104 protein-coding genes and 2 pseudogenes (1 of these 106 running past the window's edge) are annotated in these 114,797 nt (G+C 64.9%); 65 read left to right on the forward strand and 41 right to left on the reverse strand.

What is annotated here, in order from left to right; translation table 11 throughout:
* Positions 1-495: 495 nt before the first annotated feature.
* Positions 496-1,989, reverse strand: coding sequence for a CoA-acylating methylmalonate-semialdehyde dehydrogenase (locus K8374_RS20650; protein WP_224456995.1), 1,494 nt, complete (start codon positions 1,987-1,989; stop codon positions 496-498).
* 69 nt (positions 1,990-2,058) lie between these two features.
* Positions 2,059-3,405 carry an aspartate aminotransferase family protein gene (locus K8374_RS20655; RefSeq protein WP_224456996.1) on the reverse strand — a complete coding sequence of 449 codons (1,347 nt, stop codon included), beginning with the start codon at positions 3,403-3,405 and terminating at the stop codon, positions 2,059-2,061.
* 263 nt (positions 3,406-3,668) lie between these two features.
* Between K8374_RS20655 and K8374_RS20660 the strand changes: the two genes are divergently transcribed.
* The 6 genes from K8374_RS20660 to K8374_RS20685 all read left to right on the forward strand — a co-directional run bounded on the left by K8374_RS20660 (position 3,669) and on the right by K8374_RS20685 (position 9,530).
* Complete coding sequence (locus K8374_RS20660; protein WP_224459375.1) at positions 3,669-4,586, forward strand: LysR family transcriptional regulator; 918 nt, start codon at positions 3,669-3,671, stop codon at positions 4,584-4,586.
* A gap of 90 nt (positions 4,587-4,676) precedes the next feature.
* Entirely contained in the window at positions 4,677-5,339 is a 663-nt protein-coding gene (locus tag K8374_RS20665; protein ID WP_084858707.1) for a TetR/AcrR family transcriptional regulator, read from the forward strand.
* Between the two features lie 9 nt (positions 5,340-5,348).
* Positions 5,349-5,939, forward strand: coding sequence for an IMPACT family protein (locus K8374_RS20670; RefSeq protein WP_224456997.1), 591 nt, complete (start codon positions 5,349-5,351; stop codon positions 5,937-5,939).
* 383 nt (positions 5,940-6,322) lie between these two features.
* Positions 6,323-7,009 carry an SDR family oxidoreductase gene (locus K8374_RS20675; protein WP_224456998.1) on the forward strand — a complete coding sequence of 229 codons (687 nt, stop codon included), beginning with the start codon at positions 6,323-6,325 and terminating at the stop codon, positions 7,007-7,009.
* A gap of 119 nt (positions 7,010-7,128) precedes the next feature.
* Complete coding sequence (locus K8374_RS20680; RefSeq protein WP_224456999.1) at positions 7,129-8,484, forward strand: 8-oxoguanine deaminase; 1,356 nt, start codon at positions 7,129-7,131, stop codon at positions 8,482-8,484.
* A gap of 95 nt (positions 8,485-8,579) precedes the next feature.
* Entirely contained in the window at positions 8,580-9,530 is a 951-nt protein-coding gene (locus K8374_RS20685) for an adenosine deaminase (RefSeq protein WP_224457000.1), read from the forward strand.
* 25 nt (positions 9,531-9,555) lie between these two features.
* Here K8374_RS20685 and K8374_RS20690 read toward each other — a convergent pair whose 3' ends face one another.
* Positions 9,556-10,269: an ArsR/SmtB family transcription factor gene (locus tag K8374_RS20690; protein WP_224457001.1), complete on the reverse strand. Its 714-nt coding sequence runs from the start codon at positions 10,267-10,269 to the stop codon at positions 9,556-9,558.
* Positions 10,270-10,846: 577 nt separating this feature from the next.
* On the opposite strand from K8374_RS20690, the gene K8374_RS20695 reads away from it, so the two are divergent.
* Positions 10,847-11,044, forward strand: a complete 198-nt coding sequence (locus K8374_RS20695) for a hypothetical protein (protein WP_084858713.1) — start codon at positions 10,847-10,849, stop codon at positions 11,042-11,044.
* Here K8374_RS20695 and K8374_RS20700 read toward each other — a convergent pair.
* Both K8374_RS20700 and K8374_RS20705 read right to left on the reverse strand, forming a co-directional pair.
* Positions 10,995-12,176 carry a multidrug effflux MFS transporter gene (locus K8374_RS20700; protein WP_224457002.1) on the reverse strand — a complete coding sequence of 394 codons (1,182 nt, stop codon included), beginning with the start codon at positions 12,174-12,176 and terminating at the stop codon, positions 10,995-10,997. The genes K8374_RS20695 and K8374_RS20700 overlap by 50 nt on opposite strands.
* 129 nt (positions 12,177-12,305) lie before the next feature.
* The gene (locus tag K8374_RS20705) at positions 12,306-12,503 is read right to left on the reverse strand and encodes a heavy-metal-associated domain-containing protein (RefSeq protein ID WP_224457003.1); all 198 of its coding nucleotides are present in this window, start codon (positions 12,501-12,503) and stop codon (positions 12,306-12,308) included.
* Positions 12,504-12,653: 150 nt separating this feature from the next.
* Between K8374_RS20705 and K8374_RS20710 the strand changes: the two genes are divergently transcribed.
* The 5 genes and pseudogenes from K8374_RS20710 to K8374_RS26605 all read left to right on the forward strand — a co-directional run bounded on the left by K8374_RS20710 (position 12,654) and on the right by K8374_RS26605 (position 18,079).
* Complete coding sequence (locus K8374_RS20710; protein WP_224457004.1) at positions 12,654-13,040, forward strand: hypothetical protein; 387 nt, start codon at positions 12,654-12,656, stop codon at positions 13,038-13,040.
* 53 nt (positions 13,041-13,093) lie between these two features.
* The gene (locus tag K8374_RS20715; protein WP_224457005.1) at positions 13,094-15,493 is read left to right on the forward strand and encodes a heavy metal translocating P-type ATPase; all 2,400 of its coding nucleotides are present in this window, start codon (positions 13,094-13,096) and stop codon (positions 15,491-15,493) included.
* Positions 15,490-15,894: a Cu(I)-responsive transcriptional regulator gene (cueR, locus tag K8374_RS20720; RefSeq protein WP_084858718.1), complete on the forward strand. Its 405-nt coding sequence runs from the start codon at positions 15,490-15,492 to the stop codon at positions 15,892-15,894. The genes K8374_RS20715 and cueR overlap by 4 nt, the downstream gene beginning before the upstream one ends.
* A 397-nt stretch (positions 15,895-16,291) precedes the next feature.
* Positions 16,292-17,173 (forward strand): annotated as a pseudogene (locus K8374_RS26600) (cache domain-containing protein); the annotation flags it as partial.
* Positions 17,174-17,374: 201 nt separating this feature from the next.
* Positions 17,375-18,079 (forward strand): methyl-accepting chemotaxis protein, encoded by a 705-nt coding sequence (locus K8374_RS26605; RefSeq protein WP_411969663.1) that lies wholly within the window; start codon positions 17,375-17,377, stop codon positions 18,077-18,079.
* A 138-nt stretch (positions 18,080-18,217) separates the two neighbouring features.
* Here K8374_RS26605 and K8374_RS20730 read toward each other — a convergent pair whose 3' ends face one another.
* On the reverse strand, positions 18,218-19,495 hold the full coding sequence (locus tag K8374_RS20730) for an acetyl-CoA C-acetyltransferase (RefSeq protein ID WP_224457007.1): 1,278 nt from the start codon (positions 19,493-19,495) through the stop codon (positions 18,218-18,220).
* A 110-nt stretch (positions 19,496-19,605) separates the two neighbouring features.
* On the opposite strand from K8374_RS20730, the gene K8374_RS20735 reads away from it, so the two are divergent.
* From K8374_RS20735 to K8374_RS20765, 7 genes are all read left to right on the forward strand, one after another.
* Positions 19,606-20,958, forward strand: a complete 1,353-nt coding sequence (locus K8374_RS20735) for a 3-oxoacyl-ACP reductase (protein ID WP_224457008.1) — start codon at positions 19,606-19,608, stop codon at positions 20,956-20,958.
* Between the two features lie 2 nt (positions 20,959-20,960).
* Positions 20,961-21,821 (forward strand): MaoC family dehydratase, encoded by an 861-nt coding sequence (locus K8374_RS20740; protein ID WP_224457009.1) that lies wholly within the window; start codon positions 20,961-20,963, stop codon positions 21,819-21,821.
* A gap of 97 nt (positions 21,822-21,918) precedes the next feature.
* A complete protein-coding gene (locus K8374_RS20745) occupies positions 21,919-22,224 on the forward strand; it encodes a MazG-like family protein (protein ID WP_084858723.1) in 306 nt (101 codons plus the stop codon).
* Positions 22,221-22,970: a methyltransferase domain-containing protein gene (locus tag K8374_RS20750; RefSeq protein WP_224457010.1), complete on the forward strand. Its 750-nt coding sequence runs from the start codon at positions 22,221-22,223 to the stop codon at positions 22,968-22,970. Before K8374_RS20745 ends, K8374_RS20750 begins: the two co-directional genes overlap by 4 nt.
* A 22-nt stretch (positions 22,971-22,992) precedes the next feature.
* Positions 22,993-23,628, forward strand: coding sequence for a DUF4136 domain-containing protein (locus K8374_RS20755; protein ID WP_224457011.1), 636 nt, complete (start codon positions 22,993-22,995; stop codon positions 23,626-23,628).
* Positions 23,629-23,647: 19 nt separating this feature from the next.
* Positions 23,648-24,208, forward strand: coding sequence for a DUF4136 domain-containing protein (locus tag K8374_RS20760; protein ID WP_224457012.1), 561 nt, complete (start codon positions 23,648-23,650; stop codon positions 24,206-24,208).
* Positions 24,209-24,424: 216 nt separating this feature from the next.
* The gene (locus K8374_RS20765; protein WP_224457013.1) at positions 24,425-26,113 is read left to right on the forward strand and encodes a pilus assembly protein TadG-related protein; all 1,689 of its coding nucleotides are present in this window, start codon (positions 24,425-24,427) and stop codon (positions 26,111-26,113) included.
* Here the strand turns inward: K8374_RS20765 and K8374_RS20770 are convergent.
* Positions 26,110-28,728: a PAS domain-containing sensor histidine kinase gene (locus K8374_RS20770; protein WP_224457014.1), complete on the reverse strand. Its 2,619-nt coding sequence runs from the start codon at positions 28,726-28,728 to the stop codon at positions 26,110-26,112. The two genes, K8374_RS20765 and K8374_RS20770, sit on opposite strands and share 4 nt — an antisense overlap.
* On the reverse strand, positions 28,725-29,159 hold the full coding sequence (locus tag K8374_RS20775; protein ID WP_224457015.1) for a TadE/TadG family type IV pilus assembly protein: 435 nt from the start codon (positions 29,157-29,159) through the stop codon (positions 28,725-28,727). Before K8374_RS20775 ends, K8374_RS20770 begins: the two co-directional genes overlap by 4 nt.
* A 74-nt stretch (positions 29,160-29,233) precedes the next feature.
* Between K8374_RS20775 and K8374_RS20780 the strand changes: the two genes are divergently transcribed.
* Both K8374_RS20780 and K8374_RS20785 read left to right on the forward strand, forming a co-directional pair.
* Positions 29,234-29,704 (forward strand): prepilin peptidase, encoded by a 471-nt coding sequence (locus K8374_RS20780; RefSeq protein WP_224457016.1) that lies wholly within the window; start codon positions 29,234-29,236, stop codon positions 29,702-29,704.
* A 112-nt stretch (positions 29,705-29,816) separates the two neighbouring features.
* On the forward strand, positions 29,817-30,593 hold the full coding sequence (locus tag K8374_RS20785) for a response regulator transcription factor (protein ID WP_224457017.1): 777 nt from the start codon (positions 29,817-29,819) through the stop codon (positions 30,591-30,593).
* Between the two features lie 142 nt (positions 30,594-30,735).
* Here the strand turns inward: K8374_RS20785 and K8374_RS20790 are convergent, their stop codons facing one another.
* Genes K8374_RS20790 through cpaB form a run of 8 tightly spaced genes read right to left on the reverse strand, consistent with a single transcriptional unit; the run spans position 30,736 to position 38,109 of the window.
* On the reverse strand, positions 30,736-30,996 hold the full coding sequence (locus K8374_RS20790) for a DUF3613 domain-containing protein (RefSeq protein ID WP_224457018.1): 261 nt from the start codon (positions 30,994-30,996) through the stop codon (positions 30,736-30,738).
* A 19-nt stretch (positions 30,997-31,015) separates the two neighbouring features.
* Complete coding sequence (locus tag K8374_RS20795) at positions 31,016-31,687, reverse strand: tetratricopeptide repeat protein (protein WP_224457019.1); 672 nt, start codon at positions 31,685-31,687, stop codon at positions 31,016-31,018.
* Positions 31,688-31,702: 15 nt separating this feature from the next.
* Positions 31,703-32,590: a type II secretion system F family protein gene (locus K8374_RS20800; protein WP_224457020.1), complete on the reverse strand. Its 888-nt coding sequence runs from the start codon at positions 32,588-32,590 to the stop codon at positions 31,703-31,705.
* 2 nt (positions 32,591-32,592) lie between these two features.
* Positions 32,593-33,474, reverse strand: coding sequence for a type II secretion system F family protein (locus tag K8374_RS20805; RefSeq protein ID WP_224457021.1), 882 nt, complete (start codon positions 33,472-33,474; stop codon positions 32,593-32,595).
* Positions 33,471-34,727, reverse strand: a complete 1,257-nt coding sequence (locus K8374_RS20810; RefSeq protein WP_224457022.1) for a CpaF family protein — start codon at positions 34,725-34,727, stop codon at positions 33,471-33,473. The genes K8374_RS20805 and K8374_RS20810 overlap by 4 nt, the downstream gene beginning before the upstream one ends.
* On the reverse strand, positions 34,724-35,911 hold the full coding sequence (locus K8374_RS20815; RefSeq protein ID WP_224457023.1) for a pilus assembly protein: 1,188 nt from the start codon (positions 35,909-35,911) through the stop codon (positions 34,724-34,726). The genes K8374_RS20810 and K8374_RS20815 overlap by 4 nt, the downstream gene beginning before the upstream one ends.
* On the reverse strand, positions 35,908-37,152 hold the full coding sequence (locus tag K8374_RS20820) for a type II and III secretion system protein family protein (RefSeq protein ID WP_411969562.1): 1,245 nt from the start codon (positions 37,150-37,152) through the stop codon (positions 35,908-35,910). Before K8374_RS20820 ends, K8374_RS20815 begins: the two co-directional genes overlap by 4 nt.
* Before the next feature lie 18 nt (positions 37,153-37,170).
* Positions 37,171-38,109: a Flp pilus assembly protein CpaB gene (gene cpaB, locus K8374_RS20825; RefSeq protein WP_224457024.1), complete on the reverse strand. Its 939-nt coding sequence runs from the start codon at positions 38,107-38,109 to the stop codon at positions 37,171-37,173.
* A gap of 295 nt (positions 38,110-38,404) precedes the next feature.
* Here cpaB and K8374_RS20830 point away from each other — a divergent pair, with 295 nt between their 5' ends.
* The 3 genes from K8374_RS20830 (at position 38,405) to K8374_RS20840 (ending at position 39,565) form a co-directional block, all read left to right on the forward strand.
* Entirely contained in the window at positions 38,405-38,602 is a 198-nt protein-coding gene (locus K8374_RS20830; protein WP_224457025.1) for a Flp family type IVb pilin, read from the forward strand.
* Positions 38,603-38,645: 43 nt separating this feature from the next.
* On the forward strand, positions 38,646-39,053 hold the full coding sequence (locus K8374_RS20835) for a response regulator (protein WP_084858740.1): 408 nt from the start codon (positions 38,646-38,648) through the stop codon (positions 39,051-39,053).
* A gap of 101 nt (positions 39,054-39,154) precedes the next feature.
* Positions 39,155-39,565, forward strand: a complete 411-nt coding sequence (locus K8374_RS20840; protein ID WP_224457026.1) for a hypothetical protein — start codon at positions 39,155-39,157, stop codon at positions 39,563-39,565.
* Here the strand turns inward: K8374_RS20840 and K8374_RS20845 are convergent.
* Positions 39,553-41,205 carry a ShlB/FhaC/HecB family hemolysin secretion/activation protein gene (locus K8374_RS20845; protein WP_224457027.1) on the reverse strand — a complete coding sequence of 551 codons (1,653 nt, stop codon included), beginning with the start codon at positions 41,203-41,205 and terminating at the stop codon, positions 39,553-39,555. The two genes, K8374_RS20840 and K8374_RS20845, sit on opposite strands and share 13 nt — an antisense overlap.
* Before the next feature lie 113 nt (positions 41,206-41,318).
* Positions 41,319-43,667, reverse strand: a complete 2,349-nt coding sequence (gene pbpC / locus K8374_RS20850) for a peptidoglycan glycosyltransferase PbpC (RefSeq protein WP_224459377.1) — start codon at positions 43,665-43,667, stop codon at positions 41,319-41,321.
* 83 nt (positions 43,668-43,750) lie between these two features.
* Here pbpC and K8374_RS20855 point away from each other — a divergent pair, with 83 nt between their 5' ends.
* Entirely contained in the window at positions 43,751-44,044 is a 294-nt protein-coding gene (locus tag K8374_RS20855; protein ID WP_084858744.1) for a hypothetical protein, read from the forward strand.
* Positions 44,045-44,165: 121 nt separating this feature from the next.
* Here K8374_RS20855 and K8374_RS20860 read toward each other — a convergent pair whose 3' ends face one another.
* On the reverse strand, positions 44,166-49,067 hold the full coding sequence (locus tag K8374_RS20860) for an alpha-2-macroglobulin family protein (protein WP_224457028.1): 4,902 nt from the start codon (positions 49,065-49,067) through the stop codon (positions 44,166-44,168).
* 173 nt (positions 49,068-49,240) lie between these two features.
* Here K8374_RS20860 and K8374_RS20865 point away from each other — a divergent pair, with 173 nt between their 5' ends.
* Positions 49,241-50,578 (forward strand): MATE family efflux transporter, encoded by a 1,338-nt coding sequence (locus K8374_RS20865; protein WP_224457029.1) that lies wholly within the window; start codon positions 49,241-49,243, stop codon positions 50,576-50,578.
* 52 nt (positions 50,579-50,630) lie between these two features.
* Here K8374_RS20865 and K8374_RS20870 read toward each other — a convergent pair whose 3' ends face one another.
* The 5 genes from K8374_RS20870 to K8374_RS20890 form a co-directional block, all read right to left on the reverse strand.
* On the reverse strand, positions 50,631-51,086 hold the full coding sequence (locus K8374_RS20870) for an REP-associated tyrosine transposase (protein WP_224457030.1): 456 nt from the start codon (positions 51,084-51,086) through the stop codon (positions 50,631-50,633).
* 192 nt (positions 51,087-51,278) lie between these two features.
* Positions 51,279-53,192, reverse strand: coding sequence for an arginine decarboxylase (speA, locus tag K8374_RS20875; protein WP_224457031.1), 1,914 nt, complete (start codon positions 53,190-53,192; stop codon positions 51,279-51,281).
* Between the two features lie 152 nt (positions 53,193-53,344).
* The gene (locus tag K8374_RS20880; protein WP_084858749.1) at positions 53,345-53,716 is read right to left on the reverse strand and encodes a translation initiation factor Sui1; all 372 of its coding nucleotides are present in this window, start codon (positions 53,714-53,716) and stop codon (positions 53,345-53,347) included.
* Between the two features lie 275 nt (positions 53,717-53,991).
* A complete protein-coding gene (locus K8374_RS20885; RefSeq protein WP_224457032.1) occupies positions 53,992-54,528 on the reverse strand; it encodes an NUDIX hydrolase in 537 nt (178 codons plus the stop codon).
* A 2-nt stretch (positions 54,529-54,530) separates the two neighbouring features.
* Positions 54,531-55,598 carry a DUF2333 family protein gene (locus tag K8374_RS20890; RefSeq protein WP_224457033.1) on the reverse strand — a complete coding sequence of 356 codons (1,068 nt, stop codon included), beginning with the start codon at positions 55,596-55,598 and terminating at the stop codon, positions 54,531-54,533.
* 245 nt (positions 55,599-55,843) lie between these two features.
* Here K8374_RS20890 and K8374_RS20895 point away from each other — a divergent pair, with 245 nt between their 5' ends.
* The 16 genes from K8374_RS20895 (at position 55,844) to K8374_RS20965 (ending at position 76,029) form a co-directional block, all read left to right on the forward strand.
* The gene (locus K8374_RS20895; RefSeq protein ID WP_224457034.1) at positions 55,844-57,217 is read left to right on the forward strand and encodes a diguanylate cyclase; all 1,374 of its coding nucleotides are present in this window, start codon (positions 55,844-55,846) and stop codon (positions 57,215-57,217) included.
* 1,347 nt (positions 57,218-58,564) lie between these two features.
* The gene (locus K8374_RS26610) at positions 58,565-59,344 is read left to right on the forward strand and encodes a methyl-accepting chemotaxis protein (RefSeq protein WP_411969664.1); all 780 of its coding nucleotides are present in this window, start codon (positions 58,565-58,567) and stop codon (positions 59,342-59,344) included.
* A gap of 118 nt (positions 59,345-59,462) precedes the next feature.
* Positions 59,463-61,247, forward strand: coding sequence for a protein-disulfide reductase DsbD (locus K8374_RS20905; protein ID WP_224457036.1), 1,785 nt, complete (start codon positions 59,463-59,465; stop codon positions 61,245-61,247).
* Positions 61,248-61,426: 179 nt separating this feature from the next.
* Positions 61,427-61,879, forward strand: coding sequence for a type II 3-dehydroquinate dehydratase (gene aroQ, locus K8374_RS20910; RefSeq protein WP_070090423.1), 453 nt, complete (start codon positions 61,427-61,429; stop codon positions 61,877-61,879).
* 100 nt (positions 61,880-61,979) lie between these two features.
* Positions 61,980-62,447 (forward strand): acetyl-CoA carboxylase biotin carboxyl carrier protein, encoded by a 468-nt coding sequence (gene accB, locus K8374_RS20915; protein WP_224457037.1) that lies wholly within the window; start codon positions 61,980-61,982, stop codon positions 62,445-62,447.
* Between the two features lie 17 nt (positions 62,448-62,464).
* Complete coding sequence (accC, locus tag K8374_RS20920; protein WP_224457038.1) at positions 62,465-63,820, forward strand: acetyl-CoA carboxylase biotin carboxylase subunit; 1,356 nt, start codon at positions 62,465-62,467, stop codon at positions 63,818-63,820.
* Positions 63,821-63,999: 179 nt separating this feature from the next.
* The gene (gene prmA / locus K8374_RS20925; RefSeq protein ID WP_224457039.1) at positions 64,000-64,878 is read left to right on the forward strand and encodes a 50S ribosomal protein L11 methyltransferase; all 879 of its coding nucleotides are present in this window, start codon (positions 64,000-64,002) and stop codon (positions 64,876-64,878) included.
* 39 nt (positions 64,879-64,917) lie between these two features.
* Complete coding sequence (locus K8374_RS20930) at positions 64,918-66,237, forward strand: DUF3426 domain-containing protein (RefSeq protein WP_224457040.1); 1,320 nt, start codon at positions 64,918-64,920, stop codon at positions 66,235-66,237.
* Between the two features lie 342 nt (positions 66,238-66,579).
* Positions 66,580-67,593 (forward strand): tRNA dihydrouridine synthase DusB, encoded by a 1,014-nt coding sequence (gene dusB / locus K8374_RS20935; protein WP_084858759.1) that lies wholly within the window; start codon positions 66,580-66,582, stop codon positions 67,591-67,593.
* Complete coding sequence (gene fis / locus K8374_RS20940; RefSeq protein ID WP_008093076.1) at positions 67,590-67,910, forward strand: DNA-binding transcriptional regulator Fis; 321 nt, start codon at positions 67,590-67,592, stop codon at positions 67,908-67,910. The genes dusB and fis overlap by 4 nt, the downstream gene beginning before the upstream one ends.
* Before the next feature lie 76 nt (positions 67,911-67,986).
* Complete coding sequence (gene purH, locus K8374_RS20945) at positions 67,987-69,594, forward strand: bifunctional phosphoribosylaminoimidazolecarboxamide formyltransferase/IMP cyclohydrolase (RefSeq protein ID WP_224457041.1); 1,608 nt, start codon at positions 67,987-67,989, stop codon at positions 69,592-69,594.
* Positions 69,595-69,769: 175 nt separating this feature from the next.
* On the forward strand, positions 69,770-71,062 hold the full coding sequence (gene purD, locus K8374_RS20950) for a phosphoribosylamine--glycine ligase (protein ID WP_224457042.1): 1,293 nt from the start codon (positions 69,770-69,772) through the stop codon (positions 71,060-71,062).
* A gap of 134 nt (positions 71,063-71,196) precedes the next feature.
* Entirely contained in the window at positions 71,197-73,968 is a 2,772-nt protein-coding gene (locus tag K8374_RS20955; RefSeq protein ID WP_224457043.1) for a hybrid sensor histidine kinase/response regulator, read from the forward strand.
* Positions 73,969-74,061: 93 nt separating this feature from the next.
* On the forward strand, positions 74,062-74,421 hold the full coding sequence (locus tag K8374_RS26615) for a transposase (RefSeq protein ID WP_224456644.1): 360 nt from the start codon (positions 74,062-74,064) through the stop codon (positions 74,419-74,421).
* An 8-nt stretch (positions 74,422-74,429) separates the two neighbouring features.
* Positions 74,430-75,263, forward strand: coding sequence for an IS3 family transposase (locus tag K8374_RS20960; RefSeq protein ID WP_411969665.1), 834 nt, complete (start codon positions 74,430-74,432; stop codon positions 75,261-75,263).
* A 169-nt stretch (positions 75,264-75,432) separates the two neighbouring features.
* Entirely contained in the window at positions 75,433-76,029 is a 597-nt protein-coding gene (locus K8374_RS20965) for a MarC family protein (protein ID WP_224457044.1), read from the forward strand.
* Here the strand turns inward: K8374_RS20965 and K8374_RS20970 are convergent.
* The 7 genes from K8374_RS20970 to cobG form a co-directional block, all read right to left on the reverse strand.
* On the reverse strand, positions 76,022-76,675 hold the full coding sequence (locus K8374_RS20970; RefSeq protein WP_224457045.1) for a hypothetical protein: 654 nt from the start codon (positions 76,673-76,675) through the stop codon (positions 76,022-76,024). The genes K8374_RS20965 and K8374_RS20970 overlap by 8 nt on opposite strands.
* Positions 76,668-77,354, reverse strand: a complete 687-nt coding sequence (locus K8374_RS20975) for a hypothetical protein (protein ID WP_224457046.1) — start codon at positions 77,352-77,354, stop codon at positions 76,668-76,670. Before K8374_RS20975 ends, K8374_RS20970 begins: the two co-directional genes overlap by 8 nt.
* A gap of 50 nt (positions 77,355-77,404) precedes the next feature.
* Positions 77,405-78,094, reverse strand: a complete 690-nt coding sequence (locus K8374_RS20980; protein ID WP_224457047.1) for a hypothetical protein — start codon at positions 78,092-78,094, stop codon at positions 77,405-77,407.
* A 117-nt stretch (positions 78,095-78,211) separates the two neighbouring features.
* Positions 78,212-79,918 (reverse strand): precorrin-3B C(17)-methyltransferase, encoded by a 1,707-nt coding sequence (gene cobJ, locus K8374_RS20985; RefSeq protein WP_224457048.1) that lies wholly within the window; start codon positions 79,916-79,918, stop codon positions 78,212-78,214.
* A complete protein-coding gene (locus tag K8374_RS20990; RefSeq protein ID WP_224457049.1) occupies positions 79,906-80,640 on the reverse strand; it encodes a precorrin-2 C(20)-methyltransferase in 735 nt (244 codons plus the stop codon). Before K8374_RS20990 ends, cobJ begins: the two co-directional genes overlap by 13 nt.
* On the reverse strand, positions 80,637-81,263 hold the full coding sequence (locus tag K8374_RS20995) for a precorrin-8X methylmutase (protein WP_084858769.1): 627 nt from the start codon (positions 81,261-81,263) through the stop codon (positions 80,637-80,639). Before K8374_RS20995 ends, K8374_RS20990 begins: the two co-directional genes overlap by 4 nt.
* Entirely contained in the window at positions 81,256-82,581 is a 1,326-nt protein-coding gene (cobG, locus tag K8374_RS21000; protein ID WP_224457050.1) for a precorrin-3B synthase, read from the reverse strand. Before cobG ends, K8374_RS20995 begins: the two co-directional genes overlap by 8 nt.
* 175 nt (positions 82,582-82,756) lie before the next feature.
* Between cobG and cbiE the strand changes: the two genes are divergently transcribed.
* The 16 genes and pseudogenes from cbiE (at position 82,757) to K8374_RS21080 (ending at position 99,056) form a co-directional block, all read left to right on the forward strand.
* Positions 82,757-83,968 (forward strand): precorrin-6y C5,15-methyltransferase (decarboxylating) subunit CbiE, encoded by a 1,212-nt coding sequence (cbiE, locus tag K8374_RS21005; RefSeq protein ID WP_224459378.1) that lies wholly within the window; start codon positions 82,757-82,759, stop codon positions 83,966-83,968.
* Complete coding sequence (locus tag K8374_RS21010) at positions 83,961-85,055, forward strand: cobalt-precorrin-5B (C(1))-methyltransferase (protein ID WP_224457051.1); 1,095 nt, start codon at positions 83,961-83,963, stop codon at positions 85,053-85,055. Before cbiE ends, K8374_RS21010 begins: the two co-directional genes overlap by 8 nt.
* On the forward strand, positions 85,052-85,843 hold the full coding sequence (locus K8374_RS21015; protein ID WP_224457052.1) for a cobalt-precorrin-6A reductase: 792 nt from the start codon (positions 85,052-85,054) through the stop codon (positions 85,841-85,843). The genes K8374_RS21010 and K8374_RS21015 overlap by 4 nt, the downstream gene beginning before the upstream one ends.
* Positions 85,843-86,055, forward strand: a pseudogene (locus K8374_RS21020) (PIN domain-containing protein); the annotation flags it as partial. The gene K8374_RS21015 and the pseudogene K8374_RS21020, both read left to right, overlap by 1 nt.
* Positions 86,056-86,227: 172 nt before the next feature.
* Positions 86,228-86,617, forward strand: coding sequence for a DUF2946 domain-containing protein (locus K8374_RS21025; protein WP_224457053.1), 390 nt, complete (start codon positions 86,228-86,230; stop codon positions 86,615-86,617).
* Positions 86,618-86,663: 46 nt separating this feature from the next.
* Positions 86,664-87,146 carry a copper chaperone PCu(A)C gene (locus K8374_RS21030; RefSeq protein WP_224457054.1) on the forward strand — a complete coding sequence of 161 codons (483 nt, stop codon included), beginning with the start codon at positions 86,664-86,666 and terminating at the stop codon, positions 87,144-87,146.
* A gap of 19 nt (positions 87,147-87,165) precedes the next feature.
* Positions 87,166-87,597 (forward strand): DUF2946 domain-containing protein, encoded by a 432-nt coding sequence (locus tag K8374_RS21035; RefSeq protein ID WP_224457055.1) that lies wholly within the window; start codon positions 87,166-87,168, stop codon positions 87,595-87,597.
* A gap of 66 nt (positions 87,598-87,663) precedes the next feature.
* On the forward strand, positions 87,664-89,715 hold the full coding sequence (locus K8374_RS21040; protein WP_224457056.1) for a TonB-dependent copper receptor: 2,052 nt from the start codon (positions 87,664-87,666) through the stop codon (positions 89,713-89,715).
* Positions 89,716-89,772: 57 nt separating this feature from the next.
* Positions 89,773-91,137 carry a PepSY-associated TM helix domain-containing protein gene (locus K8374_RS21045; RefSeq protein ID WP_224457057.1) on the forward strand — a complete coding sequence of 455 codons (1,365 nt, stop codon included), beginning with the start codon at positions 89,773-89,775 and terminating at the stop codon, positions 91,135-91,137.
* 229 nt (positions 91,138-91,366) lie between these two features.
* On the forward strand, positions 91,367-92,773 hold the full coding sequence (cycA, locus tag K8374_RS21050) for a D-serine/D-alanine/glycine transporter (RefSeq protein ID WP_224457058.1): 1,407 nt from the start codon (positions 91,367-91,369) through the stop codon (positions 92,771-92,773).
* 184 nt (positions 92,774-92,957) lie between these two features.
* A complete protein-coding gene (gene urtA / locus K8374_RS21055; protein WP_224457059.1) occupies positions 92,958-94,223 on the forward strand; it encodes an urea ABC transporter substrate-binding protein in 1,266 nt (421 codons plus the stop codon).
* A gap of 97 nt (positions 94,224-94,320) precedes the next feature.
* Positions 94,321-95,808 carry an urea ABC transporter permease subunit UrtB gene (gene urtB / locus K8374_RS21060; protein WP_224457060.1) on the forward strand — a complete coding sequence of 496 codons (1,488 nt, stop codon included), beginning with the start codon at positions 94,321-94,323 and terminating at the stop codon, positions 95,806-95,808.
* Positions 95,808-96,887 carry an urea ABC transporter permease subunit UrtC gene (gene urtC, locus K8374_RS21065; RefSeq protein WP_224457061.1) on the forward strand — a complete coding sequence of 360 codons (1,080 nt, stop codon included), beginning with the start codon at positions 95,808-95,810 and terminating at the stop codon, positions 96,885-96,887. Before urtB ends, urtC begins: the two co-directional genes overlap by 1 nt.
* Complete coding sequence (urtD, locus tag K8374_RS21070) at positions 96,884-97,741, forward strand: urea ABC transporter ATP-binding protein UrtD (protein WP_224457062.1); 858 nt, start codon at positions 96,884-96,886, stop codon at positions 97,739-97,741. Before urtC ends, urtD begins: the two co-directional genes overlap by 4 nt.
* Before the next feature lie 67 nt (positions 97,742-97,808).
* Entirely contained in the window at positions 97,809-98,507 is a 699-nt protein-coding gene (urtE, locus tag K8374_RS21075) for an urea ABC transporter ATP-binding subunit UrtE (RefSeq protein WP_224457063.1), read from the forward strand.
* A 30-nt stretch (positions 98,508-98,537) separates the two neighbouring features.
* Positions 98,538-99,056, forward strand: a complete 519-nt coding sequence (locus K8374_RS21080; RefSeq protein WP_224457064.1) for a GNAT family N-acetyltransferase — start codon at positions 98,538-98,540, stop codon at positions 99,054-99,056.
* 175 nt (positions 99,057-99,231) lie between these two features.
* On the opposite strand, the gene K8374_RS21085 is transcribed toward K8374_RS21080, so the two are convergent.
* Both K8374_RS21085 and cbpA read right to left on the reverse strand, forming a co-directional pair.
* Positions 99,232-99,537, reverse strand: a complete 306-nt coding sequence (locus K8374_RS21085) for a chaperone modulator CbpM (RefSeq protein ID WP_084854275.1) — start codon at positions 99,535-99,537, stop codon at positions 99,232-99,234.
* Between the two features lie 2 nt (positions 99,538-99,539).
* Entirely contained in the window at positions 99,540-100,487 is a 948-nt protein-coding gene (gene cbpA / locus K8374_RS21090; protein ID WP_084854273.1) for a curved DNA-binding protein, read from the reverse strand.
* A gap of 164 nt (positions 100,488-100,651) precedes the next feature.
* On the opposite strand from cbpA, the gene K8374_RS21095 reads away from it, so the two are divergent.
* Positions 100,652-101,923: an Hsp70 family protein gene (locus K8374_RS21095; protein WP_084854271.1), complete on the forward strand. Its 1,272-nt coding sequence runs from the start codon at positions 100,652-100,654 to the stop codon at positions 101,921-101,923.
* A 73-nt stretch (positions 101,924-101,996) separates the two neighbouring features.
* On the opposite strand, the gene K8374_RS21100 is transcribed toward K8374_RS21095, so the two are convergent.
* The 3 genes from K8374_RS21100 to K8374_RS21110 form a co-directional block, all read right to left on the reverse strand.
* A complete protein-coding gene (locus K8374_RS21100) occupies positions 101,997-103,004 on the reverse strand; it encodes an AI-2E family transporter (protein ID WP_224457065.1) in 1,008 nt (335 codons plus the stop codon).
* A gap of 71 nt (positions 103,005-103,075) precedes the next feature.
* Complete coding sequence (locus K8374_RS21105) at positions 103,076-103,348, reverse strand: PsiF family protein (protein ID WP_196154814.1); 273 nt, start codon at positions 103,346-103,348, stop codon at positions 103,076-103,078.
* A gap of 73 nt (positions 103,349-103,421) precedes the next feature.
* Complete coding sequence (locus tag K8374_RS21110) at positions 103,422-104,207, reverse strand: AraC family transcriptional regulator (RefSeq protein WP_224457066.1); 786 nt, start codon at positions 104,205-104,207, stop codon at positions 103,422-103,424.
* A gap of 137 nt (positions 104,208-104,344) precedes the next feature.
* Here K8374_RS21110 and K8374_RS21115 point away from each other — a divergent pair, with 137 nt between their 5' ends.
* Positions 104,345-105,238 (forward strand): DMT family transporter, encoded by an 894-nt coding sequence (locus K8374_RS21115; RefSeq protein WP_224457067.1) that lies wholly within the window; start codon positions 104,345-104,347, stop codon positions 105,236-105,238.
* Here K8374_RS21115 and K8374_RS21120 read toward each other — a convergent pair.
* Positions 105,219-106,109, reverse strand: a complete 891-nt coding sequence (locus K8374_RS21120) for an esterase/lipase family protein (RefSeq protein ID WP_224457068.1) — start codon at positions 106,107-106,109, stop codon at positions 105,219-105,221. The genes K8374_RS21115 and K8374_RS21120 overlap by 20 nt on opposite strands.
* A gap of 125 nt (positions 106,110-106,234) precedes the next feature.
* Between K8374_RS21120 and osmE the strand changes: the two genes are divergently transcribed.
* The gene (osmE, locus tag K8374_RS21125) at positions 106,235-106,576 is read left to right on the forward strand and encodes an osmotically-inducible lipoprotein OsmE (RefSeq protein WP_084854257.1); all 342 of its coding nucleotides are present in this window, start codon (positions 106,235-106,237) and stop codon (positions 106,574-106,576) included.
* A 47-nt stretch (positions 106,577-106,623) separates the two neighbouring features.
* The gene (locus K8374_RS21130; protein ID WP_224457069.1) at positions 106,624-107,154 is read left to right on the forward strand and encodes a bacterioferritin; all 531 of its coding nucleotides are present in this window, start codon (positions 106,624-106,626) and stop codon (positions 107,152-107,154) included.
* 106 nt (positions 107,155-107,260) lie between these two features.
* Here the strand turns inward: K8374_RS21130 and K8374_RS21135 are convergent, their stop codons facing one another.
* Positions 107,261-109,324 carry an AsmA family protein gene (locus K8374_RS21135; RefSeq protein ID WP_224457070.1) on the reverse strand — a complete coding sequence of 688 codons (2,064 nt, stop codon included), beginning with the start codon at positions 109,322-109,324 and terminating at the stop codon, positions 107,261-107,263.
* Positions 109,325-109,652: 328 nt separating this feature from the next.
* Here K8374_RS21135 and K8374_RS21140 point away from each other — a divergent pair, with 328 nt between their 5' ends.
* From K8374_RS21140 to K8374_RS21150, 3 genes are all read left to right on the forward strand, one after another.
* On the forward strand, positions 109,653-110,108 hold the full coding sequence (locus K8374_RS21140) for a phage infection protein (protein ID WP_224457071.1): 456 nt from the start codon (positions 109,653-109,655) through the stop codon (positions 110,106-110,108).
* Between the two features lie 121 nt (positions 110,109-110,229).
* Positions 110,230-110,862 (forward strand): TetR family transcriptional regulator, encoded by a 633-nt coding sequence (locus K8374_RS21145; RefSeq protein ID WP_224457072.1) that lies wholly within the window; start codon positions 110,230-110,232, stop codon positions 110,860-110,862.
* A gap of 109 nt (positions 110,863-110,971) precedes the next feature.
* Entirely contained in the window at positions 110,972-112,069 is a 1,098-nt protein-coding gene (locus K8374_RS21150; RefSeq protein ID WP_224457073.1) for an AGE family epimerase/isomerase, read from the forward strand.
* 20 nt (positions 112,070-112,089) lie between these two features.
* On the opposite strand, the gene K8374_RS21155 is transcribed toward K8374_RS21150, so the two are convergent.
* The 3 genes from K8374_RS21155 to K8374_RS21165 all read right to left on the reverse strand — a co-directional run.
* Positions 112,090-112,857, reverse strand: a complete 768-nt coding sequence (locus K8374_RS21155; RefSeq protein WP_224457074.1) for an SDR family oxidoreductase — start codon at positions 112,855-112,857, stop codon at positions 112,090-112,092.
* A gap of 692 nt (positions 112,858-113,549) precedes the next feature.
* Positions 113,550-114,266, reverse strand: coding sequence for an ABC transporter ATP-binding protein (locus tag K8374_RS21160; protein ID WP_224457075.1), 717 nt, complete (start codon positions 114,264-114,266; stop codon positions 113,550-113,552).
* Positions 114,263-114,797, reverse strand: the 3' portion of a protein-coding gene (locus K8374_RS21165) for an ATP-binding cassette domain-containing protein (RefSeq protein WP_084854238.1). 341 nt of this gene lie beyond the right edge of the window; the window shows 535 of its 876 coding nt (coding positions 342-876); its start codon lies beyond the right edge, outside the window; the stop codon is at positions 114,263-114,265. The genes K8374_RS21160 and K8374_RS21165 overlap by 4 nt, the downstream gene beginning before the upstream one ends.

Consider the following 114,797-nt stretch of genomic DNA (forward strand, 5'->3'; position numbering starts at 1 on the left):
ACTATGTGATTTCTCGCATGGCCACTTGTGATGCTGATAATCTTGGCGACTATCAGACCGTACTCACAAGCACCCACACGAATTGCTTGATTCGATTGTTAAAGAGCGATTTGGTTAAGCGCTTTGCTCAACCGAGGCCGCGCATTCTACGCTTTCCTCAGAGTCTGTCAAGCGTTTATTTTGAAGTTTTTCGTTCAACTTCAACCGCTTAACGCGCTGCGATCTCTCGTAGCGGGAGGCGAATCATACAGCGTTAAAACCTGCTGTCAACTGCCTTTTTCACCGCTGCCGATCTGTGAGACCGAAGCCTTCCGATACTACCTGAAGCGTTCAACCCATTGAATCTCAAGGAGTTTTGCGTTTCGACTGCGTCGGAAGTGGGGCGCATTATAGGCCTCTGAAACGGCACGTCAACCGTTATTTTCAAAAAACTTTAATATCGCCGAAAAACAAAACGGGGAGGCCTCACGGCCTCCCCGTCTCAATCAGCGCTAGTTAAAGACTAGGAAATGCAAACTGCGAAGCCTCATGGCTCGCCCGCTGCGGCCAGCGCTGGGTAATGGCCTTGCGGCGGGTATAGAACCGTACCCCGTCCGGGCCATAGGCGTGCAGGTCGCCAAACAACGAACGCTTCCAGCCACCGAAGCTGTGATAGGCCACCGGCACCGGCAGCGGGACGTTGACCCCAACCATGCCCACCTCGATCTCATCGCAGAACAGGCGCGCTGCCTCACCGTCACGGGTGAAGATGCAGGTGCCGTTGCCGTACTCATGCTCGTTGATCAGGCGCATGGCATCTTCCAGGCTGTTCACACGCACCACGCACAGCACCGGGCCGAAGATCTCTTCCTTATAGATGCGCATTTCCGGCGTGACGTGGTCGAACAGGGTGCCGCCAACGAAGTAGCCATCCTCATGACCGCTCACGCGCAGGCCACGACCGTCGACTACCAACTTGGCACCGGCAGCCACACCGTCATCGATATAGCCCACCACCTTGTCACGCGCAGCCGCAGTCACCAGCGGGCCCATGTCCAGGCCGCAGGAGGTGCCAGCACCGATCTTCAGCGCCTTGATCTGCGGCTCCAGCTTGGCGATCAGTGCATCGGCCACCTGGTCGCCCACGCACACCGCGACCGAAATAGCCATGCAGCGCTCGCCGCAAGAACCGTAGGCCGCTCCCATCAGCGCGCTGACGGCATTGTCCAGGTCGGCATCGGGCATCAGCACGGCATGGTTCTTCGCGCCGCCCAGCGCCTGCACACGCTTGCCGCGCTTGGTGCCTTCGGCATAGATGTATTCGGCGATCGGGGTCGACCCCACGAAGCTCAGGGCCTTGACCTCTGGCGCCTCGATCAGCGCATCGACCGCCTCCTTGTCGCCATGCACGACATTGAGGATGCCTTTGGGCAGGCCGGCTTCATGCAGCAGCTGGGCGATGAACAGGGTCGAGCTCGGGTCACGCTCGGATGGCTTGAGGATGAAGGCGTTACCACAGGCAATGGCCAGCGGGTACATCCACAGCGGCACCATGGCCGGGAAGTTGAACGGGGTGATGCCGGCGACGATGCCCAGCGGCTGGAAATCGGACCAGGCATCGATGTTCGGGCCAACGTTGCGGCTGTACTCACCCTTGAGCAGCTCAGGGGCGGCGCAGGCGAACTCGACGTTCTCGATGCCGCGCTTGAGTTCACCGGCAGCGTCTTCCAGGGTCTTGCCGTGCTCTTCGCTGATCAGTTGCGAGATACGTGCTTCATTCTGCTCCAGCAGTTGCTTGAAGCGGAACATCACCTGGGCGCGCTTGGCCGGCGGCATGTTGCGCCAGGCCGGGAATGCAGCCTTGGCCGAATCGATAGCTTCCTGGACGGTGGCACGGCTGGCCAGTTCGACCTTGCGGGTGCTCTCGCCTGTGGAGGGGTTGAAGACATCGGCGGTGCGCTCGCCCTTGGAAACCAGCTCGCCGTTGATCAGGTGCTGAACGATGCTCATGCAATACTCCAGATAAAGAAGGTAGAGGCAGGCGCGCAGGAACGCGCCTGTCGTCAGAGTCGGAAAAGATCAGTCGATCTGGTTCAGGGCTTCACCCACTGCATCGAACAGGCGGTCCAGTTCCTGCGGCTGGGTGTTGAAGGTTGGGCCGAACTGCAAGGTGTCGCCACCGAAGCGGACATAGAAGCCTGCCTTCCACAGCTTCATCGCCGCCTCGTAGGGACGCACGATGGCATCGCCGTCACGCGCAGCGATCTGGATGGCACCGGCCAGGCCATAGTTGCGGATGTCGATGACGTTCTTGGTGCCCTTGATGCCGTGCAGCACCTGCTCGAAGTGCGGCGCCAGCTCGGCGGCCGACTGCACCAGGTTTTCTTTCTGCAGAAGGTCCAGCGCGGCGATGCCGGCTGCGCAGGCCACCGGGTGGGCCGAATAGGTATAGCCATGGGGGAATTCCACGGCGTATTCGGGCGTCGGCTGGTTCATGAAGGTCTGGTAGATCTCGCTGGTAGCGATCACCGCGCCCATGGGGATGGCGCCGTTGGTGACCTGCTTGGCGATGCACATCAGGTCCGGGGTCACGCCGAAGGCTTCGGAGCCGGTCATGGCGCCCATGCGGCCGAAACCGGTGATCACTTCGTCGAAGATCAGCAGGATGTTGTGCTGGGTGCAGATCTCGCGCAGGCGCTTGAGGTAGCCCTTGGGCGGCGGCAGCACGCCCGCGGAGCCGGCCAGTGGCTCGACGATGACGGCCGCGATGTTAGAAGCGTCATGCAGCTCGATCAACTTGAGCATCTCATCGGCCAGGGCGATACCGCCCTCTTCCGGCATCCCTTTGGTGAAAGCGTTGCCCGGCAGCAGGGTGTGAGGCAGGTGGTCGACGTCCAGCAACTGGCCGAACAGCTTGCGGTTGCCGTTGACACCGCCGAGGCTGGTGCCGGCGATGTTCACCCCGTGGTAGCCACGGGCGCGGCCGATGATCTTGGTCTTGGTCGCCTGGCCTTTCAGGCGCCAGTAGGCACGCACCATCTTCAGCGCGGTGTCGCAGCACTCGGAGCCAGAGTTGGTGAAGAACACATGGTTCAGGTCACCCGGGGTCAGCTCGGTGATCTTCTCGGCCAGTTGGAAGGCCAGCGGGTGGCCGAACTGGAACGCCGGGGAATAGTCCAGCACGCCCACCTGGCGCGCCACCGCTTCGGAAATCTCCTTGCGAGTATGCCCGGCGCCGCAGGTCCACAGGCCCGACAAGGCGTCGAACACCTTGCGGCCCTTGTCGTCGTACAGGTAGCTGCCTTCGGCCGCCACGATCAGGCGCGGGTCGCGTTGGAAATTGCGGTTGGCGGTGTAGGGCATCCAGTGGGCGTCCAGCTTGAGCTGGCTAGCGATGCCGGCGGCGGCGGTTTCGGGCATGTTCATCGGCGGTTCCTCGGAAGACGATTAGGCAACGATGGATGTTGTTGCAGCTAAGGTGGCATGGGGATAACGTAAGAAAAACTCTGCTCTTCTAATCTTTGGATATGAGCCGGCTAAACTTTAGACCACCCTGTGGGAAACACCTTGCCAATCAATGAGCTGCTCGCAGGATGCGCGCTCGCAACCCCGCTATTGCATGGGCTCGACTGTTTTATCCACAGGGTTTGGCTTTAAGGTTGCGCTCTTGTCCACTCCAACGAAGGCCCATCGTGAAACGCCCAAAGCCCCTCGCCCAGGTCAGCGACTTCGACATCCGCCTACTGAAGATCTACCGCAGCGTGGTGGAATGCGGAGGCTTCTCGGCCGCCGAAAACGTGCTCGGTATCGGCCGCTCGGCCATCAGCCAGCAGATGAACGACTTGGAACAGCGCCTGGGCCTGCGCCTGTGCCAACGTGGCCGGGCCGGTTTTTCGTTGACCGAGGAGGGGCGTGAGGTCTACCACTCGGCCCTGCAACTGCTCAGCGCCCTGGAAACCTTCCGCACCGAGGTCAACGGGCTGCACCAGCACCTGCGCGGCGAGCTGAACATCGGCCTGACCGACAACCTGGTCACCCTGCCGCACATGCGCATCACCCACGCCCTGGCCGAACTCAAGGACCGCGGCCCCGATGTGCGCATCCAGATCCGCATGATCGCCCCCAGCCAGGTCGAGCAAGGCGTGCTGGACGGCAGCCTGCACGTGGGTGTGGTCCCCCAGACGAGCCCGCTCTCTGGCCTGGAATACCAGCCGCTGTACAGCGAACGCTCGCTGCTCTATTGCGCCGTCGGCCACCCGTTGTTCTATGCCGACGACCAGCAGGTCGACGACCAGCGCCTCAACAGCCAGGACGCGATCGCCCCGACCTTCCGGCTGCCCGCCGACATCCAGGCGCACTACCAGGCCCTGCATTGCACAGCGAGCGCCTCGGACCGCGAGGGCATGGCGTTCCTCATCCTCACCGGGCGCTACATCGGCTACCTGCCCGACCACTATGCGTCCGTCTGGGTCCAACAGGGCCGCCTGCGCGCCTTGAAGCCGGCCGAGCGCTTCTACGACCTGAGCCTGAGCTGGGTGACGCGCAAGGGGCGCCGACCGAACCTGGTACTGGAAAGCTTCCTCGAAAGCCTGGCTGCGACACGCTGATGCCTATGCGTGCCGCCAATGCTTGTCACTTCGGCACAGGAAGGTAATCTTGTCCGACATCCGTTGCCACTGAACCGTACGGAACCGTCCATGACCCTCGAAGTCCCTGCGCACCTACCTTCCACCTCGGGCAAACCTGCCGGCCGTATTCGCCAGAAAAACGAGCAGGCCATCATCCAGGCCGCCGAAGACGAGTTCGCCCGCCATGGCTTCAAGGGCACCAGCATGAACACCATCGCCCTGAAGGCCGGCTTGCCCAAGGCCAACCTGCATTACTACTTCACCAACAAGCTTGGCCTGTACATCGCCGTGCTGAGCAACATCATCGAGCTGTGGGACAGTACCTTCAACGCCCTGAGCGTCGAGGACGACCCGGCCCAGGCGCTGAGCCACTACATCCGCACCAAGATGGAGTTCTCCCGGCGCAACCCACAGGCCTCGAGGATCTTCGCCATGGAGGTGATCAGCGGCGGTCAGTGCCTGAGCGAATACTTCAGTGCCGACTACCGCGACTGGTTCCGTGGCCGGGCGGCGGTATTCCAAGCCTGGATCGATGCTGGCAAGATGGACCCGGTCGACCCGGTGCACCTGATCTTCCTGCTCTGGGGCAGTACCCAGCACTACGCCGACTTCGCCACCCAGATCTGTCAGGTTACCGGCCGTAGCCGCCTGACCAAGCAAGATATGGAAGACGCCAGCAACAACCTTATCCACATCATTCTCAAAGGCTGTGGTATCACCCCGACAGCCTGACCCGGACCTATGCCTTCTACCCTGCTCGACCTCTGCGAATTCCGCGAGGAAATCCGCAAGAGCCGTTTCATCACCCTAGCCGGCCCGATCAGTAGCCCAGCCGAGGCCATGAGCTTCATCGAACGCCACAGCGACCTGGCCGCCACCCACAACTGCTGGGCCTGGAAATTGGGTGCCCAATACCGCAGCAGCGACGACGGAGAACCTGGCGGTACCGCTGGCCGGCCGATCCTGGCGGCCATCGAGGCTCAGGATTGCGACCAGGTGGTGGTCCTGGTGATCCGCTGGTATGGCGGCATCCAGCTGGGCACCGGCGGCCTGGCTCGCGCCTACGGCGGCGGTGCCAACAAGTGCCTGCAACAGGCGCCCAAACGGGTGCTGGTGCAACGCAGCGAATACCGCTGCAGTTGCAGCTTCAGCGAGCTGGCACTGCTCAAGCTGCGCTTGGCGGACGTGGACGGCCTGGTACTGGACGAACAGTTCACCGCCAATGGCGTGGATTTGCAGGTGGCCCTCGGCGACGCCCATCTCGAAGCGCTGCAGCAACAGTTGGCAGACCTCAGCCGTGGCCGGATCCGCCTGGAGCCCTGCGAAGGTTGAAGCCCCCAGATTGCTCACAACAACTGTGGGTCCACCTGTGGATAAGCTTGGGGCATTCACCTCCAGGCCTTGAGCTGCAAGGCCTGAACGACATTGATCATATTTTGATCACATTTTCATGACAACGTCGCAAGCACCTGAATAACAGTAAGTTATCCCCAACTCCTGGTGCCCTGACTCGCACTTCGGCATGGATGTCCACAATAGACGCTTGCTCACAGTTAATGTGGAGTGCGCTGTGGATAACCCGTGAACCCTTGAGCGCAACGCCCGTATTCAAAGGGCTTGGGGAATATGGTCATTTTTTGATCAGGCCTCGGCCAGGCAACCGGCCCGCTCTTGGCGTATGCTGCCCCTGATATCGGATGTCCAAGGAGCCTGTCATGCCCAACGCTAAAACCGCCCTGATCATCGGTGCCTCCCGCGGGTTGGGCCTGGGCCTCGTGCAACGCCTGCACGAAGACGGCTGGGCCATCGTCGCCACCGTGCGCGACGCCCAGAAGGCCGATGCGCTGCATGCGATCCCCGGCGTACGTGTGGAAACCCTGGAAATGAACGATGCGGGGCAGCTCGATGCCCTGCAACAGCGCCTGCAAGGCGAAGTATTCGACCTGCTGTTCCTCAACGCCGGCATCATGGGCCGCGAGCCGCACGACCCGGAGACCGCCACCGAACAGGACATCGGTGCACTGTTCATGACCAATGCGGTATCGCCGATTCGCGTGGCGCGTCGGCTGGTCGGGCAAGTACGCGAAGGTTCCGGCGTGCTGGCATTCATGAGTTCGGCGCTGGGCAGCGTCGGCAACCCTACCAGCAACCACATCTGCTTCTACAAGGCCAGCAAGGCGGCCCTGAACTCGATGATCAACAGTTTCGTGGCCGAACTGGAACACCCCGGGCTTTCGGTCATCGCCATGCACCCCGGCTGGGTGCGCACCGACATGGGCAGCGACCAAGCCGATATCGATGTCTTCACCAGCACCCAAGGCATGCTCGAGCAAGTCAAGGCGTACAGCGGCAAGCCTGGCCTGCATTTCATCAACTACCGGGGCGACCCGCTCACCTGGTGAATTGAAAGCCGCCTGGCGAGGCAGTAGACTGGACACCTCGCCCCGCGGCGGACCTGGATCAGCAGACAGGGCAACACTGAGCTGGCTAACCTGAACCCACTTTCAGAGGAGCCGGCACCATGCCTGCGACCCGCATCTGGTTGAAATCCCCCCTTGCCATCTTCACCGCCAACGGTGCCGACGCCCGTGGTGGCCTGGTCATCGAAGACGGCCGCATCACCCAACTGCTCGCCCTTGGCGAAAGCCCCAGCACACTTTGCGACCAGGTCTTCGATGCCCGCGAGCACGTGGTACTGCCCGGCCTGATCAACACCCACCACCATTTCTACCAGACCCTCACCCGCGCCTGGGCGCCGGTGGTCAACCAACCGCTGTTCCCCTGGCTCAAGACGCTCTACCCGGTCTGGGCGCGGCTCACCCCGGCCAAGCTGGAACTGGCCAGCCAAGTCGCCCTGGCGGAGCTGCTGCTGTCGGGCTGCACCACCGCAGCCGACCACCACTACCTGTTCCCGACCGGCCTGGACAACGCCATCGACGTGCAGGTCGAGGCCGTGCGCAAGCTGGGCATGCGCGCCATGCTGACCCGCGGCTCCATGAGCCTGGGCGAAGCCGATGGCGGCCTGCCGCCGCAGCAGACGGTGCAGGAGGGCGAGGTCATCCTCGCCGACAGCCAGCGACTTATCCACAGCTACCACGAACGCGGCGACGGCGCCCGCATCCAGATCGCCCTGGCGCCCTGCTCGCCCTTCTCGGTCACCCCCGAGATCATGCGCGCCAGTGCCACCCTGGCCGAGGAGTTGGACGTACGCTTGCATACCCACTTGGCTGAGACCCTCGACGAAGAGGACTTCTGCCTGCAGCGTTTCGGCCTGCGCACGGTGGACTACCTGGACAGCGTGGGTTGGCTGGGCCCACGCACCTGGCTGGCCCATGGCATTCATTTCAACCCTGAGGAAATCACCCGCCTGGGCCAGGCCGGTACCGGTATCTGCCACTGCCCGAGCTCGAACATGCGCCTGGCGTCCGGCATCTGCCCGACCGTGGAACTGGAAACGGCAGGCGCGCCCGTAGGCCTCGGTGTCGACGGCTCGGCTTCCAACGATGCGTCGAACATGATCCTCGAGGCTCGCCAGGCCCTGTATCTGCAGCGCCTGCGCTACGGTGCCGAGCAGATCACGCCTGAACGCGCCCTGGGCTGGGCCACCCGTGGTTCGGCACGCCTGCTGGGGCGCAGCGACATCGGCGAGCTGGCCGTCGGCAAGCAGGCCGACCTGGCCCTGTTCAAGCTCGACGAGCTGCGTTTCTCCGGCAGCCATGACCCACTTTCGGCCTTGCTGCTGTGCGGCGCCGACCGTGCCGACCGGGTCATGGTCGGTGGCCAGTGGCGTGTCATCGACGGGCAGATCGAAGGCCTGGACGTACAAGGCCTGATCGCCGATCACCGCCAGGCCGCAGCCCAGCTGATCGCGGGTTGACCTGAACCGGAAGGGGCTGCCCGGCAGCCCTTCTCCCCTGCATCCGACCAGCCCCTGTAGAATGACGGCAACCGTACCTGACCGAGATTGCACCTATGTATGACTGGCTCAACGCCTTGCCCAAGGCTGAACTGCACATGCACCTGGAAGGCTCCCTGGAGCCTGAGCTACTGTTCGCCCTGGCCGAGCGCAACAAGATCGCCCTGCCTTGGGCCGACGTTGAAACCCTGCGCAGTGCCTATGCCTTCAACAACCTGCAGGAATTTCTCGACCTCTACTACCAGGGCGCCGATGTCCTGCGTACCGAGCAGGACTTCTACGACCTGACCTGGGCCTACCTGCAGCGCTGCAAAGCGCAGAACGTCATCCATACCGAACCCTTCTTCGACCCACAGACCCACACCGACCGGGGCATCCCCTTCGAAGTGGTGCTCGATGGCATCCGCCAGGCCCTCAAGGATGGGCGCGAGCAACTGGGCATCAGCAGTGGGCTGATCCTGAGCTTCCTGCGCCACCTGAGCGAAGAAGAAGCGCAAAAGACCCTCGACCAGGCCCTGCCCTTCCGTGATGCCTTCATCGCCGTCGGCCTGGACAGCTCCGAAAAAGGCCACCCGCCCAGCAAATTCCAGCGTGTCTTCGACCGAGCCCGCAGCGAAGGCTTCCTGACGGTGGCCCACGCTGGCGAGGAAGGCCCGCCCGAATACATCTGGGAGGCTATCGACCTGCTGAAAATCCAGCGTATCGACCATGGTGTGCGCGCTATCGAAGACGAACGCCTGATGCAACGCATCATCGACGAGCAAATCCCGTTGACCGTCTGCCCGCTCTCGAACACCAAGCTGTGCGTATTCGAGCACATGGGCCAGCACAACATCCTCGACATGCTCGAACGTGGCGTGAAGGTCACCGTCAATTCGGACGACCCGGCCTATTTCGGCGGCTATGTCACCGAGAACTTCCATGCCCTGCACACCCACCTCGGCATGACCCAGGACCAGGCCCGGCGCCTGGCACAGAACAGCCTGGACGCCCGCCTGGTGCGCTGATCGCGCCCCGCCTTGCCAGCCCGGCCTAGCCCACCTGCAAGGCCGGCATGCGGGCGATGCGGTTGATCTGCTGAATACCCATCGAGGAAATCTGCAAGGCCCGGGACGCGTCCTGTTCACGCAACCAACCGGATTGCATGAACAGCCTGAACAGTGCATTCCCCAGTTTGCCCCCCAGGTGCGGCCCCTGGTCGCTCCACTCGCTGCAATGGCAGATCGAGCAACCGTGTCGGTCCCCAGGGGCCAGCGCCTCGATGAACACGCCGATGGCAGCCAGTTGCGAGCGCCCCTCGGCCGTGACCCGCAGTTGCGCCTGGCTACCCTCCAGCCAACCGGCCACGATCAGGCGGTGGTAAAGCTCGGCGGCCAGCTCCCCACCGAGGTGGTCGCCACACCGTCGAGCCCTGCGCATGGACAAGGGCACCTGCAGTGGGGTCGCTTGGCCGCTGCGCTGGCCTCGACGCTCGAGCCGCACACTGGCCAAGGCCTCCACCGCCGCTCCGACTTCCGGTGTAGCCAGGCGGAAGTAACGTTTTCGACCACGCGACTCCAGCCTCAGCAAGCCGGCCGAAGACAGCAATGAAAGATGGGCACAAGCCGACGACGAGGTCAGCCCGGTCATCACGGCCAGCTCATCGGCCGGGCGAGGTATGCCATCGATCAACGCCCACAACATGGCGCTGCGCTTGGGGTCGGCCATCAGGCCGGCGATCTGGGCGATACTGCTGACTGCTTTCATTTCAACTCCCTGGATGATCACGTCTGGTTCCGTGGCCAAACGGCGCAGCGGGTATCACCCTCGGGAATGGCGTAGGCGGATTTCGGGCGCTCGCGTTCGCGACAGGCGAGGCATTCCAGCCACGCTCGAAGGAGCCCTCATGTGCCATTCCCTGGCAGGGAAGTATCTCTCGCTGGCATTGGCCGCGACAGCCAGTATAAGGCGCTCCAGGCCGTGTGCCTGCGCATTGGCGCGCCTTTACAGGCCGCGACAGGCCGGGGGTGAATGACCCCTTTCCTCGGCGGTGAGCCCAGGGTTCGCCCCGCCGATATCGCCAGGGGCCACGTCGCAAGGAGGCTGCGAGGCCCCTGGACGCCCGCCGGCAAGCGAAACGTCCAAGAACAATGCCGACACCGGACTTCCTCAAATACGGCAGCCCAAAGCGAAGGTTTCGCCTTCGTGCACCATGGCTTGACCACAGGCCGACTCAGGCAGACAGAAGGTACGACCGTCAGTCCGGACAGCTGCGCCAGCACATGGCGCAGGTTGGGGGCAGCGCTAAACTTCAGCGGCTCCCACCCACCGGAGGAATGCCGCGATGAAGATTGTCGTCAGTACGTCGAACCGCAATCCCAACTGCCCCTGGCAGGTCCGGCTCGACCAGCATGTGGTGAGTTTTCGCAGCGAAGCGGAGGCACGGCTGTTCGTCGCCACGCTGGAGAGCCGCCTGCAGGCGCCCCACACCCTTACACCGGGCGCCTGGCCTGCAAACGCCGAGTCAACATTGCCACACTGACCACCAGTGCACCGCACAGGCTGATCACCAGGGCCATGGGCACTGCACTACCGTCGTGCAGCACGCCCACCAGCGCCGCTGCGCCCGCCGCGACACTGAACTGCAGGCAACCCATCAATGCCGAGGCGCTCCCGGCACGAGCGCCCTGGCCGCTCATGGCGCAAGCCGACGCGTTGGGGATGATGCAGCCCAGGCTTGCGATACACACGAACAGCGGCAGCAGCAGCGGCCACAGCTGCGCGGGGTGTAGCGCCGCCACGGCCAACATCACCAGTGCTGCCGCCAGGTACAACCACACCGCCCGTGCCAGCAGGAAGGCCGGTCCACGCTTGGCCAGCAGGCGCGCATTGACCTGGGCCATGAGAATGAAGCCGGCGGCGTTGCTACCGAACAGCCAGCCATAGTGTTCGGCCGGCACGCCATACAGCTTGATGAACACGAAGGGCGAACCGGCGATGTAGGCGAACATGCCCGCGATGGCGATGCCGCCGGTCAACGCATGGCCCAGGAAGACCCGGTCGCCCAGCAAGCGCAGGTACTGGCGCAGGGCACCGGATAACGGTTGGCGCGGCATATCTGCCGGCAGGCTCTCGGGCAACCCCAGGCTCACGGCCAGCAGGCAGGCCGCACTGAACAGGCTCAGGGCCAGGAAGATCGACTGCCAGCCCGCCACGTTGACCAACACCCCACCCAGCATCGGCGCCAGGATCGGCGCGAGCCCCATTACCAGCATCAGCTGCGAGAACACCTTGGCCGACGCCACCGCATCGCACTTGTCGCTGACGATCGCGCGCGACAGGACCATCCCGGCACAGCCGCCTAACGCCTGCACGAAGCGCGCAAGGATCAGGGTGTCGAGATTGGGGGCATAGGCGCAGGCCAGCGAGGCCAGGGTGAAAAGCGTGATGCCGAACAGCAGGGGCTTGCGCCGACCGAAACGATCGGCCACCGGGCCATAGGCCAGTTGGCCCAGGGACAGGCCGAGGAAATAGGCGGCCAGGGTGGTCTGGACGTGTTTTTCGTCCGTGGCGAAGGCGTGCGCCATGGCAGGGAAGGCAGGCAGGTAGAAGTCGATCGCCAAGGGCCCGAACGCACTGAGGGCGCCCAGGATCAACACAATTCGCAGGTTCATCGGGAATCCATAGCAGGCTAAGCAAGTAGGTAAGTCTACCTGCACCGGACCGCGTCAGGATGAAAACCTTTGTAACGATTACCCGCCCAAGCGCTGACGCTGCCCTTGGAGCAACGCCAGCCCGCCCCGTCAGGCCACCTCGGCCTGGTAGCCCTCGTCACGAATAGCAGTCAGGATCTGCTCGGCCGCCAGGCGGCTGTGCACCCTTACCTGCTTGGCGGCCAGGTCGACATCCACCTGGGCAGCGCCGTCCTGCTCCTGCACCGCGCGGGTCACTGCCTTGACGCAGTGGCCGCAGGTCATGCCTTGAACGTTGAATACATGCATCGGGTCTTTCTCCATTCAGGGGGATTGCCTGCAGTTTCAAGCTTGCCATCATGGCAAGGTCAAGTATTGGCGGAATCGGCCGGGGTGGAAATCTGTGCGCCGCTCGGCCAAGCTGCGCCTTTGACGATCTGGCAAGCAAGGAGATTCTTCATGTTCAGGGCAGCATTGGGCCTGGTTGGGCTGCTGGGCGCGCTGGCCGCGGTACCACCGGCCAACGCCGAGGGCAACTCGGACTACAGCGTGCTGATCATTTCCCGGGAACGCCTGGAAGTCGCCACCAGCTGCGAAATCGGTATCTACCTCAACGACCAGCTTTCCGGTCGCCTGTTCCAGGAGCAAACGACCTCATTCAACCTGCCACCCGGGCCGGTGGACGTACGCCTGCGCTTGCTGCCCGGCCAGATGCCCGGCTGCGCGCCGGGCATCGAGGACCAACGCAGCACCCGCCTGACCCTGCAAGCCGGGCAAATCAGCAAGTACCGCATCGCCATGGGCCCTGCTGGCCTCCAGCTCAAGCGCGCCGGCCTCGGCTATTGACCTTACCCACGTGGCAAGGTTGATGCTGAAGGCCTGTCCAAGGAGGAGAGCCCATGTCCGCACCTACCACGTTCGACCTGCCGATCTCCGGCATGACCTGCGCCAGCTGTGCTGGGCGGGTCGAGCGCGCCCTGCGCAAGGTCACCGGCGCTGAACAGGTCAGCGTCAACCTCGCCACTGAACAGGCCCGGGTCCAGGCCCCGGCCGGCAGCCTGCCCGCCCTGGTCGATGCCGTCCGCGGGGCCGGTTACGGCGTCCCCACCCGCACTGTCGAGCTGCAGATCGGCGGCATGACCTGCGCCAGCTGCGTGGGCCGCGTCGAACGCGCCCTAGGCAAGCTGCCGGGGGTCGAGCAGGTCAGCGTCAACCTGGCCAGCGAACGTGCCCACCTCGAAGTGCTGAAGGCCCTGGACGACAACCAGCTGATCGCGGCGGTGGAAAAAGCCGGCTACAGCGCCAGCCTGCCCAAGGCCGCCCGCGACGACCAGGCCGAGGCCCAGCGTCGCCTGCGCAACGAGCGCCTGGCGGTAGGCGTGGCGCTGCTGCTGGCCTTGCCGCTGGTGTTGCCGATGATTGTCCAGCCGTTCGGCTTGCACTGGATGCTGCCGGCCTGGGTGCAGTTCCTGCTGGCCACACCGGTGCAGTTCATCCTCGGTGCACGCTTCTATGTCGCCGCCTGGAAAGCCGTGCGCGCAGGCACCGGCAACATGGATCTGCTGGTCGCGTTGGGCACCAGCGCCGGCTACGGCCTGAGCCTGTATGAATGGGCCCGGGCATCGGCGGGCATGGCGCCGCACCTGTACTTCGAGGCCTCCGCCGTGGTCATCGCCCTGGTGCTGCTGGGCAAGTACCTGGAAAGCCGAGCCAAGCGCCAGACCGCCAGCGCCATCCGCGCCCTCGAGGCACTGCGCCCCGAGCGCGCCCTGCGCATGGTCGATGGCCGCGAGGAAGACGTAGCCATCAGCCAGCTGCGCCTGGGCGACCTGGTGCTGGTCAAACCCGGCGAACGCTTCCCGGTCGACGGTGAAGTGCTCGAGGGCAGCAGCCATGCCGACGAGGCACTGATCAGCGGAGAAAGCCTGCCTGTGCCCAAGCAGCCTGGCGATTCGGTCACCGGCGGCGCCATCAATGGCGAAGGTCGCCTGCTGGTGCGCACCCAGGCCCTGGGCACCGAGACCGTACTGGCCCGTATCATCCGCCTGGTCGAGGACGCCCAGGCGGCCAAGGCGCCCATCCAGAAACTGGCGGACCGGGTCAGCCAGGTGTTCGTCCCGGCGGTCTTGGTACTGGCCTTGGCCACGCTGTGCGGCTGGTGGCTGGCCGGAGCACCGCTTGAAACCGCGTTGATCAATGCCGTCGCCGTGCTGGTGATCGCCTGCCCTTGCGCACTCGGCCTGGCGACCCCGGCAGCGATCATGGCCGGTACCGGGGTCGCTGCCCGCCACGGCATCCTGATCAAGGACGCCGAAGCGCTGGAGCGTGCCCATGCCGTCAACCGGGTGGTCTTCGACAAGACCGGCACCCTCACCTCCGGCAGCCCGCGGGTCGTGCACAGCCAGGCAGTGGACGGAAACACGGGCGACCTGCATCGCCTCGCCGGAGCCTTGCAGCGCGGCAGCGAACACCCCTTGGCCAAGGCCGTGCTCGATGCTTGCGCAGAGCAAGGCCTGCTGGTGCCGCAGGTTGCCGACAGCCAGTCCCTCACCGGCCGTGGCATCGCCGGGCAGGTCGAGGGCCGCGAGCTGGCCTTGGGCAACCGTCGCCTGCTCGACGAGAGCGGCCTGCAACCGGGCGAGCTGGCCCGCTGGGCACAAACCTGGGAAGCCGAAGGCCGCACCTTGTCGTGGCTGATCGAGCGCGCACCGCAACAGCGTGTGCTGGGCCTGTTCGCGTTCGGCGACAGCCTCAAACCCGGTGCCGACCACGCCATTGCCGCGCTGCATGCACAGCACATCAGCAGCCACCTGCTGACTGGCGACAATCGCGGCAGCGCCCAGGTCGTGGCCCAGGCCCTGGGCATCGATGATGTGCATGCCGAAGTGCTCCCCGCCGACAAGGCCGCCACAGTGGCCGCGCTCAAGCGCGACGGCGTGGTGGCCATGGTCGGCGACGGTATCAACGACGCTCCGGCGCTGGCGGCCGCCGATATCGGCATCGCCATGGGCTCGGGCACCGATGTGGCCATGCAGGCCGCCGGTATCACGCTGATGCGTGGCGACCCGCGTCTGGTACCTGCGGCGCTGGAGATCAGCCGCAAGACCTACGCCAAGATCCGCCAGAACCTGTTCTGGGCCTTCATCTACAACCTGATAGGCATCCCTCTGGCCGCCTTCGGCCTGCTCAACCCCGTGCTGGCCGGCGCCGCCATGGCCCTGTCCAGTGTCAGCGTGGTGAGCAATGCCCTGTGGTTGAAAACCTGGAAACCCACCGACAACCGGCAGGAGCATCCATGAACATCGGCCAGGCCGCCCGCCGCAGCGGGCTCAGCACCAAGATGATCCGCTACTACGAGTCCATCGGCCTGCTCAAGCCGGCTCTGCGCAGCGACAGCGGCTACCGCCTGTACCAAGCGGACGACCTGCATACCCTGGCGTTCATCAAGCGCTCGCGCGACCTGGGCTTCTCCCTCGAGGAAGTGGCCCGGCTGCTGACCCTCTGGCAGGACCGCCAGCGTGCCAGCGCCGACGTGAAGGCGCTGGCCATGCAGCACATCGACGAGCTGAACCGGCGGATCGAGGAACTGGTCAGCCTGCGCGACACCCTGGGCGAACTGGTCGCCCACTGCCAAGGCGACGATCGGCCGGACTGCCCGATCCTCAAGGACCTGGCCAATGGCAAGGGGTGTTGCCATTGAGCAATTGCGAACCTGTGCCTCTGCCTTGAGTTGGCTGCACGGGCCCTATCGTCGGCTTGCCGGTGAAAGGGTCCGCACAGGCGACAGAACAGATGGCTGGCATCACCAAACACGACCAGCCCCCTCCAAACACGACTTCACGCCACAAATACGGGGGCCCCGGCCTATAAAAAAACCAACCGCTGCCGATCTACCTATCACCTGCCTCTAGCAACGAACAAGAACAAGACCGGGAGCGTGGATGAACATCAAGCAGAAACTGACCTGGGCCTTCGCCGTCATCGCCGGCCTGCCCATCGTCCTCGTGGCCACCTTGGTGGTCCTCAACTTGCGCGGCGAAGCCCGCGAAGACTTCCTCGACAACAGCAGCCGGGAAATCCGCCAGGTCGCCAACGCGATGAACATCTTCTTCCAGGGCATCGACCAGAACCTGGACTACCTGGCCGCCCAACCGCTGCTGGCCGCCGCAGGCAGCACGCTCAACAAGTACATGGACGCCACCCCGAGCAGCACCCTGGGTGAACAGGACCAACAAATCTTCGACTTCTTCGCACGGCTGGCCGAGGCACACCCCAACTATGCCTACGTCTCCTACGGCGTCAGCGACGGTGGCTATGTCGGTTGGCCCGCCGGGCAGAAGTTCGCCAACTACGACCCTCGTCAACGCCCCTGGTACCAGCTGGCCCTGGCCAACCCGGGCAAGACCGTGCGCACCAGCGCCTATTACTGGGCGGCGGACGACATGGTGTTGGTCGGCACGGTCCGCGCCATCGCCAACCAGCTCGGCAACCCCGGTGGCGTGGTCAGCATCGATGTTTCCCTCAACGGCCTCACCGAAATCGTCAAGAAGATCAAGCTTGGCGAAAGCGGCTACCTGATGCTGGTGGAAAACAACGGCAACGTGATGGTCGACCCCCGCGACGCCAGCCACAACTTCAAGCCCCTGGCCAGCTTCGGCGACGGCTATGCCACCCTGGCCAAGGCCGGCAAGGGCCTGGTGGAAGTGGAGCTGGGTGGCGAACACTACATGGCCAATATCTACCCGGACGAGCAACTGGGCTGGACCTTCATCGGCCTGATCCGCCATGACGAAGTGATGCAGACCACCACCCACCTGAGCTGGCTGATCGGCACCATCGCCCTGGTCCTGGCCGTGCTCTTCGCGGCGGTGGGCACCGCCTTCGCCAAGCTGATCGTACGCCCGATCAACAGCGTCACCAGCGGCCTGGAGGACATCGCCCAGGGCGAGGGCGACCTGACCCGCAGCCTGGAGATCCGCGGCCGTGACGAAACCGCCCAACTGGCCAGCTGGTTCAATCAGTTCCTCGGTGCCATTCGCAGCCTGATCCAGCACATCGGCACGGCCGCCGGGCAGATCCTGCATACCTCCAGCAGCTCGACCCGCGTTTCCGGCGACATGGCCGAAGCCGCCGGGCGCCAGCGCGAGGCGGTGGACATGGTTTCCACCGCCTTCCACGAAATGGTCGCCACCGCCAACGAAGTCGCCCGCTCGTGCAGCCAGGCGGCCGACTCAGCCGACAGCGGCCAGCAGCAGGCCCGCGAAGGCCAACAGCAGATCGACGCGGCGGTGCAGAGCGTCGACCGCCTGAGCCAGGAAATCGAGCAGTCGGCCCTGTCGATCCAGCAACTCGAGCGCGACAGCAACGCTATCCAATCGATCCTGGGCACCATCCGCTCGATCGCCGAGCAGACCAACCTGCTGGCCCTCAACGCCGCCATCGAGGCGGCCCGCGCCGGAGAGCAAGGCCGCGGGTTCGCGGTGGTGGCCGACGAAGTGCGTGCCCTGGCCAAGCGCACCGCCGACTCCACGGCCGAGATCGACGGCCTGCTGGGCAACCTGGCCTCACGCACTGCCCAGGTCGCCGAGCAGATGCATGCCAGCCTGGAGGTCTCGCAACAGTCGGTCAGCCGCATCGGGTTGGCCCGTGACAGCTTCGGGCAGATTCGCGAGTCGGTGGACATCATCCGCGACATGAACACCCAGATCGCCACTGCCGCCGAGCAACAGCACCAGGTGGCCGAGGACATCAACCGGCATATCAGCCAGATCCACGGCGACGCACAGCTGGTGGCCGAACTGGCCCAGGCCGCGCGCCAGGACTCCGAGAGCCTGGCGGGGCTGTCCAACGAACTCGATGCCCTGGTGCGCAGGTTCCGCACCTGATCCCATCCGATATCACCTTCCTGTAGGAGCGGGCTTGTCCCGCGATGGCACCAAACCACCATCGCGGCTACAGGCAAGGGCTACGCCCTTGATCGCGGGACAAGCCCGCTCCCACAGGCCGGCGGATAAAGCCAACCCCTAGCGCTCGACAATGACCGTAACCCCCTGCCCTCCCGCCGCGCAGATCGAGATCAGTCCCCGCCCCTTGCCCGCCGTGGCCAGCAACTTGGCCATGTTGGCCAGGATCCGCCCGCCGGTCGCCGCGAACGGATGCCCCGCGGCCAACGAGCTGCCTTTCACATTGAGCCTGCTGCGGTCGATGCTGCCCAGCGCCCCATCGAGCCCCAGGCGGTCACGGCAATAGGCCACGTCTTCCCAGGCCTTGAGCGTGCACAGCACCTGGGCGGCAAAGGCTTCGTGGATTTCGTAGTAGTCGAAGTCCTGCAGGCTCAGGCCGTTGCGTGCCAACAGGCGTGGCACGGCGTACACCGGGGCCATCAGCAACCCCTCCTGCCCGGTGACGAAATCCACCGCGGCGGTTTCGCCATCGACCAGGTAGGCCAATACAGGCAACCCATGGTCCTGGGCCCACTGCTCGCTGCCGAGCAGCACCAGCGAGGCGCCATCGGTCAGTGGCGTGGAATTGCCCGGCGTCAGGGTCCCCAGGCCGCTACGGTCGAATACCGGCTTGAGCCTGGCCAACTGCTCCAGGGTCAGGTCGGGGCGCAGGTTGTTGTCCCGGGTCAACCCCAGGTAGGGGGTGAGCAGGTCGTCATGCCAGCCTTCATTGAACGATGCCAGCAGGTGCTGGTGGCTCAGCAGGGCCAGTTCGTCCTGCTCGAGGCGCTCGATCTGCCAGGCCTGGGCCATGCGCTCGCAATGCTCGCCCATGGACAGCCCCGTGCGCGGTTCCTCGTTGCGCGGCAGCTCGGGCTTCAAGTGCTTCAGGCGTAGCTTGAGGAACGGTTGCAGCCGCTGCATCAGCTGCTTGCCACGGTTGGCCCGCAGCAGGATGCGCCGCAGCCCTTCATTGATGGCGATCGGCGCGTCGGACGTGGTGTCCACGCCCCCGGCGATGCCGGAGTCGATTTGCCCAAGGGCGATCTTGTTGGCCACCAGCAACGCCGCCTCCAGGCCCGTGCCGCAGGCCTGTTGGACGTCATAGGCCGGGGTTTGCGCCGACAGCCGCGAGCCCAGCACGCACTCGCGGGTCAGGTTCATGTCCCGGGCATGCTTGAGCACCGCGCCGGCGGCCACCTCGCCCAGGCGCAAGCCATGCAGGCGATAGCGCTCGATGAGGCCCTCGAGCGCGGCGGTGAGCATCGCCTGGTTGCTGGCGTTGGCGTAGGCGCCGTTGGAGCGTGCGAAAGGGATCCGGTTACCGCCCAGGATCGCGACCCGCCGAGGTGAAGCCATGCCCATGTTCCTCCTGAAACAATTTGATCCGTACAGCCTAGTACCGCGTTCGAACGACCCTGACATAAAGTTGGTCCACACTGCATGCTTGCCTTCAGGGAGACCCGCACATGAGCGATCGCTATCTCGGCTTTGCCAACTCCAACCTGGGCCGGCGCCTCGTCGATGCCCTGGGCCTGCCGCGCCCGGTGCCGCTGGAGCGCTGGCAGGCAGGCCGCCTGCGGCCGGTGGAGGGCGCCCTGGTGCTGGGCGGCGGGCCATTGGCGGCCAAGGTCGAGGCCATCGCCCCGTGCCTGACCGACACCCTCTACAGCTTCAATGGCGATGGCCTGCAGGCCCAACCCTGGGTCGCAGGCCTGGGCCCGAAGGTGAAAGCTGTGGTGTTCGACGCCAGTCACCTGTCCGACATCGACGCGCTGCGCCAGTTGCGTGAATTCTTCCAGCCGTTGTTGCGCAGCCTGGCGCCGTGTGCCCATGTCGTCATCCTCGGCCGTGCCCCGGCAAGCCTCGACGATCCTTTGGCCAGCGTGGCCCAGCGTGCCCTGGAGGGCTTCAGCCGCTCGCTGGGCAAGGAGCTGCGCAACGGGGCCACGGTGCAGCTGCTGTATGTCGACGAAGGTGCCGAAAACCAGCTTGAAGGCGCCTTGCGCTTCTTCCTGTCACCCCGCAGCGCATTCATTTCCGGCCAGGTGCTGCACCTGGCACCCTGCGCTGCCCAGGTGCAAGACTGGACCCGCCCGCTGGGCGGGTGCCGGGCGTTGGTCACCGGCGCTGCCCGCGGCATCGGTGCGGCCATTGCCGAAACCCTGGCCCGCGATGGTGCCGAGGTGACCCTGCTGGACGTACCGGCGGCGCAGAACGACCTCGATGCCCTCGCCGCCCGCCTCGGTGGCCGCGCCCTGGCCCTGGACATCTGCGCAGCCGACGCCCCGGCGCAGCTGCTCGAGGCCTTGCCCGACGGCATCGACATCGTGGTACACAACGCCGGCATCACCCGCGACAAGACCTTGCCCAACATGACGCCCGACTACTGGGACGCCGTCATGGCCGTCAACCTCAAGGCCCCCCAGGTCCTGACCCAGGCCCTGCTCGACGCCGGCAAGCTGCACGACGCCGCCCGCATCACCCTGCTCGCCTCGGTCAGCGGCATCGCCGGCAACCGCGGCCAGGCCAACTACGCTGCCAGCAAGGCCGGCTTGATCGGCCTGGCCCAGGCCTGGGCGCCGAAGCTGGCCGAGCACGGCGGCACCATCAACGCCGTGGCGCCTGGCTTCATCGAGACACACATGACCGCCGCCATGCCCATGGGCCTGCGCGAAGCCGGGAGGCGTCTGAGCTCCCTGGGCCAGGGCGGTATGCCGCAGGATGTCGCCGAGGCCGTGGCCTGGCTCAGCCAGCCCGGCAGCGGTGCGGTCAACGGCCAGGTCCTGCGGGTCTGTGGCCAGGCACTGATGGGAGCATGACGATGACACGGCCATGGCACGACCTGCACAGCCCCGACTCCCGCGCCAGCCTCTACCTACGGGCCCTGGCCAAGCGCAAGATCAGCGGCGAACGCCTGCCTGAAGCCGGCCTGCGCTGCTTCCTGCGGGTACAGCCCGACAACCTGTCCGCCTACCGTCGGCTGTGCCATTACCCCGACCACGGCCGCCTGCCGCCGACCTACCCCCATGTCATGGCCTTCACCCTGCAACTGCAGTTGCTCACCGCCCCGGACTTCCCCTTCCCACTCCTCGGCCTGGTGCACCTGCACAACGAAACCCAGGTCCATCGCCCGCTGGGCGGGGTCGATGGCCTGCGTTTCTCGGTCCATGCCGACAACCTGCGCCCGCACCCCAAGGGCGGCACCTTCGACCTGGTGACCGAAGCGCAGGATGTGCTCGGCCCCCTGTGGCGTGAAACCAGCCGTATGCTGGTGCGCGGCCTGCACCTTGAAGGGCAGGCCGAGGAAGAAGCGGAGCTCGAGCCCGGCAACCTGCCCGAAGTTACGCGCTGGTACGCCGATACTGACATCGGCCGGCGCTACGCCAAGGTCTGTGGCGACTACAACCCGATCCACCTCGGCGCGGCCAGCGCTCGGCTGTTCGGCTTCCCCACGGCCATCGCCCACGGCCTGTGGACCCAGGCCATGGCGATGGCCGCGCTGCAAGGCCACCTGCCCACCAGCGGCTACGTCTTCGAAGTGGATTTTCGCAAACCGGTGCGCCTGCCCTCGGAGGTGGTGCTCAGCGCCAGCGAGGCCGGCCCGGCAGGCGTGTTGCGCCTGGACAGCCATGGCGGCCTGCTGCACATGCTCGGCCAATGGCGCCCCCTCACCCCCCTTTAAGAGCAGGCCTGCTTTCGCGATCGGGCCGCGACGCGGCCCACGCCGCTTGCTTTGCCCCCACGCTCCCCCGAAGCTATACGCCATCAGGAGAGCCCCCATGAATCTGCAAGAACTGACCGACCGCCTGCATCAGATCCGCGACAACAACGACTGGCGCGGCTTTCACAGCCCGAAGAACCTGGCCATGGCCGCCAGTGTCGAGATGGCCGAACTGGTCGAGATCTTCCAATGGCTGAGCGAAGACCAGTCGCGCCAGCTTCCCCCGGAAGAACTCGCCCACGCCGGCCAGGAAATCGGCGACATCGTCCTGTACCTGTTGCTGCTGTGCAGCGAGCTGGGCCTGGACATGAACGAAGTGGTGCGTGCCAAGCTGGCCGACAGCGAGAGGCGCTTTGCCAAATGAACGACCGTCATTTCGATGAGCTGGCCACCCGCTTCGCCGAGAAGATCTACGGCGGGGCCAAGGGTGCGATCCGCCTGGCGGTGCTCCAGGCCGACCTCGCCGAAGCCCTGCCCGACCGCCCCCTGCGCGTGCTCGATATCGGCGCGGGCCTGGGTCATATGGCCCTGTGGTTGGCCGAACGAGGCCACCAGCTGACCCTGGCCGAACCGGCCGCGCCCATGCTCGAAGGCGCCCGCGCGCGCTTCGCCGAGGCCGGCCAGGCGGCCACCTTCATCCAGGCACCCTGGCAGGCGTTGCTCGGCCAGCTGACCGAGCCGTTCGACGTGGTGCTGTGCCACGCCGTACTGGAATGGCTGGCCGAACCCGAGAGCATCCTGCCGGTGCTGCACCAGCTGACGGCCCCCGGCGGCTGGTTGTCGCTGGCCTTCTACAACCGCGACGCGCTGGTCTACCGCAACCTGCTCAAGGGCCATTTCCGCAAGCTGCGCAGCAACCGCCTGGCAGGCGAGAAGCAGAGCCTGACCCCGCAAAAACCGCTTGATCCCCGGGCCCTCAAGGCGCAACTTGAACCCATGTGGCAGGTCGAAAGCGAAAGTGGCGTACGGGTGTTCCACGACTACATGCCCAAGGAATTCCAGGCCAAGGCCGAGCTGCTCGATCTGCTGGAAATGGAACTGGCGCACCGCCGCCACCCCAGCTTCGCCGGCCTGGGCCGCTACCTGCACTGGATCTGTCGCCCGCGTTGACACCGCTTGCCGGGAGGACCGCATGCCGTACCCGCAACTGTGCCTGGCACTGTTCACCCTGACCCTGGCCGCATGCCAGGGCAGCAACCCCTATGTCGCCAGCAGCCGGCCGCTGCCACCGGCGCCGCCGCAGGCAGCGACCACGTTCGATGCCAGCGCCTACCCCGCCGCACCACGCGACTATGGCCGCTATCGGAGTTGGAGCTGGCGCAACGGACAATTGCCCCGCGCCAGCGCCAGCACCGACCCGGCGCAACTGGCCGACGCCATCAGCGGCGCCCTCGATCAGCACGGCCTGCGCCCGGCCCGTGGTGCCAGCGGCGACCTGCTGGTCAGCGCCGATGTACGCCTGGAGCGACGCCTGCGTCAGGTGCGTGACTACGATTACTACGACCCCTACTACGGCCCGTACCCCTACGGTGGTGTCGGCTTTGGCGGTTACCACAATGGCTATGGTGCCTACGGCAGCGTGCCAGTGGTGCGCACCTACGAAGTGGAAGTGATGGTGGTGCGCATCGACCTGTTCGATGCCCGCAGCGGCCAGCCAGTGTGGAGCGCCAGTGCCGAAAGTGGCAGCGGCAAGGACTCGCCACGGGACCGTGAAGACGCCTTGCGCGAATCGGTGAGCAAGGCGCTCAGCGGCTATCCTCCCAGTTAGCTTTCAACGGAGAACCATCATGTTGCGCCGCCTCGCCCTGTTGTCTTTCACGTTGCTGCTCGGCGCCTGCGCCAACAACAATGCCACCCAGGACTTCGATGCCAGCCGCGATTTCGCCGCGTACCGCAGCTGGGCCTGGCAGGAGCCGGCCTTGCAGTACCGCCCGGACGACCCGCGGATCAAGAGCGACCTGACCGAGCAACGCATCCGCCAGGCCGTGGCCGGCCAGCTCGACCAGCGCGGCCTGCGCCCGGTGCAAGGCACTGCGCGACCGGATGTGCGGGTGCGCACCTACCTGATCGTCGAGGATCGCCAGCAGCAGATCACCACCAATTATGGCGGCGCCTGGGGGGGTTACTGGGGCGGCTACTGGGGCGGGCCGATGTACAACGAAACCCGCAGCGTCGACTACAAAGTAGCGACCATCCAGGTGGACCTGTTCGACGGCCGTGACGGCAAGCTGGTCTGGCGCGGCAGTGCCGAGCAGATCATGAACAATTACCCACCCAGCCCGCAGGAACGTAACACCGCGATCCAGAAGACCGTGGCGCAGGTGATGGCCAACTATCCTCCTCGTTGAGCTTAGGGCTGCCCTTTCGCGGCACAAAGCCGCCCACAGGAAACCGCACTCTCCTGTAGGAGCGGCCTTGCGCCGCGAAAGGGCCGCAAAGCGGCCCCCCAGACCACCCACCCAGAAGCCACCCTCCACCGAACCAAGGCAATTCGCCATCACCTTTACTACACTCCTTTCACCGCCGCTGCGCTGCATGGTCAAAGGCCAGCAAAGGAGTGCTCCGTGGTTCCTCATTCCGCTATCCACCAACGCGGCGCGATCGGCCTGATGGCCGCCCTCACCCTGGGCTTGGCATTGCTCTTCATGTTGTTGGTGGTCGATAGCGGCAGGCTGTATTTGGAGCAACGCAAGTTGCAGCGGATTGCCGATATGGCGGCGTTGGAGGCCGTGAGCGGAAATGGGAACTGTGTGGGCGCTAGTCCCAGTGCGATAGATCTGGCGCGAAAAGCCGCCGTTCGTAATGGTCATGCCGATTCAACAGAACACACGCTGATCATTGAGTGCGGCAACATAAAAGCTGGGGCATCTGGTCTTCGTGCATTCGTGGTAGACGCCAATCAAGACCAAGCCATCCGAGTAACCGTCAGCCATCGTGTTCCTAGCAGTATCGTCGCCGGCGCGTGGAATTTGGTTGCATCAGGAACAAGTAGCGCGCGGACACGGTTACAAGCCCAAGCGACTGCAGGACGCGTGGGCCCCGCGCTAGCCAGACTTGCTATTCGTACCAGCCTAGCGGAGGTCGATACAGCCAAAAGCGCACTTTTGAACAGTACCCTCGGCGCATTATTGAACTCACAGCTAAGCCTGAGCGCTGCTCAATGGAACGGCTTATTAAATGCGGATTTGAATTTGCTACATTTTTTAGACGCCCTCACCCTTACAGCAGGCACCTATACAGAATTACTGCAAAGCACCGTGGCACTAAGCGATGTATTCACCGCCATGGCTCAGGTCGCCGCACAGGACAACCCGCTGATTGATGTCAGCGGTCTTGTCGCAATCAGTACCGCCACAAAGGACGCCGGCGGTATAGTGCTTGGCGAACTCATTAACATTCAGAATGGGAATACAAGCTCCGGCCTGAATGCGACTCTGAAAGCTTTTGAGTTGGTGCAAGGTACTATTGAATTGGCCAACAGCAAACACGCCGTAGAGACAACGCTCCCGGTCAATGTCCTGGGCTTAGGGGGTATATCCACACGCCTAAAAATTATCGACCCCCCGCAGATTTCCGTCGTAGGTGACCCTTCATTGGCACAGACTGAGCCTTCCGCACCGGGTCAAATCTACGTGAAGACCGCACAGACACGAATTCTACTTCGGGCAGATCTTAGCACGCTGTTACTTGACCTAAATCTTTTGCCCAATCTGGTTTTAGATATCGGCTTGGAGCTTGCCTCAGCTAATAGCCATGTTCAGGAGCACGATTGCAGTTCGGCACTGACTAAAAGACTCGGAGTGAAAAACGAATCCGCCGCCGCACACATACTCGTCGGCAGAATTGATATGGCAAAATTTTTCGACAGCCATCAACCCCCAACCGTTTCGCCCTTAGTTATTCTTAAACTACCACTACTTCTTGAAGTCACGCTGAAAACAGACTCTAAAATCATTTCCAATACCGAATTTTATAATTACGCCAAGCCGCCAAATCTTGACCAACTGCCAATGACTCACGTCATGAGCACGAAAAACATCGTCACTGGTCTCGGCAACGCTTTGAGGCATGTAGAACTTACACCCAACGTGGTTGGATTGAATCTGGTCATTAGCGGAATTTCCACTCTATTAGGTGCATTATTGGACCCATTGATCAACAACCTGCTCGATTTGCTAGGCGTAGACCTCAACAGTGCAAGAATTGATGCAAACCTGAGCTGCCAAAGTGGCCGCCCGCAACTATTACTCTAAACAAGCGGCAAGCAAACCCTGAAACAAGCCCCTTCCACCCCATTCGTCACACTCAATCTCCCCCCCATCCCTTCGACGATCCCATAGCTCACCGACAACCCCAACCCGGTCCCCACGCCCGCCGGCTTGGTGGTGAAGAACGGCTCGAAGATCCGCACCATCAAGCGTGGGTCGATACCGCCGCCGTTGTCCTCCACCCACAGGGAAAGCTCACCGGGCAGCAGGGTCTGGCGGATGTTGATCCACGCCTCGCCCCGGCGCTGTTCGAGCAGGGCGTCGCGGGCGTTGATGATGAGATTGATCAGCACCTGTTCCAGCTGGTCCTGATGCCCCAGCACCTCAGGTTGCTCGTCGGGGACCTCGATGCGCAGGGCCACACCTTTGCCGCGCAGGTTGTCTTCGAGCAGCGCCACCGCCTCGGCCACTGCGCCCCAGGCGACGAAGCGCTGGCGTTCGACTTCCGAGCGGCGGCCGAACACGCGCATGTGGTCCACCAGGCGCGCAGTGCGTTCGATTTGCGCCTCGATGCGGTGCAGCTTGTCTTCCAGGTAGGCCGGCTCCGCCGTGCCGTTTTCCAGACGTTTGAGCGCATTGGCAGCGGCCATGCGCATCACATTGAGCGGTTGGTTGATCTCGTGCAGCAAGCCGGTGGTCAACTCGCCCAGGGTGGCCATCTTGGCGCCCTGGAACAATTGCCGCTGACTGCGCCGTACCTCAGTGTTGTCGCGGCCCACGGCCTGGATCTCCAACAGCTGCCCCTGTTCATCGAACAGGCCACGGTCGGCCCAGACCCACCAGGCATGCTCGCGGCCAGGCAATTGCAGGCAGATCTCCGCGCTGCTCACGGGTTGCTCTGGGGTCAGGGCCGCAAGGCGTGCCAGGAATGCCTCGCGCTGCTCGTCCGACAGCCACTGGCCCAGGTTCATCCCCACCAGGTCCGCCGGTGCGCATTGCAGGTAATCGGCCAGGGGCCGATTGCCAAACACCAGGCCAAGGTCCGGGCGGTAGCGGCAGATCATCGCCGGGGAGTCCTCCACCAGCACGCGATAGCGTTCCTCGCTCTGGCGCACCCGCTCGGCGGCCTCGGTCGCCTCGCTGACATCCAGCCACAGGCCAACCACCTCCACCGGCTGGCCCAGGTCATTGCGCAACAGGCGCGCCTCATCCAGCACCCAGTGGTACCCGCCCAGGTTATCGCGCAGGCGATAGCGGCAACGGGCCTGGCCATCGCGCAGCAAGGTGCGGGTACGCTCGAGCCACAACGGGCGATCCTCGGGGTGAACCGCCAGGCCCGGTTGGCGGGCTTGTTCGCTGTCCATGGCCCAGCCGAGCAAGGGCATCAGGCTGGCGCTGAAGAATTCACTGTGCAGCGCGCCCTCGGCATAGCGCTGGATATAGATCACCGCGGGCGAGCTGGCGATCAGGTTCTCCAGCCGTGCCCGGGCCGCGCCCGCCTGCAGCTCCTGGGCCTTGAGCGCGCTGATATCGAGCAAAAAGCCCTGCAACTGGCGGTTCTGCCAACGGCCCACCCAATGGAACCAGCTCACCGTCTGGCCGGCGCCTTCCGGCATGCGCACGCTCAGGCTCAGGTCCGCGCCGCTGCGCGCCTGCTCGAGGGCCAACTGCGCCGGCTCGCGATCGGCCGGGTGCAGGCGCGCCAGCCATTGTTCCAGGCCCGGTTCACCCGGCAGGTCGAAGCGCGCGGCCAAGGCATGATCCAGCTGCAGGCCGCGCTCAGCCGACCATGCCCACCAACCGGCGCCCAGCTGTTGCTGCAGCGCATCCAGGTAGTGGGCCTGGCGCTGCGACCGGGCATGCCGGTATCGGCCCAGCAACACCTGCGCCAAGGCATGCCATGCCTGGTCCGGGCCATCGCCCTCGGGCATGGCGCCGCCGGCGCACAGCAGCCAGGCCTGGACATCCGGGCCCTCGCGGTAAGGCAGCAGCGACAGCGAAACTCCGCCGCACAAGGCCAGCAGCTCGTCAGCCACGGCGCTGTCCAACGCCTGTGTCGACAACCAAGGTTGCAGGCGCACGTCCTCAGGCCAGGGCCAGTCGCAGCAGTTGTCGGCGAAACTGCACCACCCCTCGGCCTCGCGCAGCAGCACACGCACGGCCTGCACCTGCCAACACGCGGCCAGGCGCTGCAGCTGCTCGGTGACGCAAGCCACCAAGTGGTCTTCGCTGCATTCGCGTACGGCGCGGCCGATCTCCAGCGCCAGTTGCCTCTGGTCCTGGTCTTGCCGGGCATGGGCCCCTTCGCGCAACAGGTCACCGATATCGAACAGTTGCAGCAACCAGCCATCACCCTGGCGCATCAGCCAGCCACGGGTGCGCAGGGGGTGACCGGTGACCGTATGGAAATCCAGGTCCAGCGCTTGCCCCTGCCAGTCCGCCGGTTCCCCTTCCAGCACCAACCAGCTGTGCCGCTCCAGGTAGTCGTGCACGCGGCCACCGCCTTTGAGCGGCAATGCCAGCAACGTACGCAGGGGGCCGGATAACCGCAGCACGGTGCCTTGCGGGTCGAGCCACAGCTGCAAGCCCACCGCCACGGGCACCTCGGCTTCGGCGGCAGGCGGCGGCGCCCCCAGCCAACGATCGAACAGGCCCGTCACAGTTGCAGGCTCGCTTCGGCCTGCAGGTGCTCGGGCAACCGAGGGACGTCACCTATCAGCGGCAGCACCAGGACCGGCAGCACATCGGTCAACTGCTCCCGGGGGTAGTCGATCGAGACGGTCAGCAGGTTGTCCACCAACGCCACCCGCGCATGGCTGGCGGCCGAGAAGCCCAGTGCCGCAGGCATCCAGGCCAGCTGTTGGTCGATCACCTGACGCGCCAGGGTCTCGTAGCCAGCGCTGCCACTGCCCGGCTCCAGCGCCACGCAGCGGCGTACCGCCTCGCTGGTGGCCTGGTTGAACGACTGCAGCATGAGCATTGGCAGCGCGTAGCTGACCAACCCGTAGAACACTGCGAAAAACACCATGAAGACTGCGACAAACTCGATGGCTGCCGCGCCTTTTTGCCGTCTCGCCAGGCTTGCTTTCATGTTCGCGTCTACCCTGACTATGACACTTGCTGAAAGCATAGAACCGTTCAACGAATAGGGATGGCAATTTGCCAATGCAAAGCATTGTTCTCCTGATGTGGCTTGCCTTGTGCACCGAACAAGATCTCCGTGAACGCCAGCTTTCCAACACCCTTACCCTGGGTGTCGCAGCCTGTGCACTGGCCTGGCTGTTCGCCACCGGTCACAGCTGGATCGGCGCCGATGCCAGCGAGGCGGGCTGGGCACTGGCCATCGTCATGCTGCTCACCCTGCCCGGCTACATGCTCGGCCGTTTCGGCGCCGGCGACGTCAAGCTGATGGGCGCCCTGGCCCTGGCCACCAGCCCGCACTACGTCCTGGGGACCTTCATCGGAGCCGGGCTGGCCGTGGTGGCCTGGCTGCTCGGTCGGCGCAGGCTCTGGTTGTTGCTCAACCCCAAGTTGAAGAAGCGCCTGCAAGCCTTGGCCGAGGAGGTCGGTGACAAACAACCGTTCGCGCCCTACGTGTTGGTGGGCTTCCTATTGACTGCTGTATGGATTCAATAGTGACCTAGTGGTCATTTCTCTTGTACAACCCTTGTACATAATTGCAAAGTGCGACTACTTTCTTAGGCGGCCAGGCACAGATGCAAAGGCCGAAGTTAACAGGGAGTTGATCGTGAACAAGTACGCCAGCGCCGTGAAAATATTGGTCGTCGACGATGAGCCATTGGTTGTCGAAGAGTTGTGTGAGTTCCTTGAAGGCAATGGCTACACCTGCATCCCCGCGCATTGCGCAGTCGAGGCCATAGAACGCTACCAGGCCGACGAGCATATCGGCCTGGTGCTCTGTGACCTGGACATGCCGGATATCGACGGCGTCGAGATGGTCCATGCACTGAAAGGCATCAATGGCCGCCAACGCGTGTTCGAGGCGATCATGCTGACCGGTCGCGCCGAAAAGCAGGACGTGATCCGCGCCTTGCGCGAAGGCTTTACCGACTATTACCAAAAACCCATCGACCTGAAGGACCTGCTCGAAGGGGTGCGTCGCCAGGAACAAGCGCTGATCGAACGACGCCGCAACGTACGTGAGCTGGGCAACCTGAACCAGCGCCTGCAGGAGCTGGCCGGGTCCATCGACGGGCTCTACCAGGACCTGGAGAAAGCCCGAGGGCAAGGCGCGCACCGGCGCTCGACGGACATCGAGGAAGCCGAGCCCGAGCTACCGCCAGCCTTCGAGAAGCTTTCGCCGCGCCAGCTGGAAGTCGCCAAGCTGGTGGGCAAGGGCAAGACCAACTACCAGATCGCCTGTGAACTGGGCATCACCGAAAACACCGTGAAGCTGTACGTGTCCCAGGTGCTGCGCCTGACCCACATGCACAACCGCACGCAGCTGGCCCTGGCGCTGACGCCACGTACATCGCCCGTGCACCAGCGCTTTACCGCCCATTAAGCCTCCAAGCGCCAGTTCGCGCCGCCCCCTGTAGGAGCGGGCTTGTCCCGCGATCAAAGGCGAAGCCCTTGCCAGGCGAAGGTGATATCGGGCCCGGCCTAATCGCGGGGCCAGCCCGCTCCTACAGAAGCCGGCATGGCCTTCAATCATCGGACGAACTCATCTTCTGCCAGCGGAACACCTCGGGGATCGGATACTTGTAGGTGTCCAGCCATCGCTGCATGGCGGCATCCCGCTCGGCCGCAGTCTGCACCTGCAGCCTGGGCGAGGCCTGCTGGTTGCTCGCCTGCACACGCAACCAGGCTTCGGCAGCCGAATCCGGCGGTGGTCGGCGAAGCGGTTCTTCGGCCTGGGCTGACAAAGGGCAGGCCAGCAGGACCAGTGTGATCATCAATGCACGCATGGCTACGCCCTCCTTTTCATCAACCGACCGAGCCACGTCCGGTCGCCTTCAACTGCTTGGCCCGAGCCTGCGCTTCGGCGAACTGCTCCGGCTTGAGCCGCAGGCGGGCCACCAGGTCGGTGGCCTGCTGCCAATTGTCCTCGACCAGCGACAAGGTCACCAGGTTCACCGCCGGCAACGGGTTGTCGTCCTTGAGCTCGATGGCCGTGAGGAACTCGAAGCGTGCCTGTTCGTGATTGCCCAGGTTCATCAGCACCACACCCAGGTCGTTGCGCACCTTCTCATCGGTCGGCGCCAGGCGCACGGCCCGCTGCAGGTTGCGCAGGGCCTGTACATCGTCGCCGCGGGCCGAGGCAAGCTGCCCCAGGCCATGCTCACCTTCTGCCGCCAGGCAGCCGCCGAGCAGGCTGCGGTACAACGGCTCGGCCTCGCTGCGCCCCAGCAAGCGCAGCACGCGCGCCTTGCGCAGGCGCACCTGATCGAGGTCGTCCGGTAGCTGCTGCAGGTGCGCAAGGCTTGCGTGGGGGCGGCCTTCGTTGAGCACCTCGTCGGCCAGGTTCAAGGCCAGTTGCTGATCGGCATCGGGCTTGCCGCACGCGGGGGTGCCCAGCAACCGGGCGATGCCCTCAGGTGGCTGGCCCGCGCAGCCGCCAAGCAGCAACAGGCCGGTGAACAACAGGATCGCTTTCATCCAATTTCCCTCCCCTCAGGACGCCAAGGCCCGCGTCAGTGCGGTGAACCCCGGCCCGGCCAGGACAATGAGCAGGGCCGGGAACAAGAACATCATCATCACGGCCGACATTTTTGCCGACATCTTCGAGACCCGCTCCTGCAAACGGGTCAGGCGCCGGTCATCGAGCAAGGCCTTGAGTGCCTGCAGCGATTTCATCGCGCCGCTGCCCTGCACCAGCAACTGGCGCAGGATCACGCAGGTGTCGATGAACTCATCCACCGCCAGCAACTGGGCGGTTTTCTCGAGCTCCGGGCCCAGGGCCAGGCCCGAGTCCACCCGTTGCAGGACCAGACGTAGCTCCTCACTGATTTCCGGCACCAGGCTACGGCCTTCATGGCTCAGCACACGCAGGGCCTGCTCCACGGCCAGGCCGGTCTCGAACAGGATGCGCAGCAGCGGAATCAGCAGGCTCACCTCCAGGGCGATGCGCTGCTGGCGGCGCAGCGCCGCTATCGCCAGCACGCGCTTGGGCAACAAATAGCCGATGCACAGGGCGCACAACGACAAGACCAACCAATGGCCGCCCCCGCCGCCTGCCAGGCCATGCTGGAGCAACAAGGCCATGGCCAAGGCCACCACCGGCAACCCCAGTTGCAGGGCGGCGAACAAGGCGCGCTGACGGCTGCGGCGCCAGCCCACGCGGTCCAGCAGGGCCTGGGTTTCGCCGTCCAGCTTCTGCAACCGTTGCCCCAGCGAGGTGCTGCCCAGCCAATGCAGCCAGTCCTCCAAGCGCTCTTCGCGCGCCAGCTGGCCTTGCAGACGACGGGCGACCAGCTGCCGCGCGCGCAACTGGCGCAGGGCCTGCAGGCCCAGCAAAAGGGAGACGACGAGCAGGCACAGGGCACAGAGCAACAACGCCATGGTCACAGGCTCCTCATCATGCGCCAGAGCACCAGGCAACCGACCGCCTGCAGCACGAAGGCGAACAACAACATCATCTGCCCGTGGCTGTCGCGCCACATGGCCAGCAGGTAGCCGGGGTTACCCATCAGGAAATAGGCGACCATCGCCAGCGGCAAGGCACCCAGGATCCACGCGGTGACCCGCGTCTCACCGGTCATGGCCTTGAGCTGGCGCGCGCCGTGTTCGCGTTCGCGGATCAACTTGATCAGGTTCTCCAGCAGCTCACTGGCATTGCCACCGTAATGCTGGTTGATGCGCAGCCCCAACGCGAACAACCGCAACTCGTCCTGCTCGTACAGTTCGGCCAGTTCACTCACCGCCTCCTCCAGAGGCACGCCCAACTGCACGTTGCGCCGCACCCGGCCCATGGCCGACCGCAGGGGTTCGCGGGGGCCGTCGATACCACCGAGCACGGCATCGCTCAGGGTGCGCCCGGCCTTGAGGCTGCGCACGCTGTAGTCCAGCAGGCCAGGCAATTGGTTGATGATCTGCGCCACCCGACGACGATAGCGCAAGCTCAGATAGAGATAGCCAAGCAGCGGCAAACCCACCAGCAGCATCAGTGCCGCCACCCAGCCGGCCCACCACCCGGTCAAGGCCACCACTGCCAGCCAACCCAGCAACCAAGGGCGCACACGCAGCTCGCCTGGGGCCAGCCCCGCCCGTTGCAGCAGTGGGTCGAGCCAATCGCGCCGGGCACTGCCCGTACGCACCATTTGGTAGGCGCGGCCCAGGCGCTGGAGGATGCGTTCCTCGCCGCGTTTGTGCAGGCCCCGGCGCCACAGCAGCAGGGCGATGCCCAGCAGCAGCGGCGACAACCCCAGCAACAACGGGCCCATCACGACAGGCCCTCATTGCGCAGCTTGGCGCCCGCCGGGTTCGGCGCCTCGCGCAGGAAACCGTCGCCGCCACGCCGGTCGAGGCGGAACAACGTATTGGTGACATACACATCGTCGCGCACCCCGACCACTTCGAGCACCTCGCTGACACAGCGACGCCCATCGGCCAGACGGGTCAGCTGGATCACCACGTCGAGCGCCGCGCAGATCATCTGCCGCAAGGTCTTCTCGGCAATCTGCCGCCCGGTCAGTCCCACCAGGGTTTCCAGGCGCAGCAGGGCATCCTGGGCGGTGTTGGCGTGCACCGTACTCATCGAACCGTCATGCCCGGTGTTCATCGCCGTGAGTACATCGAGCACCTCGGCGCCGCGGATCTCGCCGAGCAGGATGCGGTCCGGGCGCATGCGCAAGGCATTGCGGATCAGCTCGCTGGCCTTGATCTCGCCATGCCCCTCGGCATTCGGCGGGCGGGTTTCCAGGCGCACCACATGGGGGTGATGCAATTGCAGTTCCGCCACGTCCTCGATGGTCACCAGCCGCTCATGGGGCGCGATCATCTGGCTGAGGATGTTGAGCAGGGTGGTCTTGCCGGTGCCGGTGCCGCCACTGACCAGGATGTTGCAACGGCGCCCCACGGCATTTTCGAAGAAATCGAAGATCGCCTGGTCGATGGCTCGGGTGGCCAACAGGTCGGCACTCTTGAGCATGTCCTGGCGGAACTTGCGGATCGACAGGCAGGGCCCGTCCAGCGCCACCGGCGGGATGATCGCATTGACCCGGCTGCCGTCGGGCAGGCGCGCGTCGACCATCGGCGACGACTCGTCCAGGCGCCGACCGAGCGGTGCGAGGATACGCTGCATCACCCGCTCCACATGGTGGGCATCGATGAAGCGCAAGTCGGTGCGCTGCAGCAGCCCGCCCCGCTCCACGAATACCCGATGCGGGCCGTTGACCAGGATCTCGGTGACGCTGGGGTCGCGCAGCAACACCTCCAGCGGGCCGAAGCCAGTGAGCTCGTCCACCAGTTCCTCGGCCAGGCGCTCGGTCTCGTAGCGCGACAGGGCCAGGTGCAGGCGCGCGATATAGTCCCCCACCTGTTCCCCGACGAACTGGGTCAGCGCCGGCCGTGCGCCTTCGAGCAGGTTGCGGCCGCTGTCTTCCATGGCGTCGATGACGAAACGGTGCAGGGCCCGCTTGAGCGCCTGGGGGTCGGCGGTGGCGTGGCGGGGGCCGCCAAAGGGTTCGTCGGCACTCATTTGCCACCCCACAGCCGGCGCAGCCAGGGGAAGGTCGGCGCCGGCAGCTTCTCGGAGCGCCGTGCCAGGCGCTCGCCCAGGCCTCGCAGGGCCTGGGTCAGGCCTTCGCGCGGGGCCAGCTCGAACAGGCTCAGGCCCTGGTTCTTGGCGTTCAGGCGCACCTCTGGGCTATAGGGCAACGCCTTGAGCAGCGCCAGGCCATAGCGCTTGGCCAGGGCGTCGGCATCAGGGGCCACATTGCGCAGGTAACGATCCACCAGCAGCACCGCATGCTCCAGCTTGATGCCGCGATCGCGCCATTGCTCGAGCACGTCCAGGGTGCGGCGGCAATCGAGGATGTTCTGGTCGGTGTAGACGATCAGCTTGTCGCAGTGGCTGACGATGGTGCGCAAGGTTTCGCTGTCGGTTTGCCCGGTGAGGTTGATCACGATGTGCTGGAAGTGCTGGCGCAAGGCGCTGAGCAGCATGTACAGCTCGGCCGCGCTGGTCTGTTGCAGCGGCTCGTCGCTGTCGGCGTAGGCCAGGATGCGCAGGCCGCCCTTGTCGCGGGCGAACGCACTGTCGATCAGTGTCGCATCGAGCCGCCGTAGGTTTCGCAAGGCGTCGCCGAAGTAGAACGACTCCTCCATCCCGAGCAAGGCCAGGCTGTCACCACGCGGCAGGCCGAGGTCCAGCAGCAGGGTCTGCTGGCCGCTCTCCTGCACCACCCGCGCCAGGTGGGAGGTGAGCAATGCACCATCGGCACCCGCTTGGGCGCCATAGAGCACCGTAAGGCCACCCAGGTTGGGGTTGCTGACCACCGTCGGCAGCCGCTTGCCCAGCCGGCGCACCAGCCCGGCCACTTCGCTGGCGCGCGAGCCGTAGGCCACGAAGTCGCGGGCGCCGGCACGCATGGCGTGCAGTACCAACTGGTTGTCCATGCCATCGCCCAGGGCGACGATCGCCAGCATCGGCTTGGCCTCCAGCACGCCTTCGATCAAGGCGCACTGGTTGACCAGTTGTTCGCGGTCCAGGCCGATGAACACCAGGTTGCTGAAGGTCACATCGATCAATGCCAGCAGCTCGTCGAGGCTGCCGCTGTTGGCGCCGATCACCTGGCCCAGCGGGGTCAGGGCACCTTGCAGCCACTGCAGGTCCTCTTCGTTGCGGGTGATGGCCAGGTAGGTCTGGTTCAGCTCGTTCATCGCGATAACCCGCTGCGGCCTTCGAAATTGCCGTTTTCCAGGAAGAACAGCTGGCCCCAGCTGGGGTCGTAGGTGCGCAAGCGCTCGCCCGGCAGCTCCGGCAGGCGCGCATTGGCGGCCAGCGGCTGGACCAGGTGCGGGGTGACGATCATCAGCAGCTCGGTGTCTTCGCGGTTGAGCGTCGACTGACGGAAGAACGCGCCCAGGATCGGCAGGTTGCCAAGGCCGGGCAGCTTGTCCACGGCCGAACGGGTGTTGCTGCTGACCAGACCACTGATGATGAAGCTCTCGCCATCGGCCAGGGAAATGCTGGTGTCGGTGCGCCGCACCTTCAGTCCCGGCACCAGGGTGCCGGCGATGTTCACGGCATTGGTGTAGTCCAGCTCGCTGACCTCCGGCGCTACCTTCAAGGTGATGCGGTCGCGGCTGACCACCGTGGGCGTCAGTGCCAGGCGCACGCCGAACTCCTTATATTCGATCGAGACGTTGTCGCTGCCGCTGCTGGGTACCGGGATGGGGATCTCGCCGCCGGCCAGGAAGCTTGCGGTCAGGCCGCTGAGCACGGTCAGGCTGGGGCGCGCCAGGGTGTAGGCGAAGCCACTGTTCTCCAGGGCGTTGATCGCTGCCAGGAAGCGGCTGCTGCCTCCGCCCCAGACGATGTTGAACACGTTGTTGTCGAGCGGGATCACCGGGCGGTTGATCGGCACTTCGCCAGGGCTCACGCCGGTGACCGGCACGGTGCCGGGCGAGCCGATCAGGCTGTTGTTGGAGCCCTTGAAGAACAACCGCGCCCCAGCTTCCTTGTACTTGCTACGCTGCACCTCGACGAAGCGGATATCGGCCTGTACCTGGCTGGGCAACTGTTCGTCCTGGGACGGCAGCAGCGCGCCTTCGGCCATGTCCGCACTGGCCCGCCCCTTGACGAACAACATGGCGCGGTGCGGCGCGGGGGCGCAGGCAGTCCACAGCATCAGGCTGGTGTTGCCCGGCCCCACCGCCGTCAGGAGCACGGCACGCTCGCCGCTGGCCTGGACGTCCGCGACCTTGGGCTCGCCGATGGCAACCCGGGTGATGGTCACCGGCAGGCGCAGCTCCTGCTGCAGGCCCTGGTCCATCTCGATCACCGAGGGCAACTCGCCGAACGCCGCACAGCCATTGGCTGCCGCCTGGGCAAGAGGCACCGCCAGCATCAACGGCAGGGCCTGGCACAACTGTCTACGTATCCGCTCGATACTACGCATGGCGGCGTCCTTGCTAGGTCATGGAGTCTTGGGCGTGTCGTCGGCCTGGGCGCCGCGAATGATCTGCATGCCGGGCGCACGGTTGCCGGGCACCACCGCCTTGGCGATGGGGACCTGGGACAACTGGCTGAAGCGATAGAGTTCGCGGTTGGCGCTTTCCACCTGGGCAGCACCCTGCGGGTCGGACCAGTAGCGCGCCAGCAATTGCTCGTCGGCGCTGCGCACCGCCAGGCGCAAGGTCCCGGCCTGGGCCGCCAGCATCAGGCGGCTGGCCAGCGCTTGCGGCACGGCCAGGGCGACGGTCTTGGTGGCGACACCCAACTGGTTGCGCTGCGCCTTCTGTTCATCGGCGGTCTGCGCCGGGCGGCCATCGTTGGCCAGGCCCGTCTGCTCGCCGACACTGAGCACCCGCAGGGCCGGAAGCACGACCTGGGCGGAGGATTGCGGGTTGTTGTTCTCTTCACGCAGGAACAGCAGTACATCCACGTAATCGCCCGGGCGCACCTGCCCGGCTGCGCCGGCCACATCGTCGACCGCCACGGCCACCGCACGCTCGTGGCGGCGGATCATCCGCGCCAGCGGCCCACCGGCCTGGAAACTGTTCTCATCCAGCCAAGTACCTGCTGACAGCGGGCGCGGGCTGCTGCGCCCCACGGCCTGTTCGATGCGCTGGAAGGCACCGGCGGGTACCACCTGCAGATGCTCGAGCGCCAGGTCGTCCGTGGTCAGGGTGGTATGAGCCGCGATATCGCGGCGCACGACCACGATTGGCGAGCCGACAGGCTCCGGAGCCCCGACAACTGCTGGCACGACCGCTGGGACGGGCGCCTGGGCCGCTACCGCCGCCGGAGGTACGACAGCCGCGGGCGGACGACTCAGAACAATGCCCCAGTACCCAGCCAGTAGCGCAGCGACCAGAAACACGGCGGCCAATATCATGGTCAAGCGACTGCTCATATCCGCTATCCACCCTAGTGCCCATGCCGAGAGAAATGATGGCAAAAAGTTACTGTTTCGCTATTAGAAAGTAGCCGAGGGTGTCTAATTCGCCATTTATTCGTGCCGCATTCCCCATACATAAAATTGACGCATTAGCAAAACAAGGGGTTAGCACGCCTGTTCGATACCCATACTTTTGGATTAATACCTTCTTACATTTGCAAGTTCCCCAGGCTTGACAATTCTGTGATGGCAAAGGGGTATCACCTAGGCGACCCCATTATCGGCGCCTGATCGCGCAAGGAGTTGTGCCATGCTGCTGAAACTGTTTGTCCACTGCAAAGTCTTCCTGCAACGCAAGGATGGAGCGTCCGGTATCGAATATGCGCTGATCGCGGCGATGGTCGCGGTGGTGCTGGCGAGTTTCACTACAGAGATTTCTACCCAAGTCGATAACATCATGAACGCCATTAAAGAGGGCATTACGACTACGTCTCCGACTGACGGCTAATTAATCCATGCTTGTGTTCTCCTCTATAAAGAAGGAAGCCACCATGCCAACCTCTTCCTTGCGTCAACAGATCCTCCTGGTGGACGACGAGGAAGAGGCGCTGCTCGAACTCGCCGAACTGCTGGAAAACGAAGGCTTCATCTGCCATACCGCCACCTCGGTCAAGGGCGCCCTGCTCCAGCTCACCCGCCACCCAGACATGGCGCTGGTCATCACCGACCTGCGCATGCCCGAGGAAAGCGGCATCAGCCTGATCAAGCGCCTGCGCGACCACACCGCCCGGCAACACCTGCCGGTGATCGTCATGTCCGGGCACGCCGACATGGACGATATCAGCGACCTGCTGCGCCTGCAGGTGCTCGACCTGTTCCGCAAGCCGATCTACCACGCGCGCTTGCTGGAAACCCTGGACAACCTGTTCCCAAAGCCACGGATGCTGGTGGCGGGCTGAAGCCCGGCACACCTGCACCGCCCTGAGACATGTAGGAGTTACCCCTCTGCTCGTGCCCTCGTACGCTCCATTGCTCCTGTTCCAAGCAAAGGAAACATACGATGAAACACATGGGCTATCTCGGCATTTCGCTGATCACTGCCTTCCCCTACCTGTTCACCACCGTCTCGGTCGCCGACGACCTGGCCGTGGCCGTCGAGCATGGGCAGGCAAGCAAGGATACGGGCGCTCGTCCACAAGGCGTCTCGGCCTCGAAAGGCAACCCTACCAAGGCCAGCAATGGCCCGCTGCCAGGCGATGTCTGCCTCTTCTCCTCTTTCAACGGCAACGAAATCCAGGCGCGCGAATGCGGCAGCGGGCATTTTTCCGCGCAAGGGCCTGAACAGGTGCTCGGGGCCGACGAGCGACAACATGCGTTGCGCAGCTCAGTGCAAGTGGAGCGTGGCAGAAGTGAGGTGGCGTCCGTCAGTGAAAGCAAGCTTGCAGACCGAACGACGGCTCATAGCGCGTAGTCGAGGCTCACGGTAAAGCGCGCCTTGCGCTCACGGCTGTCCAGCGCAACATCCGCAAGCGGCTTGGCGAACTCCAGGGCGAGACTGGCGCCACGCCCATCCCCCAGGCGCACGCCCATGGCCATGGACGCCATGCGTGCATCCTGCACATCGAGGCCATTGGTCCAGGTCCGGGCGGTATCGAATACCAGGTACGGTTGCACCACGCGTGCCCAGGCGCTGCTTGCATGGACGCTGTAGTTCATCTCGTACGCCAGCCCCCAGCCCTTGTCGCCCGACACCTGGTCAGCCGGGTATCCCCGGCCGAAATGCTGGCCGCCGAACAGCACACGCTCGCTGTCGGGCAAGTCGTTGCCGCTCCAGTAGAGCGCTGTCGACGCCACGCCCTGCCACTCACCGAACAATCGATCGCTCTGTAAGGCCGACAGGCGCAGGCGCAGGAAGTCCACGTCGCGGTTGCTGTCGCTGCGGGCACCGAAGTAGTCCAGGCCTTGGTACACACCAGCACTGACGATACGCAGCCGCTCGGCTTCGAGGGTGCGCCAGTCCCCTTCGAACGAAACCGCGCGGATATAGGTATCGCGCTTCCCCTCTCGTGCCTGGTCGCGGACATGGTCGGCCGCCGTATAGAAACGCCCGACCACATCGAGCCACTCGCCGGGCCTGGCGATAAGCGCCTGGCTGATGCCGACGTCGAAACGTTCGCTCTCCCAGCGCTGGCGCAGGTCAGCGCCATGGTCCAGGCGCACGTAGGTGCGCGGCTGGCTGCGGTAGCGCGAGGCAGAAAGCAGCAGCCGGCTGCCTTCGTCATCCAGGTACTGGCTGTAGTCGAGCGCGTAGAAATGCGCCTTGTCATCGCCCGGAGGCCATAGCACGCGGGCCGCCCATTGCTCGGCGAAGCGGGTCTGAGCGTTGCTGGTGATGCCCATCGCCACCTGGGCAGCGTCACGGCTGCCATCGTTCAGGGTCAGGGTAGCGTCGAACGCTTTGCGTGATACGCGCACCCACAACGGCATGGCGCCCTCACGGCCTGTGCCGGGTAGCCACTCGACCTGGGCGCTCACACCCGGTATGCGATCGATCAGGCCGATGTAGCGCTCGAAGGAGGCGCGCGTCAGCGGGCGCTCGGCCATGAGCTTGCCCAGCAAGCGCTCCACGTACGCTGCCGCCGCACCGATCTCACCCTCGAGCCGATAGCCACTGATGTAGCCTTCCACCAGCACCACCTGCACACGTCCGTCGGCGAAGTCCTGCGCTGGCAGGTAGGCGCGGGAGAGGATATAGCCATCCCGCTGGTAACGTTGGGTCAGGCGTTCGGTCACCGCCGTCAGCTGCGCCAAGGTCACCACGTGCCCCAGCAGCGGCTGGTAGTGCTCGCGCAGCTCGCTCAGCAGGTAGACCGTGCCGCCTTCGAAGCGCACCTTGTGCACGGGGATCGGCGTGTCCATAGGCATGGCGTCATGCGTCGGAATAGACGGGGCCGGCAGGGGCACGGCGTAGCTGGCGGGGCGGTAGGCGTCCAAAGGCAGGTTTGGCGTGGGCAGCCGGCGTGCAGTTTCGTTGCTGTCGAGGGCGGGCGGCAGGGGGCCGGCATGGCAGGCGAAGGACAGCATCAGCAGGGTGATGGCCAGAGAACGCATGGGACGCTCCATGATCCGCCGAAGACGGGGCGCGTCGACACCGCCCTCAGGGTCAAGCTTAGGTGCCAGTACGTCGATCGTCGAACAGCTTTGCGGCCCCCAGGGCGTTCCAATCATTCACTGACCTGAAACTCCACCCGCGCCGTCTCGCCACTTTCGTCCAGGGCGCTGAGCTCGATGCGCCCGGCCTGCTCGAAGCGCACCAGCAAGCTCTCCTGCCCACGGGTTTCACCCACAGGCCGGCCATTGAGGAACCACCAGCGCTGCCCGCCCCCGCCCAGCGCCGACACAGGCAACTGCAATGGCTCGCGGCTGGTGGCCGGGCGGCGCAGGTGGTCACCGGGGCGCACGCCAACGATCGACAATGGTGGCGCACTGGCCGGACTCTGCGGCGGGCAGCTACCTTCCACCGCAGGCAGGCGCGCGGCACGCCGCTCGGCCCGTGGCAGCCACGGCTCTAATGGCGCAGGCCACAGCGCCACCTCCCTGGCCTTGGCACCAGGGCAGCCGGCGTCCACGCGCAGGCCGCGGTCATTGACCCAGATGGCCTCGCGCAGGCCTAGCCCCAGCGGTTGGTCGGCAGCCTGCAGCGTCGGCGGCGTGGTGCCGTCCAAGGTCCAGGCGAAGCGCTGCCGCCGGCAGTTGGGGTCCTGGCGACTCATGGGTTGGCCCAAGGGCCAGCAGATCGCGGCCACGCCGACGCTCTGCGGTACACGCACTGCCGGGGCGCTGATGCCTCGCTGGCTGTCGCGGTTGCTCAACAGGTCATGCACCTGCAGCATCAAAGGCGCCGCCGAGGCCAGGCCGAACTGCCCCGGCACAGGCGTACCATCCGGGCGTCCGATCCACACGCCGATCAGGTAGCGTGGCCCGACGCCCACCGACCAGGCATCGCGAAAGCCATAGCTGGTGCCGGTCTTCCAGGCCAGTTGCGGGCGCTGCACCAGCTCGGCATGGGGGTCGCGGTCCGGGCGGGCCTGGCCGCTGAGGATACGCCGCACGATCCAGGCAGCCCCGGGCGACAGCAGCCTGCGCTCTACCAGCGGGTCTGTCGGTTGCAGGCGGATCCGCGCACTCTTGCCGTCACGGGCGAACGCTGCGTAGCCGCCGACCAGGTCCTCGAGGCGGCTGCCGGCCCCGCCCAGGATCAACGACAGGTTCGGCTCGGCAAGCGGCGGCAGCACCAGCGGCATGCCGCCCATGCGCATCTGCGCGGCGAAACGTTTCGGCCCGTAGGCTTCCAGCAACTGGACCGCCGGCAGGTTCAGCGACAAGGCCAGGGCAGCGCTGGCCGAGACCGGGCCGCTGAAGCCCATGGAGAAGTTACCGGGACGATAGTCGCCATAACGGCGCGGGACATCCTGCAGCAGCGACTCGGAGTGGATCAGGCCATCGTCCATGGCCATGGCGTAGAGGAACGGCTTGAGGGTAGAGCCTGGCGAGCGCAGGGCATGGACCATGTCGACATGGCCGAAGCGACGCGCATCGCCCAGGTCGATCGAGCCCAGGTAGGCGCGCACCGCCATGGTTTGCGCCTCCACCACCAGCACCGCTGCCGAGGTGCGTTCCGGCAGGCGCGCACGCCAGCCCAGCAACAGGTCTTCCAGGCGCCGCTGCAGTGAGGCGTCGAGGGTCGTGCGAATGAGCGGCGGGCTATCGGCGCGGTTCAGACGACGGGCGAGCAATGGCGCCAGCGCGGGCTCCTGACGCGGTGCCAGCAGCAAGGGCTCCTCTCGTGCCTCCTGGATGGGCTGCGCCGGCCAGGCCTGGTAGTCGGCCAGGCGCTGCAGCACCTTGTCGCGTGCCCGCTGGGCGCGTTCGGGGTGTCGGTCGGGACGCAGGCGGCTGGGCGCCTGGGGCAGCACCGCGAGCAGCGCCGCCTCGGCCGGTGTGAGGTGCCTGGGTGACTTGCCAAGGTAGGCCCAGCTGGCAGCCGCCACGCCTTGCAGGGTGCCGCCGAACGGCGCACGGTTGAGGTAGAGCTGGAGGATCTCGCGCTTGGACAGGTGCCATTCCAGCTGCGCGGTGCGCCACAGCTGGCGCAACTTGCCCGGTACGGTGCGCGCGTGTGGATCGAGCAACCGCGCGACCTGCATCGATAGGGTGCTGCCCCCCGATACCACCCGCCCACCCTGCAGGTTCAACCACGCGGCCCGCGCCAGGGCCAGCGGGTTGACACCGGGATGGCGGTAGAACCAGCGGTCCTCGTAGGTGAGCAGCGCCTCCAGGTACAGCGGCGAGACCTCGTCAGGGCTGATCGGGTAACGCCACACACCGTCGGCATCGGCGAAGCGCCACAGGGGCGTGCCATCCTCGGCCAGCACCACCCGCGCCAGGTCATCGTCCGGCATGGGCAGTGGCCACAGTCGGTCGGCCAGCCACAACGCCCCCACCACCAGCAGGCAGACAATGCCGACAGCCCGCAGGGCCCTTGCGGTACGCGTAGGCAGGCAGGCTAACATGGACACCGGGAACCGACTTGGCCAGGTAATGGCCAAAGGCTAGGGAACGGCACCCATGCCGATTCGATCATCAGGAAGCAACTATGCATGTAGAAGGTTTTTTCGAGTGGCTGGGCCAGGCACTGGGTTCGTTGATCCGCTTCATCGTCGACGCATTGAGTGGCCTGTTCAACCTGTTGGCCAATGCCGGGGGCAATTTCATCGATGGTCTGGCACGCACCCTGGGCATGGACACCTCGCTGGTCAGCATCCTGGCCCTGGTGGTCGGCCTGATGCTGCTCTACTCGGCGATCCGCGCCTTCATGCGCGCCTCGGTCATCCTCGGGATCGTCTGGTTGCTGCTGGGGTTGTGGGTGTTGAGCTGGGTGATTCACTGAAGCCTTTGCACATTCCCCTGTAGGAGCGGGTCGCCCCGCGATTGCGTCAGCCAGGTCGAGTGCGTTTGCCGACCTGGCGCAATCGCGGGGCAAGCCCGCTCCTACAGGGGGAAGCGCAACTTTATCTGCCGCGCACCACCATTTCTCCCTGCCCTTCTCCAACCGCCTGCAGGTTCGGCCGGTACATCGACTCCACCTGCGGCGGCGGCACGCGATAGGTGCCTGGCGTCACCGCACGGGCCAGGTACAGCAGGTGCTGGGTGCCATAGCCGTCGAGCTTGAGCGCCGCCACGTACCGGTCATCGCGGAACTCCTGGTGCACCAGGTTGGCGTTCTGCATCGACTCTCGCCATTCCTTCACGGCACTGCTGGCGTTCTCCAGGCTGGCCGCACTCTGGGCCAGGTTCTGGTTCTCCAGCTCGAGGCCTGCCGGCAACAAGTCCACCACCAGGGCATCGGGCACCTGGGTATCGGCCTTCAGCGCCAGGTGCACCAGCACCAGATCGCCGCTGCGCAGGTTGCGCAGATCCAGCGGTTGGCCGTTCATGCCCAGGTACTCACGGCGCACCTGCATACCGTTGCCCCCGGCCGGCGGTGCCTGGCGCGGGTAACCGGAGAGCGTCAGTTGTTGGTAGAGCGTCTCGCTGCCTTGGTTCTGCACGGTCAGCGGCGACCTCAACAGCGGCCCGGTAAGCGTCATGCCCGCCTCGGCATTGCTGAACTGGCGGACTTCGCCGGCGCTGTCCAGGCGCGCTTGCCATTGGCCTTCTGGCTTGCCCAGCAAGCCACGGCCCGCCAGGAACAGGGCATTGCGCTCCTGGGTCGACAACCAGCGGTTGGCCGCCAACTCATCCGAGAGGGCGAACAGGCGCTGGTCGACCTGGTTGCTGGCCAGCGTGTTCTCCTGCAGCAATGCCAGGATCAGCGCCTGATCACGCAGCTCGCTGCCATAGTCGGCCAGCCAGCCGTCGCCACGGTCGATGGCCAGGCCGGCTTGCAGGGCCTGCTGGGCACGCGGCTTGTCGCCCATCTTGTCCAGTGCCACCGCCAGTTGCACCAGCGGCAGGCCGGAGCGGGCGTCGCTGCGACGCTCGAACAGGCTGCGCAGCGCGCCCAATGGTGCTTGCTGGTTACGCGACAGTACCAGGCCCGCGTAGGCCTGCACGGCGAAACGGGTGTGGTCGGCGTTCTGGCTGTAGTCCACCTCGATCAGGTTGCGTTCCTGCAGGTAGCGCAGCAAGCGTTCATTGGCCTTCTTCAACGCCTCGGCGGGCACACCGAAGCCTTGTTCACGAGCCCGCAGCAGGAAGTCGGTGACATAGGCGGTGAGCCAGTATTCCTCTTCGCTGTCCGAACTCCACAGGCCGAAGCTGCCGTTGTAGCGCTGCATGCCCAGCAGGTGTTCGATACCCATCTCGATCTTGCGCTTGCGCACCTCGGCCGGCTCGCCCTTGATGCCCAGGCGCTTGAGGCTGTCGGCATCGGCATAGAGCGACGGGTACAGGCCGCTGGTGGTCTGCTCCAGGCAGCCATACGGGTAGGCTTCGAGCGCACGGATCTGCTCGGCCAGGTTCAGCGGTGGCCGGCTCGAGAGCACCAGGCTGGCCTCCAGGCCTGCGGGCTCGAACTCGGCCAGCTCGCTTTCCGGCAGGGTCCAGGGCTGGTCCTTCAAGGCGACCCGGTAGTGCTTGAGCATTGCCGGGTAGGCGGGGCGTACGCCCAGGGTCCACTCACGCGCGAAGGCATTGTTCGGTTCACCCGGCAACTGCAGGCCGTCGACCCGCACCACTACCTTGCCCTGGCCAAGGCCGCCCTGGGCCTGTACGGGAATCATCAGCGTCTTGCGCTGGCCCTCGGCCAAGTTGACGCTCTGCAGCCCCTCACCGGCCAGGCCCAATTGGCCGGAGGCGCTGACCTGCACGTTCAGTTGCTGGGTACGGCCGGACAGGTTGGCCAGGTCAAGTGCCAGGCTGGTGCGGTCGCCACCGGCCAGGAAACGCGGAGCCGAGAGCTCGGCGATCAACGGCGCGGCGACCACGGTCTTGCCTTCGGCCATGCCGAAATGCTCGTCGGTCCAGGCTTGGGCCATCAGGCGCAGCTCCCCGTTGAAGTCGGGGATGTCGACGCTCGCTTCACCCTCGCCCTGCTCGTTCAAGGTCACCGGCAGGCTTTGCTGGGCAACGATGGTCACCGTGGTGTTGGGGCGCTTGCCACCCTTGGCCATGGCCGCGTCGCCCCCGAAGGCCAGGCTGGCCAGACGGCCCTGGCCAGCCTCGATCAGCTGGCCGTAGATATCCAGCTGGTCGGCGCCGTAGGCCTTGCGGCCGAACAGGCTGGCATAGGGGTCCGGGGTCTTGAAGTCGGTGATGTTGAGGATACCCACGTCCACTGCCGACAGCAGCACATGCACCTGCTTCGGCACGCTGCCGTCGGCGTTGGCGGCCTTGAACTTCACGGTCAATGGCTGCTTGGGCCGCATCTTCTCCGGCGCCTGCAGGGTGACCGCGAGCTTGCGCTCGGCACGGTCCAGCGGCAGGTGCAGCACACCCACGGCACGCTTGGGCGTGGCATTGGCCTTGCGCTCGCCGGGGCGGATCACCAGGGCGCTGATGTACAGGTCATGGCGCGCCCATTGCTCGTCCAGCTGCACATCGAAGGTCTTGCCCTCGGCAGGCACGTCGATCTCCTGCCACCACAACGGCCCATCGCTGGACTCGATCATCAGGTAGCCACTGCCGGCGGCGGGCGGAGTGACCGTGACCTTGGCCGTGTCGCCGTCGGCGTAAGCCGGTTTGTCCAGCGCCAGCTTGACCTGGTCCGGGCGCACCGCGCCGCCCTCGGCATTGTCCTGGGCGCGGTAGCCGGCCCAGAAGCGCGCGCTGGACACGAGCCCCGTCTGCGGGTCTTCCACCTCGACGCGATACGGGCCCCATTCCACCTGGAAATTCAGCTTGGCCGTGCCGCCGGCCTGGACGCTGACCGTTTCCTCGCTCTGGGTAAGGAACTTCTCGTTGTAGTTGTAGCTCCAGCCATCGCTCTCGGAGTAGTTCCAGTAATAGTCGCGACGCTCACGTACCAGGCGCACCTTGAGGTCGTCGGCGGCCAGCTTGCGGCCTTCGCGGTCGGCCACCAGCACCTCGAATGTCACCGGGCCGTCGCTGTCGGTTTCCTCGCCCTCGAACAGGCCACGCAGCCCAGGCAGGCGTTCGGCAGGCCAGATCGGTTGTTCCAGGCGTCGGGTGATCGGCCGGCCACCGGACTCCTGCAAACTGGCCTGCACGGTCAGCTGCAGCGGCGAGCGGGCCTCGGCCCAGCGGCTCTCGATGTCCAGGGTGGCCTTGCCGGCGTCGTCCAGGGTGACCTCGTCCAACTCCAGGTCCTGGCTGAGTTCGCTCTCGGTGACCGAGCCGAACTGATAGCCCGGCAACGCCGGCACCGCTTCGCGCAGCGGGCGCAGGTAGGCCTGGCCACTGAGGCGGTTGCCGGCGGCCGGGGCGCCATAGAGGTAGCGACCATTGACCTTGATATGCGCGGTTTGCTCGGGCGAGAGCGGCGTGTTGCTGCCCTTGAGCTCCAGGGCCAGGCGCTCGGGGAGGAAATCCTCGACCAGGAATTCATAGACCTGCTTGCGCCCGCCGCCCAGGTCGAGCAGCAGTTGCCAGCGACCGGTCGGAGCCTCGCTCGCCAGTTGCAGCTGGTACTGGAACAAGCCGTTGCGGTCGGCCTCCCAAACGAACTTGCGGCTGACCTGTTCATCTGGTCGGCGCACTTCTACAGTCACCGGCTGGGCCTTGACCGGCTTGCCGTCCTGGTCGCGCAACAGGCCGTTGAGCAGCACCGTCTCACCCGGGCGATACAAATCGCGCGGGCCGAAGATGAAGAACTGCAACGGGTTGGCCTGGGGGCCGGTGATGTCGAACTCGGCCAGGTCCAGGGCGGCAGTGTTCAGGCGCAGCAAGGTGGTGTTCACGCCCTGGGTGGCGATCAGGGTATCGGCCTTGGCGGTGATCGGCAGCTGCGCATGGCCCTGACCGTCGGTTTCGGCCTGGGCCAGCAGCTTGCCCTTGTCGTCGTGCAGCGCGAGGTTGACACCCTTGAGCGCCTTGCCGCCTTCCAGGGCCTGGGCGAACACATCCACCCGATCGCGGTAGCGGTGGGCGGAAACGCCGATGTCGCTGAGGGTGAACAGGGTTGCCGGTTGCGAATAGTCGTAGGTACCCGAGGCGCGCATCACCGCCAGGTACACGCCCGCCTCCTGCAGCGGCTTGATCCCGGCGATCGGCAGCAGCACGGTCTCGCGGGTATTGCGCGCCGGGTTCAAGTCGAAGCGGCCGCTGTAGACCAGCTCGGCCATGTCCAGGGTTTCCTTGGACTGGTAGTAGTACAGGCTGCTGTTGCGGCCCCAGTTGACCAGGAAGCTGGAAAGCATGTCCGGCTTGATGCGGAAGAACTCCACATCGACCTTGTCGACGTTAAGGGCGATCACCGGCAGGCCTTCGGCCAGGCGGGTAGGCAACAGCGAGCCGCGGCTGGCGAAGCCCACGGTCGGCTGCATGTCGCGGGTTTCCAGGCGGCTGACCGACTCGGCCTCCAGGCGCTTGCCATTGACCGCCAACAAGCCCTTGTCGACGGTCAGCACCAGCTTGCGCTGCGGCTCCAGGTGACGCAGGCGCAGCTCCATCTGGTTGTCGGAGAGCTCCCAGGCACCCTCGAGCTTGCCTTTTACCGTGTCGACCAGGTGCACCTTGGCGGCAAAGTCCTGCTCGGCATCCAGCGGCGCGGAGAAGCTGATCGACAAGGCGGCGGCGCCGTCGAGCTGGACTTCCGAGACATCCAGCACGCTCAGTTCGCGGTCGGCGTAGCGCTTGGCCAGCACGGCGGGGTCTTCGCGCTTGGGTGCCGGGGTTTCGGCCGGTGCGCTCGCGGCGGGCTTCTGGGCCGGTGCCGGGGCATCCTTGGAGGAGGAATCACAGGCACTGAGCAAAGCCAGCGCGCAGGCCAGCAACAATCCTTTGTTGAACATGGGAGTGGGAACTCTCAGGCAGCGTATCGATAAGGGCGCAACTATAGCGCAATGGCGGGCGGGCTACCTGCTGCCAAGTGAGACCTCGTTCACGCTGGCCGCTAGAATGCCAGGCCAGCTGGCGGGGTTCCTGTGGGACCGCCGCACCGCCGCGCATTGACCCCGGAGCCCGCATGTTGCAATTGACCACCGACTGGCACGATCGCCGCACCCACCGCAAGGTCTGGGCACTGGCCGCGCCGATGATCCTGTCCAACATTTCGGTACCGCTGGTGGCCCTTGTCGACAGCACCGTGATCGGCCACCTGCCCCATGCCCATCAACTGGGCGCCGTGGCGGTGGGGGCGACCTTGTTCACCTTCATGGTCGGGCTGATGGGGTTCCTGCGCATGGGCTCCACCGGTTTCGCCGCCCAGGCCGCCGGGCGCGCTGATGGCGCGGCGTTACGCCAGGTGCTGGTGCAGGGCTTGTTACTGGCCCTGGCCTTCGCATTGCTGATCGCTCTGCTGGCGATGCCTTTCAGCCAGCTGGCGTTACAGGCAATGCAACCGAGTGCGGCACTGCACCAGTCCACCGAGGATTTCTTCCATACCCGCCTGCTAGGCCTGCCGGCAGCGCTGGCCAGCTACGCCCTGGTCGGCTGGTTCCTGGGCACCCAGAACGCCCGGGCGCCAATGGCGATCCTGCTGACGACCAACGTGCTGAACATCGTCCTCAACCTGTGGTTCGTGCTCGGCTTGGACTGGGGCGTGCTGGGCTCGGCACGGGCCTCGGTGATCGCCGAGTGGAGTGCCGCCCTGCTCGGCCTGGCCCTGACCCGTCCAGCCCTGCGTGCCTACCCGGGGCACATCGCCTGGGCCGCGCTCAGCCATTGGAAGTCCTGGCGACCGCTGTTGGCGGTCAACCGCGACATCTTCCTGCGCAGCCTGGCGCTGCAACTGGTGTTCCTACTGGTGACTCTGCAAGGCGCACGCCTGGGCGAGGCCACGGTGGCAGCCAACGCCCTGCTGCTCAATGGCCTGATGCTTACCGCGTACGCTCTGGATGGCCTGGCCCATGCAGTCGAAGCCCTGTGCGGCCACGCCATCGGCGCCCGAGACCCCCAGACCTTACGCCGCTCGCTGGTGGTGGCATGCGGGTGGTCGCTCATCGTCAGCCTGGGCTTTGCCGTGGCGTTCCTGCTGGGGGGCCACCTGTTCATCGACCTGCAGACCGATATCGCCAGCGTGCGCGAGGCAGCGTATCCGTATCTGCCGTACCTGGCGGTGCTGCCGTTGGTGGCGGTGTGGAGCTACCTGCTCGACGGGCTGTTCATCGGTGCGACACGGGCACGGGAGATGCGCAATGCGATGTTGCTGTCGGTGGCGATCGCGCTGCCCTTGGCGCTGCTCATGAGTGGGCTCGGCAACCATGGATTGTGGTTGGCGTTCCTGGGCTTCATGGGGTTGCGAGCGGTGACGCTGGGGTGGGTGGGCTGGCGGTTGCACTCGAAGGGGCAGTGGGTTCGGTGAAGTTGTGGCCGCTTTGCGCCGCGAAATGAGGGCGCAGCCCTCACCTGCCAGGTCACAGCCAGACACAATCCCAATGGGGATACTCGCCAGCCCGCTTCACCAAACCCGCGCGAATGGGGTTGGCGATGATGTAACGCGCAGTGGCCTTGACATCCTCACCCCTGCGCAATGCCCTGTCATGAAAACCAGACTGCCAGATACGCTGGCGATCTGCCCCCACCCGATAGAGCGCACAACTGCTTCGGGATTTGAACGCACGCATCAGGTCGCTCAAACTACCTCGGCCCAGCTCGACCAGCCAATGCAGGTGATCAGGCATCAGTACCCATGCCAGAGATCGACAAGCGCCTTGCTGCTCACTCAAACGAAGTTGCCTGACGACTGCCCTGGCCAAACGCAGCTCGCTGAACAGCGGTGCGCGGTTGCGGGTAGCGGTTGTCAGCAGGTAGAGGCGACCAGCCTCGGAAAAACGCCCCCTGCGTAGGCGGTGGTTGCCTTGACCGTCCATGTCTTGCTCCCTTGAACATTGCATTCAAAGGTAGGCGCTTGAACCGGAGTGCCGGCAGGTAAAATGTTTCCGGTTGTGCGTTTGTGAGGGCTGCGCCCTCATTTCGCGGCACAAGGCCGCTCCTACAAAGGATCAAGCATCCCCTGTAGGAGCGGCCTTGTGCCGCGAAAGGGCCGCGACGCGGCCCCAGGTTTACGACGAGAGGTACGACGAGCGGGTCAGTCCCAGGCGCAACGCATCCAGGAACTGGGTACGCTCACGCGCCGTGATGCGGGCGCTGGCGACCTTGTCGCGGTAGTGCGTCATCAACTCCTCCGGCGACAGGTGCACATAGCGCAGCATGTCCTCGATGGTGTCGTGGGTCTCGATGCCGGCGTGGTACACGCTACCATCGGCGTTCTGGTAGATGTTCACCGAATCGGTATCGCCAAACAGGTTGTGCATGTCGCCCAGGATTTCCTGGTAGGCACCGACCAGGAATACGCCCAGCAGGTAGTCCTCGCCTTCCTTGACCGCGTGCACCGGCATGCTGGTCTCGATGCTCTGCTCGTCGACGTACTGATTGATCTTGCCGTCGGAGTCGCAGGTCAGGTCCTGCAGCACGGCGCGGCGCATCGGCTCCTCGTCCAGGCGGTGCAACGGGATGATCGGCAGCACCTGGCCGATGGCCCAGGTGTCCGGCAGGCTCTGGAACACCGAGAAGTTGCAGATGTACTTGTCGGCCAGCTTGTCATTGAGCTCGTCCAGCACCTGACGGTGCGAGCGCTGGCGGGCCTTGAGCGAGTTGTGCAGGCGGCGGCACACGGCGAAGTAGCACTGTTCGGCCAGGGCCTTCTCGGCCAGGCTGATCTTGCCATCGGCATACTGCGCGGCCACGTCCCCCATGTAGTGGGTGGCGCGCCAGTAGGTCTCGGTGACCATTTCGATGTCGGTCGGGCCGAGCAGGTCGGCCAGCCACTGCACGGTTTCGGGCAGCGCTTGCTTATCTTCGATGGTCGGCACGTCGTCGTTGTGCTTCTCGACGTCGGTCACCTGAATCACCAGCATGGCGTGGTGCGCGGTCAGCGAGCGGCCGCTCTCGGAGAAGATATGCGGGTGCGGCAGGCCTTGGGCGTCGCAGAACTCCTTGAGCATGCCCACCACCACGCCGGCATAGTCGTCCATGTCGTAGTTGATGGAGCTGGCATTGCGCGAGTGGGTACCGTCGTAGTCCACGCCCAGGCCACCGCCGACGTCGATGTGATCGACCGGCAGGCCCAGGGCGCGCAGTTCGCCGTAGTAGCGGATGGCTTCTTTGAAGCCATGCTGGTAGTCAGCCAGGTTGGCGATCTGCGAGCCCATGTGGAAGTGCAACAGGCGGATGCCCTGGTCCAGGCCGGCATCGCGGAAGCGTTGCACCACCGAGATCAGCTGGGCGGCGGACAAGCCGAACTTGGACTTCTCGCCACCGGTATCGGCCCACTTGCTCGAGGCCAGCGACGACAGGCGCACGCGCAGGCCGACCTGCGGCTTGACCTTGAGCTCTGCGGCCTCCTCGATCACCAGGGCGACCTCGGACTCCTTCTCGATGACGATGAACACGTTATGGCCAAGCTTCTGGCCCATCAGCGCCAGGCGGATGAACTCGCGGTCCTTGTAGCCGTTGCAGACGATGGTGCCACCCTTGGGCGCCAGCGCCAGCACCGCCAGCAGCTCGGGCTTGGAGCCTGCCTCCAGGCCAATGGAGACGTTCTGGGTGGCGATGATGTTCTCCACCACCGCTTCCTGCTGGTTGACCTTGATCGGGTACAGGGCGGTGTACTTGCTCTGGTACTCCAGGCGCGCGAAGTTGGCATCGAACGCGCCGGTCAGCTGGCGCACACGGTCCTGCAGGATGTCGGGGAAACGCACCAGCAGCGGCAGCGACAAGCCGCTCTGGCGCAGTTCGTCGACCTGCTCGTACAAGTCGATCGGTGCGCTCCCTGGGCCGTTGGGGCGCACTTCGACGCGCCCGGCCTCATTGATGGCGAAATAACCAGCGCCCCAATGGCGGATACCATAAACACTGCGGCTGTCGGCCACGGTCCATTGGCTGCCATCGTCTTTGCGTGTGCGTCGTACGGACATTCAAGTCCCCTGTAGATAAGTCGAAGACACTGCCCCACATGGGCGCGCAGGCAGTGTAGAAATCGAAAATGACGATTCGTCCGTGCCCAGGGTAGACCCCTGCCACGAGAACGAGTTTAGAAAGCACTGGGCAAAAAATCGCGCGAGCCGGATCAACCGCCGGATTTCTTCGCCTTGAAACCCTGCCTGGTCAACTCGCCGAGCAGCAGCTCGACATGGTCGCCCTGGATCTCGATGACCCCATCCTTCAGCGCGCCCCCGGTGCCACAACGGCGCTTGAGGGTGCTGGCCAGCTCCTTGAGCTGGTCGAGGGGCAGCGGGACGCCACTGATGGTGGTCACGGTCTTGCCGCCACGGCCTTTGCTTTCGCGGCGCACGCGGGCGATACCATCACCTTCGGGGATGACCTGTTGCTTGCAGATGCAGGCGTCCACCGGCTTGCCACAGTCCGGGCAATGCCGACCGGCATCGGTGGAGTAAACGAGACCGCCAAGGGCGGCGAAGGAAGAAGCTTTCTTGGCCACTTTTGTTCCTCTTGCTGAGGACAAAATACTGGTCGGCGCCTGGAGCCAGGGCCGACCGCGAAGCCCCACTCTGGCAGGGGCAGCGCTACTGCCGCAGATCCTGCGACAGCCCGAAAAGGGCGCGCAGTGTAACGATAAATCAGGCGATTGCTAAGTACTGGAATGCGCCATTTTGCGAAACTTTTGCGACCCTCGTGCAAGGGGCTGCCTTGCAGCCCTTTCGCGGCACAAGGCCGCTCCTACACAGCCTATGCTGCTCCGCGGGCCTGTGGTGCTCACGCCAAGCTGGCCTTGTAGCGGTCCAGGGCCGCCAGCGAATCGGGGCAGAACGGCAATTGCCAACGATCGACCTCGATCTGCTCCAGGCCGATGAACCGCGCCTCGCTCACCTCTTCAGGCTGCAACCTGAGCGGCCCATCGGACACCGCCGAATACACCGCGCACCACAACCGGTTGTCCGGCTGGTCGAAATAGAACCGCTCGTGGAAACGCAACTCGACGCCCGCGATACCGAGTTCTTCGGCCAGCTCCCGGGCGGCCGACTCGGCGTAGCTCTCGCCCGCCGCCACCATGCCGCCGGCGGCCACGTCCCAGTACCCCGGGTACAAGGCCTTGCTCAGCGTGCGCCGGTGTACGCACAGTTCACCGGCACCGTTGAACAACAGGATGAAGGTACAGCGACCGATCAGGCCGCGTTCACGCAGCTCGGCCCGGGGCAGCGCGCCAAGCAGCTGGTCGGCCTCGTCGACCCAGGCCACCCGTTCGCGGTCGGAGGCTGCGCGGTGCGCGGCCTCCGCAGGGCTGATGGCCACCGTCAGCCCTGCGAGAGCAGTTGGCGAAGGTCGATGACGGCGGCGTTGGCGCGGGAAATGTAGTTGGCCATGACCAGCGAGTGGTTGGCCCACATGCCGAAGCCGCTGCCGTTGAGCACCATTGGGCTCCACAGCGCTTCCTGGGACGCCTCCAGCTCACGGATGATCTGGCGCACGCTGACCGTGGCGTTCTTCTTCGCCAGCACATCGGCGAAGTCCACCTCGATGGCGCGCAGCAGGTGCGACAAGGCCCAGGCCTGGCCACGGGCCTCGTAGAACACGTTGTCGATCTGCAGCCACGGCGTTTCCACCAGCTCCTCGTCCACCTGTGGCGCCTGGCCGGCGACCACCGACTCGGTCTTCAGGGTGCTGTTGAGCTTGACCCGACCCACGCTGGCCGAAAGGCGCTGGGAAAGCGAGCCCAGGCGGGTGGCCACGTCACCCAGCCAGTTGTTCAGGTTGTCCGCGCGGGTATAGAAGATCGCGCCCTGGTCTCCGGCGGCCAGGCGCTTCTGGTAACGGGTCAGGGACTTGATGCCTTCCTCGAACTCCGACTCGCTCGAGGGCAGGATCCAGCTCTTGTTGTCGAAATTGAAGCGCGGCTCGGCCTTGGCCAGGTCCGCGTCCTCGGTGGACTGCGACTGGGAGCGGGCGAAATCCTTGCGCAGGGCACGGGACAGGTCGCGCACCTGGACCAGCACGCCGTATTCCCAGCTCGGCATGTTGTCCATCCACAACCCCGGTGGGAAGCGGTCGTTGGAGATGTAGCCACCCGGCTTGGTCAGCAGGGTATTGGCGACACTCTTGAGGGTCTCGATGGTCGTGTAGCCGACCACCATCTGCTGGCCGCTCTGCTCGGCGGCAGCCTGGGCGCTCTGCTGCACCGGGAACAGGTCCGGCTCCTGGCTCCAGTACCACCCCAGGCCGATGCACACCAGCAGGTACAGGCCGATCAGGGTACCCAAAGCGCGGCTCCACAGCCCGCCCAGGTAGCTACGGGTGGCGGCACCACGGGCGTCGACACGCTCGCGAGGCTCGGCTTTGGCCTCGCGGTTTTTCCAGTCCAGCATGGCGTTGTCCTTATCAGTCTCGACAGTTCAGGGGCTTGGACCACCAGCCCCAGCCAGGGTGCCACGGCAAGCCCGCGTGGCAGCACTATAAAGCAGACACCGCCTTACGCATAAGCGACCAATGGGTCGACAACTGAATATTCATCCTTACGAACTTTGTTGATATAGGACACACGGGCACCGGGAAGCAGTGCTAGCATAGAGCCACCATCGCCTTGCATCCCCTTCCAACAAGCAGCCAGGACATGACCCAGCCAGCCGAGTCGAGCCATGAGCGCCTCCAGCAGCACCGCCTGATGCAACGCCTGCTGCGCACCGGCCTGCGCAAGGGCGACCCGCTCGACCACATGGCCCTGCCGCCCTTACGCAAACCGGTGTACATCCTGCTCCAGGACCATGACCGCGCCGAGCGGCTGGCCCAGCAACTGGAGTTCTTCGGCCTGCCTGCACAGGCCCTGTCCAACGCCGAGGCCTTTGGCACCGCGATGAACGACCGCCTGCCGTGCGCCATCGTCATGGACGTCGACTTCACCGGCAAAGGCCAGGGCCTGAACCTGGCGACCCAGGCCCTGCTCGGCAGCGAACCGCAGGTTACGCTGCTGTTTTTCAGCCACCTCGAGGCCGACACCCCCACCCGCCTGGCTGCTGTACGCGCCGGCGGCCAGGAATTCCTCACCGGCCCGCTGGATGCCTCGAGTCTGCTGGAGAAAGTCGAGCTGTTGACCAACGCCACCGAGTACGACCCGCTGCGCGTGCTGATCGTCGACGACTCGCGCGCCCAGGCCATGTTCACCGAGCGCCTGCTCAACGGCGCAGGCATGATCACCCGCACCCTCACCGACCCGATCCGCACCATGGCCGAGCTGGCCGACTTCCAGCCCGACCTGGTGATCCTGGATATGTACATGCCAGCCTGCACTGGCACCGAGCTGGCCAAGGTGATCCGCCACAACGACCGCTACGTCAGCGTGCCGATCATCTATCTCTCTGCCGAAGATGACCTGGACAAGCAGCTGGACGCCATGAGCGAGGGCGGCGACGACTTCCTGACCAAACCGATCCGCTCGCGACACCTGATCACCACGGTGCGCAACCGGGCCGCCCGCGCTCGCCATCTCAAGGCCCGCATGGTGCGCGACAGCCTCACCGGGCTGTACAACCACACCCATATCCTCCAGCTCCTTGAAGACTGCAGCTTCCGCGCTCGCCGCGAAATGCAGCCGCTGAGCTTCGCCATGCTCGATATCGACCACTTCAAGAAGATCAACGACCGCCATGGCCACCCCATGGGCGACCGGGTGATCAAGAGCCTGGCGCTGTTCCTCAAGCAGCGCCTGCGCAAGACCGACTTCATCGGGCGCTATGGCGGCGAGGAATTCGCTATCGTGATGCCCGACACACCGCTTGAGGCCGCGCACAAGGTCCTCGACGAGATTCGCCAACGCTTCGCCGAGATCCTCTACCCGGCCCAACCCCATGACCTGCGTTGCACCTTCAGCGCCGGGGTGGTGCAACTGGACGACAGGCTCGATGCGCTGACCATGGCCAGCGCCGCCGACGAAGCGCTGTACCGGGCCAAGCACGCCGGGCGCAATTGCGTAGTGCGCATCGAACCCTGAGGTTCGTGGAGGTGCGTGCCCCCCCTTGGGGGAACGGCCTTGTCCCGCGATCCGGCCAATAAAGGCAAAACGCCACTTTTTTCGCCCTCAGTCATCACCCGGTCACAAATCCGCAATAACTTCAGGCACCTACCGTTCCACCTCTATTGCTGGAAGTTCACGGCTATGCGCCTGAAGTGGCTGACCAATTTCAACACCCTGCTGCTGGTAACCGTCTGCATCGCCCTGGGCGCGACCCTGTGGTGGTCGCAACGTGCCCTGGAGCGCCCCTATCAACTGATGGAGCGCTACCTGGGCCTTTCTCAGCAGTTCCAGAACGATGCGGTGCGCAACATCCAAGCCTACCTGGCCAGCGGCGACGCCCTGCGCCACGCTGCAGCCAGCGAGGCGACCCAAGGGCTGCAGGCGGCACTGGCCGACTGGCCGACGAACCTGGCCGAAACGCTACGCCCCAGCCTGGACGACCTGCAGGCCTTCACCGCCAACGAACTGCTCGCCGCCGGCAAGCTGGCCGGCGACCCGCAGGCCTTGCTGTTGCAGGCTGAACGCGAGCTGGGCGCCCAGTTCGAGCAACTGGCGGAGTATGCCCGCAACAGCGACAGCCCGGACGCTGCCCGCTACCTGGCACCCTTGCTGGACGCTTCGGTACACCTGGGGCGCCTGTCGCTGGCCCGTGACAAGCTGGTCGCCAGCGGCCGCGCGGAGCTTGCCGAGGAAGTCGAGCGCGAGCTGCAGCTGATTCGGGCACAGGCCCAGGTAGTCGATGGGCTACCGTTGCTCGGCGTGACCCGTGCCACCGAATCCAACGCCGACGATTTCGCCGCACTGATGGGCCTGGACACCCAAACCAGCGCCCAGCAGGAAGATGTCGCGGTAGGCCTCAAGCGCGAACTGCAGAGCCTGCTGGCGCGCTACCCGGCCGAGCTGCAACGAACCCGCGAGCAGATCGAGCGCCGCGCGGCCCTGGCCGCCAGCACCGGCGAACGCCTGGGCGCCGTGCAGCAGGCCATCGCCGGGCTGGAACCGGAAGTGCGCGGCCTGCATGCCAAGATCGCCAGCGAAGTGCGCCTGATCCAGGGCCTGATGATCGGCCTGATCCTGCTCATCGCCCTGCTCATCGACACGCTTCAGCGGCGCCTGACACGTACCCTGACCGGCCTGGCGCCGGCCCTGTCGCGCTGGGCCGATGGCGATTTCGCCCAGCCTGTCGCCCTGGGCCGCACCAACCGCGAACTGCACGATATCCAGGCCTCGCTCAACCGCCTGCGCCAGTACCTGGTGGAGCTGGTTGGCACACTGCGCCACAACGCCGAGCAGGTGGCCGGCAGCAGCCATGCCCTGGCCAGCATGAGCAGTGCCCTGCACGAAGGTGCCGAACGCCAGGCCGGGGACACGGGGCAGATCCGTGACGCCCTTGGCGAGCTCGAGGCGACCATCCAGCAGGTGGCCGGTGACGCCAGCGCCGCCGCCGATGCCAGCCGTGACGCTGGCCGCGCGGTGGAACAGGGCCAGGCGGTGATCGGCCAGAGTCTGTCCGGCCTACGGGCATTGGTGGACGAGGTGCAAGGTAATGCCCAGGCGATCGAGCAACTGGCCGAGGAATCGGCCACCATCGGTGGCGTGCTCACGGTGATCCGCGCCATCGCCGAACAAACCAACCTGCTGGCGCTAAACGCCGCCATCGAGGCGGCACGGGCCGGCGAGATGGGCCGGGGGTTCGCCGTGGTCGCCGACGAAGTGCGCTCCCTGGCCCAGCGCACCACCGGCGCCACCGGCGAAATCCAGGCGCTGATCGACCGCCTGCAACAAGCCGCCCGCGAGTCGGTGAGCGGCATGCGCGCCCAGCTCGAGCACGCCGAGGCCACGGCCAGCCAGGCCCAGGCGGCCGATGGCGCGCTGGATGAGATCGTCGGGGCGATTCGCACCATTGCCGATACGGCCGTGCGCATTGCCGATGTGACAGCGCAGCAGACGGGCGCTGTGAGCGAGATCCGCGATCACAGCGAGCGAATTCATGCATTGGGCGAAGACAACCTGCAGCGCATCGGCGAAGGGCGGGCGCAAGGGGAGCAGTTGCTGAGCCTGGGCGGGGAGCTGAACCGGGCGGTGCGGGCGTTCAGGGTGTGAGACCGAGCGCCGCGCGGGCGGCGCTCGGTCTATCAGGCGATGAAGATGTCGAGCACTACGGCCCCAACCCGCGGCAACTCCGCTATCATGCCCCCACGTTTCACCTAGCGAGACCGCCATGCGCCGCCTGTTTTTCCTGTTGTTCCTGCTGCTGGCCAGCCCTGCGTTCGCCGCTGGCCTGCTCGACGATCGCCCCAGCGCCACCCTCGGCGCCGCGTCGCTGGGCAACAACGCCGATTTCCTCCCTGTCCATGAAGCCTTCAAGCTCAGCCTGGTCCAGGCCGACGCCCAGTCCATCAAGCTGCGCTTCGTCGCTACCGAGGGCTACTACCTCTACCGCCATCGTTTCCAGTTCCGCACCGAGCCTGCCGATGTCCCCCTCGGCACGCCGGATATCCCCAAAGGCGAAGCCAAGCACGACGAATTCTTCGGCGACGTGGAGGTGTACCACGGCGTGCTCGACATCGAGCTGCCCCGCCCAGCCAACGACCCGCGCCCCTTCACCCTGCTGGTGGGCTACCAGGGCTGCGCCGACAAGGGCCTGTGCTACCCACCGGAAACCGAACGCCTGAGCATCGACGGCGCAGGCGGCCCGGCGGGTATCACGCCGGCCAGCGCCGAACCGGGCTGGAACTGGCAATCGCTGCTGCTGTTCTTCCTCGCGGGGGTGGGGCTGACCTTCACCCCATGCGTGCTGCCCATGCTGCCGATCCTCTCCGGCGTGGTACTGCGCGGCCAGGTGGGCGGCTGGCGCGGCCTGAGCCTGTCGCTGGCCTACGTGCTGCCGATGGCCATTTCCTTCGCCGTGCTCGGCGCCCTGATGGGGGTGTTCGGCGCCAGCCTGAACCTGCAGGCGCGCCTGCAGTCGGCCTGGGTACTGGTGCCCTTCGCCCTGTTCTTCGTGCTCTTCGCCCTGGCCATGTTCGGCCTGTTCGACATCAAGCTGCCCCAGGCCCTGAGCAGCCGTCTGAACAACGTCGCCAACCGCACCAAAGGCGGCTCGCTGCTGGGCGCTGCGGTGCTGGGCGTGCTGTCCAGCCTGCTGGTTTCGCCCTGCGTATCGGCACCGCTGGCCGGAGCGCTTTTGTATATCAGTGCCAGCGGCGATGCCCTGGGCGGGGCGCTGAAGCTGTTCGCCCTGGGCCTGGGCATGGGGGCGCCATTGCTGGTGGTCGCCACCGGTGGCGCGGCCTGGTTGCCGAAAAGCGGCCCATGGATGAACACAGTCAAGAACGCCATCGGCGTGTTGCTGCTGGGCCTGGCCATCGGCCTGCTCAGCCGCGTGCTGCCGGGGCCGGCCACCTTGTTGCTGGTGGGCCTGCTGGCTGCGGGCGTGGCGCTGTTCCTCGGTGCCCTGGAGTTCGTGGTCAAGACGCCACGCCAACGCCTGGCGCAGCTTGTTGGCCTGGCCCTGCTGGTCTACGCCCTGGCCTGCTGGTATGGCGCACTCAATGGCCAGGGCGACCCTTTGCGTCCCCTGCCGCCACCGGCCATCGCCACCACCGCTGGCACGCCAGCCCGCCAGGCCGATGCCTGGCAGACCGTCACCACCCCGGCCGCGCTGGACGCCGCCCTGGCCCAGGCCAACGCGGCCGGCCAGCCGGTGCTGCTGGACTGGTACGCCGACTGGTGCATCAGTTGCAAAGTGATCGAACATGAAGTGCTCAATGCGCCCCAGGTGCAGCCCCAACTCGCCGGCTTCAAGCTGCTGCGCTTCGACATCACCGAGAGCAATGCCGAGCAACGCAGCCTGCTCGACCGCTACCAGCTGTTCGGCCCTCCCGCATTGCTGTTCTTTGCCGCGAACGGCAGCGAAATAACCGCCGATCGGGTCATTGGCGAAGTGAATTCCGTCGAATTTGCCGATCGTTTGGCGCGCGTGCGTCGCGATCTGGGTCTATAACTTCCCGCGAGCCGGCCATTTTCCCGCGATAGTGACCAGACTTAATCATCTGGTCACATACTTTGCGCGAATCTCGGACAACGTGCTGGCTATTGCCGGGAACTGGACACCCGACGCCCTCTTGCGGCATAGTCGCCGCGCTCATGTCGTATTGCCCTACAAGACCAAGGAATTCGCAGATGGCAACCCTACTGGTGCTACACGGCCCCAACCTCAACCTGCTCGGTACCCGCGAGCCAGGCCACTATGGCGCCGTGACCCTGGCCCAGATCAACCAGGACCTGGAGCAGCGCGCCCGCGCCGCTGGCCACCACCTGCAATACCTGCAGAGCAATGCCGAGTACGAGCTGATCGACCGTATCCACGCCGCGCGCAACGAGGGCGTGGACTTCATCCTGATCAACCCGGCTGCTTTCACCCACACCAGCGTCGCATTACGTGACGCATTGCTGGCTGTGAGCATCCCATTCATCGAAGTGCACCTTTCCAACGTGCACAAGCGTGAACCGTTCCGTCATCACTCCTACTTTTCCGATGTCGCCGTAGGGGTGATCTGCGGCCTGGGCGCCACCGGCTACCGGTTGGCCCTGGAGTCTGCACTGGAATACCTGGCTGCCAACGCACAGCCCTGATGACACAAGGCCTTGGCCCCTTCGGGCCAGGGCCTGGATAAACGTTCTAGCCACGTTTTTTAAATTACGTCCCCGACCGAACCTTGGGAGTTGATGATTAATGGATATCCGTAAAGTCAAGAAGCTGATCGAACTGCTGGAAGAGTCTGGCATCGACGAACTGGAGATCAAGGAAGGCGAAGAGTCCGTTCGTATCAGCCGTCACAGCAAGACCCCGGCCGGCGCCCAGTACTTCGCGGCCCCGGCTCCAGTAGCCGCTCCGGTTGCCGCTGCCGCCCCGGCCGCTGCCGCTGCGCCGGCCGCCGAAGCCGCCGCCGCTGCCCCGGCCCTCAAAGGCACCGTGATCCGCTCGCCGATGGTCGGCACCTTCTACCGCAAGCCTTCGCCGACCTCTGCCAACTTCGCCGAAGTCGGCCAGACCGTGAAGAAGGGCGACACCCTGTGCATCGTCGAAGCCATGAAAATGATGAACCACATCGAAGCCGATGTCGGTGGTGTCATCGACGCCATCCTGGTGGAAGACGGTCAGCCGGTTGAGTTCGACCAGCCGCTGTTCACCATCGTTTGAATCGCGGAGAGCCAACGATGTCTGGGAAGCTCGAAAAAGTCCTGATCGCCAACCGCGGGGAAATCGCCCTGCGGATCCTGCGTGCCTGCAAAGAGCTGGGTATCAAGACCGTCGCTGTTCACTCCACGGCCGACCGCGAACTGATGCACCTGGGCCTGGCAGACGAGTCGGTCTGCATCGGCCCTGCATCGTCCAAGGACTCCTACCTGCACATTCCGGCGATCATCGCCGCCGCCGAAGTGACAGGCGCCACCGCGATCCACCCCGGTTATGGCTTCCTGGCGGAAAACGCCGATTTCGCCGAACAGGTGGAGAAGTCCGGTTTCGCCTTCATCGGCCCGAAAGCCGACACCATCCGCCTGATGGGCGACAAGGTCTCGGCCAAGGACGCGATGATCCGCTCGGGCGTACCGACCGTGCCTGGCTCCGATGGCCCGCTGCCCGAAGACGAGGAAGTCGCCCTGGCGATCGCCCGTGACGTCGGCTACCCGGTGATCATCAAGGCCGCCGGTGGTGGCGGTGGTCGCGGCATGCGCGTGGTGCACAAGGAAGAGGACCTGATCGCCTCGGCCAAGCTGACCCGTACCGAAGCCGGTGCCGCCTTCGGCAACCCGATGGTCTACCTGGAGAAGTTCCTGACCAACCCACGTCACGTGGAAGTCCAGGTCCTGTCCGACGGCCAGGGCAACGCCATCCACCTGGGCGATCGCGACTGCTCGCTGCAGCGCCGTCACCAGAAGGTGCTGGAAGAAGCCCCGGCCCCGGGCATCGACGAGAAGGCCCGCCAGGAAGTCTTCAAGCGTTGCGTCGACGCGTGCATCGAGATCGGCTACCGCGGTGCCGGCACCTTCGAGTTCCTGTATGAGGACGGCCGCTTCTACTTCATCGAGATGAACACCCGTGTCCAGGTCGAACACCCGGTTTCGGAGATGGTCACCGGCATCGACATCGTCAAGGAGATGCTGAGCATCGCCGCTGGCAACAAGCTGTCGATCCGCCAGGAAGACGTGGTGATCCGTGGTCACTCCCTGGAGTGCCGTATCAACGCCGAAGACCCGAAGAAGTTCATCCCGAGCCCAGGTACCGTCAAGCACTTCCATGCCCCTGGCGGCAATGGCGTGCGTGTCGACTCGCACCTGTACAGCGGCTACTCGGTTCCGCCGAACTACGACTCGCTGATCGGCAAGCTGATCACCTACGGCAAAGACCGCGACGAAGCCATGGCGCGCATGCGCAATGCCCTGGACGAAATCGTCGTCGACGGCATCAAGACCAACATCCCGCTGCACCGCGACCTGGTGCGTGATGAAGGTTTCTGCAAAGGCGGCGTCAACATCCACTACCTCGAGCACAAACTGGCCAACCAGGAGTGATCGCGTTAGCGTGATGAAAGAACCCCGGCCTGGTGCCGGGGTTTTTTGTCCGCTTCAGGAGGCGTCGCCTGAGAGATCGCAGCTGCTCCCGCGACCTCTACAAACCCCACGCACTCAAGTAAACTGCCAAGCTCCGCGCAGCCCTGGCTGCCCCTGTCGATTTACCAAAGGTGCCCGCCATGCCCTGGCTGCAAGTTCGCCTGGCCATCAGCCCAGACCAAGCCGAAACCTACGAAGACGCCCTGCTCGAAGTCGGCGCCGTCTCGGTGACCTTCATGGACGCCGAAGACCAACCCATCTTCGAACCGGACCTCAACACCACGCCGCTCTGGTCGCACACCCACCTACTGGCCCTGTTCGAGGCCGACGCCGAGCCCGAGGCCGTGTTCGCCCACCTGCGCTTGCTGACCGGCGCCGAGTTGCCCGAGCACCACGCCGAGGTGATCGAGGACCAGGACTGGGAACGCAGCTGGATGGACAACTTCCAGCCCATGCGTTTCGGCCAGCGCCTGTGGATCGTGCCCAGCTGGCACGAGGCGCCGGAAAAGGACGCGGTGAACCTGCTGCTCGACCCGGGCCTGGCCTTCGGTACCGGCACCCACCCGACCACCGCCCTGTGCCTGGAATGGCTCGACGGCCAGCAGCTCGAAGGCACCCAAGTCCTGGACTTTGGCTGTGGCTCGGGGATTCTCGCCATCGCCGCCCTGCTGCTGGGCGCCCGCGAGGCGGTCGGCACCGACATCGACGTGCAGGCCATCGAAGCCTCGCGCGACAACGCCCAGCGCAACGGCATCGCCGACGAGCGACTGGCCCTGTACCTGCCCGAGCAGATGCCCGCCATGCAAGCCGACGTACTGGTCGCCAATATCCTGGCCGGCCCGCTGGTCTCGTTGGCGCCGCAACTGGCCGGCCTGGTCCGCCCCGGCGGCCTGCTGGCGCTCTCGGGCATCCTCGCCGAACAGGGCGAGGAAGTGGCCGCAGCCTACGCGGGCGACTTCGAGCTGGACCCGATCGTCGTGCGCGACGGCTGGGTACGCATCAGTGGTCGCCGCCGCTAGCCAACTAGACTCAACCTTCTGCACAACCCGGATCGCCGCATGACCGACAGTTTCGTCACCCAGTGTCCTCATTGCCAGACCAGCTTTCGCGTCACGCACAACCAGTTGAGCGTGGCCCGGGGCGTGGTGCGCTGCGGCCATTGCCTGCAGGTGTTCAACGCCGCCAAGCAGTTGCTGGAGCAGAACCGCACCTCCCCTGCCCCGGCGGCACCGATACAGGCACCGGAGGCGACGCAACCGACGATCAACGAACAGCCGAATACCGAGCCCGAGGACTGGGCCATCACCGCCCAGGCGCTGGACGATTTGGACCTGGACCAGGAACTGGCTCGCCTGGAGCGTCGCGATGCGCCCGAAGAACGCCAGGCCCCGCCTCGCGAGGATGCCCTGCAGGCCCGTCGTGACGAGCATGGTCCTGATGACCATGCCGACGAACCCTTCGGTACGGCAACCGGCGAGCCGCCGGCACTCCAGGCCGCCGACGAACCGGCTCCGGTGCTGGTCGAACAAGAGGTCCTCGACCTCCAGGCAGAACCGCAGCCCGGTGACCGCACCGAGCCGACCCTGGGCAACGGCCTGGTCCTGGACGACGACGAGCCGCGAGCATTCGGCCAGGCCGAGCCCCATCACGACGACGGGCAGGGCGACCATTTCACTGGCCTGGATGACGATATCCCTGAAAAAGGGCTCTCGGCACGGGACGATGACGAGCAGGGCCATCTGCGCCTGTCGGCCCGCGACGACGAGCTCGAGCACCTCGCCGACGAGCGGCCCGAGCCTGCCTTGGCGGCCAAGGCCGAACGCCCGACGCGCAAGGAACCGCTGGTGCATGTGGTGGACGACCCGCTGCAGCTCGACTGGCAGAAGGCCAGGCCCAACTGGGCCAAGCGCCTGCTGTGGGGCGTGCTGACCCTGCTGGCCGCGGGTTTGCTGGCGTTCCAGTACATCAGCTACCACTTCGACGAAATGGCTCGCCAGGACCAGTACCGCCCCTGGTTCCAACAGCTGTGCCCGATGCTGGGTTGCCAGGTACCGACCCGGGTGGATGTCAGCCGGATCAAGAGCAGCAACCTGGTGGTGCGCAGTCACCCGGACTTCAAGGGCGCACTGATCGTCGATGCGATCATCTACAACCGGGCCCCGTTCTCCCAGCCGTTCCCGCTGCTGGAGCTGCGATTTGCCGACCTCAACGGCCAGCTGATCGCCAGCCGTCGCTTCAAGCCCAGCGAATACCTCTCGGGGGAGCTGGCCGGGCGCGGCGACATGCCGAGCCAGACGCCGATCCACATCGCCCTGGATATCCTCGACCCCGGCCCCAAGGCCGTGAACTACAGCCTGAGCTTCCGCTCGCCGGAATGACCACAACACTCGGCCACCTGTAGGAGCGGGCTTGCCCCGCGATCAAGGGCGAAGCCCTTGCCAGGCGACGGTGATATCGGGCCCGGCCTAATCGCGGGACAAGCCCGCTCCTACAGGGGCCCCGTGCCGCACCGTCGGGCGCGGCCTTGTGTCGCGATGGCCTGCCGAGCGGCCCCCCTGAAACCCACCAACGGCCCATAATTTGCAGCTTGGACCGCAAAGTCATAAGCCCACAGCTGTTCAGATTTTATCCAGATTCATCTTTATCCGGTCATCGAGAGCGGGTATCATGCCAACCCTTTTTCGGACTCCAATGATTCGGCCCCACAACAGGGAACACCTATGTCGGCGGTACGCATCGGCCCTTACACACTGCGAAACAACCTGATCCTCGCGCCCATGGCCGGGGTCACGGACCAACCTTTCCGTACGCTTTGCCAGCGCCTGGGCGCCGGCATGGTCGTCTCGGAAATGGTGACCAGCGACATGAGCCTGTGGAACAGCCGCAAGTCGCGCCTGCGCCGCATCCATGATGGCGATCCCGAGCCACGCTCGGTGCAGATCGCCGGTGGCGATGCGCAGATGCTGGCCGCGGCGGCCCGGGCCAATGTCGAGGCTGGTGCCCAGATCATCGACATCAACATGGGCTGCCCGGCGAAAAAAGTCTGCAACAAGGCCGCCGGTTCTGCTTTATTGAGAGATGAAGCCTTGGTCAGCGAAATCCTCCACGCCGTGGTCGGCGCAGTGGAGGTACCGGTGACCCTGAAGATCCGCACCGGCTGGGACCGGGCGAACAAGAACGGCCTGACCGTGGCGAAGATCGCCGAGCAGGCCGGCATCCAGGCGCTGGCGGTACATGGCCGCACACGCGCCGACCTGTACACCGGCGAAGCCGAGTACGACACCATCGCTGCGATCAAGCAGGCGGTGTCGATCCCGGTTTTCGCCAATGGCGATATCACTTCGCCAGAAAAGGCCCGGGCGGTGCTGCACGCCACCGGTGTCGACGGCCTGCTGATCGGCCGTGCCGCCCAGGGGCGGCCGTGGATTTTCCGCGAGATCGAGCATTACCTGCGTACGGGCGAGCACCTGCCTGCTCCGGCGCTGGAGGAAGTGGAACACATTCTGCTGGAGCACCTGGCGGCGTTGCATGCCTTCTATGGCGATGTGATGGGCGTACGTATCGCCCGCAAGCACGTTGGCTGGTACCTGGCAACACGACCGGGCGGCAAGGAGTTCCGCGCCCGGTTCAATGCGCTGGAAGACACACAAGCGCAGTGCGCCAACGTTCGCGCGTTTTTCCGCGAACGTCGAGAGAGCCTTGAGACAGAGGACGGACAAGGGGTGGCCGCATGACGATGATGACCGAGACATTAGTGAGTGGAACAACGCCCGTGAGCGACAACGCCAACCTGAAACAGCACCTCAATACGCCGAGCGAAGAGGGCCAGACCCTGCGCGACAGCGTGGAGAAGGCGCTGCACAACTACTTCGCACACCTGGAAGGGGCGACCGTCACGGACGTCTACAACCTGGTGCTGTCGGAAGTCGAGGCACCGCTGCTCGAAAGCGTGATGAACTACGTCAAGGGCAACCAGACCAAGGCCAGCGAGATGCTCGGGCTCAACCGTGGCACCCTGCGCAAGAAGCTCAAGCAGTACGACCTGTTGTAATCGAACCCCAACCAGAAAAGGCGGCTCTCCCAAGAGGCGCCTTTTTTGCTGAATCCACCGCGTTATGGAATCCGAAATGACCGACCAGACTACCCGCCTGCCGATCCGCCGCGCCCTGATCAGCGTCTCCGACAAGACCGGGATCCTCGAGTTCGCCCGTGAGCTGCAACAGCTCGGCGTCGAGATCCTGTCCACCGGCGGCACCTACAAGCTGCTCAAGGACAACGGTGTGAACGCGGTGGAAGTGGCCGACTACACCGGCTTCGCTGAAATGATGGATGGCCGGGTCAAGACCCTGCATCCGAAGATCCACGGCGGCATCCTGGGCCGTCGCGGCATCGACGATGCCATCATGAACGAACACGGTATCAAGCCGATCGACCTGGTCGCGGTCAACCTGTACCCGTTCGAGGCAACCATCGCCAAGCCCGGCTGCGACCTGCCGACCGCCATCGAGAACATCGACATCGGCGGCCCGACCATGGTCCGTTCCGCAGCGAAGAACCACAAGGACGTCGCCATCGTGGTCAACGCCAGCGACTACGCCAGCGTCCTGGAGAACCTCAAGGCCGGCGGCCTGACCTACGCCCAGCGCTTCGACCTGATGCTCAAGGCCTTCGAGCATACCGCCGCCTACGACGGCATGATCGCCAACTACATGGGCACCATCGACCAGGCCAAGGACACCCTGTCCACCGAAGGCCGCAGCGAGTTCCCGCGTACCTTCAACAGCCAGTTCGTCAAGGCCCAGGAAATGCGCTACGGCGAAAACCCGCACCAGAGCGCGGCGTTCTACGTCGAGGCCAAGAAGGGCGAGGCCAGCGTTTCCACTGCGCTTCAGCTGCAGGGCAAGGAGCTGTCGTTCAACAACGTGGCCGACACTGACGCCGCACTCGAATGCGTGAAGAGCTTCGTCAAGCCAGCCTGCGTCATCGTCAAGCACGCCAACCCGTGCGGCGTGGCCGTGGTTCCGGAAGACGAAGGCGGCATCCGCAAGGCCTACGACCTGGCCTACGCCACCGACACCGAGTCGGCCTTCGGCGGCATCATCGCCTTCAACCGTGAACTGGATGGCGAAACCGCCAAGGCCATCGTCGATCGCCAGTTCGTCGAAGTGATCATCGCGCCGAAGATCTCCCAGGCTGCCCGCGAGGTAGTGGCTGCCAAGCAGAACGTACGCCTGCTCGAGTGCGGCGAATGGCCTGCCGAGCGTGCTGCCGGCTGGGACTTCAAGCGTGTCAACGGTGGCCTGTTGGTGCAGAGCCGTGACATCGGCATGATCACTGCCGAAGACCTGAAGGTCGTGACCAAGCGCGCCCCGACCGAGCAGGAGATCCACGATCTGGTCTTCGCCTGGAAAGTGGCCAAGTTCGTCAAGTCCAACGCCATCGTCTACGCCAAGCAACGCCAGACCATCGGCGTAGGCGCCGGCCAGATGAGCCGCGTCAACTCCGCCCGCATCGCCGCCATCAAGGCCGAGCATGCCGGCCTGCAGGTGCAGGGCGCGGTCATGGCCTCGGATGCGTTCTTCCCATTCCGTGACGGCATCGACAATGCAGCTAAAGTGGGTATCACCGCGGTGATCCAGCCGGGTGGTTCGATGCGCGATGCCGAAGTCATCGCCGCTGCCGATGAAGCCGGCATCGCCATGGTGTTCACCGGCATGCGCCACTTCCGCCATTAATCAAGCTCCCACGGTCCCTGTAGGAGCGGCCTTGCGCCGCGAAAGGGGTGCGTAGCGCCCCTCGGATCTCGGCTTCGTAGCAGAGATCGCCTGGGCCGCCTTGCGGCCTTTTCGCGGCACAAGGCCGCTCCTACAGGGAAACGGGATCGGCGCTAAACGAATTCGAGGTTTTGACATGAAAGTTTTGATCATCGGCAGCGGCGGCCGTGAGCACGCCCTGGCCTGGAAAGTCGCCCAGGACCCACGGGTCGAGAAGGTCTACGTGGCCCCGGGCAATGCCGGCACCGCCACCGAAGCCAAGTGCGAGAACGTCGCCATCGACGTCACCGCCCTGGAGCAGTTGGCCGACTTCGCCGAGCAGCACGTACAGATGACCATTGTCGGCCCAGAGGCCCCGCTGGTCGCCGGCGTCGTCGACCTGTTCCGCAGCCGCGGCCTGGACTGCTTCGGCCCAACCAAGGGCGCAGCCCAGCTGGAAGGCTCCAAGGCCTTCACCAAGGACTTCCTCGCACGTCACAAGATCCCGACCGCCGACTACCAGAACTTCACCGAGATCGAGCCGGCCCTGGCCTACCTCAAGGAAAAAGGCGCACCGATCGTCATCAAGGCCGACGGCCTGGCTGCGGGCAAGGGCGTGATCGTCGCCATGACCCTCGAGGAAGCCGAAGCCGCCGTACGCGATATGCTCGCCGGCAACGCCTTCGGTGATGCAGGTTCGCGCGTGGTCATCGAGGAGTTCCTCGACGGCGAGGAAGCCAGCTTCATCGTCATGGTCGATGGCCATAACGTGCTGCCGATGGCCACCAGCCAGGACCACAAGCGCGTCGGCGACAAGGACACCGGCCCGAACACCGGAGGCATGGGCGCCTACTCCCCGGCTCCGGTGGTCACCCCGGACGTGCACCAGCGCGTGATGGACCAGGTCATCTGGCCGACCGTGCGTGGCATGGCCGAGGAAGGCAACGTCTACACCGGCTTCCTGTACGCAGGCCTGATGATCGACAAGGCGGGCAACCCCAAGGTCATCGAATTCAACTGCCGCTTCGGCGACCCGGAAACCCAGCCGGTCATGCTGCGTCTGGAATCGAGCCTGGTGTTGCTGGTCGAAGCCGCCTTCGCCAAGGCCCTGGACAAGGTCGAGGCGCAGTGGAACCCGCAACCGAGCCTGGGCGTGGTCCTGGCTGCCGGCGGCTATCCGGGCGACTATGCCAAGGGTGACGTCATCAACGGCCTGGATGCGGCCGCCAAGCTCGAAGGCAAGGTCTTCCATGCCGGCACCGCCCTGAAGGACGGCCAGGTCGTCACCGCTGGCGGCCGTGTGCTCTGCGCCACCGCCATGGGCGCCACGGTCGAGGCTGCCCAGCAGCAGGCCTATCGCCTGGCCGAGCAGATCGACTGGAACGGCAGCTTCTACCGCACCGACATCGGCTACCGGGCCATCGCCCGCGAGCGTGGCGAGCACCAGTAACCTGCACCGAATCGCCGTGTCGCCCCTGGCGCACGGCCTTCGGCCCGCCGACAAGGCCTCCTCGGGGGCTTGCCTCGGTCTCGGCGCCCCGCGCATAGTTGTAATCCGGCATCTTAGCTAGGAAGGACCTCGTCGTGCGTCGGCTTCGGATTGCCATTGCCCTGATCGTCAGCCTGCTGACACTGCTCTGCCTGCCTCCTGCCTCAGCCGAGCAAGGCGCAGGCTGGTCGGTCCTGCTCGATGAACAGGCCAACCTGCAATTGAGCGATGTGCGCTCGGAGCGCTACCGCAACCAGTTCAGCCCCATCCGCCTGCTCGAGCTCGACGCCGCACCGGCCGACCAGGCCCTCTGGCTGCACTACCGGCTCGAACCCGGTGAGCAGGAACAACTGTTGCGCATCTTCGCCCCGGACCTCTCGCGCCTGGACTTCTACGCCCTGGATGGCGAAAAGCTGGTGCGCCAGATGCACCATGGCCGCCAGGCCGGCAATGCCAGCCCGACCCTGCGCAGCAGCGACCACCTGTTGCCATTACCCAACAGCCCCAACGCCCTGGAAATCTACGTACGGCTGGTCTCCGAACACCAGTTGCGCCCTGCCATCAGCCTCGAGCCTGCTGCGTCGGTCGCCGCCGACCAGACCCGCCCCTTGCTGTTCGGCCTGCTGTTCGGCGGCCTGGCAATGCTGATCCTGCACAACCTGATCCGCTTCCTCTACACCCGCTCCAACACCACACTGATCCTGGCCCTCTACCATGGCCTGATGCTGCTCAGCGCCCTGATCCTGCTCAACCTCAGCGGCCCCTGGTGGCACCTGTGGCACAGCGCGCAGACGCCGGCAGCCTACCTGACCCTGGTCCTGGCAGGCCTGGCCGGGCTGTACTTCACCCAACATTTCTTCAGCCCTTGCAGCTCGCTGCGGTGCAACCGCCTGTTGCATGGGGAGATGCTGATCGTCGCGGTCAGTGGCCTGGTGCTGCTGTTCGTCGATACCTTGCCGCTGAACCTGATGACCTACGCCCTGATGGCCCTGGGCAGCGTCACCATGCTGCTGGTCAGTGCCTACCACTGGTACAAGGGCTATGGGCCTGCGCGTCTGTTCGCCGTGGCCATGCTGGTGTTCAACCTGGGTGGGCTGGTGCTGCTGCCTGCCCTGCTGGGCCTTACCCGCACCACGACCCCCTGGCTGTTGTGCATTCTCATGGGGCTGACCGTGGCCAGCGGGCTGCTGTTGAACCTGGCGGTCAGCGAGCGCCTGCGCAGGATCAGCGAGGAACGCTTCCGCGCCAGCCGCGCCCTCGCCGCCAGCGATGCCGAGATCAACGCCAAGGCCGAGTTCCTGGCCAAGATCAGCCACGAAATCCGCACCCCCATGAATGGCGTGCTAGGAATGACCGAACTGCTGCTGGGCACGCCGTTGTCGGTCAAGCAGCGTGACTATGTGCAGACCATCCACAGCGCCGGCAATGAACTGCTCACCCTGATCAACGAGATCCTCGACATTTCCAAGCTCGAGTCCCGCCAGATCGAACTGGACGATGTGCAGTTCGACCTCAACGCGTTGATCGAGGATTGCCTGAACATCTTCCGGGCCAAGGCCGAGCAGCAGAACATCGAGCTGATCAGTTTCACCCAGCCGCAGGTTCCGCAAGTGATCAGCGGCGACCCGACCCGCCTGCGCCAGGCCCTGTCGAGCCTACTGGACAACGCCCTGAAGAATACCGAACAGGGCGAGATCCTGCTGGTGGTGGCCCTCGACCAACGGGGTGGCGTGCCGCGCCTGCGCATCGCCGTGCAGGACAGCGGCGAAGCGATGCCGCCTGCCGAGCGCGAAGCCTTGCTGCAGGCCGAGCTGCACAGCCACCAGTTCCTCTCCAGCAACAAGCTCGGTGGCCACCTGGGGTTGGTCATTGCCAAGCAATTGATCGGCCTGATGCAAGGCGAGTTCGGGATCAAGAGCAGCAGCAATACCGGGAACACCCTCTGGCTCACCCTGCCCCTGGACCCCTCGCGCCTGGAGCAACCGCCTACCGACCTGAACGGCCCGTTGCGCGACGCCCGCGTACTGGTGGTGGATGACAACGACACGTGTCGCAAGGTGCTGGTGCAGCAGTGCAGCGCCTGGGGCATGAATGTCAGTGCCGTGCCGTCGGGCAAGGAGGCCCTGGCCCTGCTGCGCACCAAGGCGCACCTGCGCGACTATTTCGACGCCGTGCTGCTGGACCAGAACATGCCAGGCATGACGGGCATGCAACTGGCCGCGAAGATCAAGGAGGACCCCAGCCTGAACCACGACATCCTCGTGGTGATGCTCACCGGTATCAGCAATGCGCCGAGCAAGATCATCGCCCGCAATGCCGGGGTCAAGCGCATCCTGGCCAAGCCGGTGGCGGGCTACACCCTCAAGACCACCCTGGCCGAAGAGCTTGCCCTGCGCGGCCGCGAACAGCCACCCGCGCCCGGCCCGACAGGCCCATCCGGGCCGTTGGACCTGCCCAGCGACTTTCGCGTGCTGGTGGCCGAGGACAACAGCATTTCGACCAAGGTCATCCGCGGCATGCTCGGCAAGCTCAACCTGGAGCCGGACACCGCCAGCAATGGCGAGGAGGCCCTGCGGGCAATGAAGGCTCAGCACTACGACCTGGTGCTGATGGACTGCGAGATGCCCGTGCTTGATGGCTTCTCGGCCACCGAGCAGCTGCGCGCCTGGGAAGCTGCCAACCAGCGTCAGCGCACCCCGGTGGTGGCGCTGACCGCGCACATCCTCAGCGAACACAAGGAACGCGCGCGCCAGGCGGGCATGGACGGGCACATGGCCAAGCCGGTGGAGTTGTCGCAATTGCGCGAAACGGTCCAATACTGGGCCAGCCAACGCGCGTCTGCCTCGGACCCGTTACACACCCCCTGAACAGCGGCGTAGGCTTCATCGCGGGACAAGCCCGCTCCCACAGCCCCCCGATAATCCAGCTGTTACCTGTAGGAGCGGGCTTGAACTGGCCTAATGATTTTGGACACCTTCTTCGGGCGCTATGATGGCGCCCAATTGGAGGCAAAATCAGTGCGCAAGTCTTATTCGAGAGAACACAAAATCCGAGCAGCTGAAATGGTGCTGGATGCCGGCCAGTCGGTTCCTGAGGTATGCGAAATCCTCGGGATTGGCCGCACAGCTCTTCGTCGTTGGGTTGAGCAGGTAAGGCAGGAGAGAGAGGGCAAGGTGCCGGCTGGAGCCAAAGCCATCACTCCGGAGCAGCAACGTATTGAAGAGCTGGAAGCGCTGGTTCGTCAAAAGGATCGGGATATCGAAATCCTAAAAAAGGCCAGTGCTCTCCTGCTTCGGGACTCCAAAGATCGTTCTCGCTGATCAACGAGCTGAGAGAGCAATATGGTGTTGTCGACTGCTGTCGCGTGCTTGGGGTCAAACGCAGCAGTTTCTATGCATGGCGCAAACGCCAAGGGCGTGAGAATCCCGGCAGGGATGCTCTACGCTCGCGTGTAATCGATCGTTTTAAGGCGTCACGAAGCTCTGCCGGTTCACGCACGTTGATGCAGGAGCTGCGGCGTGAAGGCCATGAGATTGGGCGTTACAAAGTGCGTGCGCTTATGCGTGAAGCTGGCCTGAAATGCCGGCAGCGTAGACCGCACCGGTATCGGTCATCCGGCACGGAAGCATTGATTGCGGAAAACCAACTGAAGCGAAACTTCAAAGTTTCGACAATCAACGAGGTTTGGTGTGGCGATGTAACTTATATCCAGGTTGGCAGGCGTTGGCTGTATTTAGCCGCAGTAATCGACTTGTATGCACGCCGAGTCGTAGGCTGGGCGTTTTCAATGACTGCCGATGCCAGGCTGGCCTGTGACGCGCTGCGTATGGCGTCTGAGTCCAGGGGCAGGCCTGCGGGCGTGATGTTTCATTCAGATCAAGGCTGCCAGTACACCAGCCACAAATTCAGGTCTGTGCTTGAAGAGTGCAGCCTGAAGCAGAGCATGAGCCACCGTGGCCAATGCTGGGACAACGCCGCCATGGAGCGATTCTTTGGGGCATTGAAATCAGAATGGGTGCCACCAGGAGGCTATGAGTCCGAATCTGAAGCCAAGGCCGACATCATGGCTTATTTGGTGCACTACAACCTCAAGCGCCTCCACAGCTACAACGGCTACGAGACCCCGGTAGCCATGGAGGAAAAGCTCAGGGCAGCGGCATGAACCTTAACCGGTGTCCAAAATTACTTGACCAGATCAGCTTGCCCCGCGATCACCGGCAACGCCGGTGCCATCCCTCACCGGCAAATCCGCTCCCCATTCAGAATCAGAGGGTTGTCCCTGGAGTGCTGATACACTTGCCCACACCTCTCCCCCGCCATGGATCCACGCCATGCTCCATGAGTTGTTCAGCGTCTACCTGAAAATGCTCGTGCTCTACAGCCCGTTCTTCGTGCTGTCCTGCTTCATCAGCCTGACCCGCGGCTATTCCAGCAAGGAGCGCAAGCAACTGGCCTGGCGTGTGGCCGTCGCCGTGCTGGTGGCCAGCGTCCTGCTCTACCTGTTCGGGCGGGTGATCTTCGGCGTGTTCGGCATTACCGCCGACGCCTTCCGTATCGGCGCCGGCAGCGTGCTGTTCATCTCAGCCCTGGGCATGGCCCAGGGCAAGTCGGCGGTACAGGCCGACAACGTGCAGCAGGATGTGACCATCGTGCCGCTGACCATCCCGCTCACCGTCGGCCCCGGCACCATTGGTGCACTGTTGGTGATGGGCGTGGGCCAGCCACACTGGGATGACAAGCTGCTGGCCATTGTCAGCATCGCCCTGGCCAGCTTCACCGTAGGCCTGGTGCTCTACCTCTCGTACCATATCGAACGCATCCTCGGCGACCAGGGCCTGCAGATCGTCAGCCGCCTGATGGGGTTGTTCGTCTGCGCACTGGCGGCGCAGATCATCTTCACCGGGATCAAGGGCTACCTGCTCACCTGAGCTTGAGGTCGAGAATCGATCGACGACTTTGCGCGGTCACTCGGGATTGCACCTTCGCCTTGAACTCATCCCGGAAGATCCGCAGATTGAAGCGGATCAGCTCCGCACTTTGGATGCGTACCTGGGACTTGTGGTCGAAGCTGTAGAACAGAACCCCTCCCAACCTGGTATCGAGCGGCACATTCAGCTCCATGTGATAAAGCACCATGTCGAAGTAATCGCCCGAATGACGCACGCAGGGCAACAACTGGAAATGCAACGTGCTCCCCGTTCGCGCGTTTATCTCGAATACCCGCATCGCCTTCGGGTCGTTTTCAAGCGCGTTCAACGCTTGGCCGGTCAACTCGGCATGCACGCCTGAGCCCGCCTGCTCGATCTGCGTCACGGCATGGTCCACCAGCCGCCCACGGTCCGGGCCCCGACGCTGCACATTGGGTGGCGGCGTGGCATCCCACCCCAGGTAGCTCAGTTTGCGCCGGTAGTTGTCGAACCAGTTGCTGTTCAAGCCAGAGGTGTATTCGTCGCGCGTCGCGCGCTGCGCGAACAGGTTCACCAACAGGATGTCCTCCCGATCCGCAGGGCTTACACCAGGCATGAACGCCGCCAGGCTGCCAGAGACGACACTGGCACTGCTTGCTTCATTCATGGTGTCGCCCTCCCGACATGGGCAAGGCGACCTGGCATACGTACTGGGCTCGCACATGCGCGTACTTCTCCCGAAGCCCATCACGGATGTCCGCCAGCGCACGTTCGGAAACCACGTAATGGGTAGCGTGCAACGTCAATTGTTCCAACGCCAATACATCGAACCGCTGCCAGGGCCAACGTCGTTCGATGCCCTCCCGGCTTTTGAAGCGCATCTCCCCGCTCACGATCGACGCATCAGGCAACACCACCCGTAGCTCGGCCGCCAAGGTGGCGCAAAGGCCCTGTTCGGGGGGTTGGACGCATTCGGTCCATAGGGCCTGCAAGGCTGGGTGCGCCTCAGGCAGGTCGACAGCCTTCAGGCAACGGGCTGCTCCCGCTCGGTACACAGGTGCAAGCTTGCTCAACACACTGCCGCACAATGCCTTGAACGGTTCGATCGACACCACAGGTGTGTCGGGCGATGCCAGTTCGGTGAAGGGGCAACCCAGGTTCAACTGGGTGTTACGGTATTCCAACCGCCACCGTGTGTAGTCATCGAACACGGCATATTCCGCGCTCGCCTGAAGGTAGGCAGCCAATTGCAGGTCGAGCAAGGTTTCGATCTGTTGCGCACTCAACGCACTGGACATCAGCACCAGGCTGTTGCCGTTGAGCCACAAGGTGTAATCATGGGGCATGATTCATCCCTCCAAAGGCGCATCGGGAACGATTCCCGATGCGTATGGGCTCAACGCTTGAGTTTCAGGCTCAGCAAGGTGGAGCGGGCATTCTTGCTCACGCGGTCGATCAAGACATCGCGGTTCTGCTCGTAGAGGCCACGATGGAAGACCAGCGCAGCAACACCGGTATACGTGGTGCTGCCATTGCTGTTCCATTTGAACAGCAGGAAGTTACCGTTCACGTCCGGCTCGGCATCGGTATGGACAGCGGTCAGCAGCATGACTACCTCACCGTTGGCCGACTGGTTGCACTGTGCCAGGCTCAGGCCGCTGCGATCCTTTTCGAGGGTGTCGCGCTGAAGCAATTCGATGGCTTCGGGGCTATTGGCAAGCGCGTCGATCGCCGCCGTGCCGACCTCCTTGGCAGCACCGATGATGCCACCGGATAGAAAGCCCAGCGCTACCTGCAACCCCTTGCCCAGCAAGTTGCTGACCTGCAACTGCACATTACTGCTGACGGTGCGGTTCATTTCATAGCGAACCGGTATCCACCCCGTTTGCTGCATGACATCGATGTAGAAGCCGAACCATTGGTCCGCCTGGGTCGTCGGGTGAAACTGCGCGGTGGCCGCCTGGGTGGCGAAGACGTGACATTCCTTGGCAGCGTTACAGTTCGCCAGACTCATGTGGTCAGGGAAGACGAACAGATTCTTGTCAGCCAGCACTTCGACGCGCTGATTCTCGATTTTTTCGCTCATGGCCATGGTTCCTCGGTAGGTTGAAGCTGGAGCCGGGTGACTCCAGCCATCAACCTACCGAGCGCGACAGGCCGTGCCTGCCGCGAAAGACTTCCTGGCCCGGTAAGCCTCCAACCCTCAGGGTCGGGCGCCGTACCAACGCGGTGTATAGACCCATTCGCCGCCGCCAGGCCGCTCGAACCGGCAGGTGGTCGACGACCCCACCAACACCATGGTGCGCATGTCGACCATTTCCGGCACCAGCTCGGCCAAGGTGACGACCCTGAGCGTCTGCCCTGGCCTACCGATATCTCGGCCAAGGACTACAGGTGTTTGCCCGTCACGGTGCTGGCGCACGGTGTCCAGGGCACGCCCCAGCTGCCAGGGCCGCGAACGTGATATCGGATTGTAGAAGGCCAGCACCAGGTCAGCCTGGGCGGCAAGGTCCAGGCGCCGCTCGATGATCGACCAAGGCTTGAGGTTGTCCGACAACGACATGACGCAGAAGTCATGGCCCAGCGGCGCCCCCGCCTGGGCAGCGGTGGCCAGCGAAGCCGAGACCCCAGGCAGGATCTCCAGGTCCACCCGATGCCAGGCCGGGTCACTGGATTCGTGCAAGGCTTCGAGCACGGCGGCTGCCATGGCGAACACTCCCGGGTCCCCGGAGGACACCACCACCACTGAACGCCCCTGGGCCGCCAGCTCGAAGGCATGACGGGCGCGTTGCATCTCTTCGCGGTTGTCGGTGCAATGCAGTACCTGGTCCTCACGGAACGGGCCGGCCATACGCACATAGGTCTCGTAGCCGAGTACGTCCTGGGCACGGGCCAGCTCGGCCTTGACCGCCGGGACCATCAGCTCGGCCGCGCCGGGGCCAAGCCCGATCACGGCCAGGCGCCCTCGACGCCTGCCCACCTGCAGGGCATCCACGGGCGCCGCAGCCACCGCGACGACGAGACCGTCCTGTACGATCAACCGGGCTCCGGGCACGGCTTCGGCGACCATCCCGGCAAGGTCCGAGGCCAGGGTGGCGAAGCGCAGTTCGACACCCAGTGCTTGCGCCGCATCGTGCAGGCCCTGGTCGGCCATGGCCTGTTCGCCGGCCAGCAGACATGCCAGCGACTGCTCGGCGATACCGGCCTTGCGCAGCCCCTCACGTACCCGTTCGACGACACCCGGGCCATTGTCTTCGACCGCCACGACCACGCAGCGGGCATGGATCAACAACTCGTCACGGCTGGTCGGCCGCGCTTCACAGCCCACATGGATGGCGCGCTGGGCAGCCTGGTCCTGCGGCAGGTGCGCCTGGGCAAGCCAGGGCGCCTCGCCTTCCACGCGTACCGCCTCACCGGCCAACAGGTCGGAAACGAAGCGCTTGCCCTGCTCCAGGTCCGCCAGTGTGTAGCCGGGCGGCGGGTTGAGCAGGCAGGTGCCGAAACGCAGCTCGCCACTGGTGGTGATGGCTGGTGCAACGTCCAGCGCCAGGCCGATCTCCCGAGCCATGACATTGACCCCGCCCAGGCCACCCAGCAGCGGCACCACGGCGCTGCCATCCTCGGCCACCGCCAGAACCGGTGGCTCGGCGCCCTTTTCCGCGAGCAGGCCGGCCAGGCTGCGAATCACGATGCCGGCAGCGCACAAGGCAATGATCGGCGAGCCCTGCCGGTAGAGCTGGCGCAGGGTGTCACCGAAGTTGTCGTAGTGTGCATCCACGTCCTCGACCCGCCCTTGCAGGCCATGGATCGTCGCCTGTGGATAACACCGCTGGATCCGCTGCGCGGTAGCCAGGCTGCCGGGGCCGAGGATGACGATCGCCGGGGCCTTCTGCATGTTCAGCCCTGCCATTTTTCACCCGGTACGACGATCAGCGAGAAGTACGGCGAGGATTGCGGGTCCACCTCGTCCAGCGGGACGATCTTCTGGTTGGCCATGGTCGCGCGCTCTACGTACAGCGCGCGCCCCTCCAGGCCCAGCTCGCCCAGCACCTGGCGCACCTTGGGGAAGTTGCGCCCAAGCTTCATGATCACGGCGGCATCGGCATCGGCCAGGCGCCGCTTGAGTTCCTCGTGGGGCAACACGCCGGAGAGGACCGACAAGCTCTGGTTGCGATACACCAGCGGCGCGCCCAGCACCGAGGCCCCTCCGAGCATCGAACACACGCCAGGGACGACCTCGGCCTCGTAGCGCTGGGCCAGGCGGTCGTGCAGGTACATGTAGGAGCCGTAGAAGAACGGGTCGCCCTCGCAGATCACCGCCACGTCACGCCCGGCGTCCAGGTGCGCGGCCACCTGCAGGGCGGCCTCGTCGTAGAAGTCGCTGATCACCTGTTCGTAGGACAGCGGCGCTGGCAGCACTTCGGTCGTCACCGGATACACCAGTGGCAGCAAGGTCTGCGCCGCCTGCAGGTGCGCCTCGATGATGCCGAAGGCATTGCCCCGCTTGCCCTTGGCCACGAAGTAGGCCACCACGGGGGCCTCGCGCAGCAGGCGCAGGGCCTTGACCGTGATCAGTTCCGGGTCGCCGGGGCCTACGCCCAGGCCGAACAGACGTCCACGCGGCTGCATCATTCCACCTCCGTGGCCAGGGCATTGACCGCGGCGGCGGCCATCGCGCTACCGCCCAGGCGGCCCTGCATGATCACGAACGGCACGCCGCGGCTGTCGGCGGCCAGCATCGCCTTGGACTCCGCGGCGCCGACGAAGCCCACCGGGAAGCCCAGGATCAGCGCAGGCTTGGGCGCACCGGCGTCGAGCATTTCCAGCAGGTAGAACAACGCTGTCGGGGCGTTGCCGATCACCACCACGCTGCCCTCCAGGTACGGGCGCCACAGTTCCAGGGCCACGGCCGAGCGGGTGTTGCCCTGCGCCTTGGCAAGGTCCGGTACGCTGGGGTCGCGCAAGGTGCAGATCACCGGGTTGTCGGCCGGCAGGCGCGCGCGGGTCACGCCTTCGGCGACCATGTGTGCATCACACAGGATCGGCGCCCCCTTGGCCAGGGCTTCGCGGCCGGCGCGCCCGGCACCTTCGGAAAACTGCAGGCCGTCGATGGCATCGACCATGCCGCAGGCATGGATCACCCGCACGGCGAGCTTCTCCAGGTCGGCGGGTATCCGCTCGAGCCGGGCTTCCTCGCGGATGATCCGGAAGGAATTGCGATAGATCTCCTGACCATCGCGGATGTAGTCAATCATCAAGGTGCTCCGTCGGCAGGTCGAGCATGGCGCCTGCTTCTTCTGGGGTGATGTCGGTTGCGCGAAGCCTGCCGAAACCCGGCTGTTGCCTGTCGCGCAGATAAAGGTCGTATCGGCCCGGCGAGCGGGCCAGCAAGGTGGCCGGGGCGACATGGGCCGCAGCGCAGGAACGGGGGCAGCCGGACAGGTGCACGCTGCCGGGGCGCCCGGCCTGCAACAAGGGCGCGAGCACCTGGGCATCGGCCTTGGTGTCGGCCAAGGCCTTGGCGCACCCTGTGGAGCCGGTACAGGCGGTGAGCCGGGCAAGGGGGTGATCGGCGTGGCAAAGCAGGCCCAGGGCGTGCAATGCTGCCTGGGCCTGCTCGAGCCGCGTCGGGTTCAGGTTGGGTATCACCAGGCTTTGCCAAGGGCTCAGGCGCAGGCTGCCATCGCCCGATGCCCGAGCCAAGGCAGCGATGCCGCGCAGCTGGGTCGATGTCAGGCGCCCCAACGGCGGAGCGATACCCAGGGCCATGCCCTGTCGCTGGGCCAAGGGACCAAGCCACGGGGCCCGGGCCGGCGCACGGCGCCAGCCAAGTACCGCTGCATCACGGCGGATATCCAGACCCAGGCCGCCGATGAACGCGTCGACCGGGCAACCGGCGAGCAACTGGCGCATGCGCGACTGCTGCGGCCCGGCCAGGTCGAGGAAGCGCACCAGCACTGCCTGCACCAGCGCCAGCCCCTGTTCGACCGGCACGGCGCCCATCGCCTGGCCAGGGCACCCGGCCAGGCCGAACGCAAGCCAGGTGTGCTGGTCGAGCGTCATTGCCGACAGCCACAGGTCATGGGGGTGCTCGAGCATCGCCAGGCCTTCGCCGCCGTCGAGCTGGATGGCGAACTTGGCCGACAGTTCATGCAAGCGAGGGGTGGTTTCCAGCATCCGCAGAATTTCCCCGGCCAATGGGCGGGTATCGAGCAGCATGGCGGGGTCGAGGCCGGCGAGTGGGCTGAGCATCAGGTTACGCACATCATCGAACGCGGCATCACGCGGCCCGAGCCCGGCATCGAGCAAGTTCTGCACCAGGCCCTGGCGGTCGTTGCCAATGCCACGGATCTGCAGGTTGGCGCGGTTGGTCGCTTCGATCACGGCCGTGGCGAAGCCCTCGGCGACGTCGGCCACGGCTTCGGCCTGCTTGGCCTGCAGCAGGCCACCAGGCAGCTTGATGCGGCAGATCCCGCCGTCGCGCGCGTCGACGATGCGCCACAACCCCGGGCAGGCCGAGGGGCGGGGCGACACGAGGGTGCTTGGTGGCTGCGTCAAGGGGGCATCCGGCATCTTGAAATGCGCTTGAGTGTAGAAGGCGCGGTATTATGCCTGCTTTGTCCGGCGGCATGAAAAACCGGCGGTCGAACACGACACAGAATTTCAGGGCGGTAAACGCGGACTCTATAACAGCGGGCTTGCCCCGCGATGAGCTGCAGCGCGCCCCAACATGGCGGATCAACAACAGATGGCACCCTGGCTGACAATAGTGGGCATCGGCGAAGACGGCTTCAGCGGCTTGGGCAAGCAGGCCCGGCGCGCCGTGCTGGGTGCCCCACGGATCTTTGGCAGCCCGCGCCAGCTGGCGCTCCTGCCTCGCTGCGTGGCCGGCGAACGCCTGAACTGGCCGAGCCCGTTCTCCCTGGCCCCGGTCCTGGCCCTGCGTGGCGAGCCGGTGTGCGTGCTGGCCAGCGGCGACCCGATGTTCTACGGCGTCGGTGCCAGCCTCGCCCGCCACCTACCCGCCGAAGAACTGTTGGTGCTGCCGATGCCATCGTCCTGCGCCCTGGCCGCCGCCCACCTGGGCTGGGCGTTGCAGGACGTGCAGGTGGTGTCGCTCGTCGCCCGCCCCCTGGCCGCGCTCAATGCCCACCTCTACAGCGGGCTGCGCCTGCTGGTGCTGAGCAACGACGGCGACAGCCCGGCAGCCATTGCCCGGCTGCTTTGCGAGCGTGGCTTCGGCCCCAGCCGGCTGCAGGTCCTCGAACACCTGGGCGGCCCCCAGGCACGCCAGTTGTCCGGCAGCGCAGAAGACTGGCCCCACGGCCGGGCCGCAGACCTGAACCTGGTGGCCATCGAATGCCAGGCCTCGGCCGCCACCCTGCAGCTATCGCCCGTTGTCGGCCTGCCCGATAACGCCTTTCGCCATGACGGCCAGTTGACCAAGCGCGACGTGCGCGCCATCACCCTCGCCCGCCTGGCCCCTCGCCCTGGTGAGCTGCTGTGGGACGTGGGCGCCGGCTGCGGCTCGATCGGCATCGAGTGGATGCGCGCCCACCCCAGTTGCCGCGCCCTGGCCATCGAGGCCGACCAAGGGCGCCAGGCGCATATCGAGCATAACCGCGACGCCCTCGGCGTACCCGGTTTGCAACTGGTCCGCGGCAAGGCCCCCGAAGCGCTCGCCGGGCTGGAGCGCCCCGATGCGGTCTTCATCGGTGGCGGCGTCACTGGCGATGGCGTACTGGCGACGTGCTGGGAGCGGCTGCGCCCCGGCGGCCGTCTGGTGGCCAATGCCGTGACCCTGCAGAGCGAACTGGCCCTGGCCACGTTCCGCGACACCCATGGCGGCGAGCTGACCCGTATCCATGTGGCCCATGCCCAGCCCCTGGGCAGCTTCGACACCTGGCGCCAGGCCCTGCCGATCACCCTGCTCGACGTGGTGAAGCCTCTCGATGCGTGAAGAAACCCGCGAGAAAGCCGCCCCCCTGCGCAGCGGCCTGACCACCGGCAGCTGCGCCACGGCCACCAGCCTGGCGGCGGCAAGCCTGCTGCTCACCGGCGAACCTGCCGATGCCGTGGAGATCACCTTGCCCAAGGGCAAGCAGGTGCAGATGCGCCTGGAATTCTGCCGCCTCATCGCCGAAGGCGCCGAGGCCGGCACGTTGAAGGATGCCGGCGATGACCCCGACGTGACCCACGGCGCCCTGCTCTACAGCCAGGTACGCCTGCTCGATACGCCGGGCGTACGCTTCGTCGCCGGCGTGGGCGTGGGCACGGTCACCCGCCCCGGGCTGGTGCTGGCGGTGGGCGAGCCGGCCATCAACCCGGTGCCACGGCGCATGATCAGCGAGCACCTGCAGCGCCTGGCGGATGAATGCGGCCATGAAGGTGGGTTCGAGGTGACCGTCAATGTGCGCGACGGCCAACAACTCGCTCTCAAGACCATGAACCCCCGCCTGGGCATCCTCGGCGGGCTGTCGATCCTTGGCACCAGTGGCATCGTCCGGCCATTTTCCTGCTCGGCCTACATCGCCTCGATCCAGCAAGGCATCGACGTCGCCCACACCAACGGCTACACCCACATCGCCGCCTGCACCGGCAACGCCAGCGAAGACACCATGCGCCAGCTCTACGGCCTGCCGGAAATCGCCCTGATCGAGATGGGCGACTTCGTCGGCGCCGTGCTCAAGCATCTGCGCAAGGTACCGGTGCCGCGCCTGACCCTGTGTGGCGGCTTCGGCAAGATCAGCAAGCTCGCCGCCGGGCACATGGACCTGCACAGCCGCAGTTCGAGCATCGACCTGCCGCAACTGGCGCGCTGGGCTGCCGATATCGGCGCGGACTCAACGCTACAGGCGGCCATCATCGACGCCAACACCAGCCAGCAGGCCCTGGCCCTGGCCCACACGGCGGGCATCGCCCTGGGCGATGCAGTGTGCGCCCATGCCCTGGCCTTCGCCCGCAGCGTGGTGCCGGCCCAGGTGCAGGTCGAGGTGTTCGCCATCGATCGCCAAGGTGGCATCGTCGGCAGGGCGGGCGTGCAATGAGCATGCGTATCCTGCTGCTTGGCGGTGTCACCGAAGCCCTGGCCATCGCCCGCCAGTTGGGGCCTGAACATGTCTACAGCCTCGCCGGCATCGGCCGCGTACCCCAGGACCTCGCCTGCCAGGTGCGCGTGGGCGGCTATGGCGGCGCCGATGGCCTGGCCACCTACCTGCGCGAAGAACGCATCGGCCTGCTGATCGACGCCACTCACCCGTATGCGGCGCAAATCAGCGCCAACGCAGCCCAGGCCGCCGCCACCGTCGGTATCCCCTGCTGGGCCCTGCGCCGCCCGGCCTGGCAGCCCCAGGCGGGCGATGACTGGCGCGAGGTGGACGGCTGGGCCGAACTGATCGACGCCCTCGCCCCCTTCGAGCGGCCCTTGTTCACCCTCGGTCGCGAACCCTTGCAGCACCTGCATGAAATCCCTGCCCACCAATTCTGGACGCTGCGCGCCCTCGAGGCCTGCCCCGGCAACGAGCGCTGTGAGGTGATCGGCGCACGCGGGCCGTTCCACCTCGCGGACGAGCGCGCCTTGTTCGCCCGGCGGCGAATCGATGTACTGGTGAGCAAGAACAGCGGCAGCACCGCCACCGAGCCCAAGCTCGAGGTGGCCCGGGAGCTGGGGGTGCCGGTACTGGTGCTCAAGCGGCCGATATTGCCCAAAGTCGACCGGGAGTATGAAGAGGTACGCTTGCTTCTGAACGCCATTGCCGACCTCGGCCTCGACGCAAGCCAGGACTTCATGGCCAACCGCGACCAACCTGCCGACCAGGAGCGCGAAGGGTTCTGATGGAAGTTCTGGAGTATGACAACTATGCTGCGGCTCACACAGGTCAACTACGAGCGGAACTTGCATGTGAAGGTCGCCCCATCGGGCCCTACGACCAGATGATCGCGGGCCACGCCAGAGCGCGCGGCCTGGTACTGGTCACCCACAACCAGCGAAAATTCCTTCGTGTACCGGGGTTACGTGTAGAAGACTGGCTGTCTTCGGCCCGTTGACCTGTCAGGTATTTCGGCGGGCATCGCTCAAAGCGCCAGCTTTTACAGGGACCACCTTGAGAAAGCCCCTACACCCAACCCTCACCCATGGTGCGACACTTCATCGCACCCGGGCATTTTTACCTATACTCGCCCTTACAATAGCCATCTGATTCCTGACCGGATCTCTCCCATGACCCCACGTCGGCACATTGCGTGGATAGCCTGCCTGGCAGTGCTGTTCAACCTGCTGGCCATGCCGCTGTCGTCGGCCGCGCCCAAAGGGCCGGTCGAGCAGCTGCTTTGGGGTGCCTTCTGTTCGAGCATGGCGAACAAGAGCAAGGTCGATGTCCAGGCCCTGGCCAAGATCGACCTGGGGCCGCAGAGTGACGACAGCGCCAGCATGATGAATTGCTGGTGCTGCTCCGGCGCCGCGCCCCTGCTCGCATTGCCCGGCTACCCTGCACAGCTGCATAACCCGCCACTGGTGCAGGCCGGCTTCGTAGCGCCTCTTGCCGACTACCGACCCACGCCGCGCCAGCTATGGCCGGCGCTCAATCCCCGCGCGTCCCCCCTGGCCTGAGTTCACCCCGCTGTCTGCCTGAACCTGTACAGATCGGAGACTCACCATGCTCAAGCACGCCCTCGTCCTGGCCGCCCTGATGCTGCCCGGCGCTTTCGCCAACGCCCATGAATACACCGTGGGTGACCTGCATATCGCCCACCCCTGGTCCCTGGCGCTGCCACCCAATGCGCCCAACGTCGCGGCCTATTTTGTCGTGCACAACAACGGCCAGGAGGACGACCGCCTGCTCTCGGTGGACAGCCCCATCACCGACGACGCCCAGTTGCACGAGCACGCCAGGACTGCCGATGGCCTGATGAAAATGCAGCAGGTGCCCAGCGTGCTGGTACCGGCGGGCAAGGACTTGACCTTCGCCCCCAGCGCCTACCACGTGATGCTGATGCAGCCCAAGGACCGCAGCCTGCTCAGCGACGGCAAGCGCTTCCCGCTGACCCTGCACTTCGAGAAAGCCGGCGACGTCACCGTCGAGGTGGCCGTGCAGCAGCAACCGCCCGCCGAGCAGCAAGGGCACGCGCATAATCATTGATCGTTGACGAGCACTCGCCATGAGCCTGCCGCGCAACCGGTTCGCCCGCACCTCCCGCCCTGACCGCAGGCGCTTGGGGGGTGGCTGGCTGAGCCTGTTCGCCATGTGGATGATTTTCATCGGCCCACTGATTTCCCAGTCGATGCCGATGGATCACCACGCCGGCATGAGCATGCCGATGGACATGCCGATGGCCGCTGCCCATCAGCATGGCGGCGACACACATCACGGCAAAGGCAACGACGGCCAGCTGCATGTGATGTGGGAAAAATGCGGCTATTGCAGCCTGCTGTTCAACTACCCCGCCCTACCGCAAACCCTTGGCCCGCTGAGCGTCGCCAGCGCAGCGCCCTCCAACCCCATCTTTGCCCCCACGCGCCAGGGCCATGCCCGCCAGGCCGTGTTCCCCGGTGCGCGCAGCCGCGCGCCGCCCCTTTCGACCAGCGTCTGAAACCACCGTTATCGCACGGAGCCAGGAGGCTTCGCGCTGACTCATGACTGATCGACTGGAATCACTATGTCCGGCTGCACCCCTGTTTTTACCCCCGCCGTATGCGGGACCCTCGCCGCACTGTGCGGCTCACTGCTCGCGCCCATGACCTTGGCCGCCGATACCGGCCATGAAGGCCATGAGGCCGAACTGACCCCGACGGTCATCACCGCCGTTGCGCCAAGCTCGCCGCTGACTGTCGTCACCAACCCGAAAGACCCGCGCCAACCGGTGCCGGCCAGCGATGGTGCCGATTACCTCAAGACCATCCCCGGCTTCTCGGCGATTCGCTCTGGCGGCACCAACGGCGACCCCGTGCTGCGTGGCATGTTCGGCTCACGCCTGAATATCCTCACCAACGGCGGCGTGATGCTGGGCGCCTGCCCCAACCGAATGGACGCGCCGACCTCCTACATTTCGCCGGAAACCTACGACCGCCTGACAGTGATCAAGGGCCCGCAAAGCGTGATCTGGGGCCCAGGCGGTTCGGCCGGGACCATCCTCTTCGAGCGTGAGCCGGAAAAATTCGGCGAGCTCGGCAGCCGCGTCAACGCCAGCCTGCTGGCCGGTTCCCATGGCCGCTTCGACAAGGTGCTCGATGCCGCTGCCGGCACCCGCCAGGGCTACGCCCGCTTCGTCGGCAATCAGTCGCGAGCCGATGACTACGACGACGGTAACGGTGACACCGTGCCCTCACGCTGGGACAAGTGGAACGGCGACGTCACCCTCGGCTGGACACCAGACCAGGACACCCTGCTGGAACTCACCGCCGGCAAGGGCGATGGCGAGGCCCGCTACGCCGGGCGCGGCATGGACGGCTCGCAGTTCAAGCGCGAGAGCCTGGGCCTGCGTTTCGAGAAATCCAACCTGGGCGACGTGCTCGACAAGGTCGAGGCACAGGTCTACTACAACTATGCCGATCATGTGATGGACAACTACAGCCTGCGCACGCCGGGCATGATGGCGATGGTCAGCAACGTCGACCGTCGCACGATGGGCGCACGCGTCAAGGCCACCTGGCGCTGGGCCGATGTGCAGTTGGTTTCCGGTATCGATGCGCAGACCAACGAACACCGCAAGCGCGGAGGCATGGCGGTGGACGCACACAAGGGCCAGCCCTGGACCAAGGACGCCGACTTCCACAACTACGGGCTGTTCAGCGAGCTGACCTGGTACGCCACCGGTGAAGATCGCCTGGTCACCGGGGCGCGCCTCGATCGCGCCTCGGCCCGCGATTTTCGCAAGAAGAGCCCCACCGAAGGGGACACCCGCGCCGACACCCTGCCCAGCGGTTTCGTGCGCTACGAGCATGACCTGGCTGCGCTTGCGGCCACCACCTACATCGGCCTTGGTCATGCCCAACGCTTCCCAGACTACTGGGAGCTGTTCTCGCCCACCCTGCCACCCAATGGTTCAGCGAACGCCTTCGATGGCATCAAGCCCGAAAAGACCACTCAGCTCGACGTCGGCATCCAGTACCACGATGAACGCATGGAGGCCTGGGCTTCGGGTTACATCGGGCAGGTTCGCGACTACATCCTGTTCGACTACGTACCAGGCAGCGGCGGCATGGGTAGCAAACTCGTATCCCAGGCGCAGAACATCGACGCCCGCATCATGGGCGGCGAACTCGGCGCGGCCTACAAGCTGAACGAAAACTGGAAAGCCGATGCTACCGTGGCCTACGCCTGGGGCAAGAACAGCAGTGACGGCAAGGCCCTGCCGCAGATGCCGCCATTGGAAAGCCGCCTCGGCCTGACCTACAGCCGCGACACCTGGAGCGTCGGCGCCCTGTGGCGCCTGGTGGCAGCGCAGAACCGCATCGCCGAGAACCAGGGCAATGTGGTCGGCAAGGACTACGAGAAGAGCGCAGGCTTCGGCGTGTTCTCGTTCAACGGCGCCTACAAGGTGAACCGCAACCTCAAGCTCAGCGCAGGCGTCGACAACCTGTTCGACAAGGCCTACGCCGAGCACTTGAACCTGGCCGGGAACGCCGGGTTCGGCTACCCGGCCAGCGACCCGCAGCCGGTGCTGGAGCCCGGCAGGACCTTCTGGACCAAGGTCGACATCAGCTTCTGACAACAACGACCCAGGCGCGGCCTTCGCCGCGCCTGACCGGTCACTCGGGAGGTTCACATGAGCGAAAAACGCATCTCCTTCTACAACCTGGCCTGGCGCTGGCATTTCTATGCCGGGCTGTTCGTCGCACCCTTCATGATCCTGCTGGCGATCACCGGGATCATCTACCTGTTCAAGCCCCAGCTCGACCCGCTGCTGTACCGCGACCTGATGGTGGTCGAGGCCGGCCACCACCGGCAGGACGCTGACACGCTCCTGGCCGAGGTACGCCGGGTTTATCCACAGGGGCATGTGGGCCAGTACCTGCCGCCGGTCAGTGCCGAGCGCAGCGCGCAGTTCGTGGTGCATGACGGCGGGCGCGAACTGAACGTGTTCATCGACCCGTACAGCGCCAAGGTACTCGGCGAGCAGGACGGCAAGAACAACCTGCAGGCAGTGGCCAGGGCCCTGCACGGTGAGCTGATGGTCGGCACCGTCGGTGATCGGCTGGTGGAACTGGCCGCCGGCTGGGGCATCGTGCTGGTGGTGTCCGGCCTGTACCTGTGGTGGCCACGCGGGCGCAGCAGTGCTGGCGTGTTGTGGCCACGGCTGTCGGCACGCGGCAGGGTGCTGTGGCGCGACCTGCATGCGGTCACGGGGTTCTGGGGCTCGCTCCTGCTGCTGTTGATGCTGCTCAGCGGCATGACCTGGACGGGCCTGTGGGGCAAGCAGTACGCCGACCTGTGGAATCGCTTCCCGGCGGCCATGTGGAACGACGTGCCCAAGTCCGACCAGCAGGCCCGAGAGCTGAACAATGCGCATCGCCAGACCGTGCCCTGGGCCGTGGAGAATACGCCGATGCCGGTGTCCGGCGCTCATGCCGAGCATGCGGGCCACCACGCCATGGCCAGTGGCCCCGCGGCGCCCCAGGTGACCTTGCAACAGGTCGAGGACGTGGCCACCGCGCGCAAGGTCGAGCCAGGCTACAGCATCACCCTGCCGACCACCGCCGAAGGCGTGTTCACCATCGCGGTGTTCGCCGACGACCCTCGCAATGACGCCACCCTGCACGTGGACCAATACACCGGCCGGGTGCTGGCCGATGTGCGCTGGCAGGACTACAGCCCGATCGCCCGCGCTACCGAGCTTGGGGTAATGTTGCACGAAGGGAAGATGTTCGGGCCGCTCAACCAGCTCATCATCCTGCTGGTGTGCCTGATGATCCTGCTGGGTTCGGTCAGCGGCCTGGTGATGTGGTGGAAACGCCGGCCCGATGGCGGCCTGGGCGTACCACCGCTGCGCCATGACCTGCCACGCTGGAAGACCGCCACAGCGGTGATGCTGGTGCTGGGTGTCGCGTTCCCGCTGGTGGGAGTGTCGATGCTGGTGATGTGGGCAGTCGATAGCCTGGTGGTGCGCCGCAAGGTGCTCGCCAGGGCGTGACGCCATAGGGGCCGCGGTGCGGCCCTTTCGCGGCACAAGGCCGCTCCTACAAAAGAGCCGTGCCCCTGTAGGAGCGGCCGCGGTGCCGCGAAAAGGCTGCACAGTAGCCCCTCTTGCATCCGCTCTGCCCCGGCAAAATGGAATCGATCTGTCACGCCACGATCTGGAACGCGCGTGTTAGCCTACCTGGCTTTCCCACAAGAAGACCGATCTCAATGGAATGCAGCCCATGACCCGGACCTCCCCCACACCGGCAGACGACACCCACCTGCAACGTAACCTCACCAACCGCCATATCCAGCTGATCGCCATCGGCGGCGCCATCGGTACCGGCCTGTTCATGGGCTCGGGCAAGACCATCAGCCTGGCGGGCCCGTCGATCATCTTCGTCTACATGATCATCGGCTTCATGCTGTTCTTCGTCATGCGCGCCATGGGCGAACTGCTGCTGTCGAACCTCAACTACAAGTCCTTCATCGATTTCTCCGCCGACCTGTTGGGCCCCTGGGCCGGTTATTTCACCGGCTGGACCTACTGGTTCTGCTGGGTCATCACCGGCATCGCCGACGTGATCGCCATCGCCGCCTACTCGCAGTTCTGGTTCCCCGACCTGCCCCAGTGGATACCGGCGCTCACTTGCGTGGCGGTACTGCTGTCGCTGAACCTGATCACCGTGAAGATGTTCGGCGAGATCGAGTTCTGGTTCGCCATGATCAAGATCGTCGCCATCCTGGGCCTGGTCGCAACAGGCCTGTACATGGTGATCACCGGCTTCGAGTCGCCCGCCGGGCGCACGGCGCAGTTGGCCAACCTGTGGAACGATGGCGGCATGTTCCCCAACGGCGTGATGGGCTTCTTCGCAGGTTTCCAGATCGCCGTGTTCGCCTTCGTCGGCATCGAACTGGTAGGCACCACGGCCGCCGAGGCGAAGAACCCCGAACGCACCCTGCCACGGGCGATCAACTCCATCCCCGTGCGCATCATCGTGTTCTACGTGCTGGCCTTGATCGCCATCATGGCAGTCACTCCGTGGCGCGACGTGGTGCCGGGCAAGAGCCCGTTCGTCGAACTGTTCGTCCTGGCCGGCCTGCCAGCGGCGGCGAGCATCATCAACTTCGTCGTGCTGACCTCGGCGGCGTCCTCGGCCAACAGCGGCGTGTTTTCCACCAGCCGCATGCTCTACGGCCTGTCCCAGGAGGGCGACGCGCCCAAGGCCTTCGAGAAGTTGTCGCGGCGGGCCGTGCCGGCCAACGGGCTGTATTTCTCCTGCACCTGCCTGCTGCTCGGTGCCGTGCTGATCTATGTGATCCCCGACCTGGTGGAGGCCTTCACCTTGGTCACCACGGTTTCGGCGCTGCTGTTCATGTTCGTCTGGACGCTGATCCTGCTGTCGTACCTGAGCTATCGCCGACGGCGCGCGGCGCTGCATGAGAAGTCGACCTACAAGATGCCGGGAGGGCGTTTGATGTGCTACGTATGCCTGGCCTTCTTCGCCGCGATCCTTTTGCTGTTGAGTCTGGAAGCGGATACGCGCTCGGCGCTGATGGTAACCCCGCTGTGGTTCGTGGTCCTGGCGGTGACCTATCAGTTCGTGCGCAGCAAGCGCCAGCCACAGGCTGCATTGCGCGACGACTGAGGCGTTGGGGGCCGCGGTGGCGGCCCCAATGCTGTGCTCGTGTCTTCGCCAGGCACCATCCTGGCCCACATCGATGCCCCGATACCTCGCACACCCTGTCTATTTCGCGCTCTCCGCCGTTCGGCACACCCCTTGCAATACCCCTTCTCGCTTGGCCCCCCTAAGACCTCAGCGGAGAGAGCACATGAAGCGTCGCAGTCTGATCAAGGCCTTTACCCTCAGCGCATCGATCGCGGCGATGGGCCTGAGCTGGAGCATCCAGGCCGCCGAAACCATCAAGGTCGGTATCCTCCACTCGCTGTCCGGGACCATGGCCATCTCCGAGACCTCGCTCAAGGACATGGCGCTGATGACCATCGACGAAATCAACGCCAACGGTGGGGTGAACGGCAAACTGCTCGAGCCCGTGGTGGTGGACCCGGCGTCCAACTGGCCGCTGTTCGCCGAAAAGAGCCGCCAGTTGCTCAGCCAAGACAAGGTCGCCGTGGTGTTCGGTTGCTGGACCTCGGTGTCGCGCAAGTCGGTGTTGCCGGTGTTCGAAGAGCTCAATGGCTTGCTGTTCTACCCAGTGCAGTACGAAGGCGAAGAACTGTCGCCCAACGTGTTCTACACAGGTGCGGCGCCTAACCAGCAGGCCATCCCGGCGGTGCAATACCTGATGAGCGAAGATGGCGGCGCTGCCACGCGCTTCTTCCTGCTCGGCACCGACTATGTCTACCCGCGCACCACCAACAAGATCCTGCGCGCCTTCCTGCACAGCAAGGGCGTGGCCGACAAGGACATCGAGGAGGTCTACACACCGTTCGGCCACAGCGACTACCAGACCATCGTCGCCAACATCAAGAAATTCTCCGCCGGTGGCAAGACTGCGGTCATCTCCACCGTCAATGGCGATTCCAACGTACCGTTCTACAAGGAGCTGGCCAACCAGGGCCTGAAGGCCACCGACGTGCCGGTGGTCGCGTTCTCGGTAGGCGAGGAGGAACTGCGCGGTATCGACACCAAACCGCTGGTGGGCCACCTGGCCGCATGGAACTACTTCGAGTCGGTGGATAACCCGGTCAACCAGAAGTTCGTCGCCGACTGGAAGGCCTACGCCAAGGCCAAGAAGCTGCCCGGGGCCGACAAGGCGGTGACCAACGACCCGATGGAAGCCACCTATGTAGGCATCCACATGTGGGCCCAGGCCGCCGAAAAGGCCAAGTCCACCGACGTCGACAAGGTCCGCGAGGCGTTGGCCGGGCAAACCTTCCAGGCGCCGTCCGGCTACACCCTGACCATGGACAAGACCAACCATCACCTGCACAAGCCGGTGATGATCGGCGAAATCCAGGACGACGGGCAGTTCAGCGTGGTGTGGGAGACCGAGCAGCCGTTGCGGGCGCAGCCGTGGAGCCCGTTCATTCCAGGCAATGACAAGCGCCCTGACTATGCGGTGAAGGGCAACTGACGCTATCGCGGAGCAAGCCCACGCCTACACGGCTCTTGCTGCACCTGTAGGGGCGGGCTTTCGCGATGAATCCACTGCCGATTCCAGGATGGCCCGCATGCTCAGATGCTTGCTCACTCTATTCTTGCTGCTGCCGCTGGCCACCCAAGCCAGCGAAGGCGAATTCTTCCTTGCCGCCAAGCCCGCCGAGCAGGCGCACCTGCTCCAAACCTGGGCCGCGCAGCCCGATGCCGCGCGCTTGCCGTTGCTGGAAAACCTGCACCAAGGCCGTATCGCTGAAAACGACGCGCGCAAGGTGCGCCTGAACAACCGCCTGCGCAGCCTGATCGACAACGCCCTGGCCAGCCATCGATTGCTCAGCGACCAGGTCAGCATCCGCCTGGCCGCAGCCCAGCAACTGCAAAAATCCGCGCAACCGGCGCAGATGGCCTTCCTCGACCGGCGCTTCGCCAGCGAGCCGGATGCCGCGGTGCATGCAGCCCTGGGCCTGGCCCTGGCCAACCTGCAACTCGGTGCCGAAGACCCCGCCGTACGCCTGGCCGCCGTACGCCTGCTCGGCGAAACCGGCGACCCGCTCGCCCGCCCCCGTCTGGAGGCGCTGTTGCAACCGGACGCCGAAAGCAACGCTGCAGTGCGCACTGCCGCCGCCACCAGCCTCGCCCAAGTCCAACGCAAACTGCTGTTTGGCGAACTGCTCGGGCAAGCCTTCAGCGGCCTGTCGCTGGGTTCGATCCTGCTGCTCGCAGCCTTGGGCCTGGCGATCACCTTCGGCCTGCTGGGCGTGATCAACATGGCTCATGGCGAGATGCTCATGCTCGGTGCCTACAGCACCTACATGGTCCAGGTGATGGTGCAACGCTACGCCCCGGGCGCCCTGGAGCTGTACCCGTTGATCGCCCTGCCGGTGGCCTTCGTGGTCAGCGCCGGGGTCGGCATGGCCCTGGAACGCACGGTGATCCGCCACTTGTATGGCCGCCCGCTGGAGACCCTCCTGGCGACGTGGGGTATCAGCCTGATCCTGATCCAGGCCATCCGTCTGCTGTTTGGCGCGCAGAACGTCGAGGTGAGCAACCCGGCATGGCTGTCCGGTGGAATCCAGGTACTGCCCAACCTGGTGCTGCCCTACAACCGCCTGGTGATCATCGTCTTCGCCCTGGCCGTGGTACTGCTCACCTGGCTGTTGCTCAACCGCACACGCCTGGGCCTGAACGTGCGCGCGGTGACGCAGAACCGCAACATGGCGGCCTGCTGCGGGGTTTGCACCGGGCGCATCGACATGCTCGCCTTCGGCCTCGGCTCCGGCATCGCAGGCCTGGGCGGGGTCGCTCTGAGCCAGATCGGCAACGTCGGCCCCGACCTTGGCCAGAACTACATCATCGACTCGTTCCTGGTGGTGGTGCTCGGGGGCGTCGGCCAACTGGCGGGCAGCCTCTGGGCCGCGTTCGGCCTGGGCATCGCCAACAAGCTGCTGGAGCCGCAGATCGGTGCGGTGCTAGGCAAGATCCTCATCCTTGCGCTGGTCATTCTGTTCATCCAGAAACGCCCGCAAGGCCTGTTCGCCCTCAAGGGACGGGTAATCGACTGATGAACCAGCCTCTGCTTGTCACTGCCTCGCAAAAGGCCGGGCCACGCGCCTCCCTGACCATCGGCACCCTCGTCGTCCTGGTGCTGCTGGCCATGCCGCTGCTGTCGCTGCTGCCCGACGGCCATGCGCTGCAGGTCTCGACCTACACCCTGACGCTGGTGGGCAAGATCCTCTGCTATGCCATCGTCGCCCTGGCCCTGGACCTGGTATGGGGCTACGCCGGGTTGCTGTCGCTCGGCCATGGCCTGTTCTTCGCCCTCGGCGGCTACGCCATGGGCATGTACCTGATGCGCCAGGCGGCCGGTGACGGTCTGCCAGGCTTCATGACCTTCCTGTCGTGGAACGAGCTGCCTTGGTACTGGGCCGGTACCCAGCATTTCGCCTGGGCGCTGTGCCTGGTGGTGCTGGCGCCGGGGCTGCTGGCCCTGGTGTTCGGCTTCTTCGCCTTCCGGTCACGGATCAAGGGTGTGTACTTCTCGATCATGACCCAGGCACTGACCTTTGCCGGCATGCTGCTGTTCTTCCGCAACGAGACTGGCCTGGGCGGCAATAACGGCTTCACCAGTTTTCGCACCATCCTGGGCTTCGACATCGCAGCCCAGGGCACCCGCGCCGTGCTGTTCCTACTCACTGTCGGCCTGCTGCTGGCAAGCCTGTACCTGTGCTGGTGCCTGACCCGCAGCAAGTTCGGGCGGCTGCTCATCGCCCTGCGTGACGCCGAGAACCGCCTGATGTTCTGCGGCTACGACCCGCGCGGCTTCAAGCTGTTGGTGTGGGTGTTGAGCGCGGTGCTGTGTGGCCTGGCCGGCGCGCTGTACGTGCCCCAGGTGGGCATCATCAACCCCAGTGAAATGTCGCCGACCCATTCCATCGAAGCGGCCGTGTGGGTGGCCCTGGGCGGGCGCGGTACGCTGATCGGCCCGCTGCTCGGCGCTGGGCTGGTCAACGGCATGAAGAGCTGGCTCACCATGGCGTTCCCAGAATTCTGGCTGTTCTTCCTCGGCGCGCTGTTCATCCTCGTCACCCTTTACCTGCCCAGGGGGGTGATGGGCCTGCTGAAGAAAAGGAGCGCCCCATGAAAGGCATCCCCCCAGTGCATCCTGAATTCATGCTCGAACCGGTGTTCGATAACCTTGGGGCTGGTCGCGATGCCATCGGCCTCGGCCAAACCCGCAAGGAAGGGCTCGACACCCGCCACGGCACGGTGCTGAGCCTGGAAGACATCAGCGTCAGTTTCGACGGCTTCAAGGCGCTCGACGCGCTGACCCTGTACATCGGCGTGGGCGAGCTGCGCTGCATCATCGGCCCCAACGGTGCAGGAAAGACCACGATGATGGACGTGATCACCGGCAAGACCCGGCCCGACAGCGGCAGCGCGTTCTTCGGTGACACCCTCGACCTGGCACGCATGAGCGAATATCAGATCGCCCAGGCCGGGATCGGCCGCAAGTTCCAGAAGCCCACGGTATTCGAGGCGCTGAGCGTATTCGAGAACCTGGAGCTGGCCTTGAAGACGGACAAGTCCGTATGGGCCAGCCTCGCCTCCCGCCTTGACGGTGAGCAGCGCCAGCGCATCGAGGAAGTGCTGCAGACCCTGCGCCTGCTGCCGCTGGCCGGGCGCCGGGCGGGGCTACTGTCCCATGGCCAGAAGCAATTTCTGGAGATCGGCATGCTGCTGGTGCAGGAGCCGCAACTGCTGTTGCTCGACGAACCCGTGGCGGGCATGACCGATGCCGAGACCGAGTTCACCGCCGAGCTGTTCAAGAACCTGGCTGGCAAGCATTCGCTAATGGTGGTGGAACATGACATGGGCTTCGTCGGCAGCATCGCCGACCACGTCACCGTGCTGCACCAGGGCAGCGTGCTTGCAGAAGGCTCTCTGGAGCAGGTGCAGGCCGATGAGCGGGTGGTCGAGGTCTACCTCGGCCGATGATCTTTCCCCGCTGTGTTTATCCGCGAAGCGCCGGCGAAGACCGAGCGGGCCTACCAGGGAACCCAACATGCTCAAGATCGACTCATTGCATCAGTACTACGGCGCAAGCCACATCCTGCGCGGCCTGTCCTTCGAGGCCAAGGTCGGCGAAATCACCTGTCTGCTGGGCCGCAACGGCGTGGGCAAGACCACCCTGCTGCGTTGCCTGATGGGTCTGGTGCCTGCACGCGAGGGCAGCGTCGAGTGGGAAGGCAGGCCGATCACCGCGCTCAAACCCCAGCAACGCGTGCAAGCAGGCATCGCTTATGTACCCCAGGGGCGCGAGATCTTCGCGCGCCTGAGCGTCGAGGAAAACCTGCTCATGGGCCTGTCGCGCTTCCCCGCCCGCGAGGCGCGTCGGGTGCCGGCCTTCATCTATGAGTTGTTCCCGGTGCTCGAGCAGATGAAGCAGCGCCGTGGCGGCGATCTTTCCGGCGGTCAGCAACAACAGCTGGCCATCGGCCGGGCGCTGGCCAGCCGCCCGCGCCTGCTGATTCTCGACGAACCCACCGAGGGCATCCAACCGTCGGTGATCAAGGAGATCGGTGCGGTGATCCGCAAGCTGGCCGACCGCGGCGACATGGCAATCCTGCTGGTCGAGCAGTTCTACGATTTCGCCGAGGCGCTGGCCGACCAGTATCTGGTGATGGCCCGCGGCGAGATCATCCAGCGCGGTCGCGGAGAAAAGATGCAAGCCGAGGGTGTGCGCGGCCTGGTTACCATTTAATCTGGGCCAAACTCCTTGCGTGAGGCTGTCATGAGTCACCTGATCCGCGATGCCCTGGCCGACGATCTGGCCGGGATCCTCGACATCTACAACGATGCCGTGCGCAACACCACGGCGATCTGGAACGAAACCCCGGTAGACCTTGCCAACCGCCAGGCCTGGTTCGCCGCACGAGCCGAGCAGGGCTACCCGATCCTGGTGGCGGTGGATGACAGCGGGGTGCTGGGCTATGCCTCGTTCGGGGACTGGCGGCCGTTCGAAGGGTTTCGCCACACGGTCGAGCATTCGGTATACGTGCGCAGCGACCAGCGCGGTAAGGGCCTGGGGCCGGTGCTCATGGAGGCGTTGATCGAGCGCGCACGGGGGTGCGGCAAACACGTGATGGTCGCAGCGATCGAAAGCGGCAATGCGGCGTCGATCCGCCTGCACGAGCGGCTGGGCTTCGTGGTGACCGGGCAGATGCCGCAGGTGGGGGTGAAGTTCGGCCGCTGGCTGGACCTGACCTTCATGCAGCTGATGCTCGACCCGGGGGCCGAGCCAAGAGGCTGAAGGCCGGCCAATTCGGGTTTTGCACAACCTGTGGGAGCGGCGCAATCTCGGTGGTGGCGACGGCCTGCGATGAGCTGCAAAGCAGCCCCAAGCCCTCAAACGGTAGTCTTAAGGGGCCGCTTTGTGGCCCATCGCAGGCTCCGCCAGCTCCCACAAGGGACCAATCAAAGCAAGCTCACATATGAATGAACCGGCCCAACCGCTGGCGCAGCATGCTGTTTTCGCTGCGCAGCTGTTGCACCTCGTCCAGCAGCTCCAATGCCAGGGCCACCCCCTCCCATTCCAGCTCCAGCTCCTGATGCAGCTTCACCGCCCGCTTGGCCAGCAACGGCGCCTGGTCATCGAACAACCAGTCCTCTGGCGTTCGCCCCGACGGTTCAACGATGCCGTGTTCGACGATTTCGATCACGCAGTCGGCCGTGATATCGGCTTCCTGGCAGAGGGTTCGCATGTCCAGTTGAACGATCAGGGTGTTGCTCATGATCAACTACTCCATTGTGTCCTCGGATTGAACGCGGCTTTCTCGGAGAGCTTGGTCCAGAGTTCGCGCGTGGTGGCGTCCGACTGGCTGGGCATCACCACCTTGAGCTGGGCGTAGAGATCGCCCCGCTCGCCCTGCTTGTTCGCAAGGCCCATGCCCTTGACCCGCAGGCGCTGGCCGCTCTGGCTGTCGGGGCGGATGGTCAGGTTGATCTTGCCGGTCAGCGTCGGCACCGCCACCTTGGCACCCAGGGCCGCCTCCCACGGCGCCAAGGGCACGGTGATGATCAGGTCATGCCCTTCGACATCGAACAGCGGGTGCGGTGCCATGCGGATGGTCAGGAACAGGTCGCCATTGGCTCCGCCACCGATACCCGGGGCGCCCTGGCCTTTGAGGCGGATGCGCTCACCGTCCGTCACCCCGGCAGGGATCTTGACGTTCAGGGTCTTGGTGGTGAACCCGGTGCGCTGCCCGGCCGCGTTGGTCTGCGGAACCTGGAAGCTGATCTGCTTGGATTCCTTGCTCAGGGTTTCTTCAAGGAATATCGCCAGTTCCAGCTCCACGTCCTGCCCTCGCCTGCCCGCGCTGCGCTGCTGACCACGACCGAACGGGTTGCCGCCCCGGGCGCCGAAGATCGAACTGAAGAAATCGGAGAAGTCGCCGCCTTCGAAACCACCGCCGCCACCACGGCTTTCCCAGCCCGGCGGCGCCTGGAACGGCCTGCCGTGCTGGCCACCGTACTTGCGGATCTCGTCGAACTCAGCGCGTTTCTGGGCGTCGCCCAGCACTTCGTAGGCCTCGTTGGCCTCCTTGAATTTTTCCTCGGCGTCGCGTTCCTTGCTGACGTCGGGGTGATACTTGCGCGCGAGCTTGCGGTAGGCGGCCTTGATCGCCTTGTCATCCGCCGTCGGCTCCACGCCGAGTATCTTGTAATAGTCTTTGAAGTCCATCTAAGGCATCACCGTTGGAAATTTTTACGATGTTTCTGAAGATTGGGGTCAAGCATAGCCTTTCAAGGTTCGCCTGGGGTTGCTGTAGAGCAGACGACCGGTCTTGATTTAGCCGGCCACTGGCATAAACTGCGCGGCCGTTTTGCCTCCGGAAGCTGCTCCCCATGTCTGACGTATCCCCGGCCCGTGCCTGCGGCATCGACTTCGGCACCTCCAATTCCACGGTCGGCTGGCACCGCCCCGGCGTGGAATCGCTGATCGCCCTGGAAGACGGCAAGATCACCCTGCCCTCGGTGGTCTTCTTCAACATCGAGGAGCGGCGCCCGGTCTATGGCCGCCTGGCCCTGCACGAATACCTGGAAGGCTACGAAGGGCGCCTGATGCGCTCGCTCAAGAGCCTGCTCGGCTCCAAGCTTATCAAGCACGACACCAGCGTGCTGGGGACCGCCTTGCCGTTCAAGGACCTGCTGGGCATGTTCATCGGCGAGCTGAAGAAACGCGCCGAGGCCAATGCCGGCCGCAGCTTCGACGAAGTGGTGCTGGGCCGCCCGGTGTTCTTCGTCGACGACGACCCGGCCGCCGACCAGGAGGCCGAGGACACCTTGGCCGAGGTGGCCCGCAAGATCGGTTTCAAGGAGGTCTCGTTCCAGTACGAGCCGATCGCCGCAGCGTTCGACTACGAGTCGGGCATCAGCCGCGAAGAGCTGGTGTTGATCGTCGACATCGGCGGCGGTACTTCGGACTTCACCCTGATCCGCCTGTCGCCGCAGCGTCACTTGGTGGCCGAGCGTCAGAGCGACATCCTCGCCACGGGCGGCGTGCACATCGGCGGTACCGACTTCGACAAACAACTGAGCCTGCAAGGCGTGATGCCCTTGTTCGGCTACGGCAGCCGGATGAAGAGCCAGGCCTTGATGCCCACCAGCTACCACCTCAACCTGGCGACCTGGCACACCATCAACTCGCTGTATTCGCAGAAGTCGCAACTGGCCCTGGGCAGCATGCGCTACGACATCGAGGATACCTTGGGGATAGACCGGCTGTTCAAGCTGATCGAGGAGCGTGCCGGGCACTGGCTGGCCATGGAAGTGGAAGCGAGCAAGATCGAGCTGACCGAGCACGAAAGCCGGCGCATCGACCTCGGGCGCATCGAGCCAGCGCTGGCCGTGGACCTGACCCGTGGGCTGTTCGAGGAGGCCATCGAAGGGCTGCTGGAGCGGGTGCGCGGCAGTGTCAGCGAGCTGCTGAACAAGGCCGGCGTGAGCGAGGGGCAAGTGGACACGGTGTTCTTCACCGGCGGTTCCAGCGGCATCCCGGCGCTGCGCAACAGCGTAGCGGCGATGCTGCCCAATGCCCGGCATGTGGAAGGCAATATCTTCGGCAGCATCGGCAGCGGGTTGGCGATCGAGGCGCGCAAGCGCTACGGCGTAGCCTGATAACCGGCATATTTCCGCACCTGCCCTATCGCCGGCTTGCCGGCGATAGGGCAGGTGCAGGCCACCACCGTAATCAGACCAATTCCGCCCGCTTCAGCTCGCTCTTGAGGTAGGCGTAGTAGATCGGCCCCGCCACCACTCCAGGCAGCCCGAACGCCGCCTCGAACACCAGCATCGCCAGCAGCAGCTCCCACGACTTGGCACTGATCTGCCCGCCGACGATCCGCGCGTTGAGGAAGTACTCGACCTTGTGGATCACGATCAGGTAGCCCAGCGCCGCCACCGCCACCCAGATCGACAGCGACAGGCCGACGATGGTGATCAACGTGTTGGACATCAGGTTGCCGATCACCGGCAGCAGGCCCAGCAGGAACGTCAACACGATCAGGGTCTTGGTCAACGGCAGGTGCACGCCAAACAGCGGGAACACCACGGCCAGGAAGATCCCGGTGAAGAAGGTGTTGAGCAGGGAGATCTTGATCTGCGCGAAGACGATGTTGCGAAACGCTTGCACCAGCAGGCTCAGGCGTTCGAACAGCGCCGCGGCCAACGGCTTGCGCCGGGAAATATCGGGGATCCTCTGCAGGGCGACGATGGCGCCCAGGATCATGCCGATCAGCAAGGTGACGAACATGTGCGCCATGCCCTTGCCCACCAGTTGCAGCTCGCCCAGGTGACTCTTGAGCCAGTCGCCGATGGCCACCTTGAACTCGGCGGCGCTGGCCGGCAGGTAGCCTTCGATGAACGGCGGCAGCTGGCTGCGGGCCCGCTCTACGAGCCCCATGAACTTGTCCAGCGAAGCGCCAGGGTTTTCCGCCTCGTGCAAGAGGAAGCTGAAGGCGCCTGCGATCAGCAGGGTCAGGGTGGTGACCACCAGGGTGCCGAGCAGGGCCACGGCCAGCCAGCGCGCACGCTGCCCGGCAATGACCGGTTGCAACCGGGGGGTGAGCATATTGACCAGCTCGAACACCAGCAGGCCGGCCAACAGGCTGGGCAACAGCTTCAGGGGCAACGCCAGCAGCAGGCCGGCAAACACGATGATCCAGCTGGCCAGGGTGACCTGGCGGGGGGTGAAGGTCATACAGCCTCAACGGCAGACAACGGGAAAGATCCGCAGTCTGCCAGCCTTCGCCGTACAAACATAGGCGCAGGTCACTTCTTCTTGAGGCAGTCGCTCATGAAGGCCTTGCGCTCATCGCCCTTGAGCGCCTTGGTGGTGGCATCGGCGTTGCAGGTCTTCATTTTCTCCTGCTGGGTGGTCTTCAGGCATTTGCTCATGAAGGCCTTGCGCTCGTCACCCTTGAGGGTTTGCGCGGTGGCTTCGGCGTTGCAGGTTTTCATTTTTTCTTGCTGCGCAGTGGCGGCGAATCCCTGCGCGCTGATCATCACACCCAATACCAGCAATGGTACGTGCAGCATCTTCATGAAGCATCTCCTTGTCTCCACGCTGTGTGCGCGGTCGTCGAGCAGAGTGTAGACAAAATTTGTTACTCCCTGCTCAGCCCATGCGCGCCCGCCGCCGGTACTGCTCCGGCGTGCAATGGGCCTGGCGCTGGAACATGGCGATGAACGCCGACGCGGTGCTGTAGCCCAGATCGAAGGCGATGGCCTGGATCGGCAGGCCCGCCTCCAGCGCCTCGATCGCACGCAAAAACCGCAGGCGCAGGCGCCACTCGCCGAAGCTGATACCCAGCTCGCGAAGAAACTGGCGCGCCAGGGTCCGTTCGCTGACGAACACCTGGCTGGCCCAGTCGGCCAGCGGGCGGTTGTCCCCGGGCTCGGCATGCAAGGCGTCGAGCACCTGGCGCAGGCCCTCGCTGCGGGCGAAGGGCAAGTAGCAGCGTTGGGTCGGCGCCAGATGCAACTGGTCGAGCAGCACCTGGACCAGGCGCAAGTCGCGTTCGTCCTGCGCGACCTTGAGGTCGCGCTGGGCGAAGTCGCCGAGGATGGCCTTGAGGATGTCGCTAATGACCAGGCTGCAAGGGTTTGCCGGCAAGCCTTGGCACACGTCCCGGTCGAGGTAGACCGAGCGATAGACGATGGCCTGGGGGTTGTAGCAACCATGCTCAGTGCCCGGCGGGACCCACACGGCGTAATGCGGCGGCGAGACGAAGCGCTGCCCCTCGACATCCAGGTGCATGACGCCGTGGGCAGCGTAGTTGAGCTGCCCCCAGGAATGACGGTGCGGGGCGCTATGGGTGTCGGCGCCGAACTCATCGTAACGGAAGTACACCGGGGCCGGGAGGTGGTCGAAGGTTGGGATGTCGAGGTATTTGCGGGCCATCTTGGCTGCTTCGTGGGGTGGATTGTCCGTTTGCAAGTATAGGCATATGGACGGACAAGGGATAATGGCTGCCAGTCGGGGCCGCTGCGCGCCCCTTTCGCGGCACAAGACCGCTCCTACACGAGATTCACTGCTGCATGAATTACCTGTTCCCCCTGCTGGCGATCCTCATCTGGGCCGGCAACACCGTGGTCACCAAGATGTCCGCAGGCGCGATCCACCCTGCGGAAATCGGTTTCTACCGCTGGTTGCTGGCCGGCCTGCTGTTCACCCCGTTCCTGCTGCCGCAGGTCTGGCGCAACCGTGCGGCCATCGCCCCGCACCTGGGCAAGGTCTTCGTCCTCGGCGTGCTGGGCATGGCCATGTACCAGAGCCTGGCCTACTTCGCCGCCGGCATCACCAGTGCCACCAACATGGGCATCATCCTCTCGCTGATGCCGCTGATGTCCCTGGCTCTGGCCATCGCCTGGCTCGGCCAGCGGCTGACCTTCGGTGCGCTGTTCGGCGCCCTGGTGTCGTTCGTCGGTGTACTGGAAGTGGTCTCGGCAGGCCAACCCGCAATGCTGCTGCAGCAAGGCCTGAACGGCGGCGACCTGATGATGCTGGTGGCCACTTTCGCCTATGCGCTGTACAGCTTCCTGCTGAAGAAATGGCAACTGCGCGTACCTGCGATGCAGCTGCTGTACCTGCAGGTGCTGGTGGCGATCATCGTGCTGCTGCCGTTGTTCGTGCTGTCGCCGAAGACCGGCCTGAACGCGCATAACATCGGCCTGGTGCTGTATGCCTGTATCCTCGCCTCCATGGTCGCCCCCCGGGTATGGATGCAGGCCGTGCACCGCCTGGGCCCGAGCCGTACCACGCTGTTCTTCAACCTGCTGCCGGTGGTCACTGCGCTGATCGCCGCCGTGGTGCTGGATGAGCGCCTGGCCAGCTACCACTTGTACGGCGGCCTGCTGACGCTGCTGGGCGTGCTCCTTGCCGAGCGCTGGACAACGCCGCTGCGCAAGGTCGCTACAGCCCCGCGGCCTTGAGCCTTGCGGCATGCTCGGTGAACAAGCGCACCGGGTCGGCGCCCTTGCCCACGGCGCCAAGGGACTGGTTGACGATGTCCAGGTGGTCCAACGGGTAGTCGTCGCCGATCACCTGGCCCAGGTGCGAGCTGTAGCGCCCGACCATGCCGTCGCACTGGCCCCGTTCGCGCACGAAGGTACGCGCGAACAGCCGGCAGAAGCGGTTGCTGCCATCGAAGCGGTTGCGCCCCTGGTCGGTGCGCCCAGGCTGCAAGGTCCCGGACCAGGAGTAGTAGCGCACCCCATCGACTTCGTAGGCGCCTTCACCGCCCCAGGTCGTCGGCAGGCCCTGTGGATGGGCCTGGTTGAAGCGAGCGACGCCGGCCGTGGTGAAGGACTGGTGCGAGGCGTGCACATCGATGGGCAGCGGGTCGCGGCGCCAGCCGGTCTCCAGCCATACCAACAACACGGCCAGGGCATGCAAGGCCGCTTTGAGCAGCCGCCCCTGCGGTGAATCGCCCGGTGCCTTGCGCTCGAGGTAGTCGGCCAGCTCCGACCCCTGGTTGGGCCCGGCAACCGAGGTCACCGAGGCCACCCGGTCAGGTCGCTTGGCCGCGGCGTAGCGGGCGCTCAAAGCGCCCTGGCTATGGCCGATCAGGTTGACCCGCTCGGTGCCGGTACGCTGGCAGATATCCTCGATGATCGCCAGCAACTGTTCGCCGCGCAGTTCGCTGCAATGCAGCGGCGAGACCTGCACAGGGAACACCTGCGCACCGCCCCGGCGCAGCGCCGGTACGATGCCGAACCAGTAGGGGTAGAGCAGCACCCGCACGAAACCGAGCATGCCCGGTACCAGCACCAGCGGGTAGCGCGTGGCCAGCGTCTGGTTCATGGCTCCCTCCCCTCTCTTGGGCGATGCGCCCAACACTACCGCGCAGGGTCTGGCCATCGCAATCGAACTCCTGGCGCGCGGTGCGGTTCCAAACCAGAACAGACCCCTGAGCAAGGAGCGGGACCATGTACAAACAGACCCTGGCAATCCTTTTGACCAGCGCGGCCCTGGCCGGCTGCGGCAGCCACCCGGAGAACCCGGTGGACTACGTGACCTACCGCGACGAACCGCTGGTCAAGCAGGTAGAGAACGGCATGACCATGCAGAAGGTCATCGCCATCGGCGGCAGCCCTTCGAGCGCCACCGACCTGCCCAACGGCGGCACCTGCAACGACTACATCCTCAACCGTGACGGCCACCAGCAGCCGTACTACGTGCGCTTCGACGCCACCGGCCATGTCGACGCCAAGGGCTTCAAGACCTGCAAGCAACGAGAAGAGGACCGCGAGGCCGTCCCTGGCGCCTGAGCCCTCCCTGATTGACCGTGACCCACCTGATCCTTTCGGAGATGAACATGAACACGACTGAACTGACCGACGTGCGAACCCTGCGCGAGCGCGCACGGCACCATGTCGAGCAAGGCGCCGTGACCGAAGGCTACAGTGCCGACCGCGACACGATCCTGCGCCTGCTCAACGAGGCGCTGGCCACGGAGCTGGTGTGCAACTTGCGCTACAAGCGCCACTACTTCATGGCCAGCGGCATCAAGGCCAGCGTGGCAGCAGACGAGTTTCTCGAACATGCCGGGCAGGAAGCCGAGCATGCCGACAAGCTGGCCGAGCGCATCGTCCAGCTCGGCGGCGAACCGGACTTCAACCCGGACAACCTGAGCCGCAATGCCCACGCCCAGTACGTGGCGGGCAATTCCCTGAAAGAGATGGTGCTGGAGGACTTGGTGGCCGAGCGCATCGCCATCGACAGCTATCGCGAGATCATCCAGTACATCGGCGAGAAAGATCCGACCACCCGGCGCATTTTCGAAGAAATACTGGCCCAGGAAGAAGAGCATGCCGATGACATGGCAGACCTGTTGAAAGGGCTGTAGATCGCAGGGGCTGCTTTGCACCCCTTTCGCGGCACAAGGCCGCTCCTACACGGCTTCTGTAGGAGCGGCCTTGTGCCGCGAAAGGGCCGCAAAGCGGCCCCCTCCACTATTTCCTGCCCTTCACCGCAGCCGGCGCCTTGCCCGCCTTCATCCGCTCGAGCAACGGCGTGCACTGGTTGGGCACATCCCCACTGGGCGCGATCAGCGCCAGCAGCCCCGCCGCCGGCCCGATCGCCACCCCCAAGGCCACCATCCCCGCTCCACGCAGCGCCAGCGGTACCGCTTGCACCCCGGCGCGCGGGTTGGCGAAGGTGCCACGCACATAAAGGGGCGAACGCAGCGAGAACAGGCGCACGCCCTTGGACTCCGGCGTGATCTTCAGGTCCAGCTGCTCACTGGCGAAATTCGCTGTGCCGTTGACGTAGATGATCGCGTTCTCGGTGTCGAAGACGAACAATCGGGTGGTCGCCAAGCCATCCTTGATGCCGACATCGGCCGCCGCGCAGTTGATCTTCACTTCCTCGTCGCCGAACAGCTTGCCCAGCACATAGTTGCCCACGTTGAGCCCGGCGATCTCCATCAGGCTGCGGCTGATGGCGCCATCATTGATCAACAGGCTCAGGTCACCGTTGGAGGTGCCCAGCAAGGCCGCCACCGAATTGCCGCGCCCACTCAGGTCAGCATCACCATTGAGCTCGCCGAAGCTGGTCTGCATCGGTGCGAAGGTCGGGAACAACTGCTTGAGCTTGAAGCCACGGGCCGACAACCGTGCCCTGCCCTGCAGCGGCACGCTGCGGCCATCCAGGCGGATGTTCGAATTCAGGTTGCCGCCGGCCACGCCAAAGCGCAGGGGTTCCAGGCGCAGCACGCCATCCTCCAGCACCACATGGGCGGACAGGTCCTTGAACGGCAGTTGCTCGCTGTGAACGATGCGCTTGCCGCTGAAGGTGACGTCAGCATCCATGGCCCGCCAGCGCTCGGTACGAAACGCCTCCACCGGCAGCACCTTGCCCGCTGGCTGTTTGCTCGCCCCGCCGCGGGCCTTCTGCTCGGCGTTGGAGTCGGCGCCGATCAACGGTGCCAGGTCCTTGAATAGCAGCTGGTTGGACACCAGCGTGCCGGAGAGCCTGGGCCGCGGCTTGCTGGCGACGAAGGCCAGGTCACCATGGATGTCGCTGTCGCCGATCTTGCCGTTGAAGCCTTCATAGCGGAATCGCGCCCCCTCGGGCTCGTGCAGGTTGGCGATCAGGTGGCCATCGGTGGCATAGGCCGGGGTGTCGGGCAGGGTCACGCCGGTCAGCGGGTAGAGATTGCCCAGGCTGCTGCCGGACAAGCGCAGGCGCAGGTCGAGCGCGCCGAGGTTGCGCGGGTCGGTCAGGGTGCCGGCGAGCGCCACCCGGGTATCGCCGATGCGTGCATCGGCCTGCAGCGGGAATGGCTGGCGGGCATCCTGCAAGGCCAGCAGGCCGCCGATCTTGCCAGTGCCGGACACGGCCTGGCCCTTGTAGGTACCCTGCGCCTTCAGGCCGAAGGCGTAGTCCTGGGCACCCCCGGCTTTCTCGGCACTGGCCTTGCCGACGATTTCGCTGAAGGGGATCGGCTTGCCCAAGGGGTCGATCTGCACGTTCATGCGGGTCTTGAGGGTCTGGTCGTTAAAACGCACGTTGCCTTGGTCGAAGCCGATGGCGCCGATGTCCAATACCCACTTGGACGGCTCGGCATTTTCATCCTTGGGCCCGAAGTCGAAGGTCCAGTTGGCACGGCCGTCGGCCAGCCGAGTGAGGCTTGCGGTCGGCTTGGTGAGGTCGATACGCGGGATGACGATCTGCTGGAACACCAGCGGCACCGGCGCCAGACGGAAGGCCACGCGCTCCAGGCCGACCATGCGGGGCTCCTCGAGCCAGTCGGGGTTGCCCAGGGTAAGGTCTTCGGCGATGAAGTGTGGCCAGGGCACCCAGGCCCGCCAGCCACCCTCCTCGGGTTCGCGGCGCCACTGCACGGCGAGGTTGCCGTTGATCGCGAATGGCCGGTGCAGGGCTTCGGACACCTTCTCGTTGAGCAGCGGCTTGACGCGGTTCCAGTCGAATGTAGCGATCACTACCACCAGTATCGCCAGCAGGGTCAACAGGCTGGTGAAGATCCAGACGAGGATTCGGACGGGACGCGTCATTGCGTGATTCTCCTGACTGCATGGCACGAAGCGGGTGCGACGGCGGCACCTAGTATGTCGGACTGATGAAAACCCGCTGGGTTTTATCGATGGCGATGATAACGGAGATTTTCCTGGCGCCTTTCTCAGCTTTTGGTCGGCTGTCACCGGTCCACTACCAGGCCTGCGCGTTTCCTCGATGCCCGGAAAGTATCGAGCCAGAGCCTTCGCCCGCTGTATCAATGCCGTCGATTGTTACCATTATCCGTATGAACTTCTCTCTGGAGTTACCAAGCGTAGCATTGGCCTCGTACCCACTTTTCCAGCCCCCCAGAGGAGCACCGAGATCATGAAACGCCACCTGCTGCTGAGCCTTGCCCTGTCTGCCCTTGCCGCCAACGCCTTCGCCCTGCCGGCCGAGGAACAACACCTGAATGCCGAGTCGCGCTCCAGCGCCGCCACTGTTTCGCAACCGCTGAATACCCTGGCAGAAGGTGGCGCCGATCGCCTGATCGAACGTAGCAACCGCGTCGCCGAAGGCGGCTCCGATCGCCTGATCGAACGTAACAACCGCGTCGCCGAAGGCGGCTCCGATCGCCTGATCGAACGTAACAACCGCGTCGCCGAAGGCGGTTCCGATCGCCTGATCGAGCGTAACAACCGCGTCGCCGAAGGCGGTTCCGATCGCCTGATCGAGCGTAACAACCGCGTCGCCGAAGGCGGTTCCGATCGCCTGATCGAGCGTAACAACCGTGTTGCCGAGGGTGGTTCCGATCGCCTGGTCGAACTCAGCCGCATGGGCTGATCGCCATGGCCAAGAACAACAACCCTCCCTGCGCTGGCTGTTCCCCTCCAAGCCCGGTCCATTGACCGGGCTTCGTTTTTTTATCTAGAGTGCCCAGCCGTACAGTCACAGAATCCGCCCCATGCTGCCGCGCGCCGAACAAAAGCTACAGACCCGCCAGGCCCTGCTGGATGCCGCCTGCCAGCTCATGGAGAGCGGCCGGGGTTTCGGCAGCATCAGCCTGCGCGAGGTGGCCAGGGCCGCCGGCATCGTGCCCACGGGCTTCTACCGCCACTTCCCGGACATGGACGCGTTGGGCCTGGCCCTGGTCGCCGAAGTCGATGCCACCTTCCGTCAGACCATCCGCCTCGTACGGCACAATGAATTCGAACTCGGCGGCATCACCGACGCCTCGGTGCGCATCTTCCTCGACGTGGTCGCCGCGCACCGCGCCCAGTTCCTGTTCCTGGCCCGCGAGCAGTACGGCGGTTCCCAGGCCGTGCGCCAGGCCATCGCCCGCCTGCGCCAGGACATCAGCGACGACCTGGCCACCGACCTGGCCCGTATGGCGCGCTGGCAGCACCTGGACAACGCGGCCCTGGCGGTCATGGCCGACCTGGTGGTCAAGACCGTATTCGCCACCTTGCCGGAGCTGATCGACTGCCCGGACCCCGATAACCCCCAGACCCTGACGCCACAGGAAAAGATCACCCAGCAACTGCGCTTCATCTTCGTCGGCGCTCGGCATTGGCAAGGGCTCGGCAATCCGGGCTGATCCTATTCTCCGTCGACAGCCCGCCCCCACTGGTGAACGTGAAGGCGAAAGCAACCCACAACCCCGTTCTGCTACCATGGCGCACTGCCCGATAGCGACGAGCGCCTTCATGCCCAACCCCCGCCTCCCTTTCCCCGAACTGGCCCGCTTCAACCAGCATTTCGCCGAACGTATCGTGCCGTTGTGGCAAGGCCCGGGCTGGAACGCCGAATTGGCTCTGCCCTTCGAGGCGCTCGACGACACGCACCGGCCGATGCCGGTCCAACGCTACCGAGCCATGGCCTGCGCCCGTCAGCTGTACCTGTTCAGCAGCCGGATCGAGCAACCGGGCGCGGCCGAACGGGCTGCGGCGTTGTTCCGCTCGCTGCAACGTCACTTCCACGATGCCGAACACGGCGGCTGGTTCTACAGCATCGATGCCGAAGGCCGGCCATTGGACCGGCGCAAGGACCTCTATACCCATGCCTTCATCGTCTTCGCGTGCGCCCATTACTGGGGCAAGGTACGCGAGGGTCTGGTGGAGTCCGCGCTCAATGCCGCCCTGGATATCGTCGCCGAGCGTTTCGCTCGGGATGACGGGCTGTATGAGGCCAGCCTGGACGAAGACTGGTCGGACCTGGGCAGCGGCCCGTTGCAGAACCCACAGATGCACCTGGCCGAGGCCTTCCTGCAAACGCTGGCGGTACGCAGCGATGACACTACCCGCCAGGCCCTGCTGAACCTGTGCGAGGCTCTGCAAGCCCACTTCATCGACCCGGCCCACGGCCTGATGCTGGAAAAGCCCCGAGGGGCTGTGGACAACTGGTTCGAACCGGGCCACCAGTTCGAATGGTTCTACCTGCTCGACACCTCGCCGCTGTTGCGCGAAAGCGCGCTGCACGCCTCCATCACCCGGGCGTTCGACTATGCCGAGCGGCATGGGGTCAAGGAGTCGGCGGTGCTGGCCATGCTGGATGTGGACGGCAAGGTGATCGACCCCACCCAACGCATCTGGGCCCAGGCCGAATACCTGCGGGCACTGGCCTTGCGGCCGGGGAACGAGCGCAAGGTACAGGCCCAGTTGCAAGCGCTGGAGAAGCGGTTCCTGCATGCAGGTGGCTGGCACGAATGCCGCGACGGCAACGGCGCGGTGAGCCGGCATGACATGCCCTCGACCACGCCCTACCACCTGGCGACCTGCCTGGAAGGCTTGCAGCGCCTGGCCTGAAAGGCATGTCTGGTGCCAACCTACCCTTTGGCCGAGCGATCGATCGAGAACCCTGCCCAGTCCTGGCTCACCGGCATCAATTCAAGGCTGTTGATATTGATGTGCGCCGGCTGGTTGAGAATCCAGAAGATGGTTTCGGCGATGTCCTGCGGCTGGATCGGCTCAGCGCCTGCGTAGGTGGCATCGTAGCGCGCCTGGTCCCCGCCGAAGCGCACCAGCGAGAACTCGCTTTCGCACAGCCCCGGCTCGATATTGCTGACGCGCACGCCCGTACCACGCAGGTCGCAGCGCAGGCTCAGGGAAAACTGCCCGACGAAGGCCTTGGTGCCGCCATACACATGGCTGCCCGGGTAGGGATAGTTACCCGCCACCGAGCCCACGTTGAGGATGCTCGCGCCACGGCCATGGGCGATCAGGCGAGGCAGCAGCAGCCGGGTGGTGTACATCAGCCCCTTGATGTTGGTGTCGACCATGGTTTCCCAGTCGTCCAGGTCGCAGTCCTGCGCTGGCGAAGCGCCCAGGGCCAGACCTGCGTTGTTGACCAGGCCCTGGAGCTTGTCGAACGCCGGCGGCAGGTTGGCAATCGCCTGTTCCATGGCCTTGCGGTCACGCACATCGAGCACCAGGCCATGGACTTCGGTCTGGCCCGACAGCTCGGCGCACAGGGCATCCAGGCGCTCCTTGCGCCGACCGGTGAGCACGAGCTTCCAACCGGCCTTGGCGAAACGTCGGGCAGTGGCTTCACCGAACCCGGAAGTGGCGCCGGTAATGAATACGGTGGACGTCATGCTGATCTCCTTTCAGGTGGATAAGTGGATAGGCAGACTTGCAGCATGCCCGCCGGCGCGGTTACCAGCAAGCCGATCCACCTGCTGATCAAGAAATAGCCAGATACCTGAAACCCTTGTGGCAAAGGCCTCGGGTACGCCTATGCTCATGTTATCCACAAGGCTTTCCCCACGGATTGGGGGCAACTTGTTCATTCTGCGGAATGCTTTTCCCCAGGCAGGTTCCCTAAAGGGCCTTGCCGTGATGGCCCAAGGCTTTCAGCGACGCTGTCTGCAGCGGTCTGTCCAAGGCTTTTACACAGAGTTATCCACAACTTTTCCAAGGCAGCCGCACGCCGCCCCAGGTGCTTGAAAGCAAAGGGAAAACGCTCACGGAAAGCTTTTGATCAAAAAACGTACAGAGCGCTGCAAGCCTTTATTTCAAAGGCTTTGCGCCACATGCCACCATGTTTTCCACAGCCGGTTCCACACGATCCGTGGACAAAGCGAAGCCTGTGGAAACAACGATTTGCGAAGCAGTCCTGCAGGGCTTTGCGGGAGGTATGCGACAAGTTGTCCACATTGGCACCTAACGCAGCAAAGCATGACAGGCGGCCGCTGCGCACTCGATCGCGGCACAAGGCTACTCATACCCACCCTGTAGGAGCGGCCTTGTGCCGCGATGGGCCGCAAAAGCGGCCCCTTGAACAGCGTCAATGCCCGCCCAGGTAGGCGTTGCGCACTTCCTCGTTGGCCAGCAGCTCCTGCCCTGTCCCGCTCATGCGGATCTGCCCGTTGACCATCACATAGGCCCGGTCGGAAAGCTTCAACGCATGGTTGGCGTTCTGCTCCACCAGGAAGATGGTCATCCCGCTCTGGGCCAGTTCGCGCAAGGTCGAGAAGATCTGCTTGACCACGATCGGCGCCAGCCCCAGCGACGGCTCATCGAGCAGCAACAGCTTGGGCCGGCTCATCAACGCCCGGGCGATGGCGAGCATTTGCTGCTCGCCGCCGGACATGGTCATGGCCCGCTGGTTACGGCGTTCCTTCAACCGTGGAAACAGCTCGTACATGCGTTGCATGTCCGCATCGGCATGCTTGTCGCCGATGGGGATGGTTCCCATCATCAGGTTTTCCTCGACGGTCATGTCGGGGAATACCCGGCGCCCTTCCGGCGACTGGGCGATGCCGTTGGAGGCGATGTAGTGGGACGACTTGCGGGTGATATCGGTACCGCGGTACACGATATGCCCCGACGCCGCCCGTGGCTGGCCGAAGATCGACATCAGCAGGGTCGACTTGCCGGCGCCGTTGGCTCCGATCAGGCTCACCGTCTCGCCTTCGTTGATGTGCATGCTGACTTTCTTCAGCGCCTGGATCGGCCCGTAGAACACGTCCAGGTCCTTGAGCTCGAGAATGGGTGCACTCATACCAGTTCCTCTTCGTCGGCACCCAGGTAGGCGGCGATCACCGTCGGGTTGTTGCGGATGTCCTGCGGGGCGCCTTCGGCGATCACGTTGCCATGGTCGAGCACCACGATATGGTCGGAAATGCTCATGACCATGCCCATGTCGTGTTCGATCAGCACCACGGTGATGTCGTGCTCGTCGCGCAACACCCGGATCATGCGGCTCAACGCCTCGGTTTCCTGGGGGTTGAGGCCGGCGGCCGGTTCGTCCAGGCAGATGATCTTCGGCCGGGTGCACATGGCACGGGCGATTTCCAGGCGCCGCTGCTGGCCGTAGGACAACTCGCCCGCCAGGCGGTTGGCGCAGTCGACCAGGTCGACCACCTCCAGCCAGTAGAACGCATGGTCCAGGGCGTCGCTCTCGGCCTTGCGGTAGGCCTTGGTATTGAGCACGCCCGCCAGCAGGTTGCGGTTGACCCACATGTGCTGGGCCACCAGCAGGTTTTCCACCACCGACATTTCCTTGAACAACCGGATGTTCTGGAACGTGCGG

Source organism: Pseudomonas sp. p1(2021b) (genome assembly GCF_020151015.1).
Lineage (GTDB): Bacteria > Pseudomonadota > Gammaproteobacteria > Pseudomonadales > Pseudomonadaceae > Aquipseudomonas > Aquipseudomonas putida_K.

Coding starts and splice junctions, on each gene's coding strand:
- K8374_RS20780 (WP_224457016.1), top strand. CDS start 29,234: ATGCAAAGCATTGTTCTCCTGATGTGGCTTGCCTTGTGCACCGAACAA.
- K8374_RS26610 (WP_411969664.1), top strand. CDS start 58,565: ATGAGCAGTGCCCTGCACGAAGGTGCCGAACGCCAGGCCGGGGACACG.
- urtA (WP_224457059.1), top strand. CDS start 92,958: ATGAAGCGTCGCAGTCTGATCAAGGCCTTTACCCTCAGCGCATCGATC.
- K8374_RS21040 (WP_224457056.1), top strand. CDS start 87,664: ATGTCCGGCTGCACCCCTGTTTTTACCCCCGCCGTATGCGGGACCCTC.
- K8374_RS20970 (WP_224457045.1), bottom strand. CDS start 76,675: ATGAATGAAGCAAGCAGTGCCAGTGTCGTCTCTGGCAGCCTGGCGGCG.
- K8374_RS20990 (WP_224457049.1), bottom strand. CDS start 80,640: ATGATGCAGCCGCGTGGACGTCTGTTCGGCCTGGGCGTAGGCCCCGGC.
- pbpC (WP_224459377.1), bottom strand. CDS start 43,667: ATGTTAGCCTGCCTGCCTACGCGTACCGCAAGGGCCCTGCGGGCTGTC.
- K8374_RS21135 (WP_224457070.1), bottom strand. CDS start 109,324: ATGACGCGTCCCGTCCGAATCCTCGTCTGGATCTTCACCAGCCTGTTG.
- K8374_RS20840 (WP_224457026.1), top strand. CDS start 39,155: ATGAAACACATGGGCTATCTCGGCATTTCGCTGATCACTGCCTTCCCC.
- K8374_RS20685 (WP_224457000.1), top strand. CDS start 8,580: ATGTATGACTGGCTCAACGCCTTGCCCAAGGCTGAACTGCACATGCAC.
- cbpA (WP_084854273.1), bottom strand. CDS start 100,487: ATGGACTTCAAAGACTATTACAAGATACTCGGCGTGGAGCCGACGGCG.
- K8374_RS20975 (WP_224457046.1), bottom strand. CDS start 77,354: ATGCCCCATGATTACACCTTGTGGCTCAACGGCAACAGCCTGGTGCTG.
- K8374_RS20735 (WP_224457008.1), top strand. CDS start 19,606: ATGAGCGATCGCTATCTCGGCTTTGCCAACTCCAACCTGGGCCGGCGC.
- urtC (WP_224457061.1), top strand. CDS start 95,808: ATGAACCAGCCTCTGCTTGTCACTGCCTCGCAAAAGGCCGGGCCACGC.
- K8374_RS20750 (WP_224457010.1), top strand. CDS start 22,221: ATGAACGACCGTCATTTCGATGAGCTGGCCACCCGCTTCGCCGAGAAG.
- K8374_RS21035 (WP_224457055.1), top strand. CDS start 87,166: ATGAGCCTGCCGCGCAACCGGTTCGCCCGCACCTCCCGCCCTGACCGC.
- cycA (WP_224457058.1), top strand. CDS start 91,367: ATGACCCGGACCTCCCCCACACCGGCAGACGACACCCACCTGCAACGT.
- K8374_RS20795 (WP_224457019.1), bottom strand. CDS start 31,687: ATGAAAGCGATCCTGTTGTTCACCGGCCTGTTGCTGCTTGGCGGCTGC.
- K8374_RS20835 (WP_084858740.1), top strand. CDS start 38,646: ATGCCAACCTCTTCCTTGCGTCAACAGATCCTCCTGGTGGACGACGAG.
- K8374_RS20700 (WP_224457002.1), bottom strand. CDS start 12,176: ATGAACCTGCGAATTGTGTTGATCCTGGGCGCCCTCAGTGCGTTCGGG.
- K8374_RS21030 (WP_224457054.1), top strand. CDS start 86,664: ATGCTCAAGCACGCCCTCGTCCTGGCCGCCCTGATGCTGCCCGGCGCT.
- K8374_RS20890 (WP_224457033.1), bottom strand. CDS start 55,598: ATGCTGGACTGGAAAAACCGCGAGGCCAAAGCCGAGCCTCGCGAGCGT.
- K8374_RS21110 (WP_224457066.1), bottom strand. CDS start 104,207: ATGGCCCGCAAATACCTCGACATCCCAACCTTCGACCACCTCCCGGCC.
- K8374_RS20760 (WP_224457012.1), top strand. CDS start 23,648: ATGTTGCGCCGCCTCGCCCTGTTGTCTTTCACGTTGCTGCTCGGCGCC.
- K8374_RS20995 (WP_084858769.1), bottom strand. CDS start 81,263: ATGATTGACTACATCCGCGATGGTCAGGAGATCTATCGCAATTCCTTC.
- prmA (WP_224457039.1), top strand. CDS start 64,000: ATGCCCTGGCTGCAAGTTCGCCTGGCCATCAGCCCAGACCAAGCCGAA.
- K8374_RS21145 (WP_224457072.1), top strand. CDS start 110,230: ATGCTGCCGCGCGCCGAACAAAAGCTACAGACCCGCCAGGCCCTGCTG.
- K8374_RS21140 (WP_224457071.1), top strand. CDS start 109,653: ATGAAACGCCACCTGCTGCTGAGCCTTGCCCTGTCTGCCCTTGCCGCC.
- K8374_RS21080 (WP_224457064.1), top strand. CDS start 98,538: ATGAGTCACCTGATCCGCGATGCCCTGGCCGACGATCTGGCCGGGATC.
- K8374_RS20655 (WP_224456996.1), bottom strand. CDS start 3,405: ATGAACATGCCCGAAACCGCCGCCGCCGGCATCGCTAGCCAGCTCAAG.
- K8374_RS20830 (WP_224457025.1), top strand. CDS start 38,405: ATGCTGCTGAAACTGTTTGTCCACTGCAAAGTCTTCCTGCAACGCAAG.
- K8374_RS20675 (WP_224456998.1), top strand. CDS start 6,323: ATGCCCAACGCTAAAACCGCCCTGATCATCGGTGCCTCCCGCGGGTTG.
- cueR (WP_084858718.1), top strand. CDS start 15,490: ATGAACATCGGCCAGGCCGCCCGCCGCAGCGGGCTCAGCACCAAGATG.
- cobG (WP_224457050.1), bottom strand. CDS start 82,581: ATGCCGGATGCCCCCTTGACGCAGCCACCAAGCACCCTCGTGTCGCCC.
- K8374_RS20690 (WP_224457001.1), bottom strand. CDS start 10,269: ATGAAAGCAGTCAGCAGTATCGCCCAGATCGCCGGCCTGATGGCCGAC.
- K8374_RS21100 (WP_224457065.1), bottom strand. CDS start 103,004: ATGACCTTCACCCCCCGCCAGGTCACCCTGGCCAGCTGGATCATCGTG.
- K8374_RS20790 (WP_224457018.1), bottom strand. CDS start 30,996: ATGCGTGCATTGATGATCACACTGGTCCTGCTGGCCTGCCCTTTGTCA.
- K8374_RS26615 (WP_224456644.1), top strand. CDS start 74,062: ATGATTTTGGACACCTTCTTCGGGCGCTATGATGGCGCCCAATTGGAG.
- K8374_RS20730 (WP_224457007.1), bottom strand. CDS start 19,495: ATGGCTTCACCTCGGCGGGTCGCGATCCTGGGCGGTAACCGGATCCCT.
- K8374_RS26605 (WP_411969663.1), top strand. CDS start 17,375: ATGGTCGCCACCGCCAACGAAGTCGCCCGCTCGTGCAGCCAGGCGGCC.
- K8374_RS20710 (WP_224457004.1), top strand. CDS start 12,654: ATGTTCAGGGCAGCATTGGGCCTGGTTGGGCTGCTGGGCGCGCTGGCC.
- accC (WP_224457038.1), top strand. CDS start 62,465: ATGTCTGGGAAGCTCGAAAAAGTCCTGATCGCCAACCGCGGGGAAATC.
- K8374_RS21095 (WP_084854271.1), top strand. CDS start 100,652: ATGTCTGACGTATCCCCGGCCCGTGCCTGCGGCATCGACTTCGGCACC.
- K8374_RS20845 (WP_224457027.1), bottom strand. CDS start 41,205: ATGCGTTCTCTGGCCATCACCCTGCTGATGCTGTCCTTCGCCTGCCAT.
- accB (WP_224457037.1), top strand. CDS start 61,980: ATGGATATCCGTAAAGTCAAGAAGCTGATCGAACTGCTGGAAGAGTCT.
- K8374_RS21010 (WP_224457051.1), top strand. CDS start 83,961: ATGCGTGAAGAAACCCGCGAGAAAGCCGCCCCCCTGCGCAGCGGCCTG.
- K8374_RS21160 (WP_224457075.1), bottom strand. CDS start 114,266: ATGAGTGCACCCATTCTCGAGCTCAAGGACCTGGACGTGTTCTACGGG.
- K8374_RS20755 (WP_224457011.1), top strand. CDS start 22,993: ATGCCGTACCCGCAACTGTGCCTGGCACTGTTCACCCTGACCCTGGCC.
- cbiE (WP_224459378.1), top strand. CDS start 82,757: ATGGCACCCTGGCTGACAATAGTGGGCATCGGCGAAGACGGCTTCAGC.
- K8374_RS21105 (WP_196154814.1), bottom strand. CDS start 103,348: ATGAAGATGCTGCACGTACCATTGCTGGTATTGGGTGTGATGATCAGC.
- K8374_RS21045 (WP_224457057.1), top strand. CDS start 89,773: ATGAGCGAAAAACGCATCTCCTTCTACAACCTGGCCTGGCGCTGGCAT.
- K8374_RS20865 (WP_224457029.1), top strand. CDS start 49,241: ATGTTGCAATTGACCACCGACTGGCACGATCGCCGCACCCACCGCAAG.
- speA (WP_224457031.1), bottom strand. CDS start 53,192: ATGTCCGTACGACGCACACGCAAAGACGATGGCAGCCAATGGACCGTG.
- K8374_RS20980 (WP_224457047.1), bottom strand. CDS start 78,094: ATGAGCGAAAAAATCGAGAATCAGCGCGTCGAAGTGCTGGCTGACAAG.
- K8374_RS20775 (WP_224457015.1), bottom strand. CDS start 29,159: ATGAAAGCAAGCCTGGCGAGACGGCAAAAAGGCGCGGCAGCCATCGAG.
- K8374_RS20820 (WP_411969562.1), bottom strand. CDS start 37,152: ATGCGTAGTATCGAGCGGATACGTAGACAGTTGTGCCAGGCCCTGCCG.
- K8374_RS20855 (WP_084858744.1), top strand. CDS start 43,751: ATGCATGTAGAAGGTTTTTTCGAGTGGCTGGGCCAGGCACTGGGTTCG.
- urtE (WP_224457063.1), top strand. CDS start 97,809: ATGCTCAAGATCGACTCATTGCATCAGTACTACGGCGCAAGCCACATC.
- K8374_RS21130 (WP_224457069.1), top strand. CDS start 106,624: ATGAACACGACTGAACTGACCGACGTGCGAACCCTGCGCGAGCGCGCA.
- cobJ (WP_224457048.1), bottom strand. CDS start 79,918: ATGGCAGGGCTGAACATGCAGAAGGCCCCGGCGATCGTCATCCTCGGC.
- K8374_RS21155 (WP_224457074.1), bottom strand. CDS start 112,857: ATGACGTCCACCGTATTCATTACCGGCGCCACTTCCGGGTTCGGTGAA.
- K8374_RS20740 (WP_224457009.1), top strand. CDS start 20,961: ATGACACGGCCATGGCACGACCTGCACAGCCCCGACTCCCGCGCCAGC.
- K8374_RS20870 (WP_224457030.1), bottom strand. CDS start 51,086: ATGGACGGTCAAGGCAACCACCGCCTACGCAGGGGGCGTTTTTCCGAG.
- K8374_RS20705 (WP_224457003.1), bottom strand. CDS start 12,503: ATGCATGTATTCAACGTTCAAGGCATGACCTGCGGCCACTGCGTCAAG.
- K8374_RS20680 (WP_224456999.1), top strand. CDS start 7,129: ATGCCTGCGACCCGCATCTGGTTGAAATCCCCCCTTGCCATCTTCACC.
- urtB (WP_224457060.1), top strand. CDS start 94,321: ATGCTCAGATGCTTGCTCACTCTATTCTTGCTGCTGCCGCTGGCCACC.
- K8374_RS20665 (WP_084858707.1), top strand. CDS start 4,677: ATGACCCTCGAAGTCCCTGCGCACCTACCTTCCACCTCGGGCAAACCT.
- aroQ (WP_070090423.1), top strand. CDS start 61,427: ATGGCAACCCTACTGGTGCTACACGGCCCCAACCTCAACCTGCTCGGT.
- dusB (WP_084858759.1), top strand. CDS start 66,580: ATGTCGGCGGTACGCATCGGCCCTTACACACTGCGAAACAACCTGATC.
- K8374_RS20650 (WP_224456995.1), bottom strand. CDS start 1,989: ATGAGCATCGTTCAGCACCTGATCAACGGCGAGCTGGTTTCCAAGGGC.
- urtD (WP_224457062.1), top strand. CDS start 96,884: ATGAAAGGCATCCCCCCAGTGCATCCTGAATTCATGCTCGAACCGGTG.
- K8374_RS21115 (WP_224457067.1), top strand. CDS start 104,345: ATGAATTACCTGTTCCCCCTGCTGGCGATCCTCATCTGGGCCGGCAAC.
- K8374_RS20800 (WP_224457020.1), bottom strand. CDS start 32,590: ATGGCGTTGTTGCTCTGTGCCCTGTGCCTGCTCGTCGTCTCCCTTTTG.
- K8374_RS20930 (WP_224457040.1), top strand. CDS start 64,918: ATGACCGACAGTTTCGTCACCCAGTGTCCTCATTGCCAGACCAGCTTT.
- K8374_RS21025 (WP_224457053.1), top strand. CDS start 86,228: ATGACCCCACGTCGGCACATTGCGTGGATAGCCTGCCTGGCAGTGCTG.
- K8374_RS20860 (WP_224457028.1), bottom strand. CDS start 49,067: ATGTTCAACAAAGGATTGTTGCTGGCCTGCGCGCTGGCTTTGCTCAGT.
- K8374_RS20815 (WP_224457023.1), bottom strand. CDS start 35,911: ATGAACGAGCTGAACCAGACCTACCTGGCCATCACCCGCAACGAAGAG.
- K8374_RS20715 (WP_224457005.1), top strand. CDS start 13,094: ATGTCCGCACCTACCACGTTCGACCTGCCGATCTCCGGCATGACCTGC.
- K8374_RS21150 (WP_224457073.1), top strand. CDS start 110,972: ATGCCCAACCCCCGCCTCCCTTTCCCCGAACTGGCCCGCTTCAACCAG.
- K8374_RS21015 (WP_224457052.1), top strand. CDS start 85,052: ATGAGCATGCGTATCCTGCTGCTTGGCGGTGTCACCGAAGCCCTGGCC.
- cpaB (WP_224457024.1), bottom strand. CDS start 38,109: ATGAGCAGTCGCTTGACCATGATATTGGCCGCCGTGTTTCTGGTCGCT.
- K8374_RS20905 (WP_224457036.1), top strand. CDS start 59,463: ATGCGCCGCCTGTTTTTCCTGTTGTTCCTGCTGCTGGCCAGCCCTGCG.
- K8374_RS20810 (WP_224457022.1), bottom strand. CDS start 34,727: ATGAGTGCCGACGAACCCTTTGGCGGCCCCCGCCACGCCACCGCCGAC.
- K8374_RS21085 (WP_084854275.1), bottom strand. CDS start 99,537: ATGAGCAACACCCTGATCGTTCAACTGGACATGCGAACCCTCTGCCAG.
- K8374_RS20745 (WP_084858723.1), top strand. CDS start 21,919: ATGAATCTGCAAGAACTGACCGACCGCCTGCATCAGATCCGCGACAAC.
- K8374_RS20670 (WP_224456997.1), top strand. CDS start 5,349: ATGCCTTCTACCCTGCTCGACCTCTGCGAATTCCGCGAGGAAATCCGC.
- K8374_RS20965 (WP_224457044.1), top strand. CDS start 75,433: ATGCTCCATGAGTTGTTCAGCGTCTACCTGAAAATGCTCGTGCTCTAC.
- osmE (WP_084854257.1), top strand. CDS start 106,235: ATGTACAAACAGACCCTGGCAATCCTTTTGACCAGCGCGGCCCTGGCC.
- purD (WP_224457042.1), top strand. CDS start 69,770: ATGAAAGTTTTGATCATCGGCAGCGGCGGCCGTGAGCACGCCCTGGCC.
- K8374_RS20895 (WP_224457034.1), top strand. CDS start 55,844: ATGACCCAGCCAGCCGAGTCGAGCCATGAGCGCCTCCAGCAGCACCGC.
- K8374_RS21120 (WP_224457068.1), bottom strand. CDS start 106,109: ATGAACCAGACGCTGGCCACGCGCTACCCGCTGGTGCTGGTACCGGGC.
- K8374_RS20695 (WP_084858713.1), top strand. CDS start 10,847: ATGAAGATTGTCGTCAGTACGTCGAACCGCAATCCCAACTGCCCCTGG.
- purH (WP_224457041.1), top strand. CDS start 67,987: ATGACCGACCAGACTACCCGCCTGCCGATCCGCCGCGCCCTGATCAGC.
- fis (WP_008093076.1), top strand. CDS start 67,590: ATGACGATGATGACCGAGACATTAGTGAGTGGAACAACGCCCGTGAGC.